Annotated in this window: 85 protein-coding genes and 2 pseudogenes (1 of these 87 cut by a window edge); 36 read left to right on the top strand and 51 right to left on the bottom strand. The window is 73.3% G+C overall.

Annotation, left to right across the window (positions count from 1 at the left end; genetic code table 11):
• Positions 1–531: 531 nt before the first annotated feature.
• Together C593_RS31675 and C593_RS0113890 are read right to left on the bottom strand one after the other, a co-directional pair.
• A pseudogene (locus C593_RS31675) lies at positions 532–1,339 on the bottom strand (IS5 family transposase); the annotation flags it as partial.
• Between the two features lie 32 nt (positions 1,340–1,371).
• Positions 1,372–2,301 carry a polysaccharide deacetylase family protein gene (locus C593_RS0113890; protein ID WP_078521496.1) on the bottom strand — a complete coding sequence of 310 codons (930 nt, stop codon included), beginning with the start codon at positions 2,299–2,301 and terminating at the stop codon, positions 1,372–1,374.
• A 168-nt stretch (positions 2,302–2,469) separates the two neighbouring features.
• Here C593_RS0113890 and C593_RS0113895 point away from each other — a divergent pair, with 168 nt between their 5' ends.
• The 3 genes from C593_RS0113895 to C593_RS0113905 all read left to right on the top strand — a co-directional run bounded on the left by C593_RS0113895 (position 2,470) and on the right by C593_RS0113905 (position 5,969).
• On the top strand, positions 2,470–2,982 hold the full coding sequence (locus C593_RS0113895) for a hypothetical protein (protein ID WP_026277671.1): 513 nt from the start codon (positions 2,470–2,472) through the stop codon (positions 2,980–2,982).
• Positions 2,983–3,181: 199 nt separating this feature from the next.
• On the top strand, positions 3,182–4,603 hold the full coding sequence (locus C593_RS0113900) for an alpha-lytic protease prodomain-containing protein (protein ID WP_051093684.1): 1,422 nt from the start codon (positions 3,182–3,184) through the stop codon (positions 4,601–4,603).
• Between the two features lie 235 nt (positions 4,604–4,838).
• Positions 4,839–5,969: a baeRF3 domain-containing protein gene (locus tag C593_RS0113905; protein ID WP_020610307.1), complete on the top strand. Its 1,131-nt coding sequence runs from the start codon at positions 4,839–4,841 to the stop codon at positions 5,967–5,969.
• A 62-nt stretch (positions 5,970–6,031) separates the two neighbouring features.
• On the opposite strand, the gene C593_RS0113910 is transcribed toward C593_RS0113905, so the two are convergent.
• Positions 6,032–6,538, bottom strand: coding sequence for a MarR family transcriptional regulator (locus C593_RS0113910; RefSeq protein WP_018847903.1), 507 nt, complete (start codon positions 6,536–6,538; stop codon positions 6,032–6,034).
• A 105-nt stretch (positions 6,539–6,643) separates the two neighbouring features.
• Between C593_RS0113910 and C593_RS0113915 the strand changes: the two genes are divergently transcribed.
• Positions 6,644–7,060, top strand: a complete 417-nt coding sequence (locus C593_RS0113915) for an organic hydroperoxide resistance protein (protein ID WP_018847904.1) — start codon at positions 6,644–6,646, stop codon at positions 7,058–7,060.
• 158 nt (positions 7,061–7,218) lie between these two features.
• Here C593_RS0113915 and C593_RS31680 read toward each other — a convergent pair whose 3' ends face one another.
• The 4 genes from C593_RS31680 to C593_RS0113935 all read right to left on the bottom strand — a co-directional run bounded on the left by C593_RS31680 (position 7,219) and on the right by C593_RS0113935 (position 10,845).
• Positions 7,219–7,371 carry a hypothetical protein gene (locus C593_RS31680; protein WP_018847905.1) on the bottom strand — a complete coding sequence of 51 codons (153 nt, stop codon included), beginning with the start codon at positions 7,369–7,371 and terminating at the stop codon, positions 7,219–7,221.
• Between the two features lie 317 nt (positions 7,372–7,688).
• Positions 7,689–8,561, bottom strand: coding sequence for a DMT family transporter (locus C593_RS0113925; protein WP_018847906.1), 873 nt, complete (start codon positions 8,559–8,561; stop codon positions 7,689–7,691).
• 154 nt (positions 8,562–8,715) lie between these two features.
• Positions 8,716–9,810, bottom strand: coding sequence for an AI-2E family transporter (locus tag C593_RS0113930; RefSeq protein ID WP_018847907.1), 1,095 nt, complete (start codon positions 9,808–9,810; stop codon positions 8,716–8,718).
• Between the two features lie 357 nt (positions 9,811–10,167).
• Positions 10,168–10,845 carry an AIM24 family protein gene (locus tag C593_RS0113935; RefSeq protein ID WP_018847908.1) on the bottom strand — a complete coding sequence of 226 codons (678 nt, stop codon included), beginning with the start codon at positions 10,843–10,845 and terminating at the stop codon, positions 10,168–10,170.
• A 123-nt stretch (positions 10,846–10,968) separates the two neighbouring features.
• Between C593_RS0113935 and C593_RS0113940 the strand changes: the two genes are divergently transcribed.
• The 5 genes from C593_RS0113940 to C593_RS0113960 all read left to right on the top strand — a co-directional run bounded on the left by C593_RS0113940 (position 10,969) and on the right by C593_RS0113960 (position 16,682).
• The gene (locus C593_RS0113940; protein WP_026277672.1) at positions 10,969–11,766 is read left to right on the top strand and encodes a peptidyl-tRNA hydrolase; all 798 of its coding nucleotides are present in this window, start codon (positions 10,969–10,971) and stop codon (positions 11,764–11,766) included.
• 214 nt (positions 11,767–11,980) lie between these two features.
• A complete protein-coding gene (locus C593_RS0113945; protein WP_018847910.1) occupies positions 11,981–12,760 on the top strand; it encodes a DUF4142 domain-containing protein in 780 nt (259 codons plus the stop codon).
• Between the two features lie 168 nt (positions 12,761–12,928).
• Entirely contained in the window at positions 12,929–14,737 is a 1,809-nt protein-coding gene (locus tag C593_RS33765; protein ID WP_037745825.1) for a multinuclear nonheme iron-dependent oxidase, read from the top strand.
• A gap of 5 nt (positions 14,738–14,742) precedes the next feature.
• The gene (locus C593_RS0113955; protein WP_020610308.1) at positions 14,743–15,756 is read left to right on the top strand and encodes a TIGR04222 domain-containing membrane protein; all 1,014 of its coding nucleotides are present in this window, start codon (positions 14,743–14,745) and stop codon (positions 15,754–15,756) included.
• A 107-nt stretch (positions 15,757–15,863) separates the two neighbouring features.
• Positions 15,864–16,682 (top strand): TIGR04222 domain-containing membrane protein, encoded by an 819-nt coding sequence (locus tag C593_RS0113960; protein WP_018847913.1) that lies wholly within the window; start codon positions 15,864–15,866, stop codon positions 16,680–16,682.
• Between the two features lie 272 nt (positions 16,683–16,954).
• On the opposite strand, the gene C593_RS0113965 is transcribed toward C593_RS0113960, so the two are convergent.
• Positions 16,955–17,248 (bottom strand): DUF4287 domain-containing protein, encoded by a 294-nt coding sequence (locus tag C593_RS0113965; RefSeq protein ID WP_018847914.1) that lies wholly within the window; start codon positions 17,246–17,248, stop codon positions 16,955–16,957.
• A gap of 245 nt (positions 17,249–17,493) precedes the next feature.
• Between C593_RS0113965 and C593_RS0113970 the strand changes: the two genes are divergently transcribed.
• Complete coding sequence (locus C593_RS0113970; protein WP_026277674.1) at positions 17,494–19,125, top strand: alpha/beta hydrolase; 1,632 nt, start codon at positions 17,494–17,496, stop codon at positions 19,123–19,125.
• 88 nt (positions 19,126–19,213) lie between these two features.
• Here the strand turns inward: C593_RS0113970 and hemQ are convergent, their stop codons facing one another.
• A complete protein-coding gene (gene hemQ, locus C593_RS0113975) occupies positions 19,214–19,927 on the bottom strand; it encodes a hydrogen peroxide-dependent heme synthase (protein ID WP_018847916.1) in 714 nt (237 codons plus the stop codon).
• Between the two features lie 4 nt (positions 19,928–19,931).
• Positions 19,932–21,431, bottom strand: coding sequence for a protoporphyrinogen oxidase (hemG, locus tag C593_RS0113980; protein WP_018847917.1), 1,500 nt, complete (start codon positions 21,429–21,431; stop codon positions 19,932–19,934).
• A 191-nt stretch (positions 21,432–21,622) separates the two neighbouring features.
• On the opposite strand from hemG, the gene C593_RS0113985 reads away from it, so the two are divergent.
• The 3 genes from C593_RS0113985 (at position 21,623) to C593_RS0113995 (ending at position 24,559) form a co-directional block, all read left to right on the top strand.
• Positions 21,623–22,636 carry a DUF4349 domain-containing protein gene (locus C593_RS0113985; protein ID WP_018847918.1) on the top strand — a complete coding sequence of 338 codons (1,014 nt, stop codon included), beginning with the start codon at positions 21,623–21,625 and terminating at the stop codon, positions 22,634–22,636.
• A gap of 28 nt (positions 22,637–22,664) precedes the next feature.
• Positions 22,665–24,044, top strand: a complete 1,380-nt coding sequence (locus C593_RS0113990) for an FAD-dependent oxidoreductase (protein ID WP_018847919.1) — start codon at positions 22,665–22,667, stop codon at positions 24,042–24,044.
• 104 nt (positions 24,045–24,148) lie between these two features.
• On the top strand, positions 24,149–24,559 hold the full coding sequence (locus C593_RS0113995) for an SHOCT domain-containing protein (protein ID WP_018847920.1): 411 nt from the start codon (positions 24,149–24,151) through the stop codon (positions 24,557–24,559).
• A 59-nt stretch (positions 24,560–24,618) separates the two neighbouring features.
• Here the strand turns inward: C593_RS0113995 and hemE are convergent, their stop codons facing one another.
• Complete coding sequence (gene hemE, locus C593_RS0114000; RefSeq protein WP_018847921.1) at positions 24,619–25,683, bottom strand: uroporphyrinogen decarboxylase; 1,065 nt, start codon at positions 25,681–25,683, stop codon at positions 24,619–24,621.
• Between the two features lie 92 nt (positions 25,684–25,775).
• On the opposite strand from hemE, the gene C593_RS0114005 reads away from it, so the two are divergent.
• The 5 genes from C593_RS0114005 to C593_RS0114025 all read left to right on the top strand — a co-directional run bounded on the left by C593_RS0114005 (position 25,776) and on the right by C593_RS0114025 (position 32,592).
• Positions 25,776–26,447, top strand: coding sequence for a DUF3000 domain-containing protein (locus tag C593_RS0114005; protein ID WP_026277676.1), 672 nt, complete (start codon positions 25,776–25,778; stop codon positions 26,445–26,447).
• Positions 26,448–26,686: 239 nt separating this feature from the next.
• Entirely contained in the window at positions 26,687–27,349 is a 663-nt protein-coding gene (locus C593_RS0114010) for a helix-turn-helix transcriptional regulator (protein ID WP_018847923.1), read from the top strand.
• 232 nt (positions 27,350–27,581) lie between these two features.
• On the top strand, positions 27,582–28,871 hold the full coding sequence (locus C593_RS0114015; protein ID WP_018847924.1) for a ribonuclease D: 1,290 nt from the start codon (positions 27,582–27,584) through the stop codon (positions 28,869–28,871).
• 368 nt (positions 28,872–29,239) lie between these two features.
• Positions 29,240–30,466 carry an acetyl-CoA C-acyltransferase gene (locus C593_RS0114020; protein WP_018847925.1) on the top strand — a complete coding sequence of 409 codons (1,227 nt, stop codon included), beginning with the start codon at positions 29,240–29,242 and terminating at the stop codon, positions 30,464–30,466.
• On the top strand, positions 30,463–32,592 hold the full coding sequence (locus C593_RS0114025) for a 3-hydroxyacyl-CoA dehydrogenase NAD-binding domain-containing protein (RefSeq protein WP_018847926.1): 2,130 nt from the start codon (positions 30,463–30,465) through the stop codon (positions 32,590–32,592). Before C593_RS0114020 ends, C593_RS0114025 begins: the two co-directional genes overlap by 4 nt.
• Positions 32,593–33,299: 707 nt before the next feature.
• Here C593_RS0114025 and C593_RS0114030 read toward each other — a convergent pair.
• Complete coding sequence (locus C593_RS0114030; RefSeq protein WP_018847927.1) at positions 33,300–34,388, bottom strand: DUF8189 domain-containing protein; 1,089 nt, start codon at positions 34,386–34,388, stop codon at positions 33,300–33,302.
• A gap of 192 nt (positions 34,389–34,580) precedes the next feature.
• Between C593_RS0114030 and C593_RS0114035 the strand changes: the two genes are divergently transcribed.
• Positions 34,581–34,979: a hypothetical protein gene (locus C593_RS0114035; RefSeq protein ID WP_018847928.1), complete on the top strand. Its 399-nt coding sequence runs from the start codon at positions 34,581–34,583 to the stop codon at positions 34,977–34,979.
• Between the two features lie 29 nt (positions 34,980–35,008).
• Here the strand turns inward: C593_RS0114035 and C593_RS0114040 are convergent, their stop codons facing one another.
• The 5 genes from C593_RS0114040 to C593_RS0114060 all read right to left on the bottom strand — a co-directional run bounded on the left by C593_RS0114040 (position 35,009) and on the right by C593_RS0114060 (position 42,156).
• Positions 35,009–36,079 carry an NlpC/P60 family protein gene (locus tag C593_RS0114040; RefSeq protein ID WP_018847929.1) on the bottom strand — a complete coding sequence of 357 codons (1,071 nt, stop codon included), beginning with the start codon at positions 36,077–36,079 and terminating at the stop codon, positions 35,009–35,011.
• An 81-nt stretch (positions 36,080–36,160) separates the two neighbouring features.
• Positions 36,161–36,643: a poly-gamma-glutamate biosynthesis protein PgsC/CapC gene (locus tag C593_RS0114045; protein ID WP_018847930.1), complete on the bottom strand. Its 483-nt coding sequence runs from the start codon at positions 36,641–36,643 to the stop codon at positions 36,161–36,163.
• On the bottom strand, positions 36,640–38,472 hold the full coding sequence (gene pgsB / locus C593_RS0114050) for a poly-gamma-glutamate synthase PgsB (protein ID WP_018847931.1): 1,833 nt from the start codon (positions 38,470–38,472) through the stop codon (positions 36,640–36,642). The genes C593_RS0114045 and pgsB overlap by 4 nt, the downstream gene beginning before the upstream one ends.
• 3 nt (positions 38,473–38,475) lie before the next feature.
• Positions 38,476–40,719, bottom strand: coding sequence for a HAMP domain-containing protein (locus C593_RS0114055; RefSeq protein WP_018847932.1), 2,244 nt, complete (start codon positions 40,717–40,719; stop codon positions 38,476–38,478).
• 255 nt (positions 40,720–40,974) lie between these two features.
• Positions 40,975–42,156, bottom strand: coding sequence for a CapA family protein (locus C593_RS0114060; protein WP_018847933.1), 1,182 nt, complete (start codon positions 42,154–42,156; stop codon positions 40,975–40,977).
• A gap of 266 nt (positions 42,157–42,422) precedes the next feature.
• Here C593_RS0114060 and C593_RS29650 point away from each other — a divergent pair, with 266 nt between their 5' ends.
• Positions 42,423–43,220 carry a hypothetical protein gene (locus C593_RS29650; RefSeq protein WP_158686843.1) on the top strand — a complete coding sequence of 266 codons (798 nt, stop codon included), beginning with the start codon at positions 42,423–42,425 and terminating at the stop codon, positions 43,218–43,220.
• Between the two features lie 6 nt (positions 43,221–43,226).
• Here C593_RS29650 and C593_RS0114070 read toward each other — a convergent pair whose 3' ends face one another.
• From C593_RS0114070 to ngcE, 9 genes are all read right to left on the bottom strand, one after another.
• A complete protein-coding gene (locus tag C593_RS0114070) occupies positions 43,227–44,783 on the bottom strand; it encodes an amino acid permease (protein WP_018847935.1) in 1,557 nt (518 codons plus the stop codon).
• Between the two features lie 282 nt (positions 44,784–45,065).
• Positions 45,066–47,030 (bottom strand): 1-deoxy-D-xylulose-5-phosphate synthase, encoded by a 1,965-nt coding sequence (gene dxs / locus C593_RS0114075; RefSeq protein ID WP_051093685.1) that lies wholly within the window; start codon positions 47,028–47,030, stop codon positions 45,066–45,068.
• 223 nt (positions 47,031–47,253) lie between these two features.
• Entirely contained in the window at positions 47,254–48,555 is a 1,302-nt protein-coding gene (locus tag C593_RS0114080) for an ABC transporter permease subunit (RefSeq protein ID WP_018847937.1), read from the bottom strand.
• Positions 48,552–49,340: an ATP-binding cassette domain-containing protein gene (locus tag C593_RS0114085; protein ID WP_078521498.1), complete on the bottom strand. Its 789-nt coding sequence runs from the start codon at positions 49,338–49,340 to the stop codon at positions 48,552–48,554. The genes C593_RS0114080 and C593_RS0114085 overlap by 4 nt, the downstream gene beginning before the upstream one ends.
• 280 nt (positions 49,341–49,620) lie before the next feature.
• Positions 49,621–50,685 carry a substrate-binding domain-containing protein gene (locus C593_RS0114090; protein WP_020610309.1) on the bottom strand — a complete coding sequence of 355 codons (1,065 nt, stop codon included), beginning with the start codon at positions 50,683–50,685 and terminating at the stop codon, positions 49,621–49,623.
• Positions 50,686–50,854: 169 nt separating this feature from the next.
• Positions 50,855–52,063 carry an ROK family transcriptional regulator gene (locus tag C593_RS0114095; protein WP_018847940.1) on the bottom strand — a complete coding sequence of 403 codons (1,209 nt, stop codon included), beginning with the start codon at positions 52,061–52,063 and terminating at the stop codon, positions 50,855–50,857.
• 345 nt (positions 52,064–52,408) lie between these two features.
• Positions 52,409–53,356: a carbohydrate ABC transporter permease gene (locus C593_RS0114100; protein ID WP_018847941.1), complete on the bottom strand. Its 948-nt coding sequence runs from the start codon at positions 53,354–53,356 to the stop codon at positions 52,409–52,411.
• Positions 53,357–53,371: 15 nt separating this feature from the next.
• On the bottom strand, positions 53,372–54,304 hold the full coding sequence (locus C593_RS0114105; protein ID WP_018847942.1) for a carbohydrate ABC transporter permease: 933 nt from the start codon (positions 54,302–54,304) through the stop codon (positions 53,372–53,374).
• A 30-nt stretch (positions 54,305–54,334) separates the two neighbouring features.
• Complete coding sequence (gene ngcE, locus C593_RS0114110) at positions 54,335–55,786, bottom strand: N-acetylglucosamine/diacetylchitobiose ABC transporter substrate-binding protein (protein WP_018847943.1); 1,452 nt, start codon at positions 55,784–55,786, stop codon at positions 54,335–54,337.
• Positions 55,787–56,293: 507 nt separating this feature from the next.
• On the opposite strand from ngcE, the gene C593_RS0114115 reads away from it, so the two are divergent.
• A complete protein-coding gene (locus tag C593_RS0114115) occupies positions 56,294–60,133 on the top strand; it encodes a GH92 family glycosyl hydrolase (RefSeq protein WP_026277679.1) in 3,840 nt (1,279 codons plus the stop codon).
• A gap of 150 nt (positions 60,134–60,283) precedes the next feature.
• Here C593_RS0114115 and C593_RS0114120 read toward each other — a convergent pair whose 3' ends face one another.
• Together C593_RS0114120 and acnA are read right to left on the bottom strand one after the other, a co-directional pair.
• Positions 60,284–61,108 carry a PepSY domain-containing protein gene (locus C593_RS0114120; RefSeq protein ID WP_018847945.1) on the bottom strand — a complete coding sequence of 275 codons (825 nt, stop codon included), beginning with the start codon at positions 61,106–61,108 and terminating at the stop codon, positions 60,284–60,286.
• Positions 61,109–61,258: 150 nt separating this feature from the next.
• Entirely contained in the window at positions 61,259–63,973 is a 2,715-nt protein-coding gene (gene acnA, locus C593_RS0114125) for an aconitate hydratase AcnA (protein WP_018847946.1), read from the bottom strand.
• Between the two features lie 777 nt (positions 63,974–64,750).
• On the opposite strand from acnA, the gene C593_RS0114130 reads away from it, so the two are divergent.
• The 5 genes from C593_RS0114130 (at position 64,751) to C593_RS0114150 (ending at position 71,408) form a co-directional block, all read left to right on the top strand.
• Complete coding sequence (locus C593_RS0114130) at positions 64,751–65,848, top strand: hypothetical protein (RefSeq protein WP_018847947.1); 1,098 nt, start codon at positions 64,751–64,753, stop codon at positions 65,846–65,848.
• A 30-nt stretch (positions 65,849–65,878) separates the two neighbouring features.
• The gene (locus C593_RS0114135) at positions 65,879–67,003 is read left to right on the top strand and encodes an HBL/NHE enterotoxin family protein (protein WP_018847948.1); all 1,125 of its coding nucleotides are present in this window, start codon (positions 65,879–65,881) and stop codon (positions 67,001–67,003) included.
• A 692-nt stretch (positions 67,004–67,695) separates the two neighbouring features.
• Complete coding sequence (locus tag C593_RS0114140; protein ID WP_018847949.1) at positions 67,696–69,225, top strand: UDP-N-acetylglucosamine 1-carboxyvinyltransferase; 1,530 nt, start codon at positions 67,696–67,698, stop codon at positions 69,223–69,225.
• Positions 69,226–69,651: 426 nt separating this feature from the next.
• Entirely contained in the window at positions 69,652–70,638 is a 987-nt protein-coding gene (locus tag C593_RS0114145; RefSeq protein WP_018847950.1) for a DJ-1/PfpI family protein, read from the top strand.
• Positions 70,635–71,408, top strand: a complete 774-nt coding sequence (locus C593_RS0114150; RefSeq protein ID WP_026277681.1) for a DJ-1/PfpI family protein — start codon at positions 70,635–70,637, stop codon at positions 71,406–71,408. Before C593_RS0114145 ends, C593_RS0114150 begins: the two co-directional genes overlap by 4 nt.
• Positions 71,409–71,738: 330 nt before the next feature.
• Here C593_RS0114150 and C593_RS0114155 read toward each other — a convergent pair whose 3' ends face one another.
• On the bottom strand, positions 71,739–72,485 hold the full coding sequence (locus C593_RS0114155; protein ID WP_018847952.1) for a phosphotransferase: 747 nt from the start codon (positions 72,483–72,485) through the stop codon (positions 71,739–71,741).
• A gap of 271 nt (positions 72,486–72,756) precedes the next feature.
• Here C593_RS0114155 and C593_RS0114160 point away from each other — a divergent pair, with 271 nt between their 5' ends.
• Together C593_RS0114160 and C593_RS31690 are read left to right on the top strand one after the other, a co-directional pair.
• The gene (locus C593_RS0114160; RefSeq protein ID WP_018847953.1) at positions 72,757–73,284 is read left to right on the top strand and encodes a DUF6584 family protein; all 528 of its coding nucleotides are present in this window, start codon (positions 72,757–72,759) and stop codon (positions 73,282–73,284) included.
• Between the two features lie 85 nt (positions 73,285–73,369).
• Positions 73,370–73,579 (top strand): annotated as a pseudogene (locus tag C593_RS31690) (IS5/IS1182 family transposase); the annotation flags it as partial.
• A 48-nt stretch (positions 73,580–73,627) separates the two neighbouring features.
• On the opposite strand, the gene C593_RS0114170 reads toward C593_RS31690, so the two are convergent.
• Positions 73,628–73,927, bottom strand: a complete 300-nt coding sequence (locus tag C593_RS0114170; protein ID WP_158686844.1) for a hypothetical protein — start codon at positions 73,925–73,927, stop codon at positions 73,628–73,630.
• Here C593_RS0114170 and C593_RS0114175 point away from each other — a divergent pair.
• The 3 genes from C593_RS0114175 (at position 73,917) to C593_RS0114185 (ending at position 77,059) form a co-directional block, all read left to right on the top strand.
• Positions 73,917–74,543, top strand: coding sequence for an NAD(P)H-dependent oxidoreductase (locus C593_RS0114175; RefSeq protein WP_018847956.1), 627 nt, complete (start codon positions 73,917–73,919; stop codon positions 74,541–74,543). The genes C593_RS0114170 and C593_RS0114175 overlap by 11 nt on opposite strands.
• 613 nt (positions 74,544–75,156) lie before the next feature.
• Positions 75,157–76,413 carry a cation:proton antiporter domain-containing protein gene (locus C593_RS0114180; protein WP_018847957.1) on the top strand — a complete coding sequence of 419 codons (1,257 nt, stop codon included), beginning with the start codon at positions 75,157–75,159 and terminating at the stop codon, positions 76,411–76,413.
• A 319-nt stretch (positions 76,414–76,732) separates the two neighbouring features.
• Positions 76,733–77,059 (top strand): hypothetical protein, encoded by a 327-nt coding sequence (locus tag C593_RS0114185; protein ID WP_018847958.1) that lies wholly within the window; start codon positions 76,733–76,735, stop codon positions 77,057–77,059.
• Positions 77,060–77,506: 447 nt separating this feature from the next.
• On the opposite strand, the gene C593_RS0114195 is transcribed toward C593_RS0114185, so the two are convergent.
• Genes C593_RS0114195 through C593_RS0114215 form a run of 5 tightly spaced genes read right to left on the bottom strand, consistent with a single transcriptional unit; the run spans position 77,507 to position 90,979 of the window.
• Positions 77,507–79,417, bottom strand: a complete 1,911-nt coding sequence (locus tag C593_RS0114195; protein WP_018847960.1) for a hypothetical protein — start codon at positions 79,415–79,417, stop codon at positions 77,507–77,509.
• A complete protein-coding gene (locus C593_RS0114200) occupies positions 79,414–83,571 on the bottom strand; it encodes a DUF5682 family protein (protein ID WP_018847961.1) in 4,158 nt (1,385 codons plus the stop codon). The genes C593_RS0114195 and C593_RS0114200 overlap by 4 nt, the downstream gene beginning before the upstream one ends.
• A 3-nt stretch (positions 83,572–83,574) precedes the next feature.
• The gene (locus C593_RS0114205) at positions 83,575–84,831 is read right to left on the bottom strand and encodes an ATP-binding protein (protein ID WP_018847962.1); all 1,257 of its coding nucleotides are present in this window, start codon (positions 84,829–84,831) and stop codon (positions 83,575–83,577) included.
• Complete coding sequence (locus C593_RS0114210) at positions 84,828–90,122, bottom strand: hypothetical protein (protein ID WP_018847963.1); 5,295 nt, start codon at positions 90,120–90,122, stop codon at positions 84,828–84,830. The genes C593_RS0114205 and C593_RS0114210 overlap by 4 nt, the downstream gene beginning before the upstream one ends.
• Positions 90,119–90,979, bottom strand: a complete 861-nt coding sequence (locus C593_RS0114215; RefSeq protein WP_018847964.1) for a DUF4132 domain-containing protein — start codon at positions 90,977–90,979, stop codon at positions 90,119–90,121. The genes C593_RS0114210 and C593_RS0114215 overlap by 4 nt, the downstream gene beginning before the upstream one ends.
• 250 nt (positions 90,980–91,229) lie before the next feature.
• On the opposite strand from C593_RS0114215, the gene C593_RS0114220 reads away from it, so the two are divergent.
• From C593_RS0114220 to C593_RS0114225, 3 genes are all read left to right on the top strand, one after another.
• On the top strand, positions 91,230–91,976 hold the full coding sequence (locus C593_RS0114220; RefSeq protein ID WP_018847965.1) for an SDR family oxidoreductase: 747 nt from the start codon (positions 91,230–91,232) through the stop codon (positions 91,974–91,976).
• 188 nt (positions 91,977–92,164) lie between these two features.
• Positions 92,165–92,920, top strand: a complete 756-nt coding sequence (locus C593_RS33770; RefSeq protein WP_486591128.1) for an ATP-binding protein — start codon at positions 92,165–92,167, stop codon at positions 92,918–92,920.
• A 176-nt stretch (positions 92,921–93,096) separates the two neighbouring features.
• On the top strand, positions 93,097–93,549 hold the full coding sequence (locus C593_RS0114225) for an SPW repeat protein (protein ID WP_018847966.1): 453 nt from the start codon (positions 93,097–93,099) through the stop codon (positions 93,547–93,549).
• Positions 93,550–93,628: 79 nt separating this feature from the next.
• Here C593_RS0114225 and C593_RS0114230 read toward each other — a convergent pair whose 3' ends face one another.
• From C593_RS0114230 to C593_RS0114240, 3 genes are all read right to left on the bottom strand, one after another.
• Positions 93,629–95,110, bottom strand: coding sequence for a DHA2 family efflux MFS transporter permease subunit (locus C593_RS0114230; protein WP_018847967.1), 1,482 nt, complete (start codon positions 95,108–95,110; stop codon positions 93,629–93,631).
• A gap of 282 nt (positions 95,111–95,392) precedes the next feature.
• Positions 95,393–95,791 (bottom strand): RidA family protein, encoded by a 399-nt coding sequence (locus tag C593_RS0114235; RefSeq protein WP_018847968.1) that lies wholly within the window; start codon positions 95,789–95,791, stop codon positions 95,393–95,395.
• Entirely contained in the window at positions 95,788–96,966 is a 1,179-nt protein-coding gene (locus C593_RS0114240; protein ID WP_018847969.1) for an acyl-CoA dehydrogenase family protein, read from the bottom strand. The genes C593_RS0114235 and C593_RS0114240 overlap by 4 nt, the downstream gene beginning before the upstream one ends.
• Before the next feature lie 261 nt (positions 96,967–97,227).
• Between C593_RS0114240 and C593_RS0114245 the strand changes: the two genes are divergently transcribed.
• Positions 97,228–98,844, top strand: coding sequence for an AMP-binding protein (locus C593_RS0114245; protein ID WP_018847970.1), 1,617 nt, complete (start codon positions 97,228–97,230; stop codon positions 98,842–98,844).
• Positions 98,845–98,848: 4 nt separating this feature from the next.
• Positions 98,849–99,676 (top strand): PaaX family transcriptional regulator C-terminal domain-containing protein, encoded by an 828-nt coding sequence (locus C593_RS0114250; protein WP_018847971.1) that lies wholly within the window; start codon positions 98,849–98,851, stop codon positions 99,674–99,676.
• Here the strand turns inward: C593_RS0114250 and C593_RS0114255 are convergent.
• The 13 genes from C593_RS0114255 to pulA all read right to left on the bottom strand — a co-directional run.
• Positions 99,663–102,080 carry a bifunctional salicylyl-CoA 5-hydroxylase/oxidoreductase gene (locus C593_RS0114255; RefSeq protein WP_078521536.1) on the bottom strand — a complete coding sequence of 806 codons (2,418 nt, stop codon included), beginning with the start codon at positions 102,078–102,080 and terminating at the stop codon, positions 99,663–99,665. The two genes, C593_RS0114250 and C593_RS0114255, sit on opposite strands and share 14 nt — an antisense overlap.
• The gene (locus C593_RS0114260; protein WP_018847973.1) at positions 102,080–102,907 is read right to left on the bottom strand and encodes an enoyl-CoA hydratase family protein; all 828 of its coding nucleotides are present in this window, start codon (positions 102,905–102,907) and stop codon (positions 102,080–102,082) included. The genes C593_RS0114255 and C593_RS0114260 overlap by 1 nt, the downstream gene beginning before the upstream one ends.
• A 99-nt stretch (positions 102,908–103,006) precedes the next feature.
• Positions 103,007–104,008: an ornithine carbamoyltransferase gene (argF, locus tag C593_RS0114265; RefSeq protein WP_018847974.1), complete on the bottom strand. Its 1,002-nt coding sequence runs from the start codon at positions 104,006–104,008 to the stop codon at positions 103,007–103,009.
• A gap of 110 nt (positions 104,009–104,118) precedes the next feature.
• Positions 104,119–105,351, bottom strand: a complete 1,233-nt coding sequence (locus C593_RS0114270; protein ID WP_018847975.1) for an arginine deiminase — start codon at positions 105,349–105,351, stop codon at positions 104,119–104,121.
• Positions 105,352–105,478: 127 nt separating this feature from the next.
• Positions 105,479–108,049: a polynucleotide kinase-phosphatase gene (locus C593_RS0114275; RefSeq protein ID WP_018847976.1), complete on the bottom strand. Its 2,571-nt coding sequence runs from the start codon at positions 108,047–108,049 to the stop codon at positions 105,479–105,481.
• Positions 108,046–109,557, bottom strand: coding sequence for a 3' terminal RNA ribose 2'-O-methyltransferase Hen1 (locus tag C593_RS0114280; RefSeq protein ID WP_026277684.1), 1,512 nt, complete (start codon positions 109,555–109,557; stop codon positions 108,046–108,048). Before C593_RS0114280 ends, C593_RS0114275 begins: the two co-directional genes overlap by 4 nt.
• A gap of 420 nt (positions 109,558–109,977) precedes the next feature.
• Positions 109,978–110,898, bottom strand: coding sequence for a homocysteine S-methyltransferase (mmuM, locus tag C593_RS0114285; protein ID WP_018847978.1), 921 nt, complete (start codon positions 110,896–110,898; stop codon positions 109,978–109,980).
• 14 nt (positions 110,899–110,912) lie between these two features.
• Positions 110,913–111,836, bottom strand: coding sequence for an LLM class F420-dependent oxidoreductase (locus C593_RS0114290; protein WP_018847979.1), 924 nt, complete (start codon positions 111,834–111,836; stop codon positions 110,913–110,915).
• A 35-nt stretch (positions 111,837–111,871) separates the two neighbouring features.
• Positions 111,872–112,357, bottom strand: a complete 486-nt coding sequence (locus C593_RS29655) for a DUF6099 family protein (protein WP_018847980.1) — start codon at positions 112,355–112,357, stop codon at positions 111,872–111,874.
• A gap of 143 nt (positions 112,358–112,500) precedes the next feature.
• The gene (locus tag C593_RS29660; RefSeq protein WP_018847981.1) at positions 112,501–112,977 is read right to left on the bottom strand and encodes a nucleotide pyrophosphohydrolase; all 477 of its coding nucleotides are present in this window, start codon (positions 112,975–112,977) and stop codon (positions 112,501–112,503) included.
• Complete coding sequence (locus tag C593_RS29665) at positions 112,974–114,119, bottom strand: AAA family ATPase (RefSeq protein ID WP_486591129.1); 1,146 nt, start codon at positions 114,117–114,119, stop codon at positions 112,974–112,976. Before C593_RS29665 ends, C593_RS29660 begins: the two co-directional genes overlap by 4 nt.
• A 413-nt stretch (positions 114,120–114,532) precedes the next feature.
• A complete protein-coding gene (locus tag C593_RS0114310) occupies positions 114,533–114,973 on the bottom strand; it encodes a cell division protein SepF (protein WP_018847983.1) in 441 nt (146 codons plus the stop codon).
• 82 nt (positions 114,974–115,055) lie between these two features.
• A protein-coding gene (gene pulA / locus C593_RS0114315; RefSeq protein WP_018847984.1) for a pullulanase-type alpha-1,6-glucosidase crosses the window boundary here: on the bottom strand, positions 115,056–115,343 show its final stretch. Its footprint extends 5,106 nt past the window's final position; 288 of the gene's 5,394 nt are visible here — the last part of the coding sequence; the start codon falls outside the window, past its right edge — the gene reads right to left on this strand; its stop codon occupies positions 115,056–115,058.

Here is a 115,343-nt window from a genome sequence, read left to right on the forward strand (position 1 = left end):
CGGGTCTTTTCGGAAGGGACGAACATGTTGAACGCACAGGCATGTTGAACGCCGGTCGTGAGCGTCGACCATTGGAGAAGACGGTAATCGCGCGTACTCCTCCATCGCCGCTCCGAACGCAAGGCCGACCACTTCCTAGCCTTCACCAGCATCGCCTGCACCCTCATCTGCTACCGCAGACTTAACAAATGAGATGACATCTGAAATGCAGCTCCTCTGACACCGTTCTTGCAGCTTGACCCTCACCTCACCACCCCACAGATTGCGAAGTGCTGCGAAGGAGAATCACTCCCCTTATGAGGGAACCTCACTGAATCCGGTCCGCACAGTCGTCCTCGCGACGAAACGTATGCAATCGGTGCGACTTCGAGCACTTGTGAAACTGGCCCCGTGATCGGTCAGGGCCGAAGTTCCGGCCTGACACCACCCCCGGCCTGTCCGCGCCTGCACATAGCCGGGGGCACGCGCGCCCCGCGATTCTCCTAAAAGGGCTGTCCCGTATAAGGGGTGCTGGCAAAGGCGTTGGACGTGCCGGTGGGTGATCAGGCAGGTAGCGAGGCCGAGGAAGGCTTCGTGGATGTCGTCGCGCCGTTCCCAGCGGACACGTAGGCGCCGGAAGCCGTGGAGCCAGGCGATGGTGCGTTCGACGACCCATCGGTGCCCTCCGAGCCCCGAACGATGAGGGGTGCTGCGGGGGGGGATCACGGGCTTGATGCCCAGAGCCCACACGAGCCGACGGTACTTGTCGTGGTCGTAGCCACGGTCGCCGAGCACCACGTCGGGCCGCCGACGCGGCCGCCCGACCAGGCCGCGACGGACGGGACCTTGGCGAGGAGGGGCAGCAGTTGCGTGACGTCGTCACGGTTGCCGCCGGTCAGCGACACCGCGAGCGGGACGCCCTGACCGTCGACGAGGACGTGGTGCTTGCTGCCCGGACGCGCACGGTCGACCGCGCTGGGTCCGCTTCTGGGCCTCGTCGAGCGGCCCGCACATGGCTGGAGTCGATCACCGTCCGAGACCAGTCGACTGCTTCGCCGCCCGCAACTTCTGAAGCAGGACGACGTGGAAGCGGTCCCACACGCCGGCCTCGTTCCAGGCGGCCAGCCGCCGCCAGCATGTCAGAGCCGAAGCCGAGCTCCTGGGGCAGGTACTCCCACTGGATGCCGGTGCGCAGGACGAACAGGATCTCGCACAGAGCCTGCCGGTCAGGAACCCTCGGACGCCCGGCGACCAGCTTCGGACCCGGCTGCGGCAACAACGGCTGGACCAGCGGCCACAGTTCGTCCGACACGATCCACGGACGAGAGTTCCTCTTCCCCACGAACAGAGCAACGACCATCCAGCCGACAGTCACACCATCAGCGACTTCTCTCAGGACTTCTGAAGCCTGTCCGGCCGCATCAGGTCCGAGACCTTGACGAAGGTGAAGCCCCGGCGGCGGAGTTCCGGGACGGCCCGGCGCACGGCCGCCTCCGTGACCGGGGCCGCGCTCCGGGTGCAGTGCAGCACCACCACGGACCCGGGCCGCACGCCCGCGAGGACCTGCTCGGCGACCGCGTCCGCGTCCGTCGCGAACGCGTCGCCGCCGACCACGTCCCACTGCACGGCCGTCACCCCGGTGGGCGCGACGGCGCGCAGGGCCGCGTCGTCGTAGCAGCCGCCCGGGAAGCGGAAGTAGGGCACGGTGTTGCGGACTCCCGCCTTCTCGAACGCGCGGAACGCCCGGTCCACGTCGGTGCGCATCTCGTCCCGGTCGACGATCGGCAGACCGTAGCAGTCGCCGGTGTACGCGTAGTGGCTCCAGGAGTGGTTGGCGGTCTCGAACAGGGGGTCGTTGCCGATGCTCCGTGCCTGGTCCGGGTACTCCTCGGCCCAGCGGCCGGTCATGAACACGGTGCTCGGCACCTTCAGTTCGCGCAGCGCCGCGATCAGGCCCGGGTTGTCGAAGCGCTCCCCGCGGGCTGCGCGCGGTCCCTGGTCCGCCGTCATGTCGGCGTCGAAGGTGAGGGCGACGGTCTTCGCGGCTCCCCGGGAGGGCGCGGCCCGCTCGAAGACCGCGGTCAGGCCACCGGGCCCGGGTGCCAGGGTCGGAACCCGGCGCTCCGGCCCGGCCCCCGGCCCGCCGCCCGGTTCACCCGCCGGGTCACCGGTCAGGGCGGGGGACGCGGCGGTCACCGACGCGCCGGGGGAGGGGGTGCGTGGACCGCCCGCCGTGCCCCCCGTACCCGACTGCGCTCCACATCCGACCAAAGTGATACCGAGAACGGTCAGAATCGCAGCTTTTCTTGCAAAGGTGCTCATTCGGTGAAAGTAGTCGATCGCAGTCCTGACCCGACGTCACCCTCACCTCGTGCCGCGCTGCTTGCGCCCGCCCGGGAAGCCCCGGACCCCGCGGACCGCGTGGGATGATGCCCGCGACCATCGTCCGGCCCCGGCCCGCCAGGGCCCGCGCGACAGGGAGGAACGGCAATGGCGCCGCCCGCCACGGCAGGAGTGCTCGCCACCACGAGGGAGCTGCTGGAGGCCGCTCCGCCCGACCGGGCCGGAGCCCTCTGGCGCCTCACCCCCGTCGCCCGGCAACTGGACGCGAACGTGATCCGGGTCCTCCCGGGCGGCCGGGTCCCGCCCCATGTCGAACCCGATCTGGACGTCCTGCTCTGTGTGCTGGCGGGCGCCGGGGAACTCGCAGTCGGCGGACTGAGCCAGTCCCTCGGCCCGGGAACCGTCGCCTGGCTCCCGCGCGGCAGTGAACGCGCGCTGGCGGCCGGGCCCGCCGGTCTCGCCTACGTCACCGCACACCGCCGTCGCCCCGGTCTGACCGTCGGTCACGGCTCACCTCGGGCGGCAGCGGAAGAGCCCGGGACGGACGAGGGCGGCGAGGCGGCCTGCTTCCTCGGCCGCGTCTGCCCCGCCTGCGACCGTCCGGCCGCCGCCGCGGACGCCCGTTTCTGCCACCGCTGCGGCACCCGCCTGCCCGACTGAACGCCCGGTGAGGCGGACCGGCCCCCCGGGGCCGGCCCTTGATTTCTACTGCCGCCACCTGCGCTGACGCCCCGTCGACCGGAAATCCCGGCAGGCACGTTGAGTGCATCGCCCGCCTCATCCGTACCAAGGGTCGGACGCGTCCCCCCGGTCCGCACACAGGACCGGATCACCGTATCCCCCCGCAGGAGGCAGCGAGTTGAGTCACAGGCGAATACCCAAGCGGAAGGCGGCACTTGCCGGAGCCGGAGCGGTGGCCGTCGCCGCGGCGGCCGTCCTGCTGCCCCACGCCAACGCGTCCCAGTCGGACTCCGGCCCGGCCGCGTCCCCCCGCACCATGAGCGCCGCGTCCGCCCAGGACCTGGTAGCGCGGCTCGGGCCCGAACTCGGCGAGGCGTACGCAGGCGCCTGGTACGACGCGGCCAAGAAGCAGGTCGTGGTCAACGTCGCCGGTGGCGGCGACGCGGCCCTCGAACGCGTCGGCGAGGCGGGCGCGGTCGCCCGCAGTGTCGACAACAGCATGGGCGAACTCAAGCGCGCGGCCGGGACGCTCTCCGCCCGCGCCGCGATCCCCGGCACCGCGTGGGTGGTCGACCCGCGCACCAACAAACTGGTCGTCACGGCCGACCGCACGGTCACCGGAGACCGCTGGGACCGCCTGGAGTCCGCCGTCGAGGGCCTTGACCGGGGCACCGCCCGCATCACCAAGTCGGCGGGCGAGTTCCGGACCTTCCTGGAAGGCGGCGACGCCATCTTCGGCGGCGGCTCCCGCTGCTCGCTCGGCTTCAACGTCACCACCCAGGAGGGGGCCCCGGCCTTCCTCACGGCCGGGCACTGCACGGCCGCCGGCCAGCAGTGGTCCGAGGACCCGAACGCCGCGCCCGTCGCCACCGCGCAGAACTCGACCTTCCCCGGCAACGGCGATTTCGCCCTGGTGACGTACGACGACCCGGCGACCGAGGCCCCCAGCACGGTCGACCTGGGCAACGGCGAGACGCTGGCCATCACCGGCCCGGACGAGGCCACGGTCGGCCTCCAGGTGTTCCGGATGGGCAGCACCACGGGACTCAGCGACGGCCAGGTCACCGGCCTGGACGCCACCGTCAACTACCCGGAGGGCACGGTCACGGGCCTCATCCAGACCAATGTCTGCGCCGAGCCCGGCGACAGCGGCGGCTCGCTGTTCACCCGCGAGGGGGCGGCGATCGGCCTGACCTCCGGCGGCAGCGGCGACTGCACCTCGGGCGGCGAGACCTTCTTCCAGCCGGTGACGACGGCACTCGCGGCGGTCGGCGCGCAGCTCGGCGACGCGGGCGCGGGTGCCGGTGACGGCGCGGGCCAGGCGGCCGGCGGCGCGGGTGCCGGTGAGGGCGCGGGCGACGGGGCCGGGGCCGGTCAGGACCAGGGCGGTGACGCCGGGGCCGGCCAGGACCAGGGCGCCGGCGAACAGGACCAGGGCGGTGGCGCCGGTCAGGACCAGGGCATCGGTGGCGCGGACCAGGGCGCCGGCGAACAGGACCAGGGCGGTGCCGGCCGCGATCAGGGTGCCGGGGACGGGCAGGGAGGTGACGGGCAGGACGGCAACGGTGACGGTGGCCGCTTCGGCGGACGTCACGGCTGACCGGCGCCCCTGAGCGGGGCGCCACCCAGGACGGCGGCGGGGCCGCGGACCGAAGGAAGGCGGTCCGCGACCCCGCCGCCCGCGTGCCATGCCGCGTGGCCCGCCGTCGCGGTCACTCACGTGCCCGCCCGCCGTTCCGGGCCGGCGCCGCCACCGGATGCGGGAGCGCCGCGCCCGGTGGAAGGTGGACCCGACGACTGCCCTCGGGGGCCGCCGAGAGGACGACGAGAACACCATGGACACCGACGCCCTGACCCCGGAACTGCTGCGCAGGCTGCGCGCCCCCAAGCCCTATCCGGCCGTCTCCGTGACGATGCCCACCCACCGCGACGGCCGCGACAGCGCGCAGGACGCCGTGCGCCTGCGCAATCTGCTGGCCGAGGCGGGCCGCAGGCTCACCGGAGCCGGGAACGGCGACGGGGCCGCCCGTGCCGACCGCGCGACCCGGGACGCCGTCTCCGCCGAGCTGGCGCGCGCCGCCGAGGAACTCGACCTGCGCGGCGCCCTCGACGGCCTGGCCATCCTCGCCGACGCCGAGGGCCACCAGATCTGGCGCCTGCCGCGCACCGTGCCCGAGCGGGTGGTGCTCAGCGACAGCTACCTCACCCGCAACCTCGTCTCCGCCAAGGCGCAGGCCCGGCCCTACTGGGTCCTCGCCCTCGCCGCCGACCGGGCGTCCCTGTGGTCGGGCACGGACGACGAACTGCACGAGCACACCGGGGACGGCCGGTTTCCGCTGGTCAGGGCCGAGGAGGAGGACGACCCGCAGCGCGAGGAGCGCCAGGGCGACACCCCGGGGCTCTACGCCGACGAGCGGACCCGCCAGTTCTTCCGCGAGGTGGACGCGGCCCTCGGCGCGGCCCTGGACGCGGACCCGCGCCCGCTCTTCCTGGTGGGGCTGCCGCCCGCGCTGAGTCTCCTGGCGGATTCGGGGACGGCGGCGGGCCGGGCCGCGGGGAGCGTGGGCAAGGGCGGGTTCGCCGAGGGCCCGGCGACCGCGCTGGCCGAGGAGGTGCGGCCCGCGCTCGACGGGTACCGGGCCTCGGTCGCCGAAGCGGCCGACCGCCGGCTCGACGCCGCCCGCGGCCGCCGCGCCTTCGCCGCGGGCCTGGACGAGGTCTGGGGCGCGGTCCGGGACGAGCGGGCCGGGCTGGTCGTCGTCGAGGAGCACTTCCAGCGCACCGTACGCGTCACCGACGACCACCTCCAGCCGGTCGACCCGGCCCGCGCCGACGACCCCGCGGTCCGCGAGGACATCGTCGACGAGTTGGTCGAACGCGCCCTGGACGGCGGTGCGGAGGCGGTCTTCGTCCCCGACGGCTCCCTCGCCGACCACGGCGGGGTCGCCGCCGAGCTGCGCTACTGAAGTCCGCCGCCCCGGCCGCGGCAGGGTGACGACCCGCCACGGCCGGGGCGGCTCGCGCGCGCTCAGGCGGCGGTGCCCGCCGCGGCCGCGTCCAGGTGGGCCGTCAGGGCGTCGAGTTCCGCGCGGAGGGCGGCGATGCGTTCCAGCGGCAGGCCCGTGGCGGCCGTGATACCGCGCGGGACGGCGAGGGCGCGTGCGCGCAGGGCGGTGCCCGAGGGGGTGGGCCGGACCGTCACCGAGCGCTCGTCGTGGACGTTGCGGCGGCGCTCGACGTGGCCCGCCGCCTCCAGGCGTTTCAGCAGGGGCGAGAGGGTGCCCGATTCGAGGCGCAGATGTTCGCCGATGCGCTTCACGGGCAGTTCGCCGTGCTCCCAGAGGACCAGCATCACCAGGTACTGGGGGTAGGTCAGCCCCAGGTCCTTCAGGACCGTGCGGTACACGCCGTCGAAGGCACGAGCCGCCGCGTGCAGGGAGAAACAGACCTGGCGGTCCAGGCGCAGGAACTCCTCGTCCGGTACCCGGGCCGGCGCGTGGTCCGGTGCGTGGTCCGGTGCGTCGCGCTCGTTCATGCCTTCCAGATTAGCAAGGTGTGCGCGATTTAGTTGCGCACAACTTAATCGTGTGCTTTGGTTGTGCCCGACATACCGACGACACCCACGACGAGGGACGGACTCATGGACGCGCTGTACACCGCTGTCGCCACCGCCAACGGGCGCGAGGGCCGCGCCGTCAGCTCCGACGGTCGTATCGACCTGCCGCTGGCCTTCCCCGCGGCGCTCGGCGGCAACGGCGAGGGCACCAACCCCGAGCAGCTCTTCGCCGCCGGCTACGCCGCGTGCTTCGCCAGCGCGCTGGGCGCGATCGGCCGCCAGGAGAAGATCGACGTCAAGGACGCCTCCGTCACCGCCGAGGTCTCCATCGGAAAGGACCTCAGCGACGGCGGCTTCGGGCTCTCCGTGATCATGCGCGTCGAACTGCCCGACCACCTCCAGGGCGAGGCCGGCCGGGACCTGCTGGAGAAGACCCACGCCTACTGCCCGTACTCCAAGGCGACCCGGGGCAACCTGCCGGTCGAGCTCGTCATCGAGTGACGCGGGACCGCGGCGCCCTCCCGGGACCGCTGCGGGGCGGGCGTGGCACACGGGGGCGTGCCCTCGCCCCCGTGTGCCCGTCGGCGCGACCGCGGACCCCGGCGGGGCGTCGGACCCCGGCCGGCGAGGTGCCACCCGGGCGGAGTCCCGGCGGCACCTCACTGGAGTTCGCTGAAGCGCTCGGTCGCCCGGGTGCGTCCGGCGGCGATGATGGCGTCGTCCGCCTCCACGACGGTCTCGGGGGTGGCGTAGGTGAAGCCCTTGCCGGGGCGCTTGATGGCGACGCCGGTGATGTCGTGGCGGGTGCGCACGGACAGTCCGGACTTCCATCGCAGAACAATGCGGAGTCGATGCAGGTGCCGTCGTTGCACGTTACGACGCCGTCTGGGCGTTCCTCTCACCCGGCGGTGGCAGGGGGCCGCAGGTGGCCTAACCGATGACGACGTCCGCGGAGCGCGGATGTCGTAGATGGCGCCGGGCAGGGCTGGTGAGGCCCTGCAACGACGGCTCGATCAACGACCGCAGTTCGTCCGGCACGATGCACGGACGAGAGTTCCGCTTCCCCACGAACCGAGCAACGAGCGTCCAAGCCGACAGTCACACCATCAGCGACTTCTGTTAGGACCTCTTAGGGCGGCGGAGCCGTCAGAGAGGCCGCCAGGGGCAGGCGGGCCAGCGCGAACACACCCACCACCACCGCCGCGACACCAAGCAGCTGGGGCACCAGCCACCACCCGGAGCGGACCTGCTCCTCGTAGAGGACGATGCCCAGGGTCAGGCTCACGGCGGCGTCGCCGAGGGTGATCGCCGGCTGGGAGGCGACCAGCGGCCCCGACTGGAGGGCGTTCTCCAGCAGGAACAGGGCCGCCCCGCCGGTGACGGCGAAGGCGTAGGTCTGCCAGGCCGTCAGGAAGGCCCCGATCCCGTGGTCGTCGAGGGTGTGCATCGCGGACTTCATGAGCGCGGCGGTCAGCGCGTACGCGATCGCGGTGGACGCGCCGAGGCAGGCCGCCCGGGCCCGGCCCTCGGACCGCCGGAGCGCGGCCCCCACCAGGACGGCGACGACCCCCGCGCACACGGCCAGCGCGAGCACCCAGCGGTCGAGCGGCACGCTGGTCCGGTTGCCGCTCGGCGCGGCGGCCCACAGCGCGGTGCCCAGCCCGACGACCACGCACCCGACGGCCGCCCACCCGGCGGGCGGGAGCCGGCCGTGGAGCAGCAGGGCGGCGATGACCAGGGCGAGCGGCAGTTCGAGCACGAACAGGGGCTGGACGACGGTCAGCGGGCCGGTCGCCAGCGCCACCGCCTGGCAGACGGCCGCGCCGATCACCGCCGCCATCCCGGCGAGCCAGACCGGGTGCTTCAGCAGGTCGAGCATCAGCCCGGCGCGGAGCTTGTCCGACCGTGGCACCTCCAGCGCGGCCTTGCGCTGGAGGACCGTCGCCAGCGCGTTGCTGGCCGCGGCTCCGACGGCGAAGAGGACCGGGAGGAGTAGGTGCACGGGAGCGGGCCTCCGGAAGCAGCGGTGCAGGACGGCGGGCGGCGGGCAACGGGCGGCGGACGGCGGGCAACGGGCGGCAGACAACGGGCAACGGTGGGCGGGCGGGAGTTCCGGCGGACGCTCACGGCGCGCGGTCAGCGGCCGAGGAGGTGTCCTACGAGGTGTCGGCGCCCTGCCCCGGGACGGCCGGTCGCGGCCCGGGGCCCCCCGGCCCGGGCGCCTCCTGCCCCTCCGGCGGCTCGCGCAGCGCCTGCCGCACCGCCCAGAGGACCGCGACCAGCGGCACCGCCGCCACCGCGCCGATCACCCCGGCCGCCACCGCACCGCCGATCACGGCCAGCGCGACCACGATCGGGTGCAGCCGGACCGCCCAGCTCATGACCAGCGGGTGCAGCAGATGGCCCTCGATCTGCCCGATCACCACGATCAGCGCCACCACGATCCCCGCCACCAGCGGCCCCTTGGACGCCAGGGCGACGACGGCCGCCACGGCGAGGGCGACCGGCGAGCCGATCAGGGGGACGAACGCGGCGAAGAACTCCAGCAGGGCCAGGGGCAGCGCGAGCGGCACCCCGAGCAGGGTGAGGGCGATACCGACCAGGACGGCGTTGGTCGCGGCGACCAGCAGCACCCCGTGGGTGTAGCCGGTGAAGGTGCGCCAGGCCGCGCGCCCCGCGGTCATCGTCCGGGGCCGGGCGGCGGGCGGCAGCTGGGCGCAGAACCAGGCCCACTGCCGTTCCCCGGAGTGCATGAAGAACACCGAGCAGAAGAGGGCGAGCGCGAGCACCGTGACCACCTCGACCAGCCGGTCCGCGCCGCTGAGCGCAGTGCTGAGGACGGTGGAGCGGTGCTCGGAGATCAGATGGCCGATCCGGGACTGGATGTCGGTGAGGGCGTCCGGGTTCAGCCGGAACGGTGGCTCCTCCAGCCAGCGTTCGATGCGGTCGATCCCGGTGCGGAACTCGCGCATCAGGGTGGTCCGCTCACTGGCGACCGCCTCGCCGACGAGGGCGAGGATGCCGAGGACGAGCAGGATGCCGCCGACGAGCGTCACCCCGACGGCGAGCGGGCGGGGCACGGCGCGGGCGAGCAGTCCGGCGACGGGCCGCAGGACGGCGGCGATCACCAGGCCCAGGAAGACCGCGACACCGAGCTTGTGGAAGCGGCCGAGGAGGGAGAACGCCCCGAAGACGAGGACGGCCACCACCAGGACCCGCCAGGCGTAGGCGGCGGCCAGGCGCAAGCCCATGGGGACGCGGGAGCCGGCGTCCCCGTAGGGCGGGGGCGGGGGCGGCGGGGAAGGCCGGGGGCCGGGTGGGGTGGACATCCTCTTGCCCGTACCACCGGGCGCGTCCGCGGCCACGCGCCCGGCGGGGGAATCGCCCGAAGGCACGGCCCGGACTCAGCCGACCGGCCCGCGCGGGGGGCTGCGGGCGGGATCGGCGGGCCGGGGCCGGTCAGGAGGAAGGGCACACCGGGGCCGGCGGCGGATGTCCGGGGCGCCGGTGCCGCTGTTGCCGGTGCCGCTTCGGAGGCGGCGGCGGACCGGAACCCGGCGGGCCGCTTCGGAGGGGCGGCGGCGGACCGTGGCCCGGCGGGCCCCGGCTCAGCTCTGGCCGGTCTTCGCGGGCGTCGCCTCGCTGGGACGGACGATGACGAAGCCCTCGCCCTCCAGCTTCAACTGGACCGCCTCGCCCGAGCCGCCGCGGATCATCGAACCGACCGACTGCGAGCGGTGCAGCGAGGTGTGCAGGGTGGCGCTCCAGCCGACCACGGCGTCGGTGTCCACGAACACCGGCTGCCCGGGGCCCACCGGGATGACGATGGGCGTGCCCTCGCAGATCACCGCCAGCTTCCCCTGCCCGGTGAAGACACTGTTGAACAGGCCGCCGCCCGCCATTCCGGCGCCCTTGACCATCTTTATCTCGTAGGCGAGCGAGGCGTCGAAGCACAGGACGTTGCGGCCGTTGACGGTGAGCGCGTCGCCCGGGTCGAGCTCCACGATGAAGCAGTTGGCCGCCTCGTGCGCGAACCACGCCTCGCCCTGGCCGCGCACGGCCATCAGCGGCAGGCCCTCGCCGGTGACGGCCCGCTTGAGCATGCCGCCGATGCCCTGGCCCTTGCGCTCGAACTGCAGGTTGCCGCGGAAAGCGATCATCGAGCCCTGGCGCGCGTGCATCTCGCCGTTGACCGCGTACTTGACCGACTTGGCGTTCTGGAGGGTCATGCCGGGGGCCGTCGCCTGCTCGGCCATGTGCTCGGAGTTGAACAGATCGCTTCTCATGCCGGGCATCCTCACCCGGAGCGCGCCGTTCGCACAACGCCCGCGCCGGGGGCCGTCCTTCCCGGCTCCCGTGCCGTCCTTCCCGGCTCCGGGGCGGCCGGGACCGGCTGGCAGACTGGGCGGGTGAGCAGCGAGAACCCTCCGGAGACGCCCGCCCCCGCGACTGCCCCCGGCACAGCCCCGGTACCTCCGGCGCCCGGTCCCGACAGCCCGTTCCGGCACGGGAGCGTCCGGCGCGACGAGGCCCCGCAGTATGTGCTGCCGCTCGTCGTCCGCGTCGAGAAGGCCGCGCCTCCCGCCCGTACGGACGCGCTGGAGACGGCGGCCCGCGCGGTGCTGGAGATCCTCGGCGACGAGCGCTCGCACGGCGACGGCGAGTGGGCCGGGGCGATGCGGGCCTGGCAGGACGCGCGCATCCGCAAGGTGGTGCGGCGGGCGCGCGGCGCGGAGTGGCGGCGGGCGAGCGCCCTGCCCGGCATCACGGTGACGGGCGGCGCGGGCGAGCGGGCCGCCGAGGTACGGGTGTTCCCGCCCGTCCCGCTCGACGGCTGGCCCAAGGAGCTGGTGAAGCTCCAGGTCTCGGGCACCGAACTGGACGACCCGGAGCAGCCCGCCGCGCCGAAGGCGGGTGCGCCGGTGCTCTGGCTGAGCCCCGCGGTGACCATGTCGGCGGGCAAGGCGATGGCGCAGGCGGGCCACGGCGCCCAGCTCGCCTGGTGGGAACTGACCGACGCGGGGCGGGAGGCGTGGCGTTCGACCGGGTACCGGCTGTCGGTGCGCACGGCGGATACGGCACACTGGCGCGCACTCACGGGCAGCGGGCTGCCGGTGGTGCGCGATGCCGGCTTCACGGAAATCGCGCCGGGAAGCACGACGGTGGTGGCCGACCACCCGGCCCTCAGGGGCGCGGACCCGCGGTAGCGGTCCGGCCCGGCGGGCCGGACGCCGCCGACCGCGACGTGATCCCGGTCGCACTTCTCCCGAGGCCTGAACACTCCCGCACCGCGCCGCGTACTCCACTGCACCGCCGAGTAGTTCGACCGGCTGGGATCGACCGGCCGGGGGCCGGCGGACCCGGCCGGTCGGCGACCGGCGCAGGTCTGCCGTGTCACGTATCGGCTCTGGAGGCACTTTGTTGCGGCGCATCAACGGGACAGTTCTCATCATCGCGGCCCTGGTCGTCACGGCCGGCGCCCTGGCGTTCCCCGTATGGTCGTACGCCGACCGGTCCGGGACCGGCCAGGCGAATCTGAACGCCTCCACCGTGGCGACCCAGTGGGGGCCGCTCTCCGCCACCGACCGGGACTTCCTGGTCAAGGTCCGGCTCGCCGGGCTGTGGGAGCTGCCCGCCGGGCAGCAGGCGCTGGAGCGCGCGCCCAGCCAGGCGATCAAGGATGCGGGCGACCACCTCATCGTGGGCCACGCCGACCTCGACCGGCGGGCCCGGGACACGGCGGCGAAGCTCGGCGTGGAACTGCCGAACCAGCCGACCGAGCAGCAGCAGGGCTGGCTGCGGGAGATGTCGGCGGCGAGCGGCAAGGAGTACGAGTACAAGTTCGCGAACCTGCTGCGCAACGCGCACGGAAAAGTGTTCTCGCTGATCGCACAGGTCCGGCACACCACCCGGAACACGCTGATACGGCAGCTCGCCTCGGACGCCAACCAGACCGTGCTGGACCACATCACGATGCTGGAGGCGACCGGGATGGTGGACTTCGACGCCATCGCCAACGAGGCCGCGGGCGGCGCGACCGCCAGCCCGACCGGTCCGCCGCCGCCGAACGGGAACCTGCCGCCGTCGCCGCAGCCGGTGGACCCGCCGGCGGACCTGGAACTCACCTCGGAGCCCTCACCCGCACCTCCGGGCACGGTCAACACCAACCGGCCGGAGCCGGGCGAGTCACCGGCGGGGTGACGCGGGCGGTACGGAGGTGACGGGTCCGGCGGTCGCCGGACCCGTCATCCGTTTCCGAAACCTCAAATGTTGCTCTGAACGTCCTCTTCTGCGGGTTCACGGCCGTCCCGCAGGGCCATGACACCCCTGCGCACCGCGGACCGCGGAGGCCGGCAGGAGGGGGACATCGTGGAACTCGGCATCGGTATCGGCTGGCGGCCGGAGATCGCGGGGGCGGTCGAGTCGCTGGACGGCCTCGACTGGGTCGAGGCCGTCGCGGAGAACGTCTGCCCCGGCCATCTGCCCGACTCCCTGGAACGGCTGCGCGCCCGGGGTGTCCGGATCGTCCCGCACGGCGTCTCCCTCGGCCTCGGCGGCGCGGACCGCCCGTCGCCGGAGCGGCTCGCCGCCCTCGCGGAACGGGCCGAGGCGCTGGGCTCGCCGCTGGTCACCGAGCACATCGCGTTCGTCCGGGCGGGCGGCGCGCTGACGGCGTCCCCGGCGCTGGAGGCCGGCCATCTGCTGCCCGTCCCCCGCACCCGGGACGCGCTGGCGGTCCTCTGCGAGAACATCCGCATCGCGCAGGACTCACTGCCGGTGCCACTGGCGGTGGAGAACATCGCGGCCCTGCTCTCCTGGCCGGACGAGGAACTGACCGAGGGCCAGTTCCTCGCGGAGCTGGTCGAGCGGACGGGGGTGCGCCTGCTGATCGACGTGGCCAACCTCCACACCAACCACGTCAACCGCGGCGAGGACCCGGCGGCGGCGCTGGACGCCCTCCCCCTGGAGGCCATCGCCTACGTCCATGTCGCGGGCGGCGTCGAACGCGACGGCCTCTGGCACGACACCCACGCCCACCCGGTCCCGCCCCAGGTGCTCGCCATCCTCACCGACCTCCGCTCCCGGATCGCCCCACCGGGCGTCCTCCTCGAACGCGACGACGACTTCCCGCCCGCGGCGGCGCTGGCGGCGGAACTCGCCACCATCCGGACCACCCTGACGCGGGCGGCGGCGCCCGACACCACGCCGGCCCGCACGGCCGCGCCGGGCGCGCCGGGCGCGCCGGGACACCCGGGCGGCCCGCCGCCGACCGGTGCCGGACGTGCACCGGGCGCCGGACACCGCGACGCCACCGGGGACGGCAAGATGCTCGCCACCAGCGACCAGGCCGCCGCCGACACCCAAGGCCGACCGGCGGCCGGACCTGCACCGGGCGCCGGACACCGCGACCCCGCCCAGGCCGGCAAGAGGCTCGCCACCAGCGACCAGGCCGCCGACGCGCAGGGCCGACCGGCGGCCGGGGCCGGCACCGACCAGGGTGACGGGCCCACTGCGCCCGTCACCGCGGCGCCGGCAGGCGGCGGACGCCCCCACGCCCGGCAGGCAGCCACGGCAGGTCGTGCCGACGGGGGGCCGGACGGCGCGTCGGGCGCTCTCGGCGAAGCGTCGGCCGAGACCGCCACCGGGGGCCCGGCCGGTGCCGGACAGGCGACAGGCCACGCCCCGGACGCGCCCGGGGCACCGGGCGGCGACCCTGCGCCCGGTGGGGCCGACGGGCGGCCGGGCCGGGCCGGGCTGCCGCCCGGGGCACGGGAGCGGGTGGGGATCGCGCAGGCCGCGTTGCTGTCCGCGCTGGTCGCGGGGACGCCCGCGCCCGCCGGGTTCGACCGGGCCCGGTTGCGGGTGCAGAGCCGGGCGCTGGCGGCCAAGCGGGCGGACGTCGTCGCCAAGGTGGCCCCGGAGCTGCCCGGGATTCTCGGAGACGGCTACCGGCCCGCGTTCCTCGCGTACGCCAGGGCCCGCCCGTTGCGGGCCGGGTACCGGCGGGACGCGCTGGACTTCGCGGAGCACCTGCTGGCCGCCGGGCGCCCGGAGAACCCCGCCGCGCGGCGGCGGCTCACGCTGTGGTGGCAGGACCGGGCCGCGCCCGAACCCCCCGGGCGGGCGACCCGGATCGTCCGCGCCGCCCGGGCCGTGCTCACGGGCGTGGGGAGATGACCGCCATGAACGGAATCGCACTCGCCGTCTGGCTCGTCGTCGGCCTCTCCTCCGCGCTGCTGGTCGCCCGGGTGACCGCCGCCCTGCGCGGGCCGCGGGCCGACGGGAACGGGGTCCACGGCGTCTACGAGGCCGCGTTCCTGAGCGGCGGCCCGGCCCGCACCGCCGACGCCGCGATCGCCGCCCTGCAGGCGGACGGCCGGATCGCGGTCGGCGGGCCGGGGATCGTCACCGTGCTGCGTCCCGTCGCCCACGACCCCGTGGAGCGTTCCGTGTTCGACGCGCCGGTCGCCGGTCCGAGCGGCGCGCTGGGCGTCCTGCGCACCGCCGTCATGCGCGGTCCCGCCGTGCAGGAGGTCGGTGACGGCCTCGCGGCCCGCGGGCTGCTGCATCCGCCCGGCTCGCACCGCGCGCTCGTGGCGTGGGGCACGACCCAGGGCATCCTGTGCGTACTCGCCACGCCGGTGTCGTTCCTGCTGACGGTCGTGGCCCTGTTCGCCGACGAACCGGCGCTGGACGGCTGGCCGTTCTTCGTCCTCGTCCTGCCGGTCCTGGTGGCGGGCACCGTGATCGGCTTCTCGGGGGCCGCGCGGGTGCGCCGCCGGGTCTCCCGGTCCGGGCGGCAGGCGCTCGCCGCGTACCGGGCGGCCGCCGAGCACACCGTGCCGGGCGCCGCCGGGCTCGTCGCGCTGCACGGGGTGCGGTCCCTGCCGGACCCGGTGTTCGCGGCCCAGTTGACGGCGGCGGCCCGGCAGGGGGTGCCGTCCCCGGCCGGGACCGCGCCGGCCGCCGCGTTCGCGTACGGCGCCGGGACGCCGTATCCCGAGCCCGTGTGGTGCGGCGGACCGGGCGGGCCGGAGACCGGCTGGGACTCCGGGCCGGGCTCCGGGGGTTCGGGGTGCGGCGGGTCCTCCGGCGGCTGCGGGGGCTCATCCTCCGGTTCCGGCTGCGGCGGCTCCTCGGGGTCGAGCTGTGGCGGCGGCTCCTCCGGATCGAGCTGCGGAGGCAGCTCCGGCTGAGAGGGGACGCGCCCCACGCCCGGCACGCCGGGCGTGGGGCGGCGGCGAAACGTCCGAATCCTGGGATTCCGGTGGCGCCCCGCTCCCCCGTCGCGTAGACATCGCCCATGCTCTGGCTCGCTCTCCTCGCCCTGGCATGGGCGGCCTCCGCCGTCAGCTGCCTGCGCCTGTGCCTGGCCGCCGCCGACGCCCCGCGTCTGCCCGGCGCGGACGAGGATGCCGGGCGGCCGGGCGCGCCCGGCCGGCTGACGCTCCCCGAGGCCGCGTTCCTGGCCGGCGGCCCGCACCGGGTCACCACGCTGGCCCTGGTGTCGATGCACCGGGAGGGACGGCTGCTGCTCGCGCACACCGGATGGACGACGGTCGTGGACCCGGAGGGCGGCGACGATCTCGAACGCTCCGTCATCGGCGCGGCCGGCCCCGGCGGTCAGGAGCGGACGGCGGCGGTCCGGGACGCGGTGGCGGGCGGCGCGGCCGTACGGCGGCTGGGCGACCGGCTGGTGGCCCAGGGGCTCGCGGTCCCCGAGAGTGCCCGCTCGGCCGTCCGGTCCGCGCTCCGCGCGGTGCGCGCGGCCGGGGTGCTCACGGTCGCACTGGCGGCGGGCGCGGTGCTGTCGCTGCCCGCGGGCGTGGCGGCGGGCCCGGTGGCGGCCTGGTTCGCGCTGCCGCTGCTGCTGACGCTGGGCGCTCTGGCGGCGGCCCGCTTCGAGGTGCACGCGTACACGGGCTGGGCGTCGCCGCTCGGCGCGGGCCGGCTGACCGCCCTGGTCGCCCGCGCGGCCGCGGCCGACGACGGGACGGACGCGGACGGGGGCCGCGCCCGGCTCACGGCGCTGGCGGTGTTCGGCGTCGGGGCGATCGAGGACCCCCAGTTGCGTACGGCCCTCGACGGGACGGGCGCTCCCCCGCTGCCCGACCCGCGCTGACCCGGACCGCCGCGCGGGGCCCGGACCGCCGCGCGGGGCCCGGACCGCCGCGCGGGGCCCGGACCGCCGCGCGGGGCCCGGACCGCCGCGCGGGGCCCGGGCCGGCGCCGGGCCCCGGCCCGGGACCCGCAAGCCACCGAGCCGCGAGCCCCCGCCGCGGCTCACAAGCCCCCCGACGCCCCGCGCCGGGCCCGGCTCACACACTCCGCCGCACCGGCCCGGGCCCGGAACCCGCGAGCCCCCCGCCGCACCGCCCCGGTCCCGCGCCCGCCTCACGTCGCCGGGCGGCTGTCCTTGCCGTCCAGCCACAGCGTGTCCGACGCGTCCCGGTGCGACCCCGTCGAACCGACGTGCTTCGCGTCGATCACCGGGCCCTTCTTGATCACGTGCACGATCGCCATCCCGTGCCCGCGCCCGAGGCCGTGCTCCTCCTTCAGCCACTGAAGGATGGTGCCCGCTTTCACCGCCGGGTCGTCGTAGCCGCGAGCCTTCGCCCGGTCCACGAGCTGACGCGGCGTCAGTCCGGTCCGGGTCTCGGCGGCGTCGAGGTAGGCCTGGAAGGACATGTCCCCTGCTTTCTCCGTGCGCGGCTGCACCCGCGCGATGCGTGACGGTCGTCGCAAGGAAGACGCCGGACGCCCCCGGAACTCATCGGCGCACGGCACGTCAATCCCGCGCGCCCCGCCCGACACGCGCCGCCGACACGCACGGCGGTGCTTTACATGCTCATATGCCCTGCCAAAGATCCTTCTGTCCTCGTGGCCCCAGTCCCCACCGCCCCACGGGCCGCCGCGCGCACGAAGGGAACGCGATGAGAGCTGCTGTGACGTTCGGGACCCTGGCCGGTCTCGGTTCCTTGGTCCTCACGGCCGTGGCCGCCCCCGGCGCCACCGCCCGGCCCGCCGGCGCGGACGCCGGCCGGGAAGCGCGCCACGTTGGCCCCGAGGCACGCGGCACCGCCCTCGCCGCCGCGCGCGCCTCGGCGGCGGGCATCGACTTCGGCGCCTGCCCCGCCTCCGAGGGCCTCTCGGCGGAGGTCCGGTGCGGCACGGTCGAGGTCCCCCTCGACTACGCGGACCCGGACGGGACCCGCATCCGGCTGACCGTCAGCCGCGTCCCGGCGACCGGCGAGGCGTCCGAACGCCAGGGCGCGCTGGTCTACAACCCGGGCGGCCCCGGCGCCTCCGGCATGTACTTCCCGATGGCCGCCCGGCTGCCCGAGTGGCGGCGGATCTCCCGGGCCTACGACCTCGTCGGCTACGCGCCCCGGGGCGTGGGCCGTTCCGCGCCCCTGTCCTGCCAGGACCCGGCCGACTTCCTCAGGGCACCCACCTTTGCGCCGACGCACCCCTCCCCCGCGTACAAGCGGGAGCGGATCGCTCAGGCCCGGGCGTACGCCCGGGGCTGCGCGCGCAGCACGGGCCCGGCGCTGCGGCACTACACCTCCCTCAACAACGCCCGGGACCTCGATGTCCTGCGGGCCGCCCTCGGCGAGGAGCGCCTGACCTTCATGGGCGCCTCCTACGGCACCTACTTCGGCGCCCTGTACGCGACGCTCTTCCCCTCGCACGTGCGCCGGATGGTCTTCGACTCGGCCGTGGACCCCGACCCGCGCCGCATCTGGTACCGCAACAACCTCGGCCAGTCCCTGGCGTTCGAGACCCGCTGGGCCGACTTCCGTACCTGGGTGGCGAAGCACGACGCCGTCTACAAGCTGGGCGACACGCCGGGCGCGGTGGCGCACTCCTACGAGCAGGCGCGCGCCCGGCTCGCGCTGGAGCCGGCGGGCGGCACCGTGGGGCCGGGCCAGCTGCACTCCGCGTTCCTCGCGGCGGCCTACTACGACGGGTCCTGGCCCCGGCTGGCGCACGTCCTCGCGCGCTATCTCCAGGGCGACGCCAAGCCCCTGGTGGAGCGGGCCGCACCCGACCCGGAGTCGGCGAAGGAGGCGGAGAACGGCAACGCGGTCTACACGGCCGTGGAGTGCAACGACGCGCCCTGGCCGGAGGACTTCGCGGTCTGGGACCGGGACAACACCCGGCTCGCGCGCATCGCGCCGTTCGAGACGTGGGACAACGCCTGGATGAACCTGCCGTGCGCCTACTGGCCGGCGCCCCGGCAGCGTCCGCTGGACGTGGGCACCGCGCGCGGGGAGCTGCCGCCGGTGCTGATCCTGGCGGCGGAACGGGACGCGGCCACCCCCTACGCGGGGGCGCGCGAACTCCAGCGGCGGCTGAAGGGGTCCGTGCTGGTCACCGAGAAGGACGCCGGCACACACGGGATCGGCGGCGGCGAGAACGCCTGCGTCAACCGGTATCTGGAGGAGTACCTGGTGGACGGCGGGACACCGGTGCGGCGCGCGTCGTGCGCGCCGCACCCGGAGCCGGACCCGGTGTCGCTGGACCGGCGGGCGGCGGAGCCTGAGCTGCCGCCCGTCGTCTGATCTTCCGGGTCGGGGGTGCGCGGGCACCCCGAGGGGCGGGAGGCACGCCGGCTGCGTGCCCCCGCCCTCACATTTCGGGGGCGGGCCGTCAGGCCAGGCCCGCCACCAGGTCCGCCACGCTCTTGCGGCGGCCGGTGTAGAAGGGGACCTCCTCGCGGACGTGCATCCGCGCCTCGGAGGCCCGCAGGTGGCGCATCAGGTCGACGATGCGGTACAGCTCGTCCGCCTCGAAGGCGAGGATCCACTCGTAGTCGCCCAGCGAGAAGGAGGCGACCGTGTTGGCGCGCACGTCCGGGTAGCCGCGGGCCATCTTCCCGTGGTCCGCGAGCATCCGGCGGCGGTCCTCGTCGGGCAGCAGGTACCAGTCGTACGAGCGCACGAAGGGGTAGACCGAGACGTAGTCGCGCGCCTGCTCGTCGGCGAGGAACGCGGGGATGTGCGACTTGTTGAACTCGGCGGGCCGGTGCAGCGCCATGTTGGACCACACGGGCTCCAGGGCGCGGCCGAGCCGGGTGCGCCGGAAGCGGTTGTAGGCGTCCTGGAGTTCGTCCGCCGTCTCGGCGTGCCACCAGATCATGACGTCGGCGTCGGCGCGCAGGCCGGAGACGTCGTAGGTGCCGCGCACGGTGACGTCCTTGGCCGCGAGCTGGTCGAACAGCTCCTGGACCTCGTCGGCGAAACCGCCGCGGTCCTCGGGCAGCACGTCACGCAGCCGGAAGACGGACCACAGCGTGTACCGGATGACCTCGTTGAGGTCCTTGGCCTTCTTGCCTGCGTTCGGGATCTTTTCGGGCGCACTCATACGGCTATTCTCCCGTGCCCGTCCGGGTGCCCCGCGCCAGGGTCGGCGTGGCGAGGATCTCGTCCGCGGCGCGCCGTCCGCTGCCGGCGCAGGCGGGGATGCCGACGCCGTCGTAGGCCGCCCCGCACACCCGCAGGGTGCCGAGCGCGGCGACCTGCTCCCGGACCCGCGCGACCCGGTCCGGGTGGCCGACGGGGTACTGCGGCAGTCCGCCGGTCCACCGGGTGACCTCGGCGGCGACCGGGCGGGCGGTGAGGCCGACGGCCTCGCGGAGGTCGGCCAGGGAGAGGTCCACCAGCTCGGCGTCCTCCCGGTCGAGGGCCTTCTCCTCGCCGTGCCGGCCCAGCGAGGTGCGCAGCAGGAACAGGTCCGCGGAGCCCTCGTCGACCCAGCGCCACTTGTTGGAGGAGAAGGTGGACGCCTTGATGCTCCGCCCGTCCACGGGCGGTACGAGGAAGCCGCTGCCCGGCAGTTCGCCGAGGTCGGCGCGGCGGAAGGCGAAGGTGGCCAGCGCCATGGAGGCGTACTCGACGCGGCCGAGCTCGGCGGCGGCGGCCGGGGCCTCGGCGGCGAGCAGGGCGGCGGCGGACCAGGCGGGGGCGGCGAGGACCACGGCGTCGGCGGTGAGGGTCTCGCGGTCGGTGCGGATCGTCCAGCCGGTGGCGCCGGTGCCGGGCAGGGCGGTGCGTCTCAGGGCGAGGACGGGGGTGTCGGTGCGTACCACGCCCCCCTGGGCGCGCACCGCGTCGGCGACGGCGTCCGGCAGGGTGCCCATCCCGCCGGCGAGGCCGGTGAACACCGGGCCCGCGCCCTGCTGGGCTGCTCCGCGCGCCTGGACCTCGCGGACAGCGGCGAGGAGGGAGTCGCTGCGGCGCAGCGCCTCGTGGAGACCGGGCACGGCGGCCTTCATGGAGATCCGGTAGGCGTCGCCCGCGTACACACCCCCGAGCAGGGGCTCCACCAGGCGGTCGACGACCTCGCGGCCGAGGCGTTCGGCGACGTACGCGCCGATGGCCACGTCGTCCTCGACGGCGGCCGGGGGCAGCTCGGCCTCCCGCGCGATCCGGGCCAGCCCCTCCTCGGAGAGCAGCCCGGCGAGGGCGTCGGCGGTGCCGGGGACGCCCATGACGTGGCCCTTGGGCAGCGGGCGCAGCGCGCCGCGGGTCCAGACGGCGGAGACGGCGACGGCGGGCGGCTGGAGCCGGTCCCCGAGACCGGCCGCGCGGGCCAGCTCGATGCCCTCGGGGCGGCGGGCGAGCATGGACTCGGCGCCCAGGTCGACCGGCACCCCGGCGACCTCCCCGGCGAGCAGCTTCCCGCCGAGCCGGGCAGTGGCCTCCAGCAGGGTGACGCGCACCCCGGCGCCGGCCAGCCGGTGGGCGGCGGCGAGCCCGGCGACACCGCCTCCGACGACGACGGCGTGCGGGGCGTCGGCGACCGGGTGGCCGGGGGCCTCCGGGCGGGCGGGGGTGCGGGGGCCGGCGTTCTCGGGACCAGCGTTCATGGCGCCAACTCTCTCAAATCCGGACGACGGCCCCGGACTCGGGCCCGGTGCCCGCCGCCGGGCCCCGGGTGGCCCCGCACACGGACGAGTCCCGACCGTGACCCCTTCGAGACCGGGAAAGGGCAACTCCGCCGGGGTCGGCCGCGTCGAACCGGCAAGCGCCCGCACATTCACGACCTGGGGGGTCTTTCATGCGTGCACGACGCACGGCGGCGGTACTGCTCCTGTCCGCCGCACTTGCTCTCACCGGCTGCGGCGCCGGTGACGCGTCCGGCTCGGGGGCCGGCGAGAAGCCCGCGCGCTCCGACGCCGGGGCGGCCCGGCAGAGCGCCGCGCCCGGATACGCGGCCGAGGACCATGCCGCGACCGGGGACGAGGGGAAGAACGCGGAGCGGGACGAGGCCGCGAGGAACCCGGCGGACGCGGCGGCCGGCCACCACGTCGTCCGCACCGCCTCGCTCAGCGTGGCCGTGCAGGACGCCGCGAAGGCCCTCGCCGGGGCCCGCGCGGCGGCCGAGCGGGCGGGCGGGCACGTGGAGAACGAGAGCACCGAGCGCCTCGACGACGCGACGACCACCTCCCGCGTGGTGCTCCGGGTGCCGCAGCGGGAGTACGACACGGTGCTGGCCGAACTCTCCGGCGCCGGGAAGCTGCTGTCCCGGGAGGCGAACGCGAAGGACGTCACGGACCAGGTGGTGGACGTCGAGAGCCGGATCGCCACCCAGCGGGCGAGCGTGGCCCGGGTGCGGGAGCTGATGGACCGTGCGGAGAAGCTGTCCGACGTGGTCACCCTGGAGGGCGAGCTGAGCAACCGCCAGGCGGAGCTGGAGTCGCTGCTCGCCACGCAGGCGTCGCTGAAGGACCGGACGTCGCTGGCCACCATCACGCTGGAGCTGACCGAGCACCGGGAGGAGAAGGCGGCCCGGGACGAGGACCCGGGCTTCCTGGACGCCCTGGGCGGCGGCTGGGACGCGCTGGTGGCGGTGGCGCGGTGGACCGCGGTGGCGGTCGGCGCGGTCCTGCCGTTCGCGGCGGTCGCGGCGCTGCTGTACGCGGTCTGGCGGCTGCTGGGGCACCGCCGCGGCGCCCGCGCGGAGACGGAGCCGGCGGCCCCCGCGTCCCCGGCTGCCCGGGCCTCCGTCCCGCTCCCCTCCGCCCCGCCCGTCCGCGAGGACGGCACCGTCCGCGAGGGCGGCAAGGACTGAACCGCCCCCGCCCCGTAGCGTGTTCCCCATGACGACGGAACGGCTGGTGGTCGTGGGAGGCGATGCGGCGGGAATGTCCGCCGCATCGCAGGCGCGCAGGCAGAAGGGCCCGGAGGAGCTGGAGATCGTCGCGTTCGAACGCGGCCACTTCAGCTCGTACTCGGCGTGCGGCATCCCGTACTGGGTCGCCGGCGACGTCGGCACGCGCGAGGAGCTGATCGCCCGCACCCCCGAGGAGCACCGGGCCCGCGACATCGACCTGCGGATGCGCACCGAGGTGACACGGATCGACGTGCCGGGGCGCCGGGTGCGCTCGCGCGACCTGGAGAGCGGCGCGGAGTCCTGGACCGGCTGGGACAAGCTGGTGATCGCCACCGGCGCCCGGCCGGTGCGCCCGCCGATCCCCGGCATCGACGCCCCCGGGGTGCACGGCGTGCAGACCCTGGACGACGGTCAGGCCCTGCTGGACCGGCTGGCCGCCACCGGCGGCCGCCGCGCGGTGGTGGTCGGCGCCGGGTACATCGGCGTCGAGATGGCCGAGGCCCTGCTGCGGCACGGCTACGAGGTGACCGTGGTCAACCGCGGCGAGCAGCCCATGGCGACCCTGGACCCGGACATGGGCCGCCTGGTGCGCGAGGCGATGACCGGTATGGGCATCACGGTCGTCACGGACACCGCGGTGACCGCGATCCGCACGGGCGACGACGGTGCCGTGCGCGCGGTCGTCACGGACGGCGCGGAGTACCCGGCGGACGTCGTGGTCCTCGGCATCGGCGTGGAACCGGAGACCGCGCTGGCCCGGGCCGCGGGGCTGCCCCTCGGCGAGCACGGCGGTCTGCTGACCGACCTGGCGATGCGGGTGCGCGGCCACGAGGACGTCTGGGCGGGCGGTGACTGCGTGGAGGTGCTGGACCTGGTCTCCGGCCGCGAACGCCACATCCCCCTCGGCACCCACGCCAACAAGCACGGCCAGATCATCGGCGCCAACGCGGGCGGCGGCTACGGCACCTTCCCGGGCGTCGTCGGCACGGCCGTCAGCAAGGTGTGCGACCTGGAGATCGCGCGCACCGGCCTGCGGGAGAAGGACGCCCGCGCGGTGGGACTGCGCTACGTCACGGCGGTCGTCGAGTCCACCAGCCGCGCGGGCTACTTCCCCGGCGCGGCGACGATGACGGTCAAGATGACCGCCGAGCGGCGCACGGGCCGACTGCTCGGCGTCCAGATCGTCGGCCGCGAGGGCGCGGCGAAGCGGGTGGACGTGGCGGCGGTGGCGCTTACCGCGGGGATGACGGTCGAGCAGATGACCGCGCTCGACCTCGGCTACGCGCCGCCGTTCTCCCCGGTGTGGGACCCGGTCCTGGTCGCGGCCCGCAAGGCGTCGGCGGCCGTCCGGGCGGCGGGGGCGTAGTCCTCTCACCCGGACGGCGTTCTCTCCCCCGGATGGCCGGGGACCGGGCGGGCGTCCACAATGGATCTGCACTCGGGGCCCTTCGCACGAAACGGGGCGCTGCCATGCACCTCGCGTACGACTATCCGCTGCTGGGCGTCATGTGGACGACCATGTGGCTGTTCCTGTGGATCCTGTGGTTCTTCCTGCTGTTCAGGATCGTGGTCGACATCTTCCGCGACGACAGCATGAGCGGCTGGGGGAAGGCCGGCTGGCTGGTCTTCGTCATCGTCCTGCCGTTCCTCGGCGTGCTGGTGTACGTGCTGGCCCGGGGCAAGGACATGGGCAGGCGCGAACGGGAGCACGCGCGGGAGCAGCAGCAGGCCGTGGAGGACTACATCCGCAAGACGGCCGGGGAGGACGCGGCCAGGGGTCCGAGCAAGGCCGAGCAGCTGGCGAAGCTCTCCGAGGTCAGGGCGCGGGGCGACCTCACGGAGGAGGAGTTCCAGCGCGCCAAGGAGCTGATCCTGCGCTGAGGGCCGCCGGGTGACGGGCGGCGCGGGTCCGCGCCGCCCGTCACCCCGTCGGCGGCCCGTCAGCGGGCGGTCTGCTCGTGGACGTCGGCGACCAGCCGGGTCAGCGCGTCCGGGTCGGTCGTCGGGAGCACCCCGTGGCCCAGGTTGAAGATGTGGCCCTCCAGACCGGCGGCCGCGTCCAGCACCTCGCGGGTCTTGGCGCGCACGGCCTCGGGCGTCGAGAAGAGAACCGCCGGGTCCAGGTTCCCCTGGAGCGCCTTGCCGGGGCCGACCCGGCGGGCCGCCTCGTCGAGCGGGACGCGCCAGTCCGCGCCGACCACGTCCGCGCCCGCCTCGCCCATGAGGCCCAGGAGTTCGCCGGTGCCGACGCCGAAGTGGATGCGGGGGACGCCGTAGTGGGCGACCGCGTCGAAGACCTTGGCGGAGGCGGGCATCACCGAGCGCCGGTAGTCGGCGGGGGCGAGGGCCCCGACCCAGGAGTCGAAGAGCTGCACCGCGGAGGCGCCGGCCTCGATCTGGACCTTCAGGAAGGCGGAGGTGATCTCCGCGAGGCGGTCCAGCAGATCGGCCCACAGCTCCGGGTCGCCGTACATCAGGGCCTTGGTGTGCTCGTGGTTGCGGGAGGGCCCGCCCTCGACGAGGTAGCTCGCGAGGGTGAACGGGGCGCCCGCGAAGCCGATCAGCGGGGTGGCTCCCAGCTCGCCGGTGAGCATGCCGATGGCCTCGGTGACGTAGTGGACGTCCTCGGGGGTCAGGTCGCGCAGCCGGGCCAGGTCGGCACGGGTGCGGACCGGCTCGGCGACGACCGGGCCGACGCCGGGCTTGATGTCGAGGTCGATGCCGATGGCCTTGAGGGGGACCACGATGTCGCTGAAGTAGATCGCCGCGTCCACCTTGTGCCGCCGCACGGGCTGGAGGGTGATCTCGGTGACCAGCTCGGGCCGCATGCAGGACTCCAGCATGGGGATGCCCTCGCGCACCTTCAGGTACTCGGGCAGTGAGCGGCCCGCCTGGCGCATGAACCAGACCGGCGTGTGCGGCACGGGTTCACGGCGGCACGCCCTGAGAAACGCGGAGTCGTACGTCTTGCTCTGCTGGGCCCGGGGGCTGTCGTTGGCGCTCACGCCCAGAATCTTCGCACGGCCGCGGCAAGTGACCGCTCCGGGCCGGGTGTCCCTCCCTGCACGGAGCGTGCGTTCCGCCTACTCTTCCCCGCATGGCTGCGGCTCAGGGACATTTTTCCGATCATTCCAACGGCATCGAGGCGACGGATCGCACGGACGAGGAGACCGTGCCCCCCGCCTTCCGGAAGGCGGTCGAGGCACTGCGGACCGCGCGGCTGCGCCAGGAGATCGAGGTCGATCCCACCCGGCCGCCCCGGAAACTGGCCCCGCACGCGTACGCGCTGGAGGCGGCCGTGGTCGACGGCGAGGAGGACCTCGCGGACGGCAGACTGGTGCTCCTTCACGAGCCGGCCGGGCACGAGGCATGGCACGGAACGTTTCGTCTGGTCACCCTGGTGCGCGCGGAGCTGGAGCCGGAGATGGCGGCCGACCCGCTGCTGCCCGAGGTGTGCTGGTCCTGGCTGACGGGCGCCCTGGAGGCACGGGGCCTGGCGTACGGGGAGCCGAGCGGGACCGTCACCCGCGCGGGTTCTCACTATTTCGGTGGACTCTCCGACCGGCGTCCGGCGACCCAGATCGAGATCCGTGCCTCGTGGACGCCCCGGGAGGGCGCGGGCGGGGTCCCGGACACGGCGGCGCACCTGGCCGCCTGGTGTGATCTGCTCTGCCAGGTCGCCGGGCTGCCCCCGACGCCGTCCGGCACCTCGGACACGACGACCGGCGTGGTGACCCTGCCGCAGCGGCGGGGGCCCCAGCAGCGCTGAGACGGCGACGGACGCCGGCGCACGGCCCGGCCCCGGGTGCTCCAGGGGAGCCCCGGGGCCGAGCCATGTGCCGACAGCCGATCAGGCGTCCGAATTGTGCCGGTTATTCCTCACTAGATCGTGATCATTCCCTAAAGGAGGACGAGGTCCGTGCCGAAGAGGTCAGTGACCCAACTGCACGGTTCGCCCCGGCTTACTCCCCGAGCCGGCCCCGTCCCCGCACCTTTCCAGGAGGCCTGGTGTCCGTTCTTCTCGAGCAGCCCGCAAGCCTGGTCGCCTACCGCCCGAACAAGCCGACGGCCATGGTCGTCGTGGCCGACCCCCGCGTCCGTTCCACCGTCACCCGCCACCTGTGGGCGCTCGGGGTACGCGACGTGATCGAGGCGTCGTCCATCGCGGAGGCACGTCCCCGCGTCGGCAACCCGCGCGACATCTGCGTTGCCGACGTCCACCTGCCCGACGGTTCCGGGCTGACCCTGCTGTCCGAGACCCGCGCCGCGGGCTGGCCCAACGGCCTCGCGCTCTCCGCCGCCGACGACATCGGCGCGGTGCGCAACGCCCTCGCCGGGGGCGTCAAGGGCTACGTCGTGACCGGTACGCGCACCAACATCGGCCACCCCACCCGTCCCGGCGCCGCGCCCATCGGCGCCGCGGCCGGCCGGATGCACCGCCGCCCCCCGGGTACCCCGAGCCACCCGGGCGGCTACCGGGAGCTGTCCGGCCGCGAGGTGGAGGTCCTGCGCCTGGTGGCGGAGGGCCAGTCGAACAAGGCGATCGGCGTCTCGATGGGCCTGTCCGCCCTGACCGTCAAGAGCCACCTCGCCCGTATCGCGCGCAAGCTCGGCACCGGTGACCGTGCCGGGATGGTGGCCGTGGCGCTGCGCACCGGCATCATCCACTGACCGCGCCTCCCCCACGGCGGAGGACATACCGGAGCCCACCCGACCCACCGGCCGCCTCCCGCTCGCCGGCTCCCCACCGGCACGACGCCCGCCGACGGAACGTTCCGTCGGCGGGCGTGCCGTGTCCGGCGACCGCCGGGCAAGGCCCTCCCCGGCGCTGTTCCCGCAGTTCAGCGGCGCCCGGGAGACACGGGGCAGGTCGGACGCCCGTACGGGCGGATAGTCTTGACGCGTGACCGACGCCCAAAAGACCGCACCGCAGACCTCACTGCGAACCACCGGGGGCGGCCCCCCGGACGACGGCGTCCCGGGCGACGGGCTGCCGATCCCCCTGCTGGAGCCCCGCGAGGGCGTCCCGCCGGTCGTCGCCGACGCCGACGCCCTGGCCGAGGTGATCACCGCCTTCGCCGCCGGCACCGGACCCGTGGCGGTCGACGCCGAGCGCGCCTCCGGCTACCGCTACGGCCAGCGCGCCTATCTGGTGCAGCTGCGCCGGGAGGGCGCCGGGACCGCCCTGATCGACCCCGTCGGCTGCCCGGACCTGTCGGAACTCGGCGAGGCGCTGGCCGGCACCGAGTGGATCCTGCACGCCGCCACCCAGGACCTGCCCTGCCTGCGGGACATAGGCATGCGGCCCGGCCGGCTCTTCGACACCGAACTCGCCGGCCGGCTGGCGGGCTTCCCCCGGGTCGGACTCGGCGCGATGGTCGAGGGCGTCCTCGGCTACGCGCTGGAGAAGGGCCACTCCGCGGTCGACTGGTCGACCCGCCCGCTGCCCGAGCCGTGGCTGCGGTACGCCGCGCTGGACGTGGAGCTCCTCGTCGACCTGCGGGACGCGCTGGAGAAGGAGCTGGACCGGCAGGGCAAGCTGGAGTGGGCCCTCCAGGAGTTCGACGCGATCGCCTCCGCGCCCCCGGCCCCGCCCCGCAAGGACCCCTGGCGGCGCACCTCCGGCATGCACAAGGTGCGGCGGCGGCGCCAGATGGCGGTGGTCCGCGAACTCTGGACGGCCCGCGACCGGATCGCGCAGCGGCGGGACGTCTCGCCCGGCAAGGTCCTGGGCGACGCGGCGATCGTCGAGGCGGCCCTCGCCCTCCCCGCGAACGCGGACGCCCTCGGCGCGCTCCCCGGCTTCGGCAGCCGGGTCGGCCGCCGTCAGCTGGAGCAGTGGCAGGCAGCCGTCGACCGGGCCAAGGCCCTGCCCGACGCGCAGCTCCCCCAGCCCGGCCAGGCCGTGCAGGGACCCCCGCCGCCGCGTTCCTGGGCGGACAAGGACCCGGCCGCCGCGGCCCGGCTGTCCGCCGCGCGGGCGGCGGTCACCGCGCTGGCCGAGGAGCTGAACCTCCCCCAGGAGAACCTGATCACCCCGGACACGGTCCGCCGGGTGTGCTGGGAGCCGCCGTCGCCCCTGACCGAGGCCACCGTGTCCACCGCCCTGACCACCCTCGGCGCCCGCCCCTGGCAGATCGCCCTCACGGCCCCGGCCCTGACGACGGCCCTGGCGGCCGCCCCGGACGCGTAGGCGCGCCGGAGGCGCGGGCCGGACGGGGGTTCGCGCTCCGCGCGAGCGGGGCGCTCGTGCCGGGCCCGGCACGAGCGGGCGGGCGGGGCCACCCGACCGGCGGGCGGCCCCGCCGGGCACCCCGGAGCCCGGCCGGCACCGGGCCCCCGTCCCGCCGGGCCCGCGACCGCGTCCGCCACGCGCCCGCGCGGTTTCGACGGCCGCCCGGCCGGGGAACGGTTCCCGCGGCGCCCTCGCGTGTGACCTTCACCGCTCCCGCCCCAGGGGGTGGGCAGCCTGGTTACCCACAAGTAGCATGGGGCGAGCAAGCGCACGCTCAGGCGTGCGCGCCGCAGCAGTGCCACCCCGCACCCTGGAGGAGAGCCATCGTGCCTCGTACCGTCAGGGACGTCGTCTTCGTCGACGGCGTCCGCACCCCGTTCGGCAAGGCGGGCCCGAAGGGCATCTACCACGAGACCCGCGCCGACGATCTCGTCGTGAAGGCCATCCGGGAGCTGCTGCGCCGCAACCCGGCACTCGACCCCAAGAAGATCGACGAGGTCGCCATCGCCGCGACCACGCAGATCGGCGACCAGGGCCTGACCCTGGGCCGCACCGCCGGCATCCTCGCGGGCCTCCCGCAGTCCGTGCCCGGCTACTCCATCGACCGGATGTGCGCCGGCGCGCTCACCGCCGTCACCTCGGTCGCCGGCTCCGTCGCCTTCGGCGCGTACGACGCCGTCATCGCGGGCGGTGTCGAGCACATGGGCCGCCACCCGATGGGCGAGGGCGTCGCCCCCAACCCGCGCTTCGTCAGCGAGAAGCTGGTCGACGAGTCCGCGCTGTTCATGGGCATGACCGCGGAGAACCTGCACGACCGCTACCCGCACATCACCAAGCAGCGCGCCGACGAGTACGCCGTGCGCTCGCAGGAGAAGGCGGCCAAGGCATACGCCAACGGCAAGATCCAGCAGGACCTGGTGCCGGTCTCGGTGCGCCGCACCAACCCGGAGGCCGGTGAGACCGGCTGGGGCCTGGTCACCGCCGACGAGCCGATGCGCCCGGGCACCACCCTGGAGTCCCTGGCCGGCCTGAAGACGCCGTTCCGGGTCCACGGCCGGGTCACCGCGGGCAACGCCGCCGGTCTCAACGACGGCGCCACCGCCTCGATCATCGCCTCCGAGGAGTTCGCCCGCGAGAACGGTCTCCCGGTCAAGATGCGCCTGGTCTCATACGCCTTCGCCGGCGTCGAGCCCGAGGTCATGGGCTACGGCCCGATCCCGGCGACCGAGAAGGCCCTCGCCAAGGCGGGCCTGTCGATCGAGGACATCAACCTCTTCGAGATCAACGAGGCGTTCGCCGTCCAGGTCCTCGCCTTCCTCGACCACTACGGCATCGCCGACGACGACGCGCGCGTCAACCAGTACGGCGGCGCCATCGCCTTCGGCCACCCGCTGGCCTCCTCCGGTGTGCGGCTGATGACCCAGCTCGCCCGCCAGTTCGAGGAGCAGCCCGAGGTCCGCTACGGCCTCACCACCATGTGCGTCGGCTTCGGCATGGGCGCCACGGTGATCTGGGAGAACCCGCACCACAAGGACGCCGGAGGCGACAAGTGACCACCACCACCGAGCTGCTGAAGGGCGCGGCCGAGCTGTTCCCGGACGAGGTCGTCACCCAGGCGCACGTACGCCACCTCGACCTCCCCGCCGGGGCCGGGCGCTTCGCGCTCATCACCCTGGACAACGGCCTGGACCACACCAAGCCGACCACCTTCGGCCCGCAGTCGCTGGCGAACCTCGACGCGGCGATCGACCAGGTCGCCCAGGAGGCCGCCGAGGGCACGATCGTCGCCGCCGGCATCACCGGCAAGCCGTTCATCTTCGCGGTGGGCGCCGACCTCAAGGGCGTCGAGCTGCTGAAGCGCCACGAGGACGCGCTCGCCATCGGCAAGGGCGGCCACGACGTCTTCAAGCGCCTCGCGGGCCTGGGCGTGCCGACGTTCGCGTACTACAACGGCGCGGCCATGGGCGGCGGTGTCGAGGTCGGTCTGCACTGCACCTACCGCACCGTCTCGCAGGCCATCCCGGCGTTCTCGCTGCCCGAGGTCTTCCTCGGCCTGGTCCCCGGCTGGGGCGGCTGCACCATCCTGCCGAACCTGATCGGCCCGGAGAAGGCCGTCTCGGTCGTCATCGAGAACTCGCTGAACCAGAACCGCCAGCTCAAGGGCAAGCAGGTCTTCGAGCTCGGCATCGCCGACGCGATCTTCGAGGGCGCGGACTTCCTGGAGCAGTCCCTGGTGTGGACGGCCGCCGTCCTCAAGGGCGAGATCGCCGTCGAGCGCCCCGAGATCGACCGCGGCGAGTCCTGGGACCAGGCCGTGGCCAAGGGCCGCTTCGTCGCCGACTCCAAGGTGCACGGCGCCGCCCCGGCCGCCTACCGGGCCCTCGACATCATCGAGGCCGCCAAGGACGGCGACCTCCAGAAGGGCTTCGACGCCGAGGACCGGGCCCTCGCGGACCTGATCATGGGCGGCGAACTGCGCAGCGGCATCTACGCGTTCAACCTGGTGCAGAAGCGCGGCAAGCGCCCGGCCGGCGCGCCGGACAAGTCGCTGGCCCGTCCGGTCACCAAGGTCGGCGTGGTCGGCGCCGGTCTGATGGCCTCCCAGCTCGCGCTGCTCTTCCTGCGCCGTCTGGAGGTGCCGGTGGTCCTCACCGACATCGACCAGGAGCGCGTGGACAAGGGTGTGGGCTACGTCCACGCCGAGATCGAGAAGCTGCTCGCCAAGGGCCGCGTCAACCAGGACAAGGCCAACCGCCTCAAGGCCCTGGTCACCGGTGTGCTCGACAAGGCCGAGGGCTTCGCGGACGCGGACTTCGTCATCGAGGCCGTGTTCGAGGAGATGTCCGTCAAGCAGAAGGTGTTCGCCGAGGTCGAGGCGGTCGCCCCGGCGCACGCGATCCTCGCGACCAACACCTCCTCGCTGTCGGTCTCCGAGATGGCGTCGAAGCTGAAGCACCCCGAGCGCGTGGTCGGCTTCCACTTCTTCAACCCGGTCGCGGTCCTGCCGCTGCTGGAGATCGTGCGCGGCGAGCAGACGGACGACGCCTCACTGGCGACGGCCTTCGGCGTGGCGAAGAAGCTGAAGAAGACCGCGGTCCTCACCAAGGACGCCCCGGCGTTCGTGGTGAACCGCATCCTGACCCGCTTCATGGGCGAGATCCAGAACGTCATCGACGAGGGCACCCCGGTGGCCACCGCCGAGAAGGCGATCGAGCCGCTCGGCCTGCCGATGTCGCCGCTGGTCCTGCTGGAGCTGGTCGGTCCGGCGATCGGTCTGCACGTCTCCGAGACGCTCAACCGCTCCTTCCCGGACCGCTTCACGGTCTCCCCGAACCTCAAGGCGGTCGTCGAGGCCGGCAAGCGAGGCTTCTACGTGTACGACAGCGGGAAGCCGGAGCTGGACCCGGAGGTCGCCGCGCTGCTGAAGCAGGGCGACAGCGTCCTGACGGAGGAGCAGGTCCGCGCACGCGTCCTGGACGCGGTGGCGCAGGAGATCGGCCTGATGCTGGAGGAGGGTGTCGTCGCCGAGGCGCAGGACATCGACCTCTGCCTGATCACCGGTGCGGGCTGGCCCTTCCACCTGGGCGGCATCACGCCGTACCTGGACCGCGAGGGTGTCTCCGAGCGGGTGAACGGCAAGCGGTTCCTGGCGCCGGGCGTCGCGAGCGTCCCCGCGTAGGTCCCTGACGGGACGGTACCGGGGAGACGGGCCGCGCGGATTCCTTCCGCGCGGCCCGTCCGCGTGCCCGGCCGCGTGCCCGGCCGCGTGCCCGGCCGCGTGCCCGGCGCGGGCGGCTTCGCGGGACGCGGCGCGGGGCCGAGACCGGCGGACGGGATATCCGCCCGTCCTCGGCCGCGCCCCCGGCCGGTGCCCGGGCGGAAGGGGAGACCCAGCCGCCAGGCCGGCGGCGCGTGGCGGGTCGGGCGCGGGCGCAGGACGGCGGACGGGACACCCGGGCGCCACCTCCCCGGGCCCCGGGCAGGTGCCCGGACGTCGGGAGTCCGCCCGCCACGGCCGCCCCCGGGCGGGTGGCGGGACGCCCACCCCGCCGCGGGCCGGCGGAGTCCGGGCCGGGCCTGCGGGCGGTTCCCGCGCCGGGCGGGTGGCGGCGGTCACGTCCGCGTCTCCGGGCGGCGGGACGCCCACCCACCGCAGGCCGGCGGAGTCCGGGCCGTGCCTGCGGGCGGCTCCCGCGCCGGGCGGGTGGCAGCGGCCACGTCCGCGTCTCCGGGCGGCGGGACGCCCACCCACCGCGGGCCCGCGGAGTCCGGGCCGGGCCTGCGGGCGGTTCCCGCGCCGGGCGGGTGGCGGCGGTCACGTCCGCGTCTCCGGGCGGCGGGACGCCCACCCGCCGCAGGCCCACCCGGCGCAGCCTGCGCGGCCGGTCAGGCGAGGGGCTTCCAGCGGCCCACCGCGAAGCCGCCCGCGTCCTTCTTCTGCCGGATGACCACGGGTTCCCCCGACGTACCGAGGGCCGTGCCCGCCAGGCCCTCCGCGCCGTGCGCCCGCAGGGCCAGCGCGAGACCGCCGACGCGGACGCCCGCGCGGGCGGGATCGGTCGGCGTCCACCATGCCCCGGCTTCCTCGTCCCCGGCCGGGTACGCGGCGAAGGCGACCTGCCCGTCCGGCGTCTCCTGCGCGAGGACCGTGCAGTCGTGGCCGTCGATCTCCACCGAGGCGAGCGCCAGCGGGCCCGGGCCGGCGGCGGGGAGCAACGGCCGTGCGTCCGGGCCGCGTTCGGGCGACCAGACCCGGATCGTGCCCTCCGCGTCCGTGAAGAACAGCCCCACCGCACCGGACGGCCCGGTCAGGGCGGTGAAAGCCCCCCGTTCCGCGCGTACGCCGAGTTCGCCGGCCCGTTCGAAGGCCGCGCCCGGCTTCTCCTGGGTGAAGCGGACGACCGCGTCCCCTTCGGCGGCGTACAGCTCGACGCGGCCCTCGCCGTCCACGGCCGCCGCCGGGGTGCCGCGCACGCCCTTGCCGCCGAGGTCCTGCCAGCCCGCCCAGCCGCCCTTGACCTTCTGGTTCCGGCAGCTCAGCCCGGTGCCGCCGTTGCGCAGGGCGACATAGAGGCGGCCCTCTCCGTCGACGGCGGTGACCGGGCGGCCGGTCTCCTTCGGGGCCTTGTTGGGGTGCCCGAGGGAGGTCCAGCCCAGCAGCGGACGGCCGGTCTGGAACTGGACGGCGTGCACCAGTTCGACCGTCTCGCCGCCGCGGACCCCGCGTACGCCCACCAGGTGGACATAGCCGTCGGCGCCCTGGGTGACCGCGAGCGGCGGCAGGAGCCCCGGGGCGGGCAACCGCTCCGGGCCGGGCGCGCCGGCGCCCCACCGGGTCCAGCGCAGCACCGCGTCGTCGCCGGGCGCCCAGGCCGTGAGGACGCCGTCCCTCCCCCGCGTCAGCCAGTCGCCCGTGAGCCGCGGCGGACTCTGCGCGTCCGCGTGGTCGGGCGTCGGAGCGGGCACGGCGGGCATGGGCCTTCCCTCACGTCGGGGAACGGGACGGTCGGAGCATCCTCGGGGCCCGGGCCGGTGCGCGCCGGACGCCCGCGATCATTGTCCCAGCCCCGCCGCCGCCCGGTCCCCCGGCCCCCGCACCACGGCCCGGTTCCCCGCCCCCCGCGCCACGGCCCGCCCGGCCCGGCCCGTTCCTGGGAAGCTGGTCCCATGGACACCAGCAGGAGCGACACCCTTCTCGTCGTGGACGCGGCCAACGTCGTCGGGTCGGTCCCGGACGGCTGGTGGCGCGACCGGCGCGGGGCGGCCGAGCGGCTGCGGGACTCCCTCGCGGCCGAGGGCGGCCAGTCGGCCGTCCCCGGCCCGGCGGAGGTGGTCCTGGTCGTCGAGGGCGCCGCCCGGGGCGTGGAGCCCGTACCCGGCGTGCAGGTGGTGTCCGCGCCCGGCAGCGGGGACGACCTGATCGCGGCCCTCGCCGCCGACGCGGGCCGCGCCGGGCGCCCCTGCGTGGTCGTCACCGCGGACCGGGGTCTGCGGGCGCGGGTCACGGCCGCCGGGGCGCGCTGCGCGGGCCCCCGCAGCGTCCGCCGCCGCCCCACAGCCGGCTGAGGCCGCCTCGGGGGCGGCGGACCGGCGGCTCAGAGGCGCTTGGCGCTGCGCAGGGTGGTGGCGTAGTAGCCGTTGCCGTCGAGGCGGGAGGTGCCGCCCTTGTCGCCGATGGTCGGGCCGTTCACTTCCTCCCGGCTGGACAGGAAGATCTTGTGCCCGTCGGTGTCGTGGCCCAGGTAGATGCCCACATGGTCCAGGCGCTGCTTGGTCCGCGCGTCCAGCTTGAAGAAGACCAGGTCGCCGGGCTGGAGGACGCCGAGGGCGGTCGGGCGGTCGCCCGGGCCGACTCCCTTGAGGGGCAGCACGTCCGCGCCGATGTCCGAGCGCGCCATGCCGTTGGCCGTGCGCGGCAGTCCGTCGCCCACCTTGTCGGAGGCGGCGAGCGGGTAGCGGGCCCGGTAACCCCACACCAGCCGCATGTAGCCGGAGCAGTCGACCGAGCGGGCGCGCCTGGTCTCGGGCTGGATGGTGGTGCCGTCGCGGAAGGTGTAGGGGATGCCGAGGTAGTCGTAGAAGTCCGACAGCTCCTCGCGCAGGTCGTTGCCCTCGCTGCCGTTCGGGTTGAGCGGGCCGAAGTTGGCGTCGCCCGCGTAGGCGAGGCCCTCGTCGTCCTTCTTGACCGGCGCGCCCTCGATGTACTGGAAGGCGGAGGCGAAGACGTCGTCCTCCTCGCTGCCGTAGAACTCCTTGAACCAGTCCTTGAACCACTTCTCCTTCTCGGCGCCCTCGCGCCAGGGCTCCGGCATCAGGCGGACCCAGTCCTCGGTCACCACACGGGACTTGGTGTTCGCGGGCTCGGTGAAGGTACGGCTCGGGCCCTTGAGGGTGGCGGTGCGGGCCTTGTCGGTGAAGGTGGCGAGCACCTGGCCCTGCTCGCCCCGCAGCACCGAGCGGTCCGGCTTGTTCAGCCGCTCCCAGGTCTGCTTCCCGCCCTGCTGGCCCTTGCTGGACTCCAGCTGGGGCGTGTCGGTCACGGCCTGCACCGCCGGTGCCTTGGCCTGCTCGTCCTTGCGCAGTTCCACGGTGAGGTAGGCGCTGGAGGCGAGCAGCCCCAGCACCACGGCGGCGTGGACGACGGGGCGGGTCTTCTTCTTCGCCATGATGCGGCGGGCTCCGTTCCGGTGGTCGTTCGGTCGGGTGGGCGGCGGTGGTCGGGGGCGGCGGCCGGGACGGCGGCGGGGTCAGAGCACGGGCATGACGCCGAGCAGGATTCCGGCGGTGAGCACGACATAGGCCATGAGGGTCACCGAGCCGGTCGCCAGCAGCGTGGGGCCCTTGGGCTGGCGCACCAGCTGGTAGGCGATCAGGCCCGGGACGATGAAGCCGAGCGTCTGGTTGCTGTACATCAGCGGGAACTCCAGCGACAGCACGATCATCAGCGTCGCCTGGAGGGAGACGCCCGCGAGCACCACGGCGGCGAAGAGGCGCTTGCCGTAGAGGATCACGTAACGCTGCATCAGCAGGGTGACGACGTAGGTGAGCACGGTGACGCCGACCACCATCGCGGCGCGCTGGAGGTCCTCGACCAGGGTCAGCGCGAGCCAGCCCGGCGTGATCATGCCGCCCGGCGAGAGGTTGGTGGTCAGGTAGCAGACCAGGGAGAAGAGCAGTCCCAGAGCAATGCCGACGGCGGCGATCTCGGGGGTGAGGACGGTGGGAATCAACGCTGGTCTCCTGCGCCGTGCGGCCACTGGTGGGAGGTGTCTTCGGAGGAGCGGCCGGGTGGCACGCGGGGCTCGAACATGCCGCGGGACTGCGGCGGCCGGGCGGCGGACCGCCCCTGCTCCCCGTCGGCGGACCGGTGCGCACCGGGGTCCTGGGGAGCGGTGTCGTGCGGGGCCGGCTGGTGCTCGGCCGGCCGGCTCTGGGCCGGCGGGTGCTGGGCGTACGGCCCGGGCCCGTGGGGCGCGTGGGGTGCCTGGTGCGCCTGCGGCTCCTGGTGCGCGTAGGGCGCATACGCGTCCTGACGCGCGTGCCCGTGCGGCTCCTGCCGGGCGTGCGGCGCGTACGGGGCCTGGTGCCCGTGCGGGTCCTGGTGCGCGGTCGGGTCCTGGTGCGCGGTCGGGTCCTGGTGCGCGGTCGGGTCCTGGTGCGCGTGCGGCGCGTACGGGTCCTGGTGCCCGTGCGGGTGGGGCGCGTACCGCTCCTCGTACGCCGGCGAGTACGCCGCGTACGGGTCGATCCGGGGCGCGTAGAGCTGCATGGTCTCGGACGGGTCCTGCCGCTCCCGCGCGGCCCCCGCCGGCGGCGCCTCCGGCCGGTCCTGGTGCGCGTCCCGCGCGTCCTGCCCGTCCCGCTCCGCCGGCTCGGTGTCGTCCGCCGGCAGCTCCGCGAGGTGCTCCAGCAGCACTTCGCCCTGGCCGTGGATGTTGCCGATGGCCACGAGGGAGGAGTCGGGGCCGATCTGCTTCAGCAGCTCGGCCATGAACTCCTCCGGGTCGCGCCGGTCGCCGCCCAGGTCGACCGCGCGCGAGCGGTACTCCGCCGGGATGGCGTCGATCGCCGACTTGGCCGGGTGTCCGATGACGAAGACCTTCTCGGGGTCGAGGTCCGGGATGATCTCGCCCATCTGGCCGTTGCGCTCGACCCGGTCGGGGCGGCAGTTGATGACCACGTTCAGCGGGCGCTCGATCGCGCCGAGGTCGAGGAGCTGGTTGATGTTCATCAGCGTCGACTCGGGGTCGTTCGCGGCGAAGACGTTGGCGAAGCGGAGTCGCTTGCCGTCCTCGGTGCGGTAGCGCTCGACCGAGAGGACACCGGGGTCCGGCGGTGCGTCGTACATGCCCTGGAGGGCGGTCTCCCGCTCCACGCCGAGGAGTTCGGCCACGGTGAGGGCGATGGCGACGTTCTCCTTGAAGGTGAACCAGCTGAAGCCGCGCAGCTCCTCGTCGGTGACGGTCTCCGGGTCCGCGTAGATCAGCTTGCAGTCCCGGGCGTCGGCCTCCTCCTGGAGGATGTCGAAACGGTCCTTCTCGGCCGTGACGCAGATACCGCCCTCCGGCATGGACCGGCACAGCGAGCGGGCCACGTCGTCCAGCGTGGGGCCCATCTCGGCGAGGTGGTCCTCACGGACGTTGCACAGCACGCCGATCGTGGAGCGGATCAGCTTGGACTGGTTGATCTCCTGGAGCGCGGGCATGACCGCCATGCACTCGATCACCAGGGCCTGCGGGTTGTACGCCGCCGCCCTGCGCACGATGCCGATCTGCTCGACCACGTTGGCGATGCCGAACTTGCGGTAGACGGGCTCCTCGGTGGCGTCCGGGTGGATGAACCGGGCCGCCGTGCCCGTGGTCTTGGCGACCGTCACCAGGTCGCCGCCGCGCAGCGCGCCCGCGCACAGGCGGGTGATGGAGGACTTGCCGCGGATGCCGTTGACCAGGACCCGGCTCGGGATGTGCTCCAGGTTGGTGAAGTGGCGCCGCTGCTCGATCACGCCGGCGACCAGCAGCACGGCGCAGCACACCATCAGGACGGTGTAGAGGAAGAGCACGGGTCAGTTCCTTCCGGCGGGGTGGGACGCCGTGTCGCCGGACTTGCCGGCCTTCTCGGCCTTGCGCTGGCCGGCGGGCAGCTGCTGCCGGATCAGCTCCAGGCTGCGGACGACGGCGCCGACCTCGTCGTGGTGGCGCGGGTAGAGGACGGTGCGGCGGTCGCCGTCGGCGAGCGCCTCGGCCTGGTCGGCCAGGACCCGCAGCGGGCGGACGACGACGATGTAGAGCCAGCCGAGGCAGGCGGCCGCGGCGGTGGCGCCGAGGAGACCCGCGAGGACGGTCCGGTTCTGCAGGTCGTACTCGTCGATCGCGAGGCCGGAGGCGGACTGCCAGCTGACGACCGACCAGCCCAGGGACTTGGCGGTGCCGCCGCCGACGAAGGGGGCTGCCGCGGCGATCTGGATGTCCCCGCCGTCGCGGTAGAGGACACCGCTGGGCCGGGGGCTCATGCCGACCTTCTGGTTGGTGCCCTGGACCAGGGCGTCGAGGCGGTCGTTGGGCAGCTCCTGGAACGCCCGGTACCCGGTGTTGCCCGCGATCACCCGGCGCTCGGCGTCCACCACGCGGACCGTGCCGAGGCCCGGCCGCTTGAGGAGCGAGTTGAGGAAGTCGATGCGGAACTCACCGATCACGGCCGCGCCCTGGCGTCCGGGGATCTCGGCGGTGGCCACGACCACCGGCTCGTCGCTGTCCTCGTCGAGGATGCGGACGAGCTGGTCGGACGGCCCCTGGCCGCCGGGGCTGCGCGGGTCGGCGCCCGTCTCGGCGAGGACCTCGCCGTCGGCGTCGAGGACGTACAGCGACTCGTAGCGCAGGTGCTGGTTCCCGGTGCGTTCCAGGACCTCGGTCATGTCCTCGGGCCGGGTGCGGTCGCCGATGAGGGTGGCGACGGACACCAGGTCGGCGTGGCCCTCGTTGAGGGCGCGGCGCACCCGGTCGGTGAGGGTGTCGGTCCGCTCGCGCTGGTCGTTGACGACTTGCTGGGGCACCACGACGGAGTCGCCGGCGCGGTTGAGCAGCAGCAGGAGCGGGGCGCACCAGACGAGCAGCAGCACACCGGCCACGACGAGCAGGCTGCGCGCCCCGATGCGGCGGCGGCGCGCGGCCTCGGGCACGGGTTCGCCGAGCAGGCGCAGCCGCAGGCGTTCCAGGGCGTCGCCGATCCGGGCCGCCTCGCCCCGGCGGGGCACGGTCACGGGCCGGGTCAGATCGCCGCGGGTGAGCCGCCGGCTCTCCAGGAACAGCCGGAGCAGCGGCCGCTGGACGGTGCTGATGAGCAGGGCGACGGTGACGCCGCCGATCAGCAGCAGCGCCCCGGCGGCGGCGACGCCGAAGAAGGGGCTGTCGACGGCGGAGGACGACTCGGCGACCTCGACCATGGCGACGACGGTGAGGCCGAGCCCGGTGGCGACGGTGGTCTCGCCGGCCTCGGGGGCGGCGAGGGTGGCGTAGCCCGCGATGGAGCGGTCACCGGACTGGAGCCCGCCGACGAGGCTGCCGCTGACGCCCTTGAAGCCGCCGGAGCCGGGCTCCTTGGCCTTCAGCGGGTGTTCCTTGGCGCGTTCGGCGGCGGTGGCGGCGAACTGCTTGAGCTGCTTGCGGGAGTGGGCGATGACCTTGCGCTGGTAGTCGGAGACGACCTGTTCGGGCTCGGGGATGCCGTCCTGGCTGAGGACGTGGCCCTCCGGGTCGATCACGGCGATGGCCCGGAACTTGCCGAGGCTGATGCCGGGGAACTTCAGTCCGCTGGAGGCGACCAGGAGCTTCTGGGGCTCGCCCTTCCAGTTGAGCAGCCCGAAGGAGAGCATGCGCGTCTCGCCGTTGGGCAGTCTGACCATGCGGGGTGCGAGGCCCTGCTCGCCGCGGAGTGCCTCGCGGTCGATCGCGGTCAGGGGCACGTTCTCGCCGCGGGCGGCGAGCAGCTTTCCGGAGGAGATCTCGACGACGGCCGTGCCGAGCCACTTCTGGTACACGCTGCCGAGCTTGTCGAGGACGGCGTCGGCGGGCACCGGCTCACCGGCGTTGAACAGCTCGGTGGTGCGCGTCAGGTCGGTGACGCTCTCGTCGATGGAGGCGCGCATGGCGATCGCGCCGTCCTCGGCGAAGTGCTGCTGGGAGGTGAGCACGGCCTCGGGGACGCTGCGGTTGTCCACGCGTCCGAGGGAAAGGGCGGTGACGCCCGCCAGGGCGAGCAGCAGGACCGACAGCACGGCTATGGGCGGACGTATGCCGCCGAGCAGGGACATGTCTGCCCTTCGGCGGACTTTGTGCCGCCGCTTCGTGGGCGAAGCGGCCACGAGGGCTCCTCTCCGGGATGGGCTGCGTGGTGCGCGCCGGTGCGCGCGGTGGATGGCTGGACGAGGGGGCGGGGGCGTGTGTCGGCCCCGGCCCCAGGATGGGACCGTCCGACGGGCCGAAGGGTTGTGGGGGACCGGCGAATGTGATCAAGGCGACAGGTCCCCGCGCCGCGGGGGCGTCCGGGGCCGTGCGCCGGCCGGACCCTAGGGAAGCGGCTGGAGCGGCTCCAGTCCGTGGTCGGCGGCGCCCCGGTTGAGCATGGTCCCGGCGATGCGCTCGAAGGCGAGGCGGTAGCGGGAGCGCTGCTGGTCGCTCAGCTTGTCGGGGTCGCGCAGGGCGGTGGCGAGGTCGAGGAGGCGGTGGTCCTCGACGACCCCCTCGGGCAGGTTGCCGGACTCGTCCGGGTCCGGCGGGATGTCGACGAAGGTCGGCGCGAACTTGGCCCGCACGTCCCAGCCGCCGTCCCGTTCGGTGAACTCGAACCAGCCGATGGCGCCTTCCTCGGTCAGCCCGGTGGGCACGTCGTGCCGGGCGACGTGGTTGCCGAGGCCGTAGGCGATCCAGGTCCCGTCGACCTTCTCCATCGGCTGGACGACATGGGCGTGGTGGCCGACGACCAGGTCGATCCCGGTCTTCTCGGCGATCTGCCGGCCGAGGCGGAGCTGGGAGCGGTTGGGGTTGGACCAGTTCTCGCGGCCCCAGTGGATGCTGAGGATCACCACCTCCGCACCGGCCTCGCGGGCGGCCTTCTCGGCCGCCGTGATCCGGTCGAGGTCGGTCAGGTTGGCGGCCCAGGGCTTGTCCGCCGGCAGTTCGTTGCCGTTGAAGCCGAGGGTGTAGGCGAGCTGGGCGACCTTGACGCCCTTGACGTCCATGACCAGGGGCTTGGCGGCCTCGGCCGCGCTGCGGGCCGATCCGGTGTGCTTGAGGCCGGCCTTGTCGAGGGCGTCCAGGGTCCGGACGACTCCGGGGTAGCCGTGGTCCAGGGTGTGGTTCGAGGCGGTGGAGCAGGTGTCGTACCCGGCGTCCTTGACGGCGGTGGTGATCTGCGGCGGGACGAGGAAGGCGGGGAAGCTCTCGAAGGGCCCCTCCGGCTTGCCCACGACCGGCTCGAAGTGGCAGATGCCCAGGTCCGCCTTGCTGACGACGGGGGTGACTCCGGCCATCAGCGGTCCGAAGTCGAGGCCCGCGGTGCCCTTGCCGGTGCGCTTGGCGTCCTTGCGGGCCTGCTCGACGAGCTGGGGGTGGATGAGGATGTCCCCGGACGCCGCCACGGTGAAGTTGCGGGCGGAGGTCCCTGCCGCGGAGGACGTGTCGTCGTCGCCGGAGGGGCCGCAGGCGGAGAGGCCGGCGAGGAGCGCGAGCGCGGTAAGACCGGTCGTCACCGACCGGCGCGGGGCTGTTCTCTTCACCAAGATATCTTCGTACGACGATGACCATGAAGCGGACAAAAACAGTAACGATTGTGACAGGCGTGGTACTTGTCACACTTGTCTGCGTCGGCTTGTGGGCCGGCTTCGCGGCCCGTGAGGAGCCGTCCGGGCGCCCCGGGGGCGGTAGCGGCGGCAGCTCGGAAACGGGCCAGGGCCCCGGGTCCGGGCCGACGGACGGCGTCGACCTCTCCGACCGCGTGACCCGGTGGACCGCCGGCATGGACGAGGACACCGGCTACCGGCGGCCCGGCCGCGAGGACCGCACGGCGGTCGCCGCCGGGGTGGGCCTGCTGCTCGACGGCCGCCGTGAACAGGCGGCCGAGCGGCTCGCCGATGTCGACATGGAGATCCGCACGGTCGTCGACCGCGCGGACGGCCGCCGGTACGCGGAGGTCGCCGACCGCAGCGAGTCGGCCCGTTCCCCCCGGGGCTGGGGCCGGGTCTACGTCCCCCTGGACTCCCCCGCGCGCTGGGCGGTCCACGTGCCCCATCCGCGCGCCGACAGCGGGACCGAGAAGCTCGGGGTCGACGTGCTGCGCGGTGCGCCGGGCGGCGTCCTGGTCGTCGCGGGCGCCCATCGCGAGGCGGGCCGGGGCGACGCGGCGGACGTGGCCCACCGGCGGGACACCGTCTTCCACGCGGTCTGCGCGGAACTCTTCCGCCGGGGCCTGCCCGCCCTGCAACTGCACGGCTTCGCGCCCTCCTCCGTCCCGGACCACGACATGGTCGCCTCGACGGGCAGGGGCGACGAGGGCCGCGCCGACGGCCGGGTCCTCGCCGACGCCCTGCGCGAGCGGGACTTCACGGTGTGCCGGGCCTGGGTCCGCGACTGCCCGCTGGAGGGGCGGAGCAACGTCCAGGGCAGAGCCGCGGCGGCCGCCGGGACGCCCTTCCTGCACCTGGAACTCAGCCGTGCGGCACGCACCCGGGAGGACGAGGGACGCGCGGCGCTCGACGCGATCGCCGTGCTGACCGGCGAGTGGGCGGCCCGTCCACCCCGCGGCCCGCGGGACTGACACCTCCTACCGGGGGGCGTCCGCCGTCGGCGGTCCGGCGGGGCCGGACGGCCCCTGCGGGCCCGCCGACGCCTTGCCCAGCCGGCTGTGCCGGCGCCCGTACAGGAGGTAGACGACGACACCGAGCGCCATCCACACGGCGAAGCGGAACCAGGTCTCGCTGGGCAGGTTGAGCATCAGCCACACCGAGGCGGCGATCGACACGACCGGCAGCACCGGGACCCACGGGGTGCGGAAGGCCCGGGGCAGGTCGGGCCGCGTGCGCCGCAGGATGATCACGCCGAGCGCGACGACGACGAAGGCGAACAGGGTGCCGATGTTCACCAGGGCGGCCAGCTCGTTGATGCTGGTGAAGCCGGCGACGACGGCGATGACCACACCGAGCAGGATGGTCGGCCGGTACGGGGTTCCGAACTTCGGGTGGGTCACGGAGAAGAACCGGGGCAGCAGCCCGTCACGGCTCATCGCGAAGAACACCCGGGTCTGGCCGAGCAGCAGGATCATGCACACCGTCGTCAGACCGACCGCGGCCCCGAAGCTGATCACACCCGCGTAGAACGGATGGCCCACCGCCTTGAAGGCGTCCGCGAGTGGTGCGGTGACCGACAGTTCGCTGTAGTGCTGCATGCCCGTCACCACCAGGGAGACGGCCACGTAGAGCACCGTGCAGACGAACAGGGAGCCGAGGATGCCGCGGGGCATGTCGCGCTGCGGCAGCTTGGTCTCCTCGGCCGCGGTGGCCACCACGTCGAAGCCGATGAAGGCGAAGAAGACGATGGAGGCGGCCGTGAAGATGCCCATGATGCCGAAGTTGGTCGGCTCGTAGCCGAACATCAGCTGCACCAGGGGCGCGTCCCAGCCGGATCCGGAGGCCTGTCCCTCGGCCTCGGGGATGAACGGCGAGTAGTTGTCGGCCTTGATGAAGAACAGGCCCGCGACGATGACGATGAGGACCACGGTCACCTTGATCGCGACGACGAGGGCCGTGATGCGGGCGGAGAGCTTCATGCCGGCGACGAGGATGACGGTCAGCAGCAGGATCAGCAGGAAGGCCAGCAGGTCGAAGGTGCCGCCCGGCGCGTCCGGGCCCTCCAGCGCCGCGGGCAGGTGCCAGTCCGCGTTGTCCAGCAGTGACCGTACGTACCCCGACCAGCCGACCGCGACCACCGCCGTGCCGAGGGCGAACTCCAGTACCAGGTCCCAGCCGATGATCCAGGCGGGCAGCTCGCCGAGGGAGGCGTACGAGAAGGTGTACGCGGAACCGGCGACCGGCACGGTCGAGGCGAACTCGGCGTAGCACAGCGCCGCGAGGGCGCAGACGACACCGGCGACGACGAACGCGATGGCGGTCGCCGGGCCGGCGGTCTCCTTGGCGACGGCACCGGTGAGGACGAAGATGCCCGTCCCGATGATCACGCCCACACCGAAGACCGTGAGGTCCAGCGCCGAGAGGGACTTCTTGAGCCTGTGCTCCGGCTCTTCCGTGTCCCGGATCGACTGCTCGACCGATTTGGTCCGGAAGGCCCCTCTCCTGCCGCCCCCTGGGTCGGTACTCGTACTCACCGCTGCACCTCCGCGCTTGTCGTCCCCGCCATGATCGGGACGGTCGCCGGTCCGCGGAGCACCCAAGCGTCTTCGTTCGGCCGAATGGGCCGGTGGGACCACCCTTGCACGGTGGTCCCGCTGCCGGGGGCCGCATCTCGTCGACCCCGTCCGTCCATCCCGCCGACGGGCCCCTGGGGGCGAGGGGTGGGAAACGAGCCGGGGCGGGTGCGTCCGGACGGGTCATGTCCGGGCGCACCCGCCCCGGCGGGGTGGTGCGAGGAGGCTGCGCGCGCCCCGGGGTCAGTCGCGCACGGGCTCGACGGCGGCGCTGTCGACGCGCCCGTCGAGCGTGGAGACCAGACCGGTCACCTGACGGGCGATGTCCGGCGCGGTGAGCCCGATCTCCGCCATGACCTCCTTGCGGGAGGCGTGGTCCAGGAAGCGCGGCGGGATGCCGAAGTCGCGCAGCGGCACATCCACGGCCGCGTCGCGCAGGGACTGCGCGATCGCGGAACCGACGCCGCCGGCACGGCTGTTGTCCTCGACGGTGACGACGACGCGGTGCCGCGCGGCGAGCGGGGCGAGGGCCTCGTCGACCGGCTTGACCCAGCGCGGGTCGACCACGGTGGCCGAGATCCCCTGGGCGTCGAGCAGGTCCGCGATCTCCAGGCACATGGGCGCCAGCGCGCCCACCGAGACCAGGAGGACGTCCGGCCGGTCGCTGCCGGGGTGCCGCAGTACGTCCATCCCGCCCACGGTGCCCACGGCCTGGACCGCCGGGCCGACCGCGCCCTTGGAGAAGCGCACCACGGTCGGCGCGTCGTCCACCAGGACGGCCTCGCGCAGCTGGGCGCGGACCTGGTCGGCGTCGCGCGGGGCGGCGATCCGCAGGCCGGGGACGACCTGAAGGATCGACATGTCCCACATACCGTTGTGCGAGGCGCCGTCGGTGCCCGTGATACCGGCACGGTCCAGGACGAAGGTGACACCGCAGCGGTGCAGGGCCACGTCCATCAGGACCTGGTCGAAGGCGCGGTTGAGGAAGGTCGCGTAGACCGCGAAGACCGGGTGGAGTCCGCCGGTGGCGAGGCCGGCCGCGGAGACCGCGCCGTGCTGCTCGGCGATGCCCACGTCGAAGACCCGCTCGGGGAACTCCTTGGCGAACCGGTCCAGGCCGACGGGCTGGAGCATCGCCGCCGTGATGGCGACGAGGTCCTCGCGCTCCCGGCCGAGCTTGACCATCTCCTCGCCGAAGACGGAGGTCCAGTCGAGCCCGGAGGACGAGATCGGCAGACCGGTGTCGGGGTGGATCTTGCCGACGGCGTGGAAGCGGTCCGCCTCGTCCGCGAGGGCGGGCTGGTAGCCGCGGCCCTTCTCGGTGAGGCAGTGCACGATGACCGGGCCGCCGAAGCGCTTGGCGCGGGCGAGGGCGGACTCCAGGGCCTCGATGTCGTGGCCGTCGATCGGGCCGACGTACTTCAGGCCGAGGTCCTCGAACATGCCCTGGGGGGCGATGAAGTCCTTGAGGCCCTTCTTGGCGCCGTGCAGGGTCTCGTAGAGCGGCCTCCCGACGACGGGGGTCCGCTCCAGAATGTCCTTGCCGCGGGCGAGGAAGCGCTCGTAGCCGTCGGTGGTGCGCAGGGTGGCCAGGTGGTTGGCGAGGCCGCCGATGGTGGGCGCGTAGGAGCGCTCGTTGTCGTTGACGACGATCACCAGGGGGCGGTCCTTGGCGGCGGCGATGTTGTTCAGCGCCTCCCAGGCCATGCCGCCGGTGAGCGCGCCGTCACCGATGACGGCGACGACGTGGTCGTCCTTGCGGAGGATCTCGTTGGCCTTGGCGAGTCCGTCGGCCCAGCCGAGGACGGTGGAGGCGTGCGAGTTCTCGATGACGTCGTGGGCGGACTCTGCCTGCGAGGGGTAGCCGGAGAGGCCGCCCTTCATCTTGAGCTTCGAGAAGTCCTGGCGTCCGGTGAGCAGCTTGTGGACGTAGCTCTGGTGGCCGGTGTCCCACAGGACTTTGTCCCGGGGGGAGTCGAAGACACGGTGGAGCGCGATGGTCAGCTCCACGACGCCGAGGTTCGGCCCGAGGTGGCCGCCGGTCTTGGAGACGGCGTCGACCAGGAAGGTGCGGATCTCCGCGGCCAGGTGCTCCAGCTCCTCGGGGGCGAGCCGGTCCAGGTCGCGCGGACCCGTGATGCGGGACAGGAGTCCCGGCTCGTCGCCCGCCACCGCCCGGGTAGGACGCGCTTCGCGCGGCTGCGTCACTCTGCCTCCTTGCATTCGAGCTGATCGAGCTGATCGAGCGTGCCGATTGCCCGAGTCTAGTGTTCCGGCCGCGATCTTGGTCATCCGGACGTGCGTTCTGTGTCACGGCCGTGGCACGGAGACGGCGGTGACCGGGGCGGGGAGCGGCCCCGGCGCGCGACACGCGAAAGCCCGTGCCCGGCACCGTCGGGCGGTGCCGGGCACGGGGTGGCGCCGGGAGCGGTCAGGCGCGGCCCGCGGTCCTCTGCGTCTTGCGCGTGACGGAGTCGATCACGACGGTGGCGAGCAGCACCCCGCCGGTGATCATGTACACCACCGGTGTGGCGATGCCCTCCAGGGCGAGGCCGTACTGGATGGAGACGATCACCATGGCGCCGAGCAGGGCGTTCCAGGTGCGGCCCCGGCCGCCGAAGAGGCTGGTGCCGCCGATCACGGCGGCGGCGATGACGTTCATCAGCAGGTCGCCCGCGCCGGCGCTCTGGTTGGCGGCGGCGATCTTGGACGCCCAGAAGATGCCGCCGACGGCGGCGAAGAAGCCGGCGATCGCGAAGACGGAGATCCGTACGGCGGTGACGTTGATACCGGCACGGCGCGACGCCTCGACGCTGCCGCCCAGGGCGAAGACCTTCCGGCCGTAGGCGGTGCGGCGGAGCACGAAGTCCGTGATCAGCAGGACGGCCAGGAACAGCACCAGGGCGAGCGGCAGCCCCCGGTACTGGTTGAACATGAAGGCCGCCGCGAAGGCGATCACCGCGAGGACGGCGGTGCGCAGGACGATGTCGGAGAGCGGCCGGGAGGCGATGTTGACGGCCTCCCGGCGACGGTTGTCCAGGAAGGAGGTGAGGAAGAAGACGGCCACGGCGATCGCGGCGAGGCCGTAGGCGGCGGCGATGTCGCTGAAGTAGTACGTGGTGAGCTGTCCCACCACGCCGTCGCCGTCGAGGTTGATGGTGCCGGTCTCACCGAGCAGCTGGAGCATGAAGCCCAGCCAGAACAGCAGGCCCGCCAGGGTGACGGCGAAGGCGGGCGCCCCGAGCCGGGCGAAGAAGAAGCCGTGCAGGGCTCCGATGGCGGCGCCGGAGACCAGGGCCACCAGCAGCGCGAGCCACTCGTTCATCCCGTGGGTGACGCTGAGCACCGCCACGATCGCGCCCGAGACACCGCTGACCGAGCCGACGGAGAGGTCGATCTCGCCGAGCAGCAGCACGAAGATGATGCCGACGGCGATCATGCCCGTACCGACCATGGTGACGGCGATGTCGGTGAGGTTCTTCGCGGAGAGGAAGTTCGAGTTCAGGATCTGGAAGATCACCGCGATGACGACGAGGCCGACGACGACCGGGATCGAACCCAGGTCCCCGGCGTGCATCTTGCGCTTGAACTCGGAGACGTAGCCCTTGAGGCCCTGCTCGCGCACGAGGAGGCGGGGGTCGACGGCGGTGAGCGCGTCGTGGGCGGCCTCCGGGTTGCCGACCGGGGTGTCGGCGGTCGTGGCCTCACCCGTGGTCTTGTCGGGACTGGTCACTTCTGGACCTCCGCGTTGCGCGCCGCACGGCGGGTCACGGCGTTGTCCGTGGCGCCGGTGATGGCGGAGATGATCTCTTCCTGCGAGGTCGACTTGACCTCGAACACGCCGTTGTTCCGGCCGAGGCGCAGCACCGCGACCTTGTCGGCGACGGCCTTGACGTCGGCCATGTTGTGGCTGATGAGGATGACGGCGTGGCCGCGCTCGCGCAGCCGCTCCACCAGGTCGAGCACCTGTGCGGTCTGCTCGACGCCGAGGGCGGCGGTGGGCTCGTCGAGGATGACGAGCTTGGGCTCGCCGAGCATCGACCGGGCGATGGCGACGGTCTGGCGCTGACCGCCGGAGAGCGACGCGATCGGGATGCGGACGCTGGGGATGCGGATCGACAGCGTCTTCAGCAGTTCGAGGGCGCGGCGCTCCATCTCGACCTCGTCGAGCACCCCGCGCTTGCGGAGCTCGCGGCCGAGGTAGAGGTTGCCGACGACGTCGATGTTGTCGCAGAGCGCGAGGTCCTGGTAGACGGTCGCGATCCCCAGGTGCTGGGCGTCGTGCGGGCGGGTGATGGAGACCTTGCGGCCCTCCCACTCGATCGCGCCCTCGTCGATGGGATGCACGCCGGCGATCGTCTTGACCAGCGTGGACTTTCCGGCGCCGTTGTCGCCGACCAGGGCGACCACCTCACCGGCGTGGACCTCAAGCTCTACGTCGGTGAGCGCCTGGACGGCACCGAACCGCTTGGAGACCCCGCGCAACGCCAACACGGGCGTAGCGGACACGTGAACCATCTCCTTCGCCGCCTGACCGGCGGGGATGCCGCGCCGGGCAGGCGGCGCGGTGGCTGAGCAGAGTAGGGGGTGGACGGCGGCTGTGCCGCGCGAAACGTTCCTTCCGGTGCCCCGCCCCGCAGCGGGGGCTGAGGGCGGAGCGGGGCACCGGAAGGTTTCTGCGGGACGGTGTGGTCCCGGGCTGTGCGGAGCCTCCCGGCCGGGGTCCGAGGAGTTCCGCGAGCGGCCCCGGAACGCGGCGCGCGCGTCCCGAGCGTGCCGGCCGGAGCCGGCGGCCGGGCTACTTCAGGCCCAGCTCGTCGCACGCCGCCTTGAACTTCGGCGTGCAGATCTCCTGGGCGGTGTAGACGCCGTCCTTGATCACGGTGTCCTGGATGTTCTCCTTGGTCAGCGAGACGACCGGGACGAGCACCGACGGGACGCCCTTGGTGGTCGGGCTGTCGACCTTCTCCTTGGCGATGGAGTCGAGCGACTCGCCCTTGGCCAGCGCGACGGCCATCTCGGCCGCGGCGGCGGCCTCCGGCGCGTACGGCTTGTAGACGCTCATGAACTGCTCGCCCGCGACGATGCGCTGCACACCGGCGAGCTCCGCGTCCTGGCCGGTGACCGGCGGCAGCGGGGAGACGCCGGCGGCCTTGAGGGCGGTGATGATGCCGCCCGCCATGCCGTCGTTGGCGGAGTAGACCCCGACCAGCTTGTCCTTGCCGATGGCCGAGATCGCCGCCTCCATGTTGGCGTTGGCGTTCTCGGGCTTCCACTCCTTGGTGTCGTACTCCTTGCCGACGGTCACCTTGCCGTCCAGCTCGGCGTGCGCGCCCCTCTTGAACAGAGCGGCGTTCGGGTCGGTGATCGCTCCGTTCATCATCACGATCTGGCCGTCCCCGGCCTTGTCGCCGAGCGCCTCGACCAGCGCCTTGCCCTGGACCTTGCCGACCTCCTCGTTGTCGAAGGAGGTGTAGGCGTCGATCGGGCCCTCGGCGAGGCGGTCGAAGGCCACGACCGGAATGCCGGCGTCCTTCGCCTTCTTGACGCTGCCGGCGACCGCCTTCGCGTCCACCGCGTCCAGGATCAGTGCGTCGACCTTGTTGGTGATCATGGTGTCGACCTGCTGCGCCTGCAGCGTGGCGTCCTGCTTCGCGTTGGCGTAGACGACCTCGGCCTTGCCGTCGGTCAGCTCGCTGATCTTCTTCTCGATGAGCGGCTTGTCGAACTTCTCGTAGCGCGCGGTCTGGTTCTCCGGCAGGAGCAGACCGATCGTGAGGTCGTCGCCCTTCTTCGCGGAGGACTCCGAGGCGCTGTCGCCGGACTCCTTGGCGCTGCCACAGGCCGCGAGCGAGACGGCCATGGCCGAGGCGGCGACAGCTACGGCGGCACGACGCAGATGTGCGTTCACGATGTAAACCTCCCTGACGAGGCCGCGTCGCTGCGGCCGAGGTGGCTGGAAGTCAACTCGGCCCCGCCATCAGCGTCAAGGAGTAAATCCTTAACGAGATGACAACGGTGCCATTCGTTATCTAAGTGAAGGCGGGCACGGCGGTGTTCACGGCACCGTCCCCACCGTGCAGAAGCGTCGAATCGCCCATCTCGCTGAGCACCAGGGCCAGTGCGCCCAGCACCTCGGCACGCCCGCCCAGGGCCCCGGGGGCCACGGCGAGCTGCCGGGCGGCGCTGGGGATGGCGTACCGGGACACGGACTCCCTTATGGGCCCGAGCACCAGCTCGCCGGCCTCGGCCAGATCGCCGCCGAGCACCACCCGGCTCGGGTTGAGCAGGTTGCACAGGTTGGCCACGCCGCTGCCGATGTGGCGGCCGACGTCCGCGACCACGCGCCGGCAGCCGGGATCGCCCTCGCGGGCCAGCTGGACGACCCGTTCCATGGTGAGGTCCCCGCCGTAGCTGGGCTGGAGCAGCGGCAGCACATAGCGGGCCGCAGCGAAGGTCTCCAGGCAGCCGCGGTTGCCGCAGCGGCAGACCGGGCCGGACTCGTCGAGGGTGATGTGCCCGATCTCGCCGGCCGTGCCGCCGGGGCCGCGGTAGATCTGGCCGTCTATCACCAGGCCGGCGCCGACACCGCTGGCGACCTTGATGTAGGCCAGGTCCTTGGCGCCCCGGCCCGCCCCCCAGACCATCTCGCCGAGGGCGCCGAGGTTGGCGTCGTTGTCCACGTAGACGGGCACGCCGAGGCGGGCGGAGAGCTCCTCGCTGGGGTTGATGCCGGTCCAGCCCGGGAGGATGGCGGTCGAGCCCAGGGTGCCGGACTCCACGTCGATGGGTCCCGGGACGCCGAGGCCGACGCCGATGACCTTGTCCCGGCCGATGCCGGTGGTCTGAGCGAGCCGGTTGACCAGGGCCTCGGCCCGGCCGAAGCCCTGCGCGGACGAGGCGTCCACGTCCAGCGGCTCCGCCTCCTCCGCCAGCACCTGGTGGGCGAGGTTGCCGATGGCGACGCGCAGATGGGTGTGGCCGAAGTCGACGCCGATCACGATGCCCGCGTCACCGCTGAGCGAGACGCTGCGGGCCCGGCGGCCGCCCGCCGAGGTGGGCGTCACCTCGACCGTGCCGCCGTCCTTCAGCTCCCGCACGATGTTGGAGACCGTGGCCGCGGAGAGGCCGGTGGTTCTGGCGATCTCCGCCTGTGTCAGCGAACCCGCCATGCGCACCGCGCGCACGACACGCTCCAGGTTGGCCCGGTGCAGAGACGTCTGCGATCCCGGAGTCTCCATCGACTCATCCACTCCTGCCCCCGGCGGGCGGCGCGACGGCCGCCCCCGGCCGGGATCGCGCCATGGCTTCCCGGCTATCTCCAACTATTGAACTCTGAGTTCAACTCCCAGGGGGTTATTCCGTCAAGACCTTGAGCGGGCGCATCCTCCGATGAGCACAGCTCTGCGGCGGCCGACGAGTACGGGTCCCGGCGACGGGAACGGCCGGAAACGCGGCGCGCCCGTGCCGTCCGGTATCGGACCGGACGGCACGGGCGGCACTGGCGGCTGGGGCTCCGGGGCCCCGGGCCCCCGGCGGCAGGGGCTCCGGTGTCACGCGGCGGCTGGGGCTCCGGAGCCCCGGTGTCACTTCAGGGTGCCGGCCGTCAGACCGGACTGCACCTGGCGCTGGAAGGAGAGGTAGACCACGATCACCGGCAGCATCGCGATCGTCATACCGGCGAAGATCACCGGCAGATCGCCCTCGTACCCCTGCTGCTGGTTGAGGAGGACCAGTCCCTGGGTGAGGACCGATCGGTCCTTGTCGAAGCCGCTCTGCTGCTGCATCAGGGTCATCGGGAGGATGTACTGGTTCCACTGGCCCAGCACGTTGAAGATGCCGACGCTCAGCAGGCCCGGCTTCGCCATGGGGACCATCACCTGGAAGAAGATCCGGGTGTGCGAGGCGCCGTCGATGACCGCCGCCTCGTGTATGGCCGTCGGCAGCGTCCGGAAGAAGGCGTGCATGAAGAAGACGGTGAACGGCAGCGAGTAGGCGACGTAGACCAGGATCAGGCCCTGGTAGGTGTTGAGCATGCCGAGCATGTCGACCAGGAAGTACAGCGGCACGAGGCCGAGGTACACCGGGAACATCGCGCCGGCGACGAAGAAGTAGTAGAAGAAGCGGTTGCCGGGGAACTCGTAACGCGCCAGGACGTAGGCGGCCATCGCGCCCAGCAGCATGGTCAGCGGGATGGAGAAGGCCAGCACGATCAGGGTGTTGGCGAAGTAGTCGCCGATCCCCTTCTCCCAGGCCCGCCCGAAGGCGTCGAAGTTCCAGTTGGACGGCCAGGACCAGGCGCTGGAGCCGATCTCGCGGTCGGTCTTGAAGGAGCCGAGCAGCAGCCAGAACAGCGGCAGCACGATCATCACGGCCCACAGGATCAGGAAGCCGTGGGAGAAGACGTTGAGGACCCTGCCCTCGTTGTCGCGGCCGGCCGGACGGCGGGCCGGCCTGCCCGCGCTCTCGGGGTCCCGCTGGCCGGGCACCGCGTCGTCCTTGACGGCGCCGGGGATGATCCGGGTGTTGGACATGGCGTGGTTCCCCGCTCAGTATTCGATGCGCTCGCGGCGGCTGATCCGCAGCGTGACGAGGGACAGGATCAGCGTGAGGCCGAGGATCACCACGCCCATCGCGCAGGCGTAGCCGCTCTTCCCGAAGGAGAGGAAGTTACGCATCAGATAGGTCGCCATGACCTCGCTGTTGTGGTCCGGTCCGCCGCCGAAGCTGTTGCCGGGCGTCATCACGGAGATGAGCGCGAAGCAGTCCATGGCGAGGATCGCGAGATAGACCCAGGCGGTCTGCACGGTGTCCCACAGCAGGGGGAGGGTGACCTTGAAGAAGGACTGGGTGCGGCTCGCGCCGTCGAGGAGGGCGGCCTCGTAGATCTCCTTGGGGACCGACTGCATGGCGGCCGAGAAGAGGACGAGGTAGAAGCCGACGCCCCACCACAGGAGCACGAACGCGACGCACCACAGCACCAGGTCGGGTTCGTTGAGCCATTCGATCGGGCTGGACGGGTCGGAGAGCCCGAGCTTGACGAAGACGCCGTTGATCAGACCGGCGACGTCACCGCGGTAGATCGCCCGCCACAGGACGGCGAGGATCGCGATGGACAGGACGTGCGGGACGAAGAAGAGGATCTTGTAGAGCCCCGATCCCGCGACGCCCCGGATGCCTCCCGAGCCGCCCCGCCCGCCCACGTTCACCATGTAGGCGAAGAAGAGGGCGAGCAGGATGGTGGCGATCGGCAGGAAGATCAGGAGCAGGATGTTGTGCCACAGGGCCTTCAGGAACACCGAGTCGGCGAAGAGCGCGGTGTAGTTGTCGAAGCCGACGAAACTCATCTCCTGCGACTGGCCCTGCCAGTTCGTGAAGGAGTATCCGAAGGTCTGCATGTACGGCCAGATCATGAAGACCGCGTACAGCGCGACCGGCACGATCAGAAATCCGGTGACGAACCGGTACTTTCCCTGTTGCATGGCACCCTGCCCCTGGTTTCCCGGCTTCTGCTACGGACGCTTGTTGTTCTTGCTCGCCGGGTCCTTGGCCGCCTTGTCGACCGCCGCCTGTGCGCGCTTGAGCCATTCGTTGGGCTGAATGCGCTTGGCCATCAGCTCGGCGGAGGCGGTGCGGATGGACTCGTCCATCTCGCTGTACCAGTTGATGTAGAAGTAGTCGAAACGCTGGTCGACGGGACACGCCTCAACCGCCTCGATGGCGGACTTGGTGCCGGGGCGGAGTTCCACCGTGGTGTCGACGCCGTCCTGCACGATGGTGAGCGAGTTCGCCTCCTGGGCGAACTTCGTCGACCATTCCTTCGAGCACATCATGCGCAGGAATTCAAGACCGCCGGCCTTGTTCTTCGCCTTCTCCGGGACGATGAAGGGCTCGCCGGCGCCGGCGCGGATCGCCTCGAAGGGCAGCTTGCTGCCGGGCAGCAGCGGCATCGGCAGGAACTTCATGTCGAAGCCCTCGGGCGTCTGCTTGAGCTGCTCGTTCTCCAGCCATGAGCCGGAGGGGATGAAGACGGCCTTGCCCTCGTTCCAGGCGGTCTGGGACTCGATGTGGTCGAGGGAGTTGGTGCCGGGCATGAGCAGGCCCTTGTCGACGATCTCGTAGATCGCCTCGATCGACTGCTTGGCCGCGTCGCTGCCGACGAAGGCCTTCGGGTCGAGGTTGTCGATCGCCTTCATGGCGTCCAGACCACCGGTCTTGGCGATCAGGTCCATGATCATGACGTTGACGTAGTACGGGTGCTTGCCCTGGTGGGCGAGGCCGCCGATCTTCTGCTTCTTGGCGTCCTGCATGATCGCCAGGAAGTCGTCCCAGGTCTTCGGCACCTCCCAGCCCTTGTCCTGGAAGAGCTTGCCGGAGTACCAGAGTCCCCAGACCGTGTAGACGTAGTTCAGGGAGTGCATCTTGCCGCCGATGAAGCCCTTGTCGGCGGTGCCGGGGACGAGGATGTCCTTGACCTTCTTGGACGGGTCGTCCGGCGCGGGAGCCTCCAGCAGTTCGGTCAGGTCGGCGAGCTGCCCGTTCTTGTGCAGCACGTCGAGCTTGATCTGCTGGGCGCCGGAGTTGTCCACGACGTCCGGCGGGTTGCCCGCGTTGAAGCGCGGCTGGAGCTTGCCGGTGATCTCCTGGGTGCCCAGGTGGCTGATCTCCGGACCCCACTTGGCCTTGTAGAGCTTCTCCCACTCGATGGCGTACTGGTCGCCGAAGCCGCCCTTGAAGATGACGACGTCGAGGGTGCCGCCCTTGGCGACGCCGAAGGGGTTGTCCTTGGTCACCTCGCCCTTCTGCTTCTCCTGGTCGTCGCCGCTTCCGCTGCTCGCGCAGGCGGACAGGAAGCTCATGGTGGGCACGGCGATCAGACCGAGAGCGGCCGACCGCTTGATCAGATCACGCCGGCCGAAGCCCTCGCCGCCGTGCGTGTGGGTCGAGGTGGAGGTGGATCCCATGCTCAAGTCCTCGCCTTCTCCAGGACTCTGGCGGTGTACCGGTTCGCCCGCCTCGTACGCCTCAGGCAAGGGGCCCCGCCACCGCGGTCAGTTGCTGCTGCTTTCCCGAGAGGAAACGCAGTGAAGCTCGGGTCGTGCACGGCGGGCGGCGGGAACGGGCGAATTCACGGCCGACGGTCCGCACGACCACGGCAGCCGCCGTCCCCCCTGCCCGCCACCTTGTGGAACGGCTATGCGGACGCCGACAGGTATAGTCCACTTCCCGGTGAGGGAGCAAGATCGAAAGCAAGGTTGGACGGCAGTCTTTCCCGAGTTGAGACCTCGCCGGACACATGGACCCCGTCTGCACGTTTTACGGCCTCTGCATTCTCCACGGAACGGCGGATTCCGCCATGGTCGCACCGTCAACACCCTTGACACCGTACGACACTTACCTACCTACTGGAGCCTGCACTTTCCGTCTGACAACGTTGTCCAACGGACCTTCCCCAGGAGGAATGACCCGGGATGCAGCCCAGACACCGACCCCGGCACCGACAAATCCGCGCGGTCACCCTGGCGGTGAGCGCCTCGATCCTCGTGTTGACGGCCCCTTCGGCGGCCGTCGCGATCCCCGGACAGCAGGGACAATCCCCCACCGCGGACCGCGAATTCGGCTCCTCCTTCGAATCCGACGAAGCAGAGCCCGACTGGCGTAATACCGTCGAAGTCGGCAGGGACGGAGAGAAGCGGGCATCCGGGGTGGACGGCGGATTCGCCGGGGGAATTCCCGGGAACGTCACCGACCGGGTGACCGAGGTCCGCGCTAGCGGCGAGAACGCGGGCTCGGGCGAGACCAAGGAGAACCTCGTCGACCTCCAGCCCGGCAGCAAGTGGCTCACCTTCGAGTCCACCGCCTGGCTGGAGTTCGACACCGCAGAGCCGGTGAGGCTCGCCGCCTACGCCCTCACCTCCGCCAACGACCACGCCGAGCGCGACCCCGGGGACTGGACCCTCAAGGGCTCCGCCGACGGTGAGGAGTGGACCGTCCTCGACACCCGGGCGGGCGAGTCCTTCTCCGGGCGGTTCCAGACGAAGACGTACGAGATCGGCGACCCGGCCGAGGTCACCGCGTACGCGCACTACCGGCTGGAGATCACGAAGAACAACGGCGGTCCGGCCACCCAGCTCGCCGACGTGCAGTTCTCCGACGGCGACACCGGCGCCCCCGCCCCGGACGACATGCGCACCCAGGTGGACCGCGGCCCGAGCGGCTCCCCCACCGCCAAGGCCGGGGCCGGCTTCACCGGCAAGCGGGCCCTGCGGTACGCGGGCACCCACCGGGCGGACGGGCGGGCCTACTCGTACAACAAGGTCTTCGACGTGAACGTGGCGGTCCGCCGCGACACCGCGCTCTCGTACAAGGTCTACCCGCAGATGGCGGAGACGGACCTCGACTACCCGGCCACCCACGTCGCCGTGGACCTCGCCTTCACCGACGGCACCTACCTCAGCGACCTCGGCGCGGTCGACTCCCACGGCGGGGGGCTCAGCCCGCGGGGCCAGGGCGCCGCCAAGCGGCTGTACGTCAACCAGTGGAACGCGGTCTCCTCCGGCATCGGCACCGTCGCCGCGGGCAAGACCGTCGACCGGATCCTCGTCGCCTACGACTCCCCCAAGGGCCCGGCGAAGTTCCAGGGCTGGGTGGACGACATCACCCTGCGCCCCGAGCAGCCGCCGAAGAAGCAGGCGCACCCCGCGGACTACGCGTCCACCGTCCGGGGCACCAACTCCAGCGGCGCCTACTCCCGAGGCAACACCTTCCCCGCCACCGCCGTCCCGCACGGTTTCAACTTCTGGACGCCGGTGACCAACGCGGCCTCCAGGAGCTGGCTGTACGAGTACGCCCGGGGCAACAACGCGGACAACCTGCCCACTCTCCAGTCCTTCAGCACCAGCCACGAACCGAGCCCCTGGATGGGCGACCGGCAGACCTTCCAGGTGATGCCGTCCGCCGAGGCGGGCACCCCGGACACCTCCCGCACCGCGCGTGCCCTCCCCTTCCGGCACGAGAACGAGACGGCCCGCCCGCACCACTACGCGGTCACCTTCGAGAACGGCCTGAAGGCCGAGATGGCGCCGACCGACCACGCGGCGATGATGCGCTTCACCTTCCCCGGTGACGACGCGAGCGTGATCTTCGACAACGTCACCCGGGAGGGCGGGCTCACCCTCGACCCGAAGACCCGTTCCTTCACGGGCTTCTCGGACGTCAAGAGCGGTCTGTCCACGGGCGCCACCCGGCTGTTCGTGCACGGCGTCTTCGACGCCCCGGTGACCGACTCCGCCTCCGAGGGCGTCAGCGGACGGATGCGGTTCGACGCCGGCCGGGACCGGACGGTGACCCTGCGGATAGCGACCTCGCTGATCAGCGTGGACCAGGCGAAAAAGAACCTGGCCGACGAACTCCCCGCCTCCGCCCGCTTCGAGCGCGTCCGCGCACAGGCACGCTCGGCCTGGGACCGGGTGCTGGGCAAGGTGAAGGTCGAGGGCGCCACCCACGACCAGCTGGTCACCCTCTACTCCAGCCTGTACCGGCTCTACCTGTACCCGAACTCCGGTTTCGAGAACACGGGCACCAAGGCCCGCCCGAAGTACCAGTACGCGAGCCCCTTCTCCCCGATGACCGGCCCGGACACCCCGACCCACACCGGCGCCGAACTGGTCGACGGCAAGGTGTACGTCAACAACGGCTTCTGGGACACCTACCGGACGACCTGGCCCGCGTACTCCCTCCTCACCCCCAAGAAGGCGGGCGAACTGGTCGACGGCTTCGTCCAGCAGTACAAGGACGGCGGCTGGATCTCCCGCTGGTCCTCCCCCGGCTACGCCGACCTGATGACCGGCACCAGTTCGGACGTCGCCTTCGCCGACGCGCACGTCAAGGGCGTGGACTTCGACGCGGAGGCCGCGTACGAGGCGGCGCTGAAGAACGCGACCGTGGTCCCGCCGTCCTCCGGGGTCGGCCGCAAGGGCATGGAGACCTCACCGTTCCTCGGCTACGCCTCCACCTCCACCCACGAGGGCCTGAGCTGGTCGCTGGAGGGATACCTCAACGACTACGGCATCGCCGAGATGGCCCGCTCCCTCCACAAGAAGACCGGCAAGGACCGCTACCGGGAGGAGGCGGAGTACTTCACCAACCGGGCCCGCACATACGTCACCCTCTTCGACAAGGAGGCGGGCTTCTTCCAGGGCCGCAGCCTCAAGGGCGACTGGCGGGTGCCGTCCGGCCAGTACGACCCGCGGATCTGGGGCTACGACTACACGGAGACCAACGGCTGGGGCTACGCCTTCACCGCCCCGCAGGACAGCCGGGGTCTGGCCAACCTGTACGGCGGCCGGGCGGGCCTGGGCGAGAAGCTGGACACCTACTTCTCCACGCCCGAGACGGCCTCCCCCGAGTTCACGGGCAGCTACGGCTCGGTGATCCACGAGATGACCGAGGCCCGGGATGTGCGGATGGGCATGTACGGCCACTCCAACCAGGTCGCCCACCACGCCACCTACATGTACAACGCGGCCTCCCAGCCGTGGAAGACGCAGGAGAAGGTCCGCGAGGTCCTCTCCCGCCTCTACGTCGGCAGCGAGATCGGCCAGGGCATCCACGGCGACGAGGACAACGGCGAGCAGTCGGCCTGGTATCTCTTCTCCGCCCTCGGCTTCTACCCGCTGGTGATGGGCAGCGGCGAGTACGCCATCGGCTCGCCCCTGTTCACCAAGGCGACCGTGCAGCTGGAGAACGGCCGCAAGCTGGTCGTGAAGGCACCGGAGAACAGCGCGAAGAACATCTACGTCCAGGGCCTGAAGGTCAACGGGAAGACCTGGACCTCGACCGCGCTGCCGCACAGGGAGATCGCGAAGGGCGGCACCCTGGAATTCGCGATGGGCCCGGAGCCGTCCGCCTGGGGCACCGGCAGGAACGCGGCCCCGGTGTCCCTCACCCGGGACGACAAGGTTCCGGCGCCCCGGCAGGACGTGGGCACCGCCACGGGCCCGCTCACGGACAACACCTCGGCGACTTCGGCCGGGTTCACCACTCTCGACCTGCCGGCCAGGGAGGGCAGCCGGGTCGTCCAGTACACCCTGACCTCCGCCGCCCGGGACAGGGCGCCGGCCGGCTGGACCCTCCAGGGCTCGGCGGACGGAGAACGCTGGACGGACCTGGACAAGCGGGCCGGTGAACGGTTCGCCTGGGACCGCCAGACCCGCGTCTTCACCGTCGACCGCCCGGGCTCCGGCTACGCCCACTACCGCCTGGTCGCCTCCGGCGAGGGCACGCTGGCGGAGGTGGAACTCCTGGGCTGAGCCGCCGGTTCGCACGGCGAGGGGCCGCATCCCGGATGCGGCCCCTCGTTGCGTGAACGGGTTCGTGCGTTCAGTGCGTTCAGTGCGTCGGCGCGTTGGCGTTCGCGCGTTCGTCGTTCTTGTGCTTTCGTGCGTCCGGCCGACCGGTCGTCAGCTCTCGTCGGTCTCCACGCGGACGACCGATCCGTCCGAGGCGTTGATCTCGAAGTCCGTCTTGTACCAGTCGGAGCCGATGACCTCGACCGCCCAGACGACCGTGTCGTCCTGCCCCTCGCCCAGCCCCACCGAGGTGACCGTGCCCTGCCGCTCGTCCGTGGCGACCTTGGCCGCCTGCTCGGCGGTCTGGGTGGCGCCGTCGAGGAGGCGGGTGACCGCCTGCTTGTCGTTCGCGTCCTGGTCGGCCTCCTCGCGCGTCTCGATGACCTCGCCGGTGGCGCCGTCGATGCGGACGATGTGGACCGTGCCGTCCTCCTCGGCGACCTCGGCGTGCCAGACCGGGGTGCCCGGCGAGGGGCTGGGCGAGCCGGTGGGGCTGCCGGTGCCCGTCGGACTCGCGGTGCCGGTCGGACTGGCGGTACCGGTGGGGCTGGCGGTACCGGTGGGGCTGGCCGTGCCCGTCGGGCTGGGGCTCGCGTCGTCATCGTCGTCGAGGCCCTCCAGGTCGAGGGCGATCAGCGTGCTGCCGGACACCTCCCCGGTGGCCGTCCCGGCCGCCTCGTCCCAGGTGGTCTCGGTGGCGTCCAGCACCTGCTTGCGCTCCTGCTGGGCAGCGGTCAGCTCCCCTGTCGGGGAGGCGGTGGTGGTCTGCTTCGGCACGGCGCGCGCGGCCTCGGTGGTGGCCGTGCCGCTCGCCGAGCCGTCCGCGTCCTGGCCGCAGCCGGTCAGCAGGGCGGCGACCGCGGCGGCGGTGCACAGGGCGCCGGCCGCCCGGAGCGTGCGGGAGCGGGAGGACGTGCTGTCGGTGCGTCGGGGCATGAGTCTCATGCCCGCATGACTTGCCGTTTCCCCGGGCGGTGATGTTGCCCGCCGCACAGCGTCACCCGATCGACCGGACGGGCACCACGCGGAAGGGGGCCGCACCCCGGTGACGGGATGCGGCCCCCTGCGCGTGGTGCCGGTGGTGCGTCAGCCGCGGATCAGGTTCCGCAGCACGTACTGCATGATGCCGCCGTTGCGGTAGTAGTCCGCCTCACCCGGGGTGTCGATGCGGACGACCGCGTCGAACTCGACGCCCGTGTCGGTGGTGACCTTGACGGTGCGCGGGGTGGTGCCGTCGTTCAGCTCGGTCACGCCGGTGACGGAGAAGGTCTCCTCGCCGGTCAGGCCCAGGGAGTCGGCCGAGGCGCCCTCCGGGAACTGGAGCGGGAGGACACCCATGCCGATGAGGTTCGAGCGGTGGATGCGCTCGTAGGACTCGGCGACGACCGCCTTGACGCCGAGGAGCGCGGTGCCCTTGGCCGCCCAGTCGCGGGACGAGCCGGAGCCGTACTCCTTGCCGGCCAGGATGACCAGCGGGGTGCCGGCGGCCTGGTAGTTCTGCGAGGCGTCGTAGATGAAGGAGACCGGGCCGCCGTCCTGGGTGAAGTCGCGGGTGTAGCCGCCCTCGGTGCCCGGCGCGATCTGGTTGCGCAGGCGGATGTTGGCGAAGGTGCCACGGATCATGACCTCGTGGTTGCCCCGGCGCGAGCCGTAGGAGTTGAAGTCGCGGCGCTCGACGCCGTGCTCCGTGAGGTACTTGCCCGCCGGGGTGTCCGCCTTGATGGCGCCGGCCGGGGAGATGTGGTCGGTGGTGACCGAGTCGCCGAGCTTGGCGAGCACGCGGGCACCGGAGATGTCGGTGACCGGGGTGGTCTCCATCGTCATGCCCTCGAAGTACGGGGGCTTGCGGACGTAGGTGGACTCGGTGTCCCACTCGAAGGTGTTGCCGGTCGGGATCGGCAGCGCCTGCCACTGGGCGTCGCCCGCGAAGACGTCCTGGTAGGACTTGTTGAACATGTCCTCGCCGATGGCGTTCGCCACGACGTCGTTGACCTCGGCCTCGGAGGGCCAGATGTCCGACAGGAAGACGGGCTTGCCGTCCTGGTCGGTGCCGAGGGCGTCCTTGGTGATGTCCACCTTCATGGAGCCCGCGATGGCGTACGCGACGACCAGCGGCGGGGAGGCCAGGTAGTTCATCTTGACGTCGGGGTTGATGCGGCCCTCGAAGTTCCGGTTGCCGGAGAGGACCGAGGTGACGGCGAGGTCGTGGTCGTTGACCGCCTTGGAGACCTCCTCCGGCAGCGGACCGGAGTTGCCGATGCAGGTGGTGCAGCCGTAGCCGACCAGGTTGAAGCCGACCTTGTCGAGGTACGGGGTCAGGCCCGCCTTGTCGAAGTAGTCGGTGACGACCTTGGAGCCCGGGGCGAGGGTGGTCTTGACCCACGGCTTGCGGGTCAGGCCCTTCTCGACCGCCTTCTTGGCCACCAGCGCGGCGGCGACCATGACGTACGGGTTCGAGGTGTTGGTGCACGAGGTGATCGCGGCGACGGTGACGGCGCCGTGGTCGATCTCGTAGGTCGAACCGTCGGGGGCGGTCACGGTGACCGGGTTGGACGGGACGCCGTTGGTGACGGCCGGGGCGTCGGAGGCCGGGAAGGACTCCTTGCCCGCCTCGTCGACCGAGTCCACGTAGTTGCGCACGTCGCTCTTGAACTGCTCGGCGGCGTTGGCGAGGACGATACGGTCCTGCGGGCGCTTCGGGCCGGCGATGGAGGGGACGACCGTGGAGAGGTCCAGCTCCAGCTTCTCGGAGAAGTCCGGCTCGGCGGCCGGGTCCAGCCACAGGCCCTGCTCCTTGGCGTACGCCTCGACGAGGGCGACCTGCTGCTCGCTGCGGCCGGTCAGCTTCAGGTAGTTCAGCGTCTCGCCGTCGATCGGGAAGATCGCGGCGGTGGAGCCGAACTCGGGCGACATGTTGCCGATCGTGGCGCGGTTGGCGAGGCTCGTGGCGGCGACGCCCTCGCCGTAGAACTCGACGAACTTGCCGACGACGCCGTGCTTGCGCAGCATCTCGGTGATCGTGAGGACGAGGTCGGTGGCGGTGGTGCCGGGGGTCAGCTCGCCGGTGAGCTTGAAGCCGACGACGCGCGGGATGAGCATGGAGACCGGCTGGCCGAGCATCGCGGCCTCGGCCTCGATGCCGCCGACGCCCCAGCCGAGCACACCGAGGCCGTTGACCATGGTGGTGTGCGAGTCGGTGCCGACGAGGGTGTCCGGGTACGCCTGGCCACCCCGGACCATGACCGTGCGGGCCAGGTGCTCGATGTTCACCTGGTGGACGATGCCGGTGCCGGGCGGGACGACCTTGAACTCGTCGAAGGCGGTCTGGCCCCAGCGCAGGAACTGGTAGCGCTCGCGGTTGCGGCCGTACTCCAGCTCGACGTTCTGGCCGAAGGCGTCGGCGGTGCCGAACTTGTCGGCGATGACGGAGTGGTCGATGACCAGCTCGGCCGGGGCGAGCGGGTTGATCTTCGCCGGGTCTCCGCCGAGCTCCTTCACGGCCTCACGCATGGTGGCGAGGTCGACGACGCAGGGAACGCCGGTGAAGTCCTGCATGATCACGCGGGCCGGCGTGAACTGGATCTCCTGGCTGGGCTGGGCCTGGGAGTCCCAGCCGCCGAGCGCGCGGATGTGGTCGGCGGTGATGTTCGCGCCGTCCTCGGTGCGGAGCAGGTTCTCCAGGAGGACCTTGAGGCTGTAGGGGAGGCGCGCGGAGCCCTCGACCTTGTCCAGCCTGAAGATCTCGTACGACTCGTCGCCCACGCGCAGCGTGCTGCGGGCGTCGAAGCTGTTCGCCGACACGACAGTCTCCTTCATCAATATGCGCGTACTACGTCCATGCTGCCGCCACGACTCCTCGCCGATCCGCTAAGGTAAGGCTTAGTTAGGTAACCCTTACCGACTGGCGGCTTGCGGTACGCCTTCGGCAGATATCTCGATGTCGAGATAACTCTAGTACATGACCGCGATGGGGTCATGCCCGGACACCTGTCCTGCCGCATCGAGGCGGGCCCTTCTCACTCAGCCTCGGCGACCGTTGGGTTCGCCCGGTTGAAGTCCGAGTGGTGGTCGTCCCGAGGCCGGCTCCGGCCTCGGGACGACAACCGAGGTCCGTCGGGGCCGGCACCGGGCGCCCTGGAGTGCGATCCGGCCTCTCTGCATTGCCGGCGGCGTTCCGCTCCCGGCACAGGAGAAGCCGCTCCACCCTGCAAGGGGCAGCGCGGCGGAGCGTTTCTGCGGTGAACCTCTTCCTCAGGACGGGTGAGCACGAGGCAAGGGGCTTCGCGGGATGGCGCGCGGCCGATAGAACGCCACAGTGATCAAGGACCTTGTACGTGACCTCGGCGCACTCTCCCTCGCTCCCGTTCCCCTTCCCGACCCCTTCTCCGGAGGTCGCCCCTGCGGCCGAGGTGACGACACCGCTTGACACGGTCGGCTCGGCGGCGGCCACGGAGAAGAGCCGGGCCGGTCGTCCCGGTCCGCCCGTTGGGCGGCGCACCCGAACGCCGGGCCGAGAAGCCATCCCGACCGGGCCTGCCGGCACTGCCCTTCCCGTCCTCGAGTACCAACGGAGCCACGATGACGTCATCGCAAGTCGCCCCCGACGTTCCGGCCAGGATCACCCTTGACCCGGTCGGACTCGACGAGCCCCTGGAACGGTTGGTGACCGCTGCCCAGGTCGCGCAGGTATGGGCCCTGGTTCTCGAAGCGCAGGTGCCCGTCGGCACAGCGGACCCGAGCGATGAGCACGCCATGAATACGGCGCAGGAGGAGGTCAGAGGGAACGCGCGGACGTACCGGAGTGTCCAGCTTCCCTCGGTGATCCATCAGCTTGTCCTGATGACAGGGGCGGCCGACCTGCTCCAGAGCCTCCACGAGGGGTCTGTGGAGTCCCCGGAGAGCGTTGCTTCTTTCCTCGGCGAGCTGTTGCCGATTTTCGAAGAGCATGAGCAGCATGCCCGTGATCTCGCGGACAAGTACGAGAGGTTCTCCAAGGAGACGGAGGACCGGCTGGGAGTCCTGGCCGGCCGGACGCATGCCGAGATCAAGAAGACTTCCGGGGACGACGGCCGGATTGCCGCCAAGACCAAGGAACTGGAGGAGATGCAGGAAGAGGTGCGGAAGGACCTGGATGCGGTTGTCTCCGCCTCGCACAAGATGGGAAGCGGCGCACGGAAGATCCTCGACACCATCCTCGACATCTTCAAGGACGCCGCGAAGAAGAAGGGCGAGGATGACGGCAAGAGCGAGAAGAAGGACAAGCCGTCCGCCGGCGACCCTGCTCCGGAATCCTCGGAGGATGTGCACGGGGGGATCGAGGACATCACGTCCGGTGCCGTTGGCGCCGCCCTCCAGAAGCTCCGCAGGGACCGCGCGAAGGTCGAAGCACTCTACCGGGAGATCGCCGGCTTGAAGTCGGGCCTGGCGACGGCGAAGAAGATCGATTCGGAATGCGGTGCCTACGGCCGCAGCGTGCGCGACGTGATGCGGCCGGCCCAGGAACTCGCAGCTGCCTGGGGCCGGGTGGTCACCTCGTTCGCGGCGACGCTGGAGGAGCAGGCGAAGAAGAACGACGGAGGCGCCTGGCTGGCCACTGAGATCAGCTGGAGCGTCATCAAGTGGAAAACCATCCAGGACCAGGCGGAGAGACTGCGTGCCACGGTCACCGGAAACTGAAACCCACTACCGGACAACTGGGAGAAGACTATGAGTGACGCGCTTGCCGCCGCCCTGGAAAAGCAGGAGGAACTCGGAGGGGAGGTGGCCGCGCAAGGGTCCCTGACCGCACTCGTGCAGACGCATGCTCTCAGCATCATGCAGCAGCCGAAGCCGGACTTCAGCCGCATCGACAACGAAGAGATCCGGCGTTTTCAGGGCACGGTTCAGGGCGCACTGAACAAATCCGCAGAAAATGCAGGAAAGTACCTCTGGACAGTACAGCCCGAGTCCATCACGCTCCTTACCAAGGTCGAGAACTACTTTGTCACGCTGGGCGCTCTTTCGGAAACTCTCAGAGATGAGAAAGATCCGGATGCCATGGTGCAGATGCTGCGATTCCTCCGCGAACAGGCGGGAGAGTTCACGGACGAGACAAGAAGGGTGGCGTCCAGTACGGACAGGATGGTCAGCGCCTTCAGCGACGACAAGCGGGAATTCACTGCGTGCGCCATGAAGATCAACAGTCTTGTGGGCGGCGAAAATGGGATTCTGGGAAACCTGCAAAAAGAGCTGGAGAACGTGAACTCAAGGATCACCGCCGCGACCATCGGGGCAGGGGTGAGCGGGGTTGCCATTCTGGCAGGTGCAGCATGCATCATCGTCGGATGCTGCACTTCCGTCCTCACCGGCGGACTGAGCCTCGGCGTGGCCATCGGCGGCGGTGTCCTGCTCGTCGGTGGCATCGCAGGAGGCATCGGCAGCGGGGTCGCGCTGGCGAACCTCTACGACGAGAAGAAGGAAATCCTCGCCAAACAGGAACGTCTCGAAAGCGGGGTGAAGCTGCTGACGGCATGCAGCGCCGGACTGTCAGACCTTGGTACCCAAGCGGGGGGAGTGGCCACCGCGCTGCAGAACTCGACCAACAGCTGGACGATTCTCAAGGAATCGCTGAACTCCGCCGCCGACAACATCGAGAAGGCCGGGAGGGCCCAGTCGGACTTCCTCCGCAAGAGCTTCTTGGGGACCATCGACAGGTCCGTGCCGCGAAATCTTGAACAGCTGCGGAATACGCGGAACGCCCTCATCGGAATGAAGACGGTGTCCCAGCCGAACACACACACCGGGGACCTCATCCGGTTCGAGCTGCAGAAGCCCCCACGGCTGGCGCGTTGACAGCGCTCTGAAACTCCACGCCCGTGCGGCTCCAGGCTGTGCCGTGTGCCGTCCCGGCCGTCCTGCGCCGAGGGCCGGGGCGGCGGTGGGACCGTCGTGCCGGCCGGCCGCGAGCAGGGCGACCGCGGCGGCGATACCCGCCGACGGGCCGGTGTTCATCGCCGTCTGCTGGAGCCCGCCCGCGACACCCGCGTGCTCCGCGGGGATCCGCCGGACGACCACCGCCGTGGCGGTGACCATCACCGTGGTGAAACCCGCGCCGAGGCAGGCGAAGCCCGTACCGGTCACCCACCACGGCGCCGACGCATCCAGGCGCGACAGCAGCAGGGTGCCGAGCGCGAGCAGGCCCACCGACCCGGCGACCGTGCGCCGCTCGCCCCATCGGCGCGCCCCGAAGACCCCCTGGGCGACGCGCAGTCCGATGGCTGCCGGAGGACGTTGACAGTGTCTACTGGCCCGACCCCGAGGCGAGGCTCCCCCGCCCCGCCTCCTCGCACTGCCAGGGCCGCACCTCCCGAGGACCATCGCCCTCGGGGTGGAGCCGCGCACGGCCGGCACGGCTCCTCTGCCGCGAGAGGTGCCGGAAGGGGCGCCGGACCGGGCGCCGTTCGGCGCCGTTCGGGGCCGGGTGCACCACCCGAACGGACCACCCCACTGGCGTTCTCATCTCATATCTGAGATAGCCTCCAGCCATGGCAGACGACTACCTCGTACGCATCGGCAAGCTCATCCGTGACGCCCGTCAACACCGGGGCTGGACACAGAGCCAGCTTGCCGAGGCGCTCAACACCAGTCAGAGCGCCGTCAACCGGATCGAGCGCGGCAACCAGAACATCAGCCTTGAGATGATCGCCCGCATCGGCGAGGCGCTCGACAGCGAGATCGTCTCGATCGGCTACGCCGGCCCCATGCATCTGCGCGTCGTCGGCGGACGCCGGCTCTCCGGCGCCATCGACGTCAAGACGAGCAAGAACGCCTGTGTCGCGCTGCTGTGCGGCGCGCTGCTCAACAAGGGGCGCACCGTGCTGCGCCGGGTCGCCCGGATCGAGGAGGTCTACCGTCTGCTGGAGGTCCTCAACTCGATCGGCGTCCGCACACGCTGGATCAACGAGGGCCTGGACCTGGAGATCGTCCCGCCGGCCGAGCTGGACATGGCGTCGATGGACGCGGACGCCGCCCGGCGCACCCGGTCCATCATCATGTTCCTCGGCCCGCTGCTGCACCGGATGGACACCTTCCGCCTCCCCTACGCGGGCGGCTGCGACCTCGGCACCCGCACCATCGAGCCGCACATGATCGCGCTGCGGCGCTTCGGGCTGGACATCACGGCGACCGAGGGCATCTACCACGCGCAGGTGGACCGTTCGGTCGCGCCGGACCGCCCGATCGTGCTGACCGAGCGCGGCGACACGGTGACCGAGAACGCGCTGCTGGCCGCCGCGCGCCACGACGGCGTCACGGTCATCCGCAACGCCTCGTCCAACTACATGGTCCAGGACCTGTGCTTCTTCCTGGAGGCGCTCGGGGTCAAGGTCGAGGGCGTCGGCACGACCACCCTGACCGTGCACGGCATGCCGACCATCGACGCGGACGTCGACTACTCCCCGTCCGAGGACCCGGTCGAGGCGATGAGTCTGATCGCCGCCGCGGTCGTCACCGAGTCGGAACTGACGATCCGGCGGGTGCCCATCGAGTTCCTGGAGATCGAGCTCGCGGTCCTGGAGGAGATGGGTCTCGACCACGACCGCTCCGGCGAGTACGCGGCGGACAACGGCCGCACCCGCCTGGTGGACCTCACCGTGCGCCCCTCCAAGCTGGAGGCGCCCATCGACAAGATCCACCCGATGCCGTTCCCCGGCCTCAACATCGACAACGTGCCCTTCTTCGCGGCCATCGCGGCCGTCGCGCAGGGCAAGACGCTGATCCACGACTGGGTCTACGACAACCGCGCCATCTACCTGACCGACCTCAACCGCCTGGGCGGCCGCCTCCAGCTCCTCGACCCGCACCGCGTCCTGGTCGAGGGCCCTACCCGCTGGCGCGCCGCCGAGATGATGTGCCCGCCGGCCCTGCGCCCCGCCGTGGTCGTCCTCCTCGCGATGATGGCCGCCGAGGGGACCTCGGTCCTCCGCAACGTCTATGTGATCAACCGGGGTTACGAGGACCTGGCGGAGCGGCTGAACTCGGTGGGGGCGCAGATCGAGATCTTCCGGGACATCTGACCTTGACACCTGGATGCCGCCGATCCCGCCCGGCCTGGGACGTGGCGGGTCAGGGAGGGCACCGGCGCGGTTCGCCCGTGTGCTGCCCGACGGCCCGGGCCGCGCTTGACGGCAGCGGCACGTCCCGTTCGGGCGGCCACGCCTGAACCCTGCCTGACTGCCGCCGTCGGCGGACGCGGTGAGCGCGTCCGCCGGTGCGGCACCAGGCGAAGCGCAGGGGCGTGCCGAGCCGCAGGTGTGTGCCCGGGCCGTGGGTGTGGTCGGCGAGCACGGCCAGGTTGACCTGGACGCGGTCGAGGAGACCGGTGTGGACCGAGTCGAACGCGAAGCGCTCGGGTTCGGCGGTGTCGGCCGCGTCGTTGCACGGTCCCCGGGTTGGCTGTCTGATTCATCGACAATGAGTGCATGGCGGACAGGAATCGGCGTGTGCTCATCGTCGCCTATGGCGGCTCCCAGATCATCGATATCGCCTCTGTGTCAGGCGCTTTGGAGATCGCCAACAGTTACGGGGCGAACCCGCACTACTCGATCGAGCTGGGGACTGTCGCCCGGCGGGGCATCGCCACGTCCGCCGGCATATCGCTTCGTGCCGACCACGCGGTCGAAGCTGTCACCGGACGTCTGGACACCCTCGTCGTGGCCGGAGGCGCCGGCTGCGAGGAGGCGGCGGCCGACGAGCGGCTACTCGTCGAGATCCGCCGCCTTGCCCGGAGGAGCAGGCGCGTCGCCTCCGTCTGCACGGGTGCCTTCGTGCTCGCTGCTGCCGGTCTTCTGGACGGTCGCCGGGTGACGACCCATTGGGGCTGGGGTGAGCGGCTGGCGGAGCGACATCCCGCTGTCGCTGTGGACGTTCGGCCGTTGTATGTCCGCGACGGCAATGTCTACACCGCCGCGGGAGTGACCAGTGCGCTGGACATGACTCTGTCACTGATCGAGGAGGATCACGGACCGACACTGGCCCGAGCGGTCGCCCGCGAACTCGTCACGCACGTGCACCGGCCGGCCGATCAGGCGCAGATCTCGGTTTTCCTCTCCTCGCCGCCTCCTGAGGCCAGGCTGGTGCGGGACGTGACGGGTTACATCACCAGCAATCTCACCGCGGATCTCACTCCTCGCGCACTTGCCGTCAGGGCAGGTGTCAGCGCTCGGCACCTGACCCGGCTGTTCAACACGCATCTGGGGACAACGCCTGCCCGGGCCGTGCGTGCCGCACGCACCGAAGCAGCGGTGCTGCTCGTCCGGTCCAGCAGCCTGCCCTTGGCGGCCATCGCCCGCCGGTGCGGGTTCGCCTCTGAACAGACGCTGCGCCAGGCGTTCCGGGATCTCTACGGCTGCACCGGGGACAGGATTCGCCGGATGCCGGACATGCCGCAGGCGGTCGCTGCACGCGGTGGTGAGAATCCGGACTCATGACACGCGAAACGAACCGAAGGACCGTCTTGCGCGGCTCTGCTGCCGTCGCCGCTGTGCTGGCGACGGCCGGTGCCGCCACGTCACCCGCAGCAGCTGCACCGGCTCGCTCCTCGGAAGGGAGGGGACCACGCGTAGGCATCCTGCTCTATGACGGCTTCAGCCTGCTCGACCCCACCGGCCCCGCGGAGGTCCTGTCGCGGCTGCCGGACGCCACCGTGACCATGATCGCCGAGCAACGCGGCCCGGTTCGAACGGATACGGGCGACGTGGCAGTTCTGGCCGAGCGCTCCATTACCGAAGTCGACCGCCTGGACGTGCTCCTCGTACCTGGTGCGGGCAATCGAGGGACCCTCGCGGCCATGGGCAACCGGGTACTGCTGGACTGGATCCGTGAGATCCACCGAGGTACGCGGTGGACCACCTCCGTCTGCACGGGAAGTCTGGTCCTTGCCGCCGCGGGCCTACTCGACGGCCGCCGGGCCACCACCTACTGGGCGTCTGCCGAGTACCTGGAGCAAACGTTCAACGTCACCTACGAGGCGCAGCGCTACGTCCGGTCGGGGAGAATCATCACAGCCGCCGGGGTGTCTGCCGGCATCGACATGGCCCTCTACCTCGCTGCGCTCATCGCGGGAACGGCAACGGCTCGAGCAGTCCAGCTGGCGGTCGAGTACGATCCGCAGCCTCCGTTCGATTCTGGCAATGCGGCTGACGCTGACAACCGGCTGAAAGAGCACGCCCTCGAATTGCTTGAGCGGTCTGCCGGGTGACTTCCGGGGATGAAGAGTGCGGGGCGCGGTCGCGGTCGGTGACCTTGTTCCTCATGACCGTTCACGTACAGGCGGCAGGGTTGGCCTTCCCGTGAGGAGGGCCCGTGGCCGCGGTCGCGGTCGGTCGGTCGGCAATCGGTGTCCGCGCAGAGTGCGGCGGTCTGGACCAGTACAAGGTCCGCCGCTCCAGGGCCGATTGCGTTCCCCGGCACCCGCACCTGAGCGGACACCGAGGAGAAGGGCCGCGCTCGCCCTGGAGCAACAGTCAAGACCTGTGGACGGGACACCTCGCGGGCGCGGGTCATCGCCGTGGGGCAGGACCGCGCTGCCTCAGATCCGTGATCTCAGGACGTCGACCTCACAACCCGGTGAGAAGGGGTCGAAGCCGTGCTCGATCAGCCAGCGAACCGCGAGCAGGCTTCGCAACGACCACCATGCGTGGATCACGTCGAGGTCGATGTCGGTGCCGTAGCCGGCGATGACGTCGTCGAGGTGCTCCTCGTGTCCGAGCGTGAAGGTGGCGAGGTCGTACAGGGCATCACCCTGACCCGCCTCCGACCAGTCGATGATGCCCGTGACCTCGTCACCGTCGACGAAGACGTGCGCGATCTGCAGGTCGCCGTGCGTGAACGCCGGAGTCCACGGCCTGAGTGCGGCCTCGGCGACCCGGCGGTTGCGGGTGACCAGGTCGGCGGGCAGCACGCCGCTCGTCACGAGCGACTCGCACTCGTGGTCGAGTTCCGCCTCCAGCGCGATGATGCTCCGGCCGGCCCCGCCCGGCCGGGGCGGCAGCGGCGCGTCGTGCAGCTTCCGGATGGCGGCGCCCGCAGCGGCCCACGCCGTCGGCGACCCGGTCGACGGCCCTCCGAGGCGCCCGAGCGTCCTCCCCGGCAGTGCGGCGAGCGCGAGCACGGGCGGCTTGCGCCACAGGACCTTCGGGGTGGGAACCGGCGCCAGGGCCATCGCCTCGACCTCGATGTCGACGCGGGCCTGATCTGCGTCCACCTTCAGGAACACGTCGCCGACGCGCAGGGTCGCGCGCTCGGAATGGGCGACGACGACCGATACCTCATCCATGGCGGCCAGTATCCCCGGACGGCCGATGACATTCGCCGGGTTATCGCGTCTCAGGGGATGCGGTATCCACGAGGGGCGGCTTGAGCGCCGAACGGCAGGAGTTTCGCGAGGAGTTACGGCTGAGGGCGCGCCCGAGAGGTTCGCCCGAGGGCTGTCCCCGTAACTGGTGGTCTCCCCTCAGTGAGGTACAGCCGATGCCGTCAAGAACGAGCGAGTACTGAGCGACGAAACCAGGTCGACGCAGGTCAGTGCGGTACCCGATCATGCGTTCATGCCCCTGAGAGAGACCCTTGCCCGAGTCGATGCGGACCTGGCCGCAGGCCGGGTTCCCGTCGCGCGCCAGCGCCTGCGCGGTCTCGTTTCGTCCTTCCCGCACGACCTGACGCTCCGTCGTCGCCTGGCCGAGGTGTACCGGCTCTACGGCGACTCCGCCGAGGCCGGACGCTGGATGTACCTCGAAGAGGACCGGAACGCCGACGAGACGGCTGCCTTCGAGGCGCGGCACGGGTCTCCCGGGCGGCGGATGAAGGCCCTCGCCTGGCAGGGCCCCGAAGCGAAGGCCGCCAGCGCTTTCGCGGAGGGGCAACTGGTCGCGGTGCGGACCGCCTGCGCCGAGGAGTTGGGGCACCCCGTCGACTGGGACGACCCCGCTTCCTACCGGGACGACCTGGAAGGGGGGTACGAGGCGCCCTCCGAGCCGTGGACGGTCGGCGGTGTGCTGGCGGGCGTCGGCTGCCTGGTGGCGGCCCTCGTGTTCCTCGCGATCTGGGTGAATGGACTCGTTGCCCTCTTCGACTGACTCAGGTCGCCGGGGCTTGTGAGGAGTGCTGCTCAAGGTGTGATGAGACCGTCCAGAACTGCCGTTGACGGGGCCCCCGGTGGCGCGTGTCCGCGCCCGCATCGAACACGTTTTCGCGCGCATGAAGACATGGCAGATCCTTCCCGACTGCCGCCTCGAAGGCGACGGAGTCCACCACGCCATGCGCGGCATCGCTCGGATGCGCAACCTCACCCTCGCTGGACTGACGAGCGGCTCGCACGATGGCCAACGGCTGCCGATGCAACTCAGAGATGATCTACGGGACAGCTCTTGAACACGTAAGTGTGATTGGTGCCCCCGGAGCCGGGGGCACCAATCACACTCACCCAAGACCAGGGAAGGAACAGATGACGATCAAGTTGCGGAGCGCGGAAACCGGGCGGGACATGTCGACGGTGATCTGTTTGCCTCTGCGGCCGGCCTGGCGGACGGCGGGGTGCAGGACGGGCAGGGAGTCGAGGCCGAAGCCCCCGGAGAGGCGGATGATGGACGCCGCCGGTGTCTCGCGGACCTCGGCCCGCCCTTGGGACCCGAAGGCGCGCTCGGGTGACGCGCGTGTGATCCTCGGGAGGAAGCGGGATTCACCGGAGTCGTCCGGGTAGTCGCAGATCATGACCACCACCGACAACACCGCCTTGAAGGCGATCGCGCTCGTCTGCACCCTCTCCCCCTCCCCCGCACCGTCCAGCTCCGACCTGCTGGCCCGCCAGACCCTGGACCGGCTGGCCGAGCACGGTGTGAGCGGGACGGTCGTCCGGGTGGCCGATCACCAGGTCACGCCGGGAGTCGACGCCGACATGGGCGGCGGCGACGCCTGGCCGGGGATCCGTTCCGCGATCCTGGACGCCGACATCCTGGTCCTGTCGACACCCATCTGGCTCGGTCATCCGTCCAGCATCGCCCAGCTGGTCCTGGAGCGGCTCAACGCCGAGCAGGGCGAGAGTGACGACGAGGGCCGGATGCTCACCTACGGCAAGGCCGCCGCCGTCTGCGTCGTCGGCAACGAGGACGGAGCACACAAAGTCAGTGCCGACCTGTTCCAGGGGCTGAACGACGTCGGCTTCTCCCTCGCGCCCAACGCGGTCACCTACTGGGTCGGAGAGGCCATGCACGGCACCGACTACCGGGACCTGGACCAGACCCCCGAGAAGACGGCGGCCACGACCGCCACGCTCGCCGCGAACACCGCACACCTCGCACGGCTCCTCAGGGCGAACCCCTACCCGCCGACACCGTGAACACCCGGAGCCGACGACGCGGACCGGTGTGCGCATCACGACAGCAGCGAGGAACGGGCCACCAGGTCCCGACGGAGAGACCGGCGGGGGTGAACGGCTCGGTGCCGGAGTGCGCGGGGCCGGAGTCGTGGCCGGCGCGGGCGAAAGGGTCTGCCGGGGCGGGTTCACCACCAACCGGACGGCGGAGGGCGAGCGAACAGCCCGACCGGCCCCGGTCGTCATCGCCGCCGGCGCGACCGTGGAGGGCGGCCGCGAAGCCCTCGGCTCATGGGTTGCGACAGCGCGCACGAGACTTTCTGGACCACCTTCCCGCGTGACCTGAGCAAACGCGGCCTGATCGGGTCCGGGTCATGATCGGAGCCGCACCAGCTCCGCCGCGTTCACCTTCGTCCGCGACGTCTTTCCCGGTCATCCCGAAGCAGCACGCCGAGACGGCCCCGCCGCGGACCAACCGCAGGGTCTCCGTCCAGCCCACCTCGTCCCGGTCCGCGCCCGGTCGCCGACGCCTTCGGCAAGCAGATCCTCAGGTGCGTCTGCAGGATCGGGGGTAGCAGGCCGGGGTGCCCGGTGGGCATGTGCGACGGACCACGACGGCGAAGGGTGGACATCGGCAGTGACGAGCGCGGACGCGGTCTTCGCCTGCATCGGAGTCGGAGCGCTGCTGGCGGCGGTGCTGCCACGGGTCCTGTCCGGGCGGCCGCTGTCGCTGCCGCTCGTCTTCCTGCTGTGCGGCATCGGCGTCTACCTGCTGCCCCTGCCGCTGCCTGTGATCGACCCGGTGCATGACCGCGTTGCAGCCGAGCATGTCACCGAGGTCGTGGTGATCATCTCGCTGATGGGCGCGGGGCTGGCTCTCAACCGGCCCGTCGGATGGCGCCGGTGGGGTTCGACCTGGCGGTTGCTGGGGGCCACCATGCCGTTGACGTTCCTGGTCACCGGTCTGGTGGCCTGGTGGCTGCTCGACTGGCCCCCGGCCGCCGCGTTGCTGCTGGGGGCGGTCCTGGCACCGACCGACCCCGTGCTCGCCGCCGAGGTGCGGGTCGGCGAACCCACGGACGAGGAACACGACGAGGACGAGGTGCGGTTCGCTCTCACCAGTGAGGCGGGCCTGAACGACGGACTCGCGTTTCCGCTGACGTACGCGGCCGTGGCGCTGGCCGCCGCCGCGGGCAGCGGCTGGTCGGCCGAGTGGATCGGTTCATGGGCCGCCCAGGACGTCGTGTACAAGTGCGGCATCGGCGCTCTGGGCGGACTCGTGACGGGGCGGCTGCTCGGCTGGCTGTTCTTCCGGACACGGTCCAGGGTGCTGAGGCTCTCGCGGCATCGGGAGGGCTTCGTCGTGCTGGGCGCCACGTTCCTGGCCTACGGAGTGACGGAGCTCGCCGGGGGCTACGGCTTTCTGGCCGTGTTCATCACCGGGTGCGCCGTCCGGTCCTCTGAGCGGGCCCACGGCTACCACAACGTTCTGCACGACTTCGCGGAGCAGGTCGAGCGCTTGCTGACCGCGGCCGTGCTGTTCCTGCTGGGGGCCTTCATCGCGCTGGGCGGCCTGTCGGCTCTCACCTGGCGCGGCGCGGCGGTCGCCGGCGTGGTGCTGCTGGTGATCCGGCCCCTGTCGGGGTGGGCCGCCTTGCTGAGGAGTCCGCTGGAGAGCAAGGAGCGCTGGGTGGTCGCGGCCTACGGCGTGCGGGGGATCGGCTCGTTGTACTACCTCTCCTACGCCCTGGGCCAACACGACTTCTTCGTTCCGGAACGGGAACTGTGGGCAGTGGTGACCTTCACCGTGCTGGCGTCAGTGGTCCTGCACGGGATCACCGCCGGCCCGGTCGTTGCCCGTCTCGACCGCACGCGGGACACCGGATCGGTGTAGCAGCCGCTGTGCGCCGCGTCCTCGGCAGCGCCGTACCGCGCCGGGACGGCCCGGGTGCCGGAGCCGTCGTTCCTCGGCGGCACGGGCGGACGGCTCCCGGCCGGGGTGTGAGGAGACGGGGAACGGGCACCGGTACCCGAGGACCGTGAGGGGCCGGACTGTCCGGGGCCCGGTGCCGTCGTGAGCCGCGCTCGCCGAGCCGGAGACTCCGCCCGGAACTGTCCACCGTGCGGCCGGACGGCCCGCGGGTTCCACTGGCACCTGAGCGGCCGCTCCCGTCGGAGGAGCGGCCGACACGAACGGTGAAGGAGACGGGACGATGCCCGCAGGTTCCAGCCCGAAGCGTGAACGGCAGTACGAGCACGTCAAGGACAGCGCGAAGAAGCGCGGAGAGTCCACCGAGCGGGCGAAGGAGATCGCGGCCCGCACCGTCAACAAGGAACGGGCCCGCAGCGGAGAGTCCGAGACCGCCTCGAGGACCTCGACCCGGGACCCGAAGTCCGCCTCCCAGCGCGGCGGCGAACGCTCCCACCGGGGGGCCCAGGGACCCACGAAGGACCAGCTCTACGAAGAGGCCAGGAAGAAGAACATCGAGGGCCGCTCCACCATGAACAAGCAGCAGCTCAAGCAGGCCCTCGGGCGCTGATCACCCCCCATGCCCCCAGGCCGGGCCGCGCCCGGCCGGCGAGGGAGGGCCCGGAGGGAACTGATCGCCCTGATCGCGTCTCCGGCGAGGCCGGGCCATGGTGACCGAGGGTGAGGCGCGCACGGCGTGTTCGGGCTGCTCGATCTCCTGGCCGACCGGGATGACGAGAGGGTGAAGGTCCAGGACGCACCGCGGGGCCGGCTCGGCCAGTGGCTGCCCGCCGCTCCCCGGGCCTGACCGCGGTGGGCCGGGGCCTGTCCCCGACGCAGGCCGCGCCGCGGAGGGCCGTCGCAGCCACCGGCCCGAAGACCGCCTCGACGCACTGGCGGGCCCCTTCTCGGGGCGGCGGGCCGGCGTGGCCGTGACCGTCGCCGGGCCGGGCGCCGGCGGCGAGCCCGGCCGGCGGGGCGCCGACCGCACTGGTACTGATCCTCGCCGCCGTCGGCCTCAAGCGGTTCTCCGTCCGGCGGGCTCGTGCGGTTCCCACGCCGCCGCGCAGAGGGACTCGGCGACGGCGGCCGTGTAGCGGGCGGCGGAGAGCCAGTGGGTGGCGAAGTCGTCGGTGTCGGCGGGGAGGAGGCGGCCGAAGAGGTCGCGTTCGCGCCTGGCCGCCGAGGCGCACAGGGCGGTCAGCAGGCCGGCGGCGGTGGGGAGGCCCGCGCGGCGGAGGCGGTGGGCGTCGGCCGTGACGTCGCCGAGCATGCCGAGGGCGGCGCGGCCCGCCGGGACCGTCTGTTCGACGCGGCGCTCCAGGAGGTGGAGGGGCGACTCCCCGCCGTGGCCGCCGGGTGGGGGCGGGGCGGGGTGGACGGGGGCGGACGGGTCGGGGAGGTCGGCGCGGCGCAAGCGGTCGAAACCGAGGTCGATCGTGCCCTCGCCGGTGGGGTGGGTACAGGCCAGCAGGGTGAGCCGGGGATGGAGGGCCGGCACCAGTCGGCCGATGATCCGCAGCCTGGCCCCCGGGGCCGTGGCCAGCAGCATCAGGTTGTCCCGGTGGGCCAGCGCGGGATCGTCGTCGGCGACCGCGAGCCGGACGCGGACCCCGCCCGCGCACTGCGCGAGCAGGCAGGTACCGCCCGACTCCCTGACGGCGCCGAGGAGTTCGACGTCCAGGAAGAGCAGATCGCTGCCGCCGCCGGCCGGATCCGCGTAGCGGGAGACGGACCGCAGGGCGCGGGCGGCCTGGTCGGCGGGCGGGGTGTCCCAGAGGGCGGCGAGCGGCGGCTCGGTCCAGGCCGCGCCCCGGGCGGTGACGGCCTTGACGCCCTTTCCGGCGCCGAGTCGGCCGTCCGGGGAGACGGTCGCGCCCGAGACCGCCAGGCCGGCGCGGCCCAGCTCCCGGTGGGTGAGGGCGGTGTCCCCGAGGCGCACGGCCCGGTCGGCCACGCCCAGGGCGCGCCCGGCGCCGCCGGGTGCCACGTCGCCGACCGTGCAGAGCCGGCCGTCCGGTCCGGCGACCCAGGTGCGGGCGCCGCCGTGTCCGGAGGCGGTGACCACGGGTTCGGTGAACAGGCCGTAGAGGCGCAGGGAGCCGTCCGGGGTGTACGGACGGCGGGCCCGGCCGCGGACGGCGGCCAGCTCCGCTCCGGTGGCCGTGCCCACCCGGTGGGCGGTGCCCAGGAGTTCGGCCAGGGCGGTGACCAGGTCGGCGGTGCGGTAGGACGGGTCCCCGGCGCGGGCCGCGCGCAGCAGGGTCACCACGGACAGCGCGGCGCCCGCGGGGCGCGGCAGCCGGCGGAGCCGGGCGGTGTGGGCGGCGCGCAGGAGGGCGGCCTGGGCGACGGCGCCTGCCCCGTCGACCCCGGCCTCCAGCACCGCGGTGCCCGCCGACCACAGGGCGCCGGCCGCCGCGCGCTGGTCCGGGCCCGCCACCTCGGGCGGGGAGTCGGCGTCCGGCGCGGGGGCGGGGTCCGCTGCGGGTTCCGTCGCGGCGGTGCCGCCAGAGGCCGTCGCGGGGGTGGAGGGTCTGCCGTCCGGGTCCGGGTCCGGGGCGGTCGGGGCGGCTTCGGGGGCCGCCGGGGGCGGGGCCTGGTCCGCCGCGGGGGCGGCGCAGGCGGCGGCGGCGCGGTGGACGCAGGCGGGGGCGAGGAGGCAGCCGCAGCTGATCGCCTCCACCGTCGCCACCACACCGCCCGGGGCGTGGAGGCGCAGCTCGGTCTCGTCGTCGACCGCGATCGTCACGGTGTCCCCGTCGCGGTGCGCCGGGCGGGCGACGAGCTTGGTGACCGCCGCGTCCAGCCGCTTGCGCAGCCGGGGCGAGAGGTCCTCCACCAGAGTGGCCGTGACCTCCGGTGCGACGGACGGCAACGGGGCGACGGACGGCAACTGGGCGGCGGACGGCAACTGGGCGGCGGTCATGCGGTCTTCTCCCCTATCCAGCGGGCCAGTTCGAGTGGGCTGAGGGCCGCCACGGGCATGCCGGCGGCCACGAGCTGCCCGGCGACGCCCGTCGAGTAGCGGGGCCGGCCGGCGTCGTCGAGACTCGCGCAGCCGAGGACATGGCTGCCGGTGGCCACCAGGGCCCGGACCTCGGCCAGGAGTCCGCCGAGCGGGGCGCCCTCCTCGAAGTCACTGATCACGACGACCAGGGTGCGGCTGGGCACCGTGATCAGGCCCCGGGCGTGCCGCAGGCCGGCGGCGATGTGCGTGCCGCCGCCCACGCTGACCTCCAGCAGGAGGGAAAGAGGGTCGTGCACATGCCCGGTGAGGTCGACGACCTCCGTGGAGAAGGCGAGGAAGTGGGTGCTCAAGGCGGGCACTCCGGCCAGCACGGAGGCGGTCAGCGCGGACCAGATCGTGGACGCCTCCATGGACCCGGAGACGTCGGTGACCAGGATCAGCCGCCAGTCGGCCGATCGGCGGGCGCGGCTGCGGAACACCGGCTTCTCGGGGACGACCAGGACCGTGCCGTCCTCCGCCCGGCGGGCGTTGGCCAGGTTGGCGCGCAGGGTGCGCGGCAGGTCGAGGCGGCCGCCGGGGCGGCGGGTGGGCCGGGCCAGCGCGGTGCCGGTGAGGGCGGGGCGGAGCCGGGTGGCGAGCTGGCGGGTCAGTTCGTCGACCAGGCGGCGGACCAGCGGCCGCAGCGCCGCGAGACGCGCCTCGGGCAGACCGCCCGCGTACCGCAGGACCGTCCGCAGGAGTTCCACGGAGGGGGTGGCGGCCGCCGGGTCGATTTCGGCGAGGACGTCCTGCCGGCCGGTCGCGGCAGCGACGGCGAGGACCTCCTCGCGGATACCGGGGCCGAAGAGCGCGGCCAGTTCCTCGGACCACTCGCGGGCGCCGGGGAACGACGGCTCGCGCCCGCCCCGGCCCCGGCTCCGACCGGGCGTGGGCAGGCCGCCGCGGGAGCCCTCGCCGCGGCCCGCGCCGTAGAGCTCGTCCAGGGCGGTGGCGAGCCGGGCCGCCCCGGGGGGCAGTTGGTCGGGACGCCGGCCGAGGACGAGCCGCCACCGGTCGGCGGGGGCGAGGGTCCGCGCGGGGCCGGGGTTCCGCGCGGAGGCGAGGGCCTGCGCGGGGGCGGGGTTCCGCGCGGGGGCGGGTTCGGTACCGGCCGCCGAAGGGGCGGCGGGGCCGGTGGCGGTGGGGGCTGCGGGGCTGGTGCCGCTGGGGGCGGCGGGCTCGGGAGCGGCCCCAAGGGGGGCGGCGAGTTGGGGGGCGGGCTCGGAGCCGGTCCCGGTGCGAGCGTCCTCGGTCGTGGCGGGGTGCGCCGGAGTCGCGGTGTGCGCCGGAGTGGCGGTGGCGGTGGCTGACTCGGTCGTGGCGGGGTGCGCCGGGGCGGCGGTGGTGTCCCCCGGCGGGCACGGCGCGGTGGACTGGGCCGTGGTCGGGGGCCGGTCGGCGTCACCCGGGGACGGGACGGGCAGGCCGAGGCCGGTCAGAAGGTCGCGGGCCGCGAGATCGGCGGCGGTGCGGCGGGCCAGTTCGGCCGGGTCGTCCGCGTCGAGGCTGCCCACCCGTACGCCCAGGCGCTCCTCGATGGTGTCCAGCAGCCGGTCCCGGGCGGCCGGGCTCAGGGTGTCGAAGCCGCCGCGCAGGGCGGGCAGCCGGGCCAGGAACGCGGTGTCGTCCAGCTCGACGACCCGGTGCAGCAGGGGATCCAGGGCGGCGACGCCGACGGTGAGGAGCGGGCCCGCCGCCGTCAGGACGCCGGTGAGGCGGGCGGTGAGGGCGGCCCGGGAGGCGCTGTCCACGGCTCCGTCCACCCAGGAGGCGACGCGCACGCCGAAGACCTCGGCCGCCTCGTGGCCCGTGAGGACCCGGACGGCTCCGGCGACCGCCGCGATCAGCGGGGTGCCGTCGGCGGTCAGGCGGGCGAGGGCGTCGGTGAGCCGGATTCCGCCCACCCGGTCGGCGCGCTGGGCCAGTTCGAGGAGCGCGCGGGCGTCCTCGGGCTCCTCGGAGCCGGTCAGGCCGTCGACCTGGCGCACCGCCGCGGAGGTCAGGAGTTCCGCCGCGTGCGCGGTGCGGGCGGCCAGGGTGGGGGCGGTCGGCCGAGGGTCGTCGGGGGTGCCGGGGCTCGACGGGTCCCGGGGAGTCGCCGCGCCGGGCAGGTGGCCCGCGTCGATACGGTCCAGGAGGTCGAGCCCGGCGAGGAGTTCGGGCAGGGTGCCGCTCGCGGGGAGTACGGCCGCCAGTTCCGTCAGCCGTTCGACGGTGAGGGCGGGGAGCCCGCACTCGGCGGCCTCCGTCAGGCCCCGGACGACCTGGGCGGCGGTCGGGCCGCCCGCCGCGCGTTCGGCCGCGTGCCGCTGCCGCAGCACTCCCTCGGCCGCCTGCGCCGGGGTGACACCGCGGGCCCCGGCCGCTGTCAGCATCGCTGCCGTCGCCGGGGTCCAGCGCACCTGCCAGCGCGTGGTGAGCCCTTCCGAGCCCGCGGCGCCGGTCACCTCCTGCTCCTGCGCATAGGGGATGCCGCACACCGCCAGCCTGCGCAGCAGGAGTTCGCGGCGGCGGTCCAGGGCGGAGCGCGCCGGGTCGAGCCGGAGGTCGCGCGGGCTCTTCTCGTGCGCGTCCGCCGGGCCGGGGAGGGAGAGAGCCCCGGTCTCGGCCTCCACGGCGGGTCCGAGGCCGCTGCGCGGGGCGGCGGGGGCGGGGCGGCCGGTACGGGTGCCGACGAGGACGCGTTCGAGCGCCTGGGCGACGGCGCGGCCCGTGCCGTAGGTCTCGCCGCGGCCGAGGACCGTCTGCACGGCCTCCAGGAGTTCGCCGCGGCCGGGGGCGGGCAGGTCACGCAGCCGGGCGAGGTCCCCGGCGACCCGCACGACCTCACTGCCGTCCGCCGGGCCGTAGGGGTGGCCCTGTTCGCGCAGGGCGGCGCAGACGCGGACGGCGGTGCGGACCAGCGCCTCGTGCAGCGCGGCCGGATCCCCGGCGGAGTCCAGGACGGTGTGCTGCCACTCCGGGTCCCGGATGCCGGCCGGGTAACCGGACCGGGAGTCGAGCAGGGGGTAGGTGTACGGGATCAGGGAGACGGTGCAGGCCGGGGCGTCGGTGTCCGCGTGCCGGGGCGCGTCGGGTGCGGGCGGGGCGGGTGTCCCGGCGGGCGCGGCGGAGGGCAGCAGCGCCGGGGCGTGGAAGGCACCCACCACCACGGCGGGCCGCCGCCCGTTCGCCAGGGCCTCGGCGACATGGGCGCGCATGCACGCCTCGCGGACGAGGTCCGTGGGGTCCACCCCGCCCCGCGCCTCGGCCTCGTGCCGCAGCGCCCAGCCGGTGAGGAGGGCGGCGCGGCGGAGTGCCTCGGGTGACGAGCCGGGGGCGGGGGCCTCCACCAGCCGGTCCCACAGGTCGTCGCCGTCGCGGCCGGTGAGCCGGGACCGGAGGGCGGCGGACAGCCCCTCCCCCGATGCGGGTGCCGAGTCGGCGTCCGGTGCGGGGGCGGACGGGGGCGCGGGCGCGTCCGGTGCGGGGGCGTCCGGTGCGGGGGCGTCCGGGCCGCCCCGCGCCCAGGCCCGGTCGGCCAGCGGCAGATCGCAGGCCACCGCCGGGATCCCGTGCCGTGCCGCCCAGCGCAGGGCGACCAGCTCGGGCGAGAAGTCCGCGAACGGGTAGAAGGCGGGTCCCCGTTCGCCCGCCGCGCCCTGGCCGTCGGCGGGCACGGCGGCCAGCGCGACCGGGGCAAGGGTCTCCTCGTGGGCGAGCCAGTCCAGCCAGGGCTGGAAATCGGCGGGCAGTTCGACGAGGAGGACATCTGGACCGGCCGCGTCCAGCAGGGCGGGGAGGGCGGCCGCGAGGGAGGGCGCGTGGTGGCGCACACCGATCAGGAACGGCAGCCCGGGCCCGGCCGCGGCGAGTGCCGCGGCGGCGGTTTCGGGGGTGACGGGCCCGGCCGTCGCGGGGCCCGCCGTCGGGCGGGTGGGCACCGGCTCAGCGGCGGATGGCTCGGCGCCCGGCCGCGCGTCGGGGCCGGACGGTGCGCCCGGGCTACCGGGCGGCGGCCCGGCGGGGGACGTGCCGTCGCCGGGCGGCGGCACGGCGGGGGGCCGGGTGGTGGGGGTGGGCGGCTGGCTCATGCGTCAGTTCTCCAGTACCCCGCGCAGGTCCCACAGCGCGCGCCAGGTGGCCGACCCCTGCTCGGCGCGGCGGCGCACCGGGCCGTCCCAGTACCCCAGCAGGCGGGCCGCGTCGGCGGGGTCGTCCTTGCGGACGACGCCGAGGAGGTGGCCGGGAAGCAGGGAGAGGACGTCCCGGTCGCCGGGGAAGTAGGCGGCGGCCAGGCCCAGGGAGCCCGCGACGGAGACCGCCTCCGCCGTGCTCATCACCGTGGACGGGCGTTCGACCTCCCAGCCCTCCACGGAGCGGCCCTCGCGCAGGTCGCGGAAGGCGGTGACGAGGGCTTCGAGGACCGCGTCGTCCACCTGGTACGCCGCGCCCGCGCGTTCGACGGCGGCCCGCGACTGGCGCCTGACGAGGGCGGTCTCGGCGTCCACGTCCCCGATCGGGCCCACCGTCTCGAAGTTGAACCGCCGCTTCAGCGCGGCGGACATCTCCGAGACGCCCTTGTCCCGCAGGTTGGCGGTGGCGATGAGGGTGAAGCCGGGGGCCGCGTGCACCTGGGCACTCTCGCCGCCCGCGAGTTCGGGGACCGCGATCCGCCGCTCGGAGAGGAGGGAGACGAGCGCGTCCTGGACCTCCGGCAGGCAGCGGGTGACCTCCTCGACGCGGGCGACCGCGCCCCGGGTCATGGCGGTGAGCACCGGGGAGGGCACCAGCGCCTGTTCGGTGGGGCCCTGGGCGAGGAGCAGCGCGTAGTTCCAGCCGTACTTGAGCTGGTCCTCTGTGGTGCCCGCGGTGCCCTGCACGGTGAGCGCGCTGGTGCCGCAGACGGCCGCCGACAGCAGCTCGGAGAGCATCGACTTGGCGGTGCCGGGTTCGCCCACGAGCAGCAGTCCGCGCTCGCCCGCGAGGGTGACCACGCACCGTTCGACCAGGGCGCGCTCGCCGACGAACTTCTGCTCGATCACCAGGCGGCGGGGTACTCCGGCGCCGGGGCGGGCGCCCTTCGGCAGGCCCAGCGCCTCGCCCGCGCTGCCCATCACGAAGGTGACGACGGCGCGCGGGGTGAGCAGCCAGCCGGGCGGGCGCGGCCCGGCGTCATGGGCGGCGAGGAAGGCCAGTTCGGTGGCGTACCGGTCCTCGGGCGGGGTGACCTGGCGGTGCTCCCGGCCGGGCGCTGCCGCCTGGGCCGGGACGCCGTCCGCGGTGGTGCCGTCCGCGGTGGTGCCGTCCGCGGTGGTGCTGTCCATGGTGGTGCTGGTGGTGGTGTCGCTCATCGGCGGCGGCCCTTCCGGGGTGCGCGGGTGTCCAGTTCTTCGTAGGCGGGGGCGTCGCCGCCGCGGACCCGTGCCCAGGCGGCTGCGAACAGCTCGGGTACGGGGAGGTGGGGCAGGATCCGGACGCCTCCGGACGCCGCGTACAGACCTTCCTTCCAGGTCTCCAACGGCAGCGCGGGGGCGCTGCGTTCCGTCCAGCCGCAGGGGAGGAAGAGGGTGCGGCCGGCGCGGGCCCGCTTGGCCTCCACGACGAGGGCGGTGGCGGCGAGTTCCGCACGGGCCTTCTTGACGCGGGCCGGCTTCCACCCCGTCCAGCGGACGCAGTTGCGGTCCGTCGGGTCGGGCAGGGCGAGCAGCATCAGGTACAGGGCGGCGGCGTCCGCGCCCAGGCCGAGGGTCTCGGCCGCCTCCGCCACCAGGTCCGGCACCGCGCGGGTCGGGTCCTGGGCCGGGTAGGGCGGGGTGGTGTCGGAGTGCGGCGCGCCGTCCGCGTGCGGGACGCCGTCGGCCGGGCGGGAGGCGTCGGGGAGGCCCGCCGAGACCAGCGCGTCGGTCCGCTCGTCCAGCAGGGCCCGCAGGGCGAAAAGATCGCCGGTGGCATAGCCGCCGAAGGTGCCCTCGACGAGGCCGAAGGCCGGGTCCTCGGGCCCCGTCAGACCGGCCGGGCGGATCAGCAGCTTCTCCATGCTGCCGTGGGCGGGTGCGAGGAGCAGCGCCGTGCCGGCCCGGACGAGTCCGTCGGCGTCCGCCCCGCCGGTCTCGGGGAGCCCGTGCGCGGCGCGGATCGCGGGGCCGGCCGCCTGCCCCGACTCGGTCCAGTCCAGGCCGAGTTCGAGCACCAGGGCCGGGTCGGCGAGGCGGTCGCGCAGGGCCGCGAGGCCGATGGGCAGGTGCGCCCGCAGGGGGTGCCCGTACGGCAGCGTGTAGGCGAGGGTGTGCAGCGCCGTGAGGGCCGAGGCGATCTGGCCGCGCGCGGCCACCCGGAGCAGACCCGGGCGGCCGGTGCCGTCCGCGACCTCGGTGCCGTGGGAGAGCCAGGACCGGGAGCCCGCGTTGAGGACCAGGTCGAGTGCGCCGTGGGTGGTGCCCGAGAGGTCCGGGTCCAGTTCCTCGGGGACGCGGACGAGGGAGCCCAGGTGCTTCTCCCAGACCTCGGCGGCGCCCTGGACGTCCGGGCCCGTGGTCCACAGTTCGGCAGGGTCCGCGGGGAGCAGGGCCCGGGTCAGGGCGTGCCGCGCGCCGCGGGGCAGGGCGTCCAGGGCGGCCCGGGCCGCCTCGAAGGCCCGGGTCTTCGCGCCGAGCAGGGCCAGCGCCTCGGCGCCCGGCTCCTCGACGGCGGCCGACAGCAGGGCGGCGGACTGGAGCGGCCCGATTCCGGTGGCCGTGTGGAAGGCCTCGGCGGACTCCGGACGCCAGGGGGCCGGGCCCTGCTCCCGGACCAGGGTGGTGAGCCGGGTGAGACGGTCGCGGGCGATGCCCTGCCGGTGGACGTGCTCGTGGTCCAGGGTGAAGCCGGCGACGGGGCCGAAGGCGCCGGTCGGGTCGTGGTCCAGGGCGAGCCAGCGGGCCGCGTCGTCGCGGGAGTTGCGGCCGCGGTCGGCGATGACCACGACGGTGCGGGGCCCCTTGCGGAACACCTGGCCGAGGCGGGGCACTGCCTCGTGCCGACCTTGCCCGGGCGTGCCGCCGAACGGCTCGACGAGCTCCACCTGCCGGACGGTGCCCGCCGGGTCGGCCAGCGGGCCGGCCGCAAGGGTGTCCAGCAGTTCCAGGAGTCCGGCGCGGTGCTCGGGTGAGGTGGCCGCCGAGGCGGCGCGGTAGGCGACTTCGGGGAGCTTGTCGAGGAGAAAGGTCCAGGACATGCCGCCGCCGGGCACGGTGCGCTCGTCCCGCCGCCAGCCGTCCGCGGGGGTGTACGGGGCCTTGGACGGCGCGGCCGGGCCGAACGCCGCCTCGCCGCCGAGGACATGGTTGACGGCGAGGATCTGGCGGACGGTGGCCCACCGGTGCCCGCCTCCCCACCAGCCGCCGTAGACGCGCTCCGAGCCCCAGGCGGTGGCGTCCCGCAGGGTCGTGTCGTCGGCGTGCTCGGGGGCGTGGTCGAAGAACATGCCCTGGGTGTGCGCGGTGTTGCGGGGGGTGGCGGGCTGCGCGGGCTCGGGCGGTTCCACGTAGCGGGCGACGGCGGCGGCCCGGTCCACCGCGTTCCGGACGAGCGCGGTGACACCGGCCAGGAGCCGGGCGTCGGACACCTCGGGCAGGACCTCGGCGACGGCCTGCTCGCTCAGTTCGCGCGAGGAGGGCCCGGTGTACTCCTTGACGGCCCGGAACGCCTCCAGGTGCCGGGCGACCGCGGCGGCGACCTCCTTGACGAGCTCCCCCGCCCGGGCGTCGGTCAGGTTCCGCAGGGCGGCCGAACCGCGCTCGTCCCTCGGGCGCAGAGCGTGCCAGTAGGCGACGGGCGGCACATAGGGGGTGCCGGCCGCGTCGTTGCCGCCGGAGGAGTCGGGGGTGACGGACCACAGGCTGCCTCCGGTGCCGTCCGTGTCCGCCGGGTGGGCCTCGACGGACCGGTGGTGCCGGGCCATGACGGGCCGTGATCCGCCGGGCAGGGCGAGGGCCCCGAGCGGCACCGGGGAGCCGCCGCCGGGCAGCGGGTCCGGCAGGGTCACCGTGTGCCCGTCGGGGGTGCCGGCGACGATCCGGTGCCCGTCGGCGGGGGCTGCGGTGCCGGGCTCGGTGACGGTGCGGCGGACCCAGCGGCCCAGCACCGTGCCGTCCGTGCCGAACGGGGTGGACTCCAGGCCGGGCTGGAGGGGCAGCACCTGGCAGTGCCTGGTGAGCAGACGGGTGCCGTCCTGGACGCCGGAACGGAGGAAGGCGGGCAGGGAGGCGCGGCCGTGTGTGCCGGTGGCCGGGTCGTACTCCAGCCACACCCGCTGCCGGCCCTGGTGTCCGTCGCGCCAGTGGCCGGTGCCGTCGGAGAGGACGGCGCGCTGCGGCGGGAGGGAGGTGTCGCCGGCGTGCAGGGCCTTGCCGCCGGTGGCGCGGCCGCCGCCGGGCAGCGGCAGACAGACCTCGTCCGAGGGGCCGGAGCCGCCCCACCGGGGGATCTGCTCGCCGCCGACGGTGAACACCTCGGCGGGACGGTGCGACCAGTAGCCGCGCTGCTTGCCGTCCTCCCACCAGATGACCAGCAACTCGCCGTCGACGTATCGGAAGGCGGGCGTCCGCCACTGGTCGGCGGTGGTGGGCAGCCGCAGGGTGTGCCGCAGCAGGACGCCCTCCGGGCCGACGACGACGGCGCGTTCGAGGGTGTTCAGGATCAGGGCGGGCCAGGCGCCGGTGACGCCGACGCTGTCCGAGCGGTGGTTCCTCCGGCGCGTGGCGGCCGCGGCCTCCGCGGCCAGTTCGGCGTAGGTCTCGTCGAGCGCGGGCCAACCCAGTTCGTCGAGGAGGCCGGTGCGCAGGGTGGCCCCGAGCAGGGGCACGACGTCATGGCCTCTGAGGAGCCGCACGGCCTTGGGGGCGACCTCGCCGGCCACGGTCCAGTACGCCGACATTTTGTTCAGGGCGGCATGCAGCCCGGGGAGCCCCCGGGCGGCCGTGTACTCCTCGGCGCGGGCGGTCAGCCACTCCCGCAGGACGGCGGAGAGCACCGGGTGGGCGGCGAGCTTCGCCATGCCGGCGTCGCTCAGCCGCCGGTGGTGGCCGCCGCCGAGCTCGCCGACGGTCCGGCTCAGCAGGGCGCGGAAGACGGGCCGTTCGGCGAGGGCGGTGAGCTCCCGGGCGCCGGACGCGGTGTCGGCGAGCCAGCTGCCCAGGGGGACGACGGGGGGCCGCGCGGTGTCCGGGCCGCCCCCGTCGCCGGGCTCGGCGACGGGGACGCCGGAGGCCAGGCAGAGGTCGAGGAGGTCCAGGTCGGCGGTGCGCTGCCAGCGGCCCTGGAACAGTTCGACGGGGCGCCCGTCGGCGCACAGCCGGGCGGTCATCCGGGCGGCCAGGGCGAGGGTCTCCGGGCTGCGGTCCGCGGTGGCCCGGTTGCGCCGGCGGTGTGCCTCCCAGCGGGCGAGCCAGTCCGCCGGGGAGACCGCGGCGTCGTCGGCCGAGCCGGTCTCCGGGAGGGCGGTCAGCAGTTCCTCGGCGCCGGATTCGGCCAGCAGCGCGAGCCAGCCGCGCTCGCCGTCCGCGTCCGTGGCGCCGCTCTCGGTGAAGGTCTCCGGGAAGAAGCCGAGGAGCCGGGCGCGGACGGCCGGTTCACGGCGGGCGAGGGCGACGAGGGCGGGGCGGTAGGCCGTCCAGAACGAGGCGGGGGCGCGGACGACTCCCGGGGAGCCGATCAGGTCGGCCACCAGCTCGCTTTCGGCGGCGTCCCGGTCCAGCCCGGCGGCCTTGACCAGCGCGCGCACGTCCTGTGGCAGGGCCGCGTACGGCGGCATGCCCGCGGCACAGCGCTCGACCAGCAGCCGGCGGAACTGGGCCCAGGCGTCCGCCGGGGCGAGCCGGGCCACCAGGTCGCGCACGTACTGCCGCAGCGCCTTGACGGTCAGCGCGCCGGCGAAGGCGAACTCCAGGAAGACGGACCGTTGGCGGTCCTCGTCCACGGCCAGGCCGTGGACCCGCTCGGCCTCACGGGCCTTGCCGAAGAAGGAGGCGGCGTACGTGGTGTTCTCGGCCTGGAGGAAGAGACGTGCCACCTGCTCGTAGTAGGTGGGGAGGAAGTGGGGGACAGCGCGGCCGAGGCGGGTGCCGAGGGCGTCGAAGCCCTCCTTGGCCGCTCCGGCGCGGGTCCTGGCCTGGCGGCCGAGGCGCTCGATGTCCTTGACGAGGGCCAGGGCGTGGTGGCCGTTGGCCGGGTCGTTGACCAGGGCCCAGGCGGGGAAGCCCAGCGTCTCGCGGCGCACCTGGCCCACGGTGGGGGCCTCGGCGGTCCGGGCCAGCCCGAGGAACTCCAGGGCCAGGTCCTCGGCTTCGCCGAGGGTGCCCGGGACCAGCCGGACCACGAGCCGGTCGCCGAGGGCGGTGTGCGTGTAGGTGCGGGCGGTCAGCGTGTCGGCGTCGTCCCGGCCGGTGGTGCCGGCCGGGAGGATCGCGCCCGCGTCCAGGAGGGCCGCGGCGCGGGCGTCGGCGGCGGGGGTGGCGGTGGCCGCGCCCCGGGCCGACTGGGCGGGGAGGGTCGCGGCGCCCGCCGCGAGCTCGGTGTTCGCGACGCTGTTCACGTCGCTGTTCGCGACGGAGTGCGTGCCGGTGTCCGCGAGGGGGTTCGTGCCGGTGTTCGTCGTGGTGCTCATGCCGCTCGCTCCTCGTCCGCCACGTCGCGGCCGGCGTAGAGCGCCGCCGCCATGCGCATGCCCTCGGACCACGCGACCGGGCCGACCTCCGCGGCCGTCAGCGTGCGCCCGGCGGGGTCCGTCCAGCCCAGGGGACCCGTCTCGGTGCCGTACTCGTCGTATCCGTCGTGCTCGCCGATCCAGATGCGGGCCTCCACGCCGGCGCCGTCCTCGACGACCGGGCAGACCGCGTATCCGCCGCGCGAGCGGTATCCGAGCTGGGTGACGCGGCCGTGCAGGAACCGCAGTTCCTTGAACACGCCGCCGGCGTAGGTGTCCACGGACCTGGTGTCGGGGGCGAGGCCCGGCGGCCGGCGCCACACCTCGCGGAACAGCTGCTCCACCTGCTGGCTCACCCCCAGCTCGACCGCGAACTCGCGCAGCTCGTCGAGGTCGTCGAGGAGGACGGGGTGGGGCAGGCTGACGACGTCCGGGGTGATGCGGACGGTGTCGCCGTCCAGGTCGACGAGGCCGAGACCGCGGTCGGGGTCGACATCGCGCAGGAATCCGGCGACCCCGCCGCCGGTGCCGGTGACCACGACGTCCCGCAGGGCGGCCTGCCACGCCGGGTCGGGCCAGACCCGGGCGAGGACCGCCGTGGGGACGGGCAGCGAACGCACCATCCACTGCTCGACATCGGTCAGGCACCGGCGTTCGTGCCGCTCCAGCCACTCGGTGAGCTGCCGGAGCCCGACGACCGCCGGGTCGTCCTTCAGTTTGGCCGGGACGGACTTCAGCCGCCGGCCCTTCCCGTTGCGGCAGACCACCTTGCCCGCCTCCAGGGCGACTTCGTAGTCACCCGCCGATACCCACCCCATGCGCTGTTCTCCCCGTTGTTCCGTACCGCGCCGCCGGACCGGCGGCAGGCTGATGAGACCCGCCGGTGGCAACGCACCGTGACGAGTGGAAGAGACTCTAGGCGCACCCTGTGACAATCGGTCCCGGCCGCGTCCGCTTCCCCGTGCGGCCCGGCCCTGGAGGAAGGACGCCACCGTGCCCCACCGCCCCGCAGACCACGCCGAGACCGCTTGCTCCGGAGGGGAGTTGCCCGAACCGAGGAGGGTGCTGGTGACCGGGGCCTCGCGCGGTATCGGCCGGGCGGTGGCGGTGGCCTTCGCCGGGGCGGGCGAGCGGGTGGCCGTGCACTACGCGGCCCGCCGCGAGGACGCCGAGGAGACCCTCCGGCTGCTGTCCGGGGCGGGCCATGTCCTCGTCGGCGGCGACCTCGGGGAGGCCGGCGGTCCCGAGCGGGTGGCGGCGGAGGCGCTGGCGGGGCTGGGCCGGATCGACGTCCTGGTGAACAACGCGGCCGTCGCCCCGGCCGAGGCCAACCGCCACCCGGTGGACACCACCTCCCTGGCGGACTGGCGGGCGGCCTGGCGGCACATGATCGACGTGAATCTGCTCGGCGCCGCCGATCTGACCTGGGCCGTCGCCCGCCATCTGATCGACCGCGGGGCGGCCGGACACATCGTCAACGTCGGCTCGCGCGGCGCGTTCCGGGGCGAACCGGAGTACCCGGCCTATGGCGCCGGCAAGGCCGCCCTGCACGCGTTCGGGCAGTCGATGGCGGTCGCCCTCGCCCCGTACGGCATCAGCGTCACGGCGGTGGCGCCGGGTTTCGTCGCCACCGACCGCCAGCACGCCCGGCTGGACGGGCCGGATGGGGACGCCCTGCGCGGGCAGAGCCCGTTCGGCCGGGTCGGCACCCCCGAGGAGGTGGCCGCCGCCGTCCGGTTCCTGGCTTCCCCGGAGGGGACCTGGGCCTCGGGCACGGTCCTCGACCTCAACGGCGCCTCGCATCTGCGCACCTGAGACGGCGGGACGCGCCCCTTCCCCCTCCACGGAGTCCGCGGGGCCATGCTCCTTCCTCGCCACTCCTGCGGCCGGGGATCTGCGTCTGGACGACATGGAGTTGGCGCCCTGGACACGTCGGCCGGGACACAGTCGGCCGGACACGGCCCACCCGGGCGCCGCCGAGGGCGGTCCACCCCTGGAAGACGGTGACCGGCGCCCGGGCGTTCGTCGAGGTGGCGGACCGTGGTCCCGGGCTGGGCGTCGCGCAGGCGCGGCAGGTCGTGGACCGCTTCTACCGTGCCGACCCCTCCCGTACCCGCGCCACCGAACTCCCCGGCGGACGCCGTGAGGAGGGCTCCGGTCTCGGCCCCGCGATCGTCGCGGCGGTCGCGAAGGCGCACGGGGGCGAGGCCGAGGTGGACCCCGGACCGGGGAAGGGCGCGACGTTCCGGGTCCTGCTGCCGACGGGCGACGACGCTCTTCCGGCGGGCCGCCGACCGCCGACCGCCGACCGCCGAGCACGACGGGATGGCCGAGGGGCTGGTCGTACGCGGTGGCGCTCACTGCCCCGGCGTTCCGGGGCTTCGCCCGCGAGGACGTGCTGTCGTGAGCCGTCCGCGCAGGACACGGACACAGGACACGGACACAGGACACGGGACACGAAGCACGGGACGCACGGACCGGCCGGGAGACGCGGAGACGTCTCCCGGCCGGTGAGCGGCGTCGGCCGCCGCGGCCCGCGTTCAGAGCCCGCGGCGACCGCTCCCCGGAACCGCACGTCAACCGCGCCCATACCGAACTGCCGCAACTGCGGGACGTGCACGAGCGGTTGCGCAGGGTGGCGCCGCGTGGCTGCCCGCACTGGAGGACCCGCGCGGCTGGCTCGCCGGGCACGGCTGGACGGCGACGGTCACCCCGCAGTGGGAGGGCCGCCCGGCACGGCCGCCCGGTCCCGGAACTGACGGATCCCGAGCGGGCGGGCGCGGCCCGGATGTGGCTGGCGGAGGCGGTCCGGGAAACACCCGCCCGGCACCCGAAAGCACATGAATCGTCACCTTTCACCCATTGACCCGGCGACGGGAGAGGCGTTCCATGGAGATAAAGGACACATAAGGCTGCTGGCAGGAGGCGGCCCACCATGACCACCCGTACCGACATCGAACAACACCCGGACGTGGCCGAGATGCGGTCCCGCTTCGAGCGGGCGACATCGAACCCGAGGGCACAGTCCGTCGAAGCACTGGCGCTGCTCACCGGCGTCTACCTGGCGGCGTCCCCCTGGATCGCCGGGTTCAGCGGCCTGACCACTCTGGCCGTGACCAACCTGATCCTCGGCATCGCGTACTGCGTCTGCATGGGCGGCTTCGCCTCCGCCTACGAGCGCACCCACGCGATGGCCTGGGCCGCGTGCGCGATCGGCGCGTTCACGATCCTCTCGCCGTGGATCGTGTCCGGAGCCGTCGACACGACCCGCACCATCGTCAACAACGTGATCGTCGGCGCCGTGGCACTGCTCTGCGGTCTCGCGATGATGGCGGTGGGTGGCCGCGACCGGCCGTCCGCGTCCGTCGGCCCGTCCTCGATGAGCTGACCCCGTCGCACGACGCCACGGGCTCCCGGGCACCCCGGGGGCCCGTGGCGTGCGCCGGGACACCCGGGACGGCGGCCGCTCAGGGTGCCACGGAGGGGGCGTCGCCCTTGAGGCGTTCCAGGTCGTCCGGCCGCACCTGGATGACCAGCAGCGCGATCAGCGCGGCGACCACGGCGAAGCAGGCCGCCACCACGAAGGCGGCCGAGACGCCCGAGCTGAGGATCTGGTCGGCCCAGGGCGGCGGGAGCTGCCCGGTCTGCTCGAAGGCGAGCCGCTGGGCGGGGGTGGCCTGCGCGAGGAAGGCCGGGACCAGGTCCTCGCCCCTGTCGGCGCTCGCCGTGCCGAAGGCGGTGACCAGGATCGACAGGCCCAGTGACCCGCCGACCTGCTGGGTGGCGTTGAGCAGCCCGGACGCGGCGCCCGACTCGTGGACGGGCACCCGGGAGAGGGCCATCAGCGTCAGGGAGACGAACTGGAGGCCCATGCCGAGGCCGAAGACCAGCATCGGTCCGAGGATGCTGCCCGCATAGGTGGAGTCGACGTCGGTCAGCGTCAGCCAGCCGAGGCCGACGGCCGCCAGCAGGGCGCCGGTGACCATGAAGGGTTTCGGCCCGTACTTCGGCAGGAGTTGCGAAGCCGTGGCCGCGCCGATCGCGATGACCACACTCACCGGCAGGAAGGCGAGGCCCGCCCGCAGCGGAGTGAAGTCCAGCACGTCCTGGACGAACAGGGTCAGGAAGAAGAACATCCCGAACAACGCCGCCGCCAGGCAGAGCATGATGCCGTAGGTGCCCGCGCGGTTGCGGTCGGCGAACATGTGCAGCGGGGTGATGGGCTGCCGGGAGCGGCGTTCGACGGTGATGAAGGCGGCCAGCATGATCACGGCGACGCCGAATGAGATCAGGGTCAGCGGGTCCCGCCAGCCGTCCTGCCCGGCCCGGATGAAGCCGTACACCAGGGAGGCCATGCCAAGGGTGGAGGTGAGGGCGCCCAGGATGTCGAAGTGGCCCGGGTGGCGTTCGGACTCCTTGATGTAGCGGGGCGTGGCCAGGATGATCAGCAGGCCGATCGGCACGTTGACGAAGAACACCCAGCGCCAGTCGAGCCATTCGACGAGCATCCCGCCCGCCAGCAGTCCGATCGCGCCGCCGCCCGCCGACACCGCGGCGAAGACGCCGAATGCCCGGTTCCGCTCCGGGCCCTCCTTGAAGGTGGTGGTGATCAGGGCCAGCGAGGTCGGCGAGGCGATCGCCCCGCCGACGCCCTGGAGGGCGCGCGCGGCGAGGAGTTGGCCGACGTTCTGGGCGAGCCCGCCGAGCAGGGAGGCGATGACGAAGAGCAGCACGCCGAAGATGAACACCCGCCGCCGGCCGAGGAGGTCACCGGCCCGGCCGCCGAGCAGCAGCAGCCCGCCGAAGGTGAGCGTGTAGGCACTGACCACCCAGGACAGACCGGTGGTGGAGAAGTCCAGCGAGGTCTGGATGTGCGGAAGGGCGATGTTCACGATGGTGATGTCGAGAACCACCATGAGCTGGCAGGAGGCGATGACCAGAAGGGCCATTCCGTGCCCGCCGCCCTTGCCGGGAGCGGAAGCGTGCGTCGCGGAAACGGGCTGCTGCGGAGTCGTCATGACGCATCGTGCCTCGGTGCCGGATGGCCCCTGCGCGGGGTCCGGTCCGCGTGCCAGAGGCGTGAACGGTCCCGTCCACTTCTCGACGTTAAGCCCGGCCCCCGGGGGTCACCAGTCGATCATGACGCGTCCCTGATCGCGCCTCCGACCAGCGGTTTCGCTCTCCTGACCGGGTAACCAACCGGGCCCCCGACCGCGCCCCGGCCGGCGCTTTCACGGCAGGACGGCGACGCCGTCGACCTCCACCAGGCACTCCTGGTCCCACAGCCGCACCACCCCGATCACGGCCATCGCCGGGTAGTCCCGGCCCGCCAGCCGCCGCCAGATCCGGCCGAGTTCCACCGCGTGGGCGCGGTAGTCCTCGACGTCGGTGGCGTAGACGGTGACCCGGGCGAGGTCGTGGGCGGTACCACCGGCGGCGGCGAGGGCGGTGAGCAGATTGGTGAGCGCGGTCTCGAACTGCTCCGGAAGGGTCGCACCGACGACCCTGCCCTCCCCGTCCAGGGCCGTCTGGCCGGCCAGGAACACGATGCGCGTGCCCGAGGCGGTGACGGCGTGCGAGAAGCCGGTCGGGGGCGACAGTTCGGCCGGGTTGTGCCGGTGCAGACTCATCGGACGGCCTCCCCGGCACCGGCCGGTGCCGCTGGCCCGGACGCCCGCGCGGGGTCCGCCTCCCGCGCCGCGTACAGCTCCTTGGCGACGACGGTGCGCTGGACCTCGGTGGCGCCCTCGTAGATCCGCGGTGCCCTGACCTCGCGGTAGAGGTGTTCCAGCAGGTGCCCGCGGCGCAGGGCCGCGGCACCGTGCGCCTGGACGGCCGCGTCCACCACGTACTGGGCGGTCTCGGTGGCGAGCAGCTTCGCCATCGCGGAGCGCCGGGGTACCTCGGGGTCCCCCTCGTCGTACGCGCAGGCCGCCGCGTAGACCAGCAGCCGGGCCGCCTCGGTGCGGGTGGCCATCTCCGCGGCGGTGTGGGCCACCGACTGGAGGTTCTTGAGCGGGCCGCCGAAGGCGGTGCGGCGGGCGGTGTGCGCGAGAGTGGCGTCCAGAGCGGCCTGGGCCATCCCGACGGCGAACGCGCCGACGCTCGGGCGGAAGAGGTTCAGGGTGTCCATCGCGACGCCGAAGCCGCGCCCGGGCTCCCCGAGGACGTCCTCCCGGCCGACCCGGACGCCGTCGAAGGCGAGGGCGCCGATGGGGTGCGGGGACAGCATCTCCAGGGCGCTGCCGGTCAGGCCCGGCCGGTCGGCGGGGACCAGGAAGGCGGTGATACCGCGCGGGCCGGTGTCCTCACCCGTACGGGCGAAGACGGAGTAGAAGTCGGCCTCGGGAGCGTTGGAGATCCAGCACTTCTCACCGCTCAGCCGCCAGCCGCCGGCGTCCCGGTCGGCGCGCAGGGCGAGCGCCCCGGCGTCGGACCCGGCGCCCGGCTCGCTCAGCGCGAACGCTGCCACGGCCCGCCCTGCGGTCACCTCGGGCAGCCAGCGCGCCCGCTGGGCGTCGGTGCCCGCCCGGACCACGGGGGAGGTGCCGAGCCCCTGGAGGGCGAGGGCGGTCTCGGCCTCGGTGCAGGCGTAGGCGAGGGATTCGCGCAGCAGGCACAGCTCGAAGGCTCCGGCGTCGAAGAGGCGCTTCAGCAGGCCGAGTTCACCGAGGGCGGCGACCAGGGGCCGGTTCACCCGACCGGGCTCGCCCTGCTCGGCGAGCGGCGCCAGCCGGTCGCGGGCGAGGGCGCGCAGCTCCTCGCACCAGGCGCGCTGTACCGGATCGAGTGAGAATGCGGGCATTCGCGCCCTCGCTTCCACGGTCGGGGCCGGGTGGCGGCGGTGCGGCGGCTCCCGGATTCCGGAGGCCGTCACCCGGGTCACGATATCGCGGAGTGTTGACTGTCGTCACCATCACGATACGCTCGTCGCGACGCACTCTCGCGCACCACGGACGACGCGGCACGCAGCGCAGCACCTGGCACCGCAGCGCCGCACCGCAGCACGCAGCAGGACCATCCCGGAACGCCGTTTCGCGACCCCACCACAGCCAGGGGGCGAACCATGGAGCTGACACCCTCGGCCCACCTCGACACGTTTCCGCGCGACCACCTCCCGCCGCCCGGCGAGTGGCCCGAGCTGCTCTTCGAGCTGCCGGAGCTCCAGTACCCGGCCCGTCTGAACTGCGCGGCCGAGCTCCTCGACACCACGATCGCCCGCCACGGCCCGGACCGGCCCGTCTTCCGCACCGGGGACGGCGGGACCTGGACGTACGGGGAGCTGCGCGAGCGGGTCGACCGGATCGCGCACGTCCTGACCCGGGACCTCGGGGTGGTGCCGGGCAACCGGGTGCTGCTGCGCGGCCCGACCACCCCGCAGCTCGCCGCCTGCTGGCTCGCGGTGCTGAAGGCGGGGGCGGTCGCCGTCACGGTCCTCGCCCAGCAGCGGGCGGGGGAACTGGCCACCGTGTGCGAGATCGCCGAGCCGGCGCACGCCCTCTGCGACATCCGCTCGGTGGACGAGCTGGTCAAGGCCGAGGTCCCCGGGCTGCGGATCACCACCTGGGGCGGCGAGGCCGCGGACGATCTGCTGCGCCGGGCCGCGGCCGCGCCCGCCGAGCCGTACCCGGCCGTCGCCACGGCCGCCGACGACGTGGCCCTGATCGCCTTCACCTCCGGGACGACCGGCCGGCCCAAGGGGTGCGTGCACTTCCACCGGGATGTGCTCGCCGTCGCGGACACCTTCTCCGCGCGGGTGCTGCGGCCCCGGCCGGACGACGTGTTCGCCGGGAGCCCGCCCCTCGGGTTCACCTTCGGCCTCGGCGGTCTGGTGCTGTTCCCGATGCGGGCCGGGGCCTGCGCGCTGCTGCTGGAACAGGCCGGGCCCGCCCGGCTGCTGGCGGCGATCGCCGAGCACCGGGTCACCGTCCTGTTCACGGCCCCGACCGCGTACCGGGTGATGCTGGACGAGCTGGACGGCCACGACGTGACCTCGCTGCGCCGCTGCGTCTCGGCGGGCGAGAACCTGCCCGCCGCCACCTGGCACGCCTGGCGGGAGCGGACCGGGCTCGCCCTCATCAACGGGATCGGCGCGACGGAGCTCCTGCACATCTTCGTCTCCGCCGCCGACGCGGACGCCCGGCCCGGCACCACGGGCGTCCCCGTCCCCGGCTGGCAGGCGCGCGTGGTCGACGGAGCGGGCCTGCCGGTGCCCGACGGGGAACCGGGCCTGCTCGCCGTGCGCGGCCCGGTCGGCTGCCGGTACCTGGCCGACCCCCGGCAGCGGGAGTACGTCCGCGACGGCTGGAACATCACCGGCGACACCTACGTCCGCGAGCGCGACGGCTGGTTCCGCTATGTCGCCCGCGCCGACGACATGATCGTCTCGGCCGGGTACAACATCGCGGGCCCGGAGGTCGAGGACGCGCTGCTGCACCATCCGGACGTGGCGGAGGCGGCGGTCGTCGGCCGCCCGGACGAGCTGCGCGGCCGGATCGTCGCCGCCTACGTCGTCCTGCGCGAGGGCGTGCCGCGCGGCGAGGAGACGGCCCGGGCCCTGACCGAGTCGGTGAAGGAGCGCCTCGCACCCTTCAAGTGCCCCCGGGAGTTCGTCTTCCTGGACGCGCTGCCGCGCACCCCGACGGGCAAGCTCCAGCGGTACCGGCTGCGGGATCTAGAGTGACCGGGTGGCCGAGCTGCACACCCCCCGATCCCTGATCGTCACCCTGTACGGCGCCTATGGGCGCGAACGGCCGGGGCCGTTCGCCGTGGCCGGGCTGATCCGGCTGCTGGGCGCCCTGGGCGTGGACGCCCCCTCGGTGCGCTCCTCGGTCTCCCGGCTGAAGCGGCGCGGGCTGCTGGTGCCGGAGCGGACGGCGGACGGCGCGGCCGGATACGCCCTCTCCGCCGACGCCCGCCAACTCCTCGACGACGGCGACCGGCGCATCTTCGCGGGCGCGCCCGCCGACCCGGCCGAGGGCTGGGTGCTGGCGGTGTTCTCCGTGCCCGAGTCCGAGCGGGCCAAGCGGCATCTGCTGCGCTCCCGGCTGGTGCGCCTGGGCTTCGGGGCGGCCGCGCCGGGCGTGTGGATCGCGCCCGCACGGCTCGCGGAGGAGACCCGGCACACCCTGGTCCGCCTCGGGCTCGCCCCGTATGTGGAACTGTTCCGCGGCGCCCATCTGGGCTTCGCGGCGACGGCGGAGGCGGTCGCGCGCTGGTGGGACCTGGCGGCGGTGGCCAAGCTGCACGAGGAGTTCCTGGGGCTGGCGGAACCGGTGCTGCGCGCCTGGGAGTCCCGCCCGGACACCCCGCCCCGCGAGGCGTACCGGGACTACCTCACCACCCTCGACCTCTGGCGCCGTCTCCCCTACGCGGACCCGGGCCTCGCCCCGCGCCTCCTCCCCGCCGGCTGGCCCGGCGCCCGCTCGGCCGCCGTCTTCGCAGCTCTGCACGCCCGGCTGCGGGACGCGGGCGCGGCCTTCGTCCGCGACGAGGGGGCGGCTACCGCAGGCTGAGCCGTGGCTTGGGCGCGTCGGTCCGGCCGGTGGGCGGGATGCGGCTGCCCGCGCGGTACGGCAGGGGCCAGGGCGCGCCCTCGCCGGTGTAGCCCTGTTCGGCGGCTGCGTGCAGGGTCCAGTGCGGGTCGTAGAGGTGCGGGCGGGCGAGGGCGCACAGGTCGGCGCGGCCTGCCAGGAGGAGGGAGTTGACGTCGTCCCAGGAGGAGATCGCGCCGACGGCGACGACGGGGACGCCGGTCTCGTTGCGGATCCGGTCCGCGAACGGGGTCTGGTAGGAGCGGCCGTACTCGGGGCGTTCGTCCGGGACGACCTGGCCGGTGGAGACGTCGACGGCGTCCGCGCCGTGCGCGGCGAAGGCGGCGGCGTAGGCCACGGCGTCGTCGGCGGTGGTGCCGCCGTCCGCCCAGTCGGTGGCGGAGATCCGGACGGTGAGCGGCCGGTCGCCGGGCCACACCTCCCGTACCGCGTCCAGGACTTCGAGGGGGAAGCGGAGCCGCCGTTCCGTGCTGCCGCCGTAGGCGTCGGTGCGCCGGTTGGTGAGCGGGGAGAGGAAGCCGGAGAGCAGATAGCCGTGGGCGCAGTGGAGTTCGAGCAGGTCGAAACCGCTGCGGGCGGCACGGCGGGCGGCGGCGGTGAACTCCGCGCGGACGGCGGCGAGTCCGGCCCGGTCCAGGGCGTGCGGGACCTGGTTGACGCCCGGCCGGTAGGGCAGCGGGGACGCGGCCAGGAGCGGCCAGTTGCCGGTGGGGAGGGGCTGGTCGATGCCCTCCCACATCAGCCGGGTGGAGCCCTTGCGGCCGGAGTGGCCGAGCTGGACGCCGATCGCGGTGCCGGGCGCCTGCGTGTGGACGAAGTCGGTGACCCGGCGCCAGCCGGCCGCCTGCTCCTCGTTCCACAGCCCGGTGCAGCCCGGGGTGATCCGGCCCTCGGGGCTGACGCAGACCATCTCCGTCATCACCAGCCCTGCGCCGCCCAGGGCCCGGGCGCCCAGGTGCACCAGATGGAACTCGCCCGGCAGTCCGTCGGTGGCGCTGTACATGTCCATCGGGGAGACCACGACCCGGTTGCGCAGCGTCAGTCCGCCGAGCCGGAACGGGGTGAACATCGGCGGGGTGCCGGGCGGGCAGCCGAACTCCCGCTCCACCTTCTCGGTGAACGCGGCGTCCCGCAGCCGCAGATTGCCGTGGGTGACGCGGCGGCTGCGGGTGAGCAGGTTGAACGCGAACTGGCGCGGGGGCTGGTCGAGCCGCCGGGCGATCTCCTCGAACCAGCGCAGGCTGGCCGCCGCCGCACGCTGGGTGGACTCGACGACCGGCCGGCGCTCGGCCTCGTAGGCGGCGAGGGCTGCGGGCAGGTCGGGCTGCTCGTCGACGCAGGCGGCGAGGGCGAGGGCGTCCTCGACGGCGAGCTTGGTGCCGGAGCCGATGGAGAAGTGGGCGGTGTGCGCGGCGTCGCCGAGCAGGACGGTGTTCCCGTGCGACCAGCGTCCGTTGACCACGGTGCGGAAGGCGGTCCAGGCGGAGGAGTTGCCGCGCAGGGGGTGGCCGTCGAGGGCCCGGTCGAAGATATTGGCGCAGCGGGCGGCGGACTCGCTCTCGTCGAGGGTGTCGAAGCCCGCGGCGCGCCAGACCTCCTCGCGCATCTCGACGATCACGGTGGAGGCGTCGGCCGCGTAGGGGTAGCCGTGGAGCTGCATCACCCCGTGCTCGGTCTCGGCGATCTCGAAGCGGAAGGCGGAGAACGCCATGTCGGCGGCGAGCCAGATGTAGCGGCAGCGGTGGGTGGTGATCCGGGGCCGGAAGACCTCGGCGTGCGCCGCGCGGGTGGCGCTGTGGACGCCGTCGGCGGCGATGACGAGGTCATGGGTGGCGGCGAGTTCGGCGGCGGGCGGGGCGGGGGTGCGAAAGCGCAGGTCCACGCCGAGGGAGCGGCAGCGGTGGTGCAGGATCTCCAGCAGCCGGCGCCGGCCGAGGGCGGCGAAGCCGTGTCCGCCGGAGGTCTGGAGGTGGCCGCGGTGCACGATGTCGATGTCGTCCCAGCGGACGAATTCGTTCCTGAGGGCGCGGTGGACGACGGGGTCGGCCTCCTCGATCCCGCCGAGGGTCTCGTCGGAGAGGACGACGCCGAAACCGAAGGTGTCGTCGGGGGCGTTGCGCTCGTAGACGGTGATCTCGCGGCGGGGGTCGAGCCGGGCGAGGAGTGCGGCGGCGTAGAGCCCGCCGGGGCCGCCGCCGACGACGGCGACCTTGAGGGGCGGGCGGGCCCCCGGGCCACCGGGCGCGGGGCGGGCGGCGGCGCGGGGCGGGCGGTCCGGGCCGGGGGCCGCGCGGTCCGGGGCGGGAGCGAGATCCGGGCCGGGGCCGGGGGCCGCGCGGTCCGGGCCGGGGGTCGGCGGGGGCATCAGCGGCCCTGCCACTCGGGCGGGCGCTTCGCGGTGAACGCCGCGTGGAACTCGGCGTAGTCGCGCCCGTGCATCAGCAGGGCCTGCGTCGCCGCGTCCATCTCGACCGCGCCCGCGAGCGGCATGTCCAGCTCGGCGGTGAGCAGGGCCTTGGTCTGCGCGTAGGCGAGGGCGGGCCCGTCGGCGAGGTGGCGGGCGAGTTCGGCGGCGCGTTCGTCGGCCCGGCCCTCGTCGACCAGCTCGCTCAGCAGGCCGATCCGCTCGGCCTCCGGCGCGCGCACCGGCTCCCCGAGCATCAGGAGCCGGGTCGCGTGCCCGAGCCCGACGACCCGCGGCAGCAGATACGCGGCCCCCATGTCCCCGCCGGAGAGCCCCACCTTGGTGAAGAGGAAGGAGAAGCGGGCCGAGGGGTCCGCGATCCGGAAGTCCGCGGCGAGCGCCAGCACCGCTCCGGCGCCCGCGGCCACCCCGTGCACGGCGGCGACGACGGGGAACGGGCACTCCCGGATCGCCCGCACGACCTGCCCGGTCATCCGGTTGAAGTCCAGCAGTTCCGCGGTGTCCATGGCGAGGGTGGCGCCGATGATCTCGTCCACGTCGCCGCCGGAGCAGAAGCCGCGCCCCTCGCCGCCGAGGACCAGGGCCTGCACGGACCGCTCCCGGGAGAGTTCGGCGAGCAGGTCGCGCAGGTCCGCGTAGGCGCCGAAGGTGAGGGCGTTGAGCTTCTCGGGGCGGGCCAGGGTCACCGTCGCGACCCCGTCGTCCCGGGTGATCCGCAGATGGCGCCACTTCTCGGTGGGCGGGGCGGAACCGGTAAAGGGGCTCATCGAGTGCTCCTTCGGCGGGCGGCGGGGCGGTCTGCGGCGGCCTGCCTCCCGAAGCTATCACTCGTTCATGACTTCCGTCACGAGAGCGCGATACCTCGTTCAGCGGGCCAGGGTCGCGACCAGGACCGCCTTGATGGTGTGCATCCGGTTCTCGGCCTCGTCGAAGACGACCGAGTGCGCCGACTCGAAGACCTCGTCCGAGACCTCCAGCTCCGTGAGCCCGTGCCGCTCGTGGATCTCCCTGGCGATCAAGGTCTCCAGGTCGTGGAAGGCGGGCAGGCAGTGCAGGAACCGGACGTCCGGGTTGCCGGTGGCCCGCAGGACGTCCATGGTCACCGCGTACGGCGAGAGGGCCTTGATCCGCTCGTCCCAGACCTCCCGGGGCTCCCCCATCGACACCCAGACGTCCGTGGCGACGAAGTCGGCGCCGCGCACCCCCTCGGCGATGTCTTCGGTCAGGGTGATCCGCGCGCCGCTCGCGGCGGCGGCCTCCCGGGCGGCGGCCACGACCTGCGGCGCGGGCCAGTACGCCTCGGGCGCCACGATCCGCACGTCCATACCGAGGAGGGCGCCGGTGACCAGGTAGGAGTTGCCCATGTTGAAGCGGGCGTCACCGAGGTAGGCGAGGGAGATCCGCTCCAGCGGCTTGTCGCTGTACTCGGTCATGGTGAGCACGTCGGCCAGCATCTGGGTGGGGTGCCAGTCGTCGGTGAGCCCGTTGTAGACCGGCACCCCGGCGTGCGCGGCCAGCTCCTCGACCGTGCGCTGCGCGTCCCCGCGGAACTCGATGGCGTCGTACATCCGGCCGAGGACCCGGGCGGTGTCCCTGGCGGACTCCTTGCGGCCGATATGGGAGCCCGCCGGGTCGATGTACGTCGTGAAGGCGCCCTGGTCGGCGGCGGCCACCTCGAAGGCGCAGCGGGTGCGGGTGGACGCCTTCTCGAAGATCAGCGCGATGTTCCTGCCCCGCAGCCGCTGGACCTCGGTGCCGGTCCGCTTGGCGGCCTTCAGTTCCGCGGCCAGGGCGACGAGACCGCGGAACTCCTCCGCCGTGAAGTCCAGCTCACGGAGGAAGTGGCGGCCTTCGAGTTGTATCGCCATGGTGGAGTGCTCCTGGGTCGCGGAATTGCGGCGTGACCATGGAAGTATATACGATCAACGGTATCTCTATACAGACCCCTGTTCCGTGGACCCGCCGTCGGCCGTGCCGGCTACACGGCGTCCCTCTCCACCGGACAGCTCATGCAGCGCGGGCCGCCTCTGCCGCGGCCCAGTTCGCTGCCCGGGATCTCGATGACCTCGATGCCCTGCTTGCGCAGATGCGTGTTGGTCGTCACGTTCCGCTCGTAGGCCACCACGACGCCGGGCTCCACGGCAAGCACGTTGCAGCCGTCGTCCCACTGCTCGCGCTCGGCCGAGTGCACGTCCTGCGTGGCCGTGAGGACCCGGATGTCCTTGAGGCCGAGGGCCGCCGCGATGGCGTCGTGCATCCGTTCCGGCGCGTGGTCGCTGACCTTCAGCCCACCCGTGCCGTCGGCCGGCTCGATGGTGTACGAGCGGAGCATGCCGAGGCCCGCGTACTGCGTGAAGGTGTCCGCGTCGACCATGGTCATCACGGTGTCCAGGTGCATGAACGCCCGCCGCTTCGGCATGTCCAGCGCGACGATCGTACGGGCCGACCCGGCCGCGAACATGCCCCGGGCCAGCATCTCCACCGCCTGCGGGGTGGTCCGCTCGCTCATGCCGATCAGCACCGCGCCGTTGCCGATCACCAGGACGTCGCCGCCCTCGATGGTGGACGGGTAGTCGTCCTGACCTTCCGACCAGTGGTGGAAGGCGCCCGCCTCGCCCGTGGTGAAGTGCGGGTGGTGCTTGTAGATCGCCTCGAAGTGCACGGTCTCCCGCTGCCGGGCGGGCCAGCGCATCGCGTTGATCGAGACGCCGTCGTAGATCCAGGCCGAGGTGTCACGGGTGAACAGGTGGTTGGGAAGCGGCTGGAGCAGGAAGTCGTCCAGGTCCAGGGCATGGAAGCGGACCGACGTCGGCTCGCTGTGACCGGCCAGGAACTCCCGCTTGGTCATCCCGCCGACCAACGCCTCCGCCAGGTCGGCGGTGGGCAGTTGGTCGAAGGCGTCCCGCAGGTGGTCGGTGGCGAGGGGACCGTACTCCTTCTCGTCGAAGACCCGGTCCAGGACCAGCTTCCGGGCCTCCGGGATGTCCAGGGACTCGCGGAGCAGATCACCGAAGAGATGCACCTCCACCCCGCGGTCGCGCAGCACGTCGGCGAACCCGTCGTGCTCCTGGCGGGCGCGGCGCACCCAGAGCACGTCGTCGAAGAGGAGCGCGTCCTTGTTGCTCGGCGTGAGGCGCTTCAGCTCCAGATCGGGCCGGTGGAGGATGACCTGGCGCAGACGGCCGGTCTCGGAGTCGACATGGAATCCCATGCCCCCATCCTCACCGGGCGGAGGGCGGTTCACCCGGCGAACGCCGCACATTCGTAACTGGGAACGCCGCCGGGACGCCTCGGGGGGCGGGACGCGTGGTGCCGCGTCCCGCCCCCGGACCGTCCGGTCACAGCCGCGGGTCGACCGGCTCCGACTCCAGCGCCAGGACGGCGAACACCGCCTCGTGCACCCGCCACAACGGCTCCCCGTCCGCGAGCCGGTCCAGGGCCTCCAGGCCGAGGGCGTACTCGCGCAGGGCGAGGGAGCGCTTGTGGCCGAGGAACCGCTCGCGCAGGCGGGCCAGGTTCTCCGGGCGGGTGTACTCGGGACCGTAGATGATCCGCAGGTACTCCCGGCCGCGGACCTTGACGCCCGGCTGCACCAGCCGCCCCTTGCCGTCCCGGGCGAGCGCCTGGAGCGGCTTGACGACCATGCCCTCGCCGCCGCGCCCGGTCATCTCCAGCCACCAGTCGGTGCCGGCCGCGACGGACGCCTCGTCGCCGGTCTCCACGACCAGCCGGCGGGTGACCTGGAGCAGCCCGGTCGCGTCGTGCTCCACCAGCCGGTCCAGCCAGGCGAGCCGGCGGTCGTACGGCTCGCCCGCGAGGGAGCGGCCCTCGGCGGCGAGGAGCTGGAAGGGCGCGAGCCGCACCCCGTCGAGCCCGTAGGTCCTCCAGCAGTAGCGCCGGTACGCCTCGGTGAACGCCGCCGCGTCCGCGGCCCGTTCGCCCTGCCGGGCGCGCAGACCGCCCACGTCCACGCCCCGCGCGGCGGCGGCCTCCAGGGCGGCCAGGGCCGGCGGGAGCGCCGCGCCGGAGGCGGCGCCCACGGCCGCGTACTGAGAGCGCAGCAGGCCGCCCGCCTTCAGCGACCAGGGCATCAGCTCGGCGTCGAGGAGGAGCCAGTCGGTACCGAACTCCTCCCACAGCCCGGCCGCTTCCACGGCGGTCCGCAGCCGCGCCAGGACCGCCTCGGTCATCGCCTCGTCGTCGAAGAAGGGGCGCCCGGTGCGGGTGTGCAAAGCGCCGGTCGGACCCTCGGCGCCGAAGCGGCGCCGCGCGGCTTCGGCGTCCCGGCACACCAGGGCGACCGCGCGCGAGCCCATGTGCTTCTCCTCGCACACGACCCGCTCGACGCCGTCCGCCCGGTACTGGGCGAAGGCCTCCGCCGGGTGCTCCAGATAGCCGTCCGCACGGGAGGTGGCGACGGGGGCCATGGCCGGCGGGAGGTAGGCGAGCAGCCGGGGGTCGACGGCGAAGCGGCTCATGACCTCCAGCGCGGCGGCCGCGTTCTCCTCGCGGACCGCGATCCGGGACATGTGCCGGGTCTCGACCACGCGCCGGCCGTGGACGTCGGCGAGGTCGAGGGGCCGGCCCTCCCGGCCACCGGGGGCCTCGGTGAGCAGCGGCCTCACCGGCTCGTACCAGACCTTCTCGGCCGGGACGTCGACCAGTTCGCGCTCGGGCCAGCGCAGGGCGGTCATCTTCCCGCCGAAGACGACGCCGGTGTCCAGGCAGATGGTGTTGTTGATCCAGGAGGTGTCGGGCACAGGGGTGTGCCCGTAGACGACCGCGGCGCGGCCCCGGTAGTCCTCGGCCCACGGGTAGCGGACGGGCAGGCCGAACTCGTCGGTCTCGCCGGTGGTGTCGCCGTAGAGGGCGTGCGAGCGGACCCGGCCGGAGGTGCGGCCGTGGTACTTCTCGGGCAGACCGGCGTGGCAGACCACGAGCCGGCCCTCGTCGAGGACGTAGTGGCTGACCAGGCCGTCGATGAACTCCCGGACGCGTGTGCGGAAGGCGTCGTCCTGCTTCTCCAGCTGCTCGATCGTCTCGGCGAGGCCGTGGGTGTGCTGGACGTTGCGGCCCTTGAGCCAGCGGCCGAGCTTGTTCTCGTGGTTGCCCGGCACGCACAGGGCGGTGCCCCCGGCGACCATGTCCATCACACGGCGCAGCACGGCGGGGCTGTCCGGGCCGCGGTCGACGAGGTCGCCGACGAAGACGGCGGTGCGGCCCTCGGGGTGCCGGCCGTCCTCGTATCCCAGCTTCGCGAGCAGGGTCTCCAGCTCTGAGGCGCAGCCGTGGACGTCGCCGATGATGTCGAAGGGGCCGGTGAGGTGGCGCAGGTCGTTGTAGCGGCGCTCCAGCGCGATGCGGGCGGCGGCGACCTCCTCGGCGCCGCGCAGGACGTGCACCTTGCGGAAGCCCTCGCGTTCCAGACCCTTGAGGGAGCGGCGCAGTTCGCGGCGGTGGCGGGAGATGACGTGCCGGGGCATGCCGGCGCGGTCCGGGCGGGCGGCGTTGCGCTCGGCACAGACCTCCTCGGGGAGGTCGAGGACGATCGCGATGGGCAGCACATCGTGCTCGCGGGCGATGCGCACCAGCCGGCGGCGGCTCTCCTGCTGCACGTTGGTGGCGTCGACGACGGTGAGGCGTCCGGCGGCGAGGCGCTTGCCGACGATGTAGTGGAGCACGTCGAAGGCGTCGGAGCTGGCGCTCTGGTCGTTCTCGTCGTCGGCGACCAGGCCCCGGCAGAAGTCGGAGGAGACGACCTCGGTCGGCTTGAAGTGGGTGCGGGCGAAGGTGGACTTGCCCGAGCCGGTGGCGCCGACCAGGACCACGAGGGACAGGTCGGTCACGGGCAGGCGGCGGCCGGCGGGCGCGGCGGCCCCGGCCCCGTCCTCGGGGGTGGTGGCGCTCATGCGGCTGCCTCCTTCGGGGTGGTCGGGGTGGCGGGGGCGGTGGTGGCCGGGCCGTTCGGGGTGGTCGCGTCCGCGCGCTGGAAGACAGCCATCTGGGTGGGCGGGCCGACCTCGGGGTCGTCGGGGCCGACGGAGACGAACCGGACGGTGTAGCCGTGCCGTTCGGCAACGGTCCCGGCCCAGGCGCGGAACTCCTCCCGGGTCCACTCGAACCGGTGGTCGCCGTGCCGGACGTGGCCGGCGGGCAGGGTCTCCCAGCGGACGTTGTACTCGACGTTCGGCGTGGTCACCAGCACGGTCCCGGGGCGGGCCGCGCCGAACACCGCATACTCCAGGGACGGGAGCCGGGGCAGGTCCAGGTGCTCGATCACCTCGCTGAGGACGGCCGCGTCATAGCCGGCGAGACGCTTGTCCGTGTAGGTGAGGGAGCTCTGGAACAGCTTCACCCGGGCGGCCTGGCGCTCACCGAGCCGGTCCAGCTTCAGCCGGCGCCCGGCGATGGTGAGCGCCCGGACGGAGACGTCGGTACCGGCGATCTCGGTGAAGCGGACGTCCTTGAGCAGGGCCTGCACCAACTGGCCCTGGCCGCAGCCGAGGTCGAGGACCCGGCTCGCACCGGCGGTACGCAGTTCGTGCAGGATCGCGTCCCGGCGCTGTACGGCGAGCGGGGCGGGGCGCTCCTCGGTGTCGGCACTCTCGTCGACGGCGTTGTCCACCTCCTCGACGTCGAGGTCGTCGGCCTCGGCGAGCCGGGCCAGTTCCAGGCGCTCCATCGCCTGCCGGGTGAGGCCCCAGCGACGGGAGAGGTAGCGGCTGGTGATGAGCTTCTGCTCGGGGTGGTCGGCGAGCCAGCCGTCACCGGCGCGCAGCAGCTTGTCGACCTCGTCGGGCGCGACCCAGTAGTGCTTGGCATCGTCGAGGACCGGCAGCAGGACGTAGAGCTGGCGCAAGGCGTCGGCGAGCCTCAGCTCGCCCTCCAGCACGAGCCGGACATAGCGCGAGTCGCCCCACTCGGGGAACCGCGCGTCCAGCGGGACGGGTTCAGCGGTGACGGTGTCCCAGCCGAGGGGGCCGAACAGCTTGCGGACCAGCTCCGCGCCGCCTCGTGCGGGGACGGCGGGCACCTCGATCCGCAGCGGCAGCGGCGCGGCGGCCCGCTCGGGCCGGGCGGCGCACACCCCGCGAAGGGCGCTCTTGAACACCGCGCTCAGCGCGACAGCGAGCAGCGAGGAGGCCGCGTACGGGCGGTCGTTGACGTACTGGGCGAGCGCGGTGTCCGGCGCGCCGCCACGGCCCTTGCCCTTGCCGCGCCGGACCAGGGCCACCGGATCCACCTCCAGCAGCAGTGCGGCCGTGCAGCGTTCGTCGGACGCCTCGGGGTAGAAGACGTGCGCGGTGCCGTGGGCGGTGGAGAACGTCTGCGCGTTGTCGGGGTGCTTGTGCAGCAGGAAGCCGAGCTCGCTCGCGGGACGCTCCGGGGTACCGGTGGTGCTGATCGTCAGGAACACCCGTCCGAGTATCCCGCCCATGGCCTCCGGCAACCAGGAGTTTTCCGGGGCCGCATGCCTTCGGGCCGACCGGGGACGCCCGGACGGGTACGCCTGGCCGGGAGGGCCGGCCAGGGGGGCGGCCAGGGGGACCGGCCGGGGGAGGCCGCTCCCGCGCGCCCGCACGGGACATCGGCCGGGCGCGCCCCGGGGCACGGCGGTGCGGGGCCGCCAGGGGCCCTCCCCGGGGGTGCCCCGACCCTGCGGATGCCGGACGCGCGCACCCGCCACAGCTCTCCGGTCCGGAGCCGAGCGGACCGGGCCCGCCCCCGCGCGAGGGAGGGACGCCGCAACCCGCATGATGAGCGACCGGGCCGACGCGGAGCCCGCCCCCGGCGCGAAGACGCCGGCCCCGCACGGCGCGCGTGGCGCGACATCCCCTCAGCGCTCCGGTGGCCCGCCGGCACCCAGGTGGGCCGCCACCGCCGCGACGGTGGACGGGCCGACGCGGCAGCAGCCGCCGATCAGCCGGGCCCCCGCCCTGCGCCACTCGGCCGCGAGGGCGGGGTCGAACCCGGACGGGCCCCGCCAGCGGCGGGCGGCCGCGTCCCACACCTCACCGCTGTTGGGGTAGGTCACGGCGGGCCGGCCCGTGACGGCGACCGCTGTCGCCACCGCCTCGGCCGCCTCGGCCGGGTCGCAGCAGTTGACGCCCACCGCCACGACCTCCTCCCTCCCCCGGGCCACGGTGAAGGCCCCGGCCAGCTCCTGCCCGGCCCGGGTGCGGCCTGCGGTGACGGTGTACGACAGCCAGACGGGCACCCCGCAGCCCGCCGCCGCGTCCAGGAGGACGGCCGCCTCCTCCGCGTCCGGGACCGTCTCCAGTGCCAGCACGTCCGGGCCGGCGGCGGCCAGAGCCTCGATCCTCGGCCGGTGGAACCGCTCCAGCGCGGCCGGCCCGATTCCGTACCGGCCCCGGTACTCGCTGCCGTCCGCCAGATACGCGCCGTAGGGGCCGACAGAGGCGGCGACCCATACCTCGTGGCCGGCCTCCTCCCCCGCCTCGCGGGCCAGGGCCACGCTGCGGGCGAAGAGACCCGCCGCCTCCGCTCGGCCGATCCCGGACCGTGCGAAGCCCTCGAAGCTGGCCTGGTACCCGGAGGTGATGAGCACCTGCGCGCCCGCCCGCGCATAGGCCCGGTGGGCCGCCCCGATCTGCCCGGGGTCGTCCGCGAGCAGCCGCGCGGACCAGAGGTCGCCGGACAGGTCGCAGCCCTGCGCCTCCAACTGGTTGGAGAGTCCTCCGTCGAGGACGAGTACGCCATCGGCCAGGGCCTCGGCGAACGGACGGACGGGGCGCACGGGTGCTCCTCGGGTCAGCTCAACTGGGACTGCACCTGGGAGGAGATGAGCTCCAGGTGGTCCAGGTCGTCGAGGTCGAGGATCTGGAGGTAGATCCGCTGCGAGCCGGTCTCCGCATAGCGGCCGATCTTCTCCACCACCTCCGCGGGCGAGCCCGCCAGCCCGTTGGCCCGGAGCTCGTCCACCTCACGGCCGATGGCGGCCGCCCGGCGGGCGACCTCCGCCTCGTCCTTGCCGACACAGACGACCAGAGCGTTGGAGTACGTCAGGTCGCCCGGCGCCCGGCCGGCCTTCTCGGCCGCCTCGCCCACCCGCCCGAACTGGAGGGCGGTGTCCTCGACCGAGGCGAACGGCAGATTGAACTCGTCCGCGTACCGTGCGGCGAGACGCGGGGTGCGGACCGCGCCGTGGCCGCCGATCAGTACCGGCACCTTGGCCTGGGCCGGCTTGGGCAGGGCCGGGGAGTCGGTGAGCTGGTAGTACGTGCCGTCGTAGGAGAAGGTGCTGCCGACCTCCGTGCCCCACAGTCCGGTGATGATCGCCAGCTGCTCTTCCAGCCGGCCGAACTTCTCCTTGGGGAAGGGGATGCCGTAGGCCCGGTGCTCCTCCTCGAACCACCCGGCACCCAGGCCGAGTTCGACCCGGCCCCCGGACATCTGGTCTACCTGGGCGACCTGGATCGCGAGGACACCCGGCAGCCGGAAGGTGCCCGCCGTCATCAAGGTCCCCAGGCGGATGCGCTGGGTCTCGCGGGCGAGTCCGGCCAGGGTGATCCAGGCGTCCGTCGGGCCGGGCAGCCCGTCCGCCGAGCCCATGCTGAGGTAGTGGTCGGATCGGAAGAAGGCGTCGAAGCCGAGGTCTTCCGCGGCCTTGGCGACGGTGAGAAGGGTGTCGTAGCTCGCGCCCTGCTGGGGCTCGGTGAAGATGCGAAGATCCATACCTCCATCCTGCACCGGTGCCGGTCGCCGTGCGGTCAAAGGGGGCCCGCGCGCCCCCGGACCGTTTCGGGAGGGCGGGCCGCCTCCGCCAGGGGAAGTCTTCGCAGCATCCCCCGCACCCGGTCCATGGCCTCGTCGGCGGAATCCATGGTCTCGATGCACTGCCAGTACAGCCCTTCGTCGTCGGTGGAGCAGGCGACGGCGACCAGGGCGATGCCCACATCGCCCAGCAGGGCGAGCAGGGCCGTCAACACCGCCTCCGGGTCGGCCACTTCGGTCAGCTGGGCCGCGCGGACGCCTCCGCTGCGCACCACCGGATGGTCGTACACCCCGCCCCGACCGCCGGTCTCGCCGAGGGCTCGCGCCTCCCCTCTCACATCGGGCGGCCCGCTCAGGGCGAGTCTGCTCCCGATCGCCTGCGCGAGCGCCTGGATCTGCCAGGACTCGGCGACCACCTCGGGAACCTCCCGGCTGCCCTCCAGTGCCTGCCTGCTGATGGCGATGAGCCGTAACGCGTCCATCCTGCTCCCCCGTTCATGCGACTGTCTGCCCACTCAGTTCATTACCCAGAGTGAAGGTCTTCGACCAGAAAAGCCAGGGGAATTCGGAAATCTGTGGACGACAAGGCAGTTGTGGATAAGTCGATGACTCCGAAGAGTGACGATCAGTGCTCTCGGTCCGGCTGTTCGCCGGGGGTTTCACCGGGAGAACCGACAGGGAACCGGGCCTCGTTTCGCTCGATCTTGTCCCGGAGCGCCGCCAGCACGTCAACCCCCAGCACCTCGCAGAACTGGAGCAGATAGGCGAGGACGTCGGCCGCCTCGTCGCGCACCCGGTGGGCGGTCTTCTCGTCCGCCATCACGGCGGCGGACTGCTCGGGCGTCAGCCACTGGAAGATCTCGACCAGTTCGGCCGCCTCGACGCTCAGCGCCACGGCCAGGTTCTTGGGCGTGTGGTACGGCTCCCAGTTCCGGGCAGCCGCGAAGTCGGCGAGCCGCCGCTGCAGCCGGGCCACGTCCAGCCCGTCCGCGCGGGTCGTGCCGCCCTCGCGCGTGCCGGGGCCCGGGGTGGCCCGGCCCTCGCCCGTGCAGGGGTCCCGGGTGGCAGGGCCCTCTCGCGTCGATCCCTTGTCGCTCGTCATGGGCCCAGGTCTACCACCGACACGCCCTCCGTCCCGCGCGCGCAGGCCCCGTCGGACACCGTCCCGACGAGCCGGATGTGGCCCCGGGCGCACATCTGCGCGGCCAGGGCGACCAGTTCGCGGGCCTGGGCCGGGTCGAGGGAGCGGTCGAAGCCGTCCGCGAGGACGGTGAGCGACTGGTAGGCGTCCGGTACTTCGGCGACCTGGTCGACAGCGAGCACACCGGGCCCGGTCAGCAGCACCAGAGCGAGCGCCAGATAGCGCAGTTCGCCCTCCCCCAGCCGTCCGACCGGGGTGTCCGGGCGGCGGCCGCCGCGGGCGAGGAGCGCCTGGACCGCGCCGTCCGCCGCCTGCTCCACCCGTAGGTCGGTGATCTCCCCGGCGCAGCCCGCCCGAGCCGCGGCGGCGAGCCGGGCGTGCCGCCTGGCGCACTCGCTGCGGGTGCGGTGCAGGACCTCGGCCAGGTTGTCGCAGCCGCGCCGCAGCCGCCCCGACCCGGCGGGCACCGGGGCCCGCATGCGCTCCGGCCGGGGGTCGCAGGCGAACACCGGGCGCAGGGCCATGACCAGTTGCTCGGCCGCCGCGAGCACCTGGAGCTGGGCGTTCGTCCGCCCCGCGACGTGCAGCGGGAGGAGAGCGGTACCCAGGCGGTCGTCGGGCAGCGGGGCCCTGGTGACGCCCGCCGCGCCCGAGGTGTGCCAGGACGCCTCCACGCAGCGGCGCCGCGGATCGCGCAGGGCGGTGGCGAGCAGGACACGTCCGTCGCAGGTCAGCCGCTCGCCCGCGATGCGGAGTTCGGGTTCCACCTGCACGGCGAGGTCGAGCCGGACCGAGCCGGCCGGGCCGCCGACCGTGCAGCCGATGCGGAAGCCCCGCCGGCCCTGCCGGTCGGGCCGGGACCAGTCGGGGACGCAGGCGGCGGGGTCGGGGAAGGCCTGGTCGAGGCCCCGGCCGGCGGCGAGCCGGGCCAGGGCCTCGTAGGCGTGCAGGGCACTGGACTTGCCGCTGCCGCTGGCACCGGCGAGGAGGGTGAACGGGGCGAGCGGCAGGACCGCGGCGCGGTGCGTCCGGAAGGCGGAGAGCCGCAGTTCGGTGACGGCGGGCCGCACGGTCCCGGGCCACGGCGCCCCCGGCCCGGCCACGGCGCTGCCGGTACCCGGGCCGTGCGGCGGAACCGCTTCCGGTCCCTGCTCGGTCGTCGGCTCCGGCCCCTGATCGAGTCCCTGCTCGGGCGCCGGTCCCGGCCCCGGATCGAGTCCCTGCTCGGTCGTCGGCTCCGGCCCCTGATCGGGTCCCTGCTCGGGCGCCGGTCCCGGCCCCGGATCGGGAACCTGCTCCGGGACCGGGACGAGTGTCGGCCCCCGCCCGGGGCCGGGGGCCGGAACCGCGACCGGGGCGGGGCCCGGCGCGGTGGAGGTGTCGTCAATGGGGCTGGCCGGCGGGGGCTGAGGGTCCATGACCGGGACCGTACGCAGCGTGATCTTCGCCGAACCGTTCCACCCCGGGGCCCTTCCTACGAACGGGGTACCGCGGTCTACGAACGGGGTGCCGCCGCCTACGAACGGGGTGCCGCGGCCTTCGCCGTCTCCTCGGACTCCGCGTCCGGCTCGGACTCGGTGCCCTCCACCTCGGTCCCGGCGGGCGCCAGCAGGAAGACATTGCGGTCGACCCGGTGCATCACACTGCCGAGGCCGAAGACGACCCCGCTGCTGAAGTCGAGGATCCGCTTGGCCACGTCGGTGTCCGCGCTCGTCAGGTCCAGCAGGACCGATGTCCGGTCGATGAGGTACTCGGCGACCTCGCGCGCGTCCGCGAAGACCTGCACCCGCAGGACCACGAAGCGGCGGCCGGCCTCCTGCGCGTACTCCCCCCGGTCCCCCGGGACCGTACGGTGGTCCACCCGCGACGGCCATGCGTCCCGGCCGCGCAGCGGCACCACCTGGGCCAGGCCCTCCCACTGCTCGTCGGTGACGTCGTACCTCTCGTACCTACTCATGTGCACATCTTCCCGCCCCTCACCCGTTCGGCCCAACACCGACACGGACGAGAGGCGGGAAGATCACCGACTGACCGGCCGGTCAGCGCCGCTCGAAGACGGCGACCGTACGCGGCGGCACCGTGAAGCTGCCCGAACCCCTCTCGTAGGAGGCGGACTTCACGACCCGGTCGGAGCCGGAGCGCTGCACCGGGTGCAGGCCCCAGTCACCGCCCGCGGGGACGACCGAGTGCTGTGTCTGCCGCTCGGGGGTGGCGTTGAAGACCACGACCAGGTCGCCGAGCCGCATGGTGATCACGCCGGGGGTCTCCTTGGTCCCGGACAGCGGGAAGGACAGCCGGTTCTGCACGTCCGCCGCCGTGGCCAGCGA

This window comes from Streptomyces sp. CNT372 (assembly GCF_000377145.1).

What these genes read in the sequence shown, in the direction of transcription:
- C593_RS0113890 (WP_078521496.1), bottom strand. Translation starts at nt 2,301, where the DNA reads ATGAGCACCTTTGCAAGAAAAGCTGCGATTCTGACCGTTCTCGGTATC.
- C593_RS0113895 (WP_026277671.1), top strand. Translation starts at nt 2,470, where the DNA reads ATGGCGCCGCCCGCCACGGCAGGAGTGCTCGCCACCACGAGGGAGCTG.
- C593_RS0113905 (WP_020610307.1), top strand. Translation starts at nt 4,839, where the DNA reads ATGGACACCGACGCCCTGACCCCGGAACTGCTGCGCAGGCTGCGCGCC.
- C593_RS0113910 (WP_018847903.1), bottom strand. Translation starts at nt 6,538, where the DNA reads ATGAACGAGCGCGACGCACCGGACCACGCACCGGACCACGCGCCGGCC.
- C593_RS0113915 (WP_018847904.1), top strand. Translation starts at nt 6,644, where the DNA reads ATGGACGCGCTGTACACCGCTGTCGCCACCGCCAACGGGCGCGAGGGC.
- C593_RS0113930 (WP_018847907.1), bottom strand. Translation starts at nt 9,810, where the DNA reads ATGGGCTTGCGCCTGGCCGCCGCCTACGCCTGGCGGGTCCTGGTGGTG.
- C593_RS0113935 (WP_018847908.1), bottom strand. Translation starts at nt 10,845, where the DNA reads ATGAGAAGCGATCTGTTCAACTCCGAGCACATGGCCGAGCAGGCGACG.
- C593_RS0113955 (WP_020610308.1), top strand. Translation starts at nt 14,743, where the DNA reads ATGAACGGAATCGCACTCGCCGTCTGGCTCGTCGTCGGCCTCTCCTCC.
- C593_RS0113960 (WP_018847913.1), top strand. Translation starts at nt 15,864, where the DNA reads ATGCTCTGGCTCGCTCTCCTCGCCCTGGCATGGGCGGCCTCCGCCGTC.
- C593_RS0113965 (WP_018847914.1), bottom strand. Translation starts at nt 17,248, where the DNA reads ATGTCCTTCCAGGCCTACCTCGACGCCGCCGAGACCCGGACCGGACTG.
- C593_RS0113970 (WP_026277674.1), top strand. Translation starts at nt 17,494, where the DNA reads ATGAGAGCTGCTGTGACGTTCGGGACCCTGGCCGGTCTCGGTTCCTTG.
- hemQ (WP_018847916.1), bottom strand. Translation starts at nt 19,927, where the DNA reads ATGAGTGCGCCCGAAAAGATCCCGAACGCAGGCAAGAAGGCCAAGGAC.
- hemG (WP_018847917.1), bottom strand. Translation starts at nt 21,431, where the DNA reads ATGAACGCTGGTCCCGAGAACGCCGGCCCCCGCACCCCCGCCCGCCCG.
- C593_RS0113985 (WP_018847918.1), top strand. Translation starts at nt 21,623, where the DNA reads ATGCGTGCACGACGCACGGCGGCGGTACTGCTCCTGTCCGCCGCACTT.
- C593_RS0113990 (WP_018847919.1), top strand. Translation starts at nt 22,665, where the DNA reads ATGACGACGGAACGGCTGGTGGTCGTGGGAGGCGATGCGGCGGGAATG.
- C593_RS0113995 (WP_018847920.1), top strand. Translation starts at nt 24,149, where the DNA reads ATGCACCTCGCGTACGACTATCCGCTGCTGGGCGTCATGTGGACGACC.
- C593_RS0114005 (WP_026277676.1), top strand. Translation starts at nt 25,776, where the DNA reads ATGGCTGCGGCTCAGGGACATTTTTCCGATCATTCCAACGGCATCGAG.
- C593_RS0114030 (WP_018847927.1), bottom strand. Translation starts at nt 34,388, where the DNA reads ATGCCCGCCGTGCCCGCTCCGACGCCCGACCACGCGGACGCGCAGAGT.
- C593_RS0114035 (WP_018847928.1), top strand. Translation starts at nt 34,581, where the DNA reads ATGGACACCAGCAGGAGCGACACCCTTCTCGTCGTGGACGCGGCCAAC.
- C593_RS0114040 (WP_018847929.1), bottom strand. Translation starts at nt 36,079, where the DNA reads ATGGCGAAGAAGAAGACCCGCCCCGTCGTCCACGCCGCCGTGGTGCTG.
- C593_RS0114055 (WP_018847932.1), bottom strand. Translation starts at nt 40,719, where the DNA reads ATGTCCCTGCTCGGCGGCATACGTCCGCCCATAGCCGTGCTGTCGGTC.
- C593_RS29650 (WP_158686843.1), top strand. Translation starts at nt 42,423, where the DNA reads ATGGACGAGGACACCGGCTACCGGCGGCCCGGCCGCGAGGACCGCACG.
- C593_RS0114085 (WP_078521498.1), bottom strand. Translation starts at nt 49,340, where the DNA reads ATGGTTCACGTGTCCGCTACGCCCGTGTTGGCGTTGCGCGGGGTCTCC.
- C593_RS0114090 (WP_020610309.1), bottom strand. Translation starts at nt 50,685, where the DNA reads ATGGCCGTCTCGCTCGCGGCCTGTGGCAGCGCCAAGGAGTCCGGCGAC.
- C593_RS0114095 (WP_018847940.1), bottom strand. Translation starts at nt 52,063, where the DNA reads ATGGAGACTCCGGGATCGCAGACGTCTCTGCACCGGGCCAACCTGGAG.
- C593_RS0114100 (WP_018847941.1), bottom strand. Translation starts at nt 53,356, where the DNA reads ATGTCCAACACCCGGATCATCCCCGGCGCCGTCAAGGACGACGCGGTG.
- C593_RS0114105 (WP_018847942.1), bottom strand. Translation starts at nt 54,304, where the DNA reads ATGCAACAGGGAAAGTACCGGTTCGTCACCGGATTTCTGATCGTGCCG.
- ngcE (WP_018847943.1), bottom strand. Translation starts at nt 55,786, where the DNA reads ATGGGATCCACCTCCACCTCGACCCACACGCACGGCGGCGAGGGCTTC.
- C593_RS0114115 (WP_026277679.1), top strand. Translation starts at nt 56,294, where the DNA reads ATGCAGCCCAGACACCGACCCCGGCACCGACAAATCCGCGCGGTCACC.
- C593_RS0114120 (WP_018847945.1), bottom strand. Translation starts at nt 61,108, where the DNA reads ATGCCCCGACGCACCGACAGCACGTCCTCCCGCTCCCGCACGCTCCGG.
- C593_RS0114130 (WP_018847947.1), top strand. Translation starts at nt 64,751, where the DNA reads ATGACGTCATCGCAAGTCGCCCCCGACGTTCCGGCCAGGATCACCCTT.
- C593_RS0114135 (WP_018847948.1), top strand. Translation starts at nt 65,879, where the DNA reads ATGAGTGACGCGCTTGCCGCCGCCCTGGAAAAGCAGGAGGAACTCGGA.
- C593_RS0114140 (WP_018847949.1), top strand. Translation starts at nt 67,696, where the DNA reads ATGGCAGACGACTACCTCGTACGCATCGGCAAGCTCATCCGTGACGCC.
- C593_RS0114150 (WP_026277681.1), top strand. Translation starts at nt 70,635, where the DNA reads ATGACACGCGAAACGAACCGAAGGACCGTCTTGCGCGGCTCTGCTGCC.
- C593_RS0114155 (WP_018847952.1), bottom strand. Translation starts at nt 72,485, where the DNA reads ATGGATGAGGTATCGGTCGTCGTCGCCCATTCCGAGCGCGCGACCCTG.
- C593_RS0114160 (WP_018847953.1), top strand. Translation starts at nt 72,757, where the DNA reads ATGCCCCTGAGAGAGACCCTTGCCCGAGTCGATGCGGACCTGGCCGCA.
- C593_RS0114175 (WP_018847956.1), top strand. Translation starts at nt 73,917, where the DNA reads ATGACCACCACCGACAACACCGCCTTGAAGGCGATCGCGCTCGTCTGC.
- C593_RS0114185 (WP_018847958.1), top strand. Translation starts at nt 76,733, where the DNA reads ATGCCCGCAGGTTCCAGCCCGAAGCGTGAACGGCAGTACGAGCACGTC.
- C593_RS0114195 (WP_018847960.1), bottom strand. Translation starts at nt 79,417, where the DNA reads ATGACCGCCGCCCAGTTGCCGTCCGCCGCCCAGTTGCCGTCCGTCGCC.
- C593_RS0114200 (WP_018847961.1), bottom strand. Translation starts at nt 83,571, where the DNA reads ATGAGCCAGCCGCCCACCCCCACCACCCGGCCCCCCGCCGTGCCGCCG.
- C593_RS0114205 (WP_018847962.1), bottom strand. Translation starts at nt 84,831, where the DNA reads ATGAGCGACACCACCACCAGCACCACCATGGACAGCACCACCGCGGAC.
- C593_RS0114210 (WP_018847963.1), bottom strand. Translation starts at nt 90,122, where the DNA reads ATGAGCACCACGACGAACACCGGCACGAACCCCCTCGCGGACACCGGC.
- C593_RS0114215 (WP_018847964.1), bottom strand. Translation starts at nt 90,979, where the DNA reads ATGGGGTGGGTATCGGCGGGTGACTACGAAGTCGCCCTGGAGGCGGGC.
- C593_RS0114225 (WP_018847966.1), top strand. Translation starts at nt 93,097, where the DNA reads ATGACCACCCGTACCGACATCGAACAACACCCGGACGTGGCCGAGATG.
- C593_RS0114230 (WP_018847967.1), bottom strand. Translation starts at nt 95,110, where the DNA reads ATGGCCCTTCTGGTCATCGCCTCCTGCCAGCTCATGGTGGTTCTCGAC.
- C593_RS0114235 (WP_018847968.1), bottom strand. Translation starts at nt 95,791, where the DNA reads ATGAGTCTGCACCGGCACAACCCGGCCGAACTGTCGCCCCCGACCGGC.
- C593_RS0114240 (WP_018847969.1), bottom strand. Translation starts at nt 96,966, where the DNA reads ATGCCCGCATTCTCACTCGATCCGGTACAGCGCGCCTGGTGCGAGGAG.
- C593_RS0114245 (WP_018847970.1), top strand. Translation starts at nt 97,228, where the DNA reads ATGGAGCTGACACCCTCGGCCCACCTCGACACGTTTCCGCGCGACCAC.
- C593_RS0114255 (WP_078521536.1), bottom strand. Translation starts at nt 102,080, where the DNA reads ATGCCCCCGCCGACCCCCGGCCCGGACCGCGCGGCCCCCGGCCCCGGC.
- C593_RS0114260 (WP_018847973.1), bottom strand. Translation starts at nt 102,907, where the DNA reads ATGAGCCCCTTTACCGGTTCCGCCCCGCCCACCGAGAAGTGGCGCCAT.
- argF (WP_018847974.1), bottom strand. Translation starts at nt 104,008, where the DNA reads ATGGCGATACAACTCGAAGGCCGCCACTTCCTCCGTGAGCTGGACTTC.
- C593_RS0114270 (WP_018847975.1), bottom strand. Translation starts at nt 105,351, where the DNA reads ATGGGATTCCATGTCGACTCCGAGACCGGCCGTCTGCGCCAGGTCATC.
- C593_RS0114275 (WP_018847976.1), bottom strand. Translation starts at nt 108,049, where the DNA reads ATGAGCGCCACCACCCCCGAGGACGGGGCCGGGGCCGCCGCGCCCGCC.
- C593_RS0114290 (WP_018847979.1), bottom strand. Translation starts at nt 111,836, where the DNA reads ATGGATCTTCGCATCTTCACCGAGCCCCAGCAGGGCGCGAGCTACGAC.
- C593_RS29655 (WP_018847980.1), bottom strand. Translation starts at nt 112,357, where the DNA reads ATGGACGCGTTACGGCTCATCGCCATCAGCAGGCAGGCACTGGAGGGC.
- C593_RS29660 (WP_018847981.1), bottom strand. Translation starts at nt 112,977, where the DNA reads ATGACGAGCGACAAGGGATCGACGCGAGAGGGCCCTGCCACCCGGGAC.
- C593_RS0114310 (WP_018847983.1), bottom strand. Translation starts at nt 114,973, where the DNA reads ATGAGTAGGTACGAGAGGTACGACGTCACCGACGAGCAGTGGGAGGGC.